General features: G+C 61.6%; 104 protein-coding genes and 4 pseudogenes (1 of these 108 running past the window's edge). 63 read left to right on the top strand and 45 right to left on the bottom strand.

Translation table 11 applies throughout. The annotated features are described in order from the left end of the window. Positions 1-74: the 5' end (the start) of a transcriptional repressor LexA gene (lexA, locus tag INQ47_RS13985; protein WP_010953131.1), read on the bottom strand. It extends 535 nt beyond the left edge of the window; only the first 74 of its 609 coding nucleotides appear in the window; its start codon is at positions 72-74; the stop codon falls past the left edge of the window. A 286-nt stretch (positions 75-360) separates the two neighbouring features. On the opposite strand from lexA, the gene INQ47_RS13980 reads away from it, so the two are divergent. Both INQ47_RS13980 and nagZ read left to right on the top strand, forming a co-directional pair. After that, positions 361-1,068, top strand: coding sequence for a TetR/AcrR family transcriptional regulator (locus tag INQ47_RS13980; RefSeq protein ID WP_021785423.1), 708 nt, complete (start codon positions 361-363; stop codon positions 1,066-1,068). A 189-nt stretch (positions 1,069-1,257) separates the two neighbouring features. Beyond that, a complete protein-coding gene (nagZ, locus tag INQ47_RS13975; RefSeq protein ID WP_404701954.1) occupies positions 1,258-2,256 on the top strand; it encodes a beta-N-acetylhexosaminidase in 999 nt (332 codons plus the stop codon). A gap of 293 nt (positions 2,257-2,549) precedes the next feature. On the opposite strand, the gene INQ47_RS13970 is transcribed toward nagZ, so the two are convergent. From INQ47_RS13970 to mfd, 3 genes are read right to left on the bottom strand one after another with little or no spacing between them, the layout of a single operon-like run. Further along, positions 2,550-5,867 (bottom strand): SNF2-related protein, encoded by a 3,318-nt coding sequence (locus INQ47_RS13970; RefSeq protein WP_404701930.1) that lies wholly within the window; start codon positions 5,865-5,867, stop codon positions 2,550-2,552. A 4-nt stretch (positions 5,868-5,871) separates the two neighbouring features. Beyond that, entirely contained in the window at positions 5,872-6,444 is a 573-nt protein-coding gene (locus INQ47_RS13965) for a CsiV family protein (RefSeq protein ID WP_404701929.1), read from the bottom strand. A 9-nt stretch (positions 6,445-6,453) separates the two neighbouring features. After that, positions 6,454-9,903, bottom strand: a complete 3,450-nt coding sequence (mfd, locus tag INQ47_RS13960; protein ID WP_252458384.1) for a transcription-repair coupling factor — start codon at positions 9,901-9,903, stop codon at positions 6,454-6,456. A 167-nt stretch (positions 9,904-10,070) separates the two neighbouring features. On the opposite strand from mfd, the gene INQ47_RS13955 reads away from it, so the two are divergent. From INQ47_RS13955 to sthA, 3 genes are all read left to right on the top strand, one after another. After that, positions 10,071-11,534 carry a glyceraldehyde-3-phosphate dehydrogenase gene (locus tag INQ47_RS13955; protein WP_252458383.1) on the top strand — a complete coding sequence of 488 codons (1,464 nt, stop codon included), beginning with the start codon at positions 10,071-10,073 and terminating at the stop codon, positions 11,532-11,534. Between the two features lie 179 nt (positions 11,535-11,713). Beyond that, on the top strand, positions 11,714-12,712 hold the full coding sequence (locus tag INQ47_RS13950; RefSeq protein ID WP_404701928.1) for an FAD:protein FMN transferase: 999 nt from the start codon (positions 11,714-11,716) through the stop codon (positions 12,710-12,712). Positions 12,713-12,916: 204 nt separating this feature from the next. Beyond that, positions 12,917-14,311 (top strand): Si-specific NAD(P)(+) transhydrogenase, encoded by a 1,395-nt coding sequence (gene sthA / locus INQ47_RS13945; RefSeq protein ID WP_021785418.1) that lies wholly within the window; start codon positions 12,917-12,919, stop codon positions 14,309-14,311. A gap of 48 nt (positions 14,312-14,359) precedes the next feature. Here the strand turns inward: sthA and INQ47_RS13940 are convergent, their stop codons facing one another. Both INQ47_RS13940 and INQ47_RS13935 read right to left on the bottom strand, forming a co-directional pair. Further along, positions 14,360-15,076: a glycerophosphodiester phosphodiesterase gene (locus INQ47_RS13940; protein ID WP_404701927.1), complete on the bottom strand. Its 717-nt coding sequence runs from the start codon at positions 15,074-15,076 to the stop codon at positions 14,360-14,362. 31 nt (positions 15,077-15,107) lie between these two features. Then, complete coding sequence (locus tag INQ47_RS13935; RefSeq protein WP_274118790.1) at positions 15,108-15,692, bottom strand: PilZ domain-containing protein; 585 nt, start codon at positions 15,690-15,692, stop codon at positions 15,108-15,110. A 93-nt stretch (positions 15,693-15,785) separates the two neighbouring features. Between INQ47_RS13935 and INQ47_RS13930 the strand changes: the two genes are divergently transcribed. Genes INQ47_RS13930 through INQ47_RS13920 form a run of 3 tightly spaced genes read left to right on the top strand, consistent with a single transcriptional unit; the run spans position 15,786 to position 19,029 of the window. Then, a complete protein-coding gene (locus tag INQ47_RS13930; protein ID WP_404701926.1) occupies positions 15,786-17,036 on the top strand; it encodes a lipoprotein-releasing ABC transporter permease subunit in 1,251 nt (416 codons plus the stop codon). Between the two features lie 7 nt (positions 17,037-17,043). Next, on the top strand, positions 17,044-17,727 hold the full coding sequence (lolD, locus tag INQ47_RS13925) for a lipoprotein-releasing ABC transporter ATP-binding protein LolD (protein ID WP_172402812.1): 684 nt from the start codon (positions 17,044-17,046) through the stop codon (positions 17,725-17,727). Between the two features lie 60 nt (positions 17,728-17,787). Next, positions 17,788-19,029 carry a lipoprotein-releasing ABC transporter permease subunit gene (locus tag INQ47_RS13920; protein ID WP_392521193.1) on the top strand — a complete coding sequence of 414 codons (1,242 nt, stop codon included), beginning with the start codon at positions 17,788-17,790 and terminating at the stop codon, positions 19,027-19,029. A gap of 41 nt (positions 19,030-19,070) precedes the next feature. Here the strand turns inward: INQ47_RS13920 and cinS are convergent, their stop codons facing one another. Next, positions 19,071-20,423 (bottom strand): two-component system sensor histidine kinase CinS, encoded by a 1,353-nt coding sequence (gene cinS / locus INQ47_RS13915; RefSeq protein WP_404701925.1) that lies wholly within the window; start codon positions 20,421-20,423, stop codon positions 19,071-19,073. Further along, positions 20,420-21,100: a two-component system response regulator CinR gene (gene cinR / locus INQ47_RS13910; protein ID WP_404701924.1), complete on the bottom strand. Its 681-nt coding sequence runs from the start codon at positions 21,098-21,100 to the stop codon at positions 20,420-20,422. The genes cinS and cinR overlap by 4 nt, the downstream gene beginning before the upstream one ends. A gap of 202 nt (positions 21,101-21,302) precedes the next feature. On the opposite strand from cinR, the gene INQ47_RS13905 reads away from it, so the two are divergent. Continuing rightward, positions 21,303-21,830, top strand: a complete 528-nt coding sequence (locus INQ47_RS13905; protein WP_404701923.1) for a plastocyanin/azurin family copper-binding protein — start codon at positions 21,303-21,305, stop codon at positions 21,828-21,830. Positions 21,831-21,898: 68 nt separating this feature from the next. Next, entirely contained in the window at positions 21,899-22,729 is an 831-nt protein-coding gene (gene queF / locus INQ47_RS13900; RefSeq protein WP_021785410.1) for an NADPH-dependent 7-cyano-7-deazaguanine reductase QueF, read from the top strand. 32 nt (positions 22,730-22,761) lie between these two features. Here the strand turns inward: queF and INQ47_RS13895 are convergent, their stop codons facing one another. Both INQ47_RS13895 and INQ47_RS13890 read right to left on the bottom strand, forming a co-directional pair. Continuing rightward, positions 22,762-23,025: a DUF4404 family protein gene (locus INQ47_RS13895; RefSeq protein ID WP_003248815.1), complete on the bottom strand. Its 264-nt coding sequence runs from the start codon at positions 23,023-23,025 to the stop codon at positions 22,762-22,764. A 122-nt stretch (positions 23,026-23,147) separates the two neighbouring features. Then, complete coding sequence (locus INQ47_RS13890) at positions 23,148-23,711, bottom strand: phosphonoacetaldehyde phosphonohydrolase-related protein (RefSeq protein WP_404701922.1); 564 nt, start codon at positions 23,709-23,711, stop codon at positions 23,148-23,150. 201 nt (positions 23,712-23,912) lie between these two features. Here INQ47_RS13890 and INQ47_RS13885 point away from each other — a divergent pair, with 201 nt between their 5' ends. Then, positions 23,913-24,620 carry a VacJ family lipoprotein gene (locus INQ47_RS13885; RefSeq protein ID WP_021785408.1) on the top strand — a complete coding sequence of 236 codons (708 nt, stop codon included), beginning with the start codon at positions 23,913-23,915 and terminating at the stop codon, positions 24,618-24,620. Positions 24,621-24,654: 34 nt separating this feature from the next. On the opposite strand, the gene INQ47_RS13880 is transcribed toward INQ47_RS13885, so the two are convergent. Beyond that, positions 24,655-24,954: a PilZ domain-containing protein gene (locus tag INQ47_RS13880; protein WP_021785407.1), complete on the bottom strand. Its 300-nt coding sequence runs from the start codon at positions 24,952-24,954 to the stop codon at positions 24,655-24,657. Between the two features lie 271 nt (positions 24,955-25,225). Between INQ47_RS13880 and rssB the strand changes: the two genes are divergently transcribed. Together rssB and rssC are read left to right on the top strand one after the other, a co-directional pair. Beyond that, a complete protein-coding gene (rssB, locus tag INQ47_RS13875; protein ID WP_021785406.1) occupies positions 25,226-26,410 on the top strand; it encodes a two-component system response regulator RssB in 1,185 nt (394 codons plus the stop codon). Continuing rightward, positions 26,407-26,889: an anti-sigma factor antagonist RssC gene (gene rssC, locus INQ47_RS13870; RefSeq protein WP_021785405.1), complete on the top strand. Its 483-nt coding sequence runs from the start codon at positions 26,407-26,409 to the stop codon at positions 26,887-26,889. Before rssB ends, rssC begins: the two co-directional genes overlap by 4 nt. A gap of 148 nt (positions 26,890-27,037) precedes the next feature. Here rssC and INQ47_RS13865 read toward each other — a convergent pair whose 3' ends face one another. The 3 genes from INQ47_RS13865 to dusA all read right to left on the bottom strand — a co-directional run bounded on the left by INQ47_RS13865 (position 27,038) and on the right by dusA (position 31,161). Further along, positions 27,038-28,888, bottom strand: coding sequence for an alkaline phosphatase D family protein (locus tag INQ47_RS13865; RefSeq protein WP_404701921.1), 1,851 nt, complete (start codon positions 28,886-28,888; stop codon positions 27,038-27,040). 179 nt (positions 28,889-29,067) lie between these two features. Beyond that, positions 29,068-29,994, bottom strand: coding sequence for a transaldolase (gene tal / locus INQ47_RS13860; protein WP_021785403.1), 927 nt, complete (start codon positions 29,992-29,994; stop codon positions 29,068-29,070). A 156-nt stretch (positions 29,995-30,150) separates the two neighbouring features. Next, the gene (gene dusA, locus INQ47_RS13855) at positions 30,151-31,161 is read right to left on the bottom strand and encodes a tRNA dihydrouridine(20/20a) synthase DusA (RefSeq protein WP_404701920.1); all 1,011 of its coding nucleotides are present in this window, start codon (positions 31,159-31,161) and stop codon (positions 30,151-30,153) included. 102 nt (positions 31,162-31,263) lie between these two features. Here dusA and INQ47_RS13850 point away from each other — a divergent pair, with 102 nt between their 5' ends. The 4 genes and pseudogenes from INQ47_RS13850 to INQ47_RS13835 all read left to right on the top strand — a co-directional run bounded on the left by INQ47_RS13850 (position 31,264) and on the right by INQ47_RS13835 (position 35,700). Beyond that, positions 31,264-32,385 (top strand): tyrosine-type recombinase/integrase, encoded by a 1,122-nt coding sequence (locus INQ47_RS13850; protein WP_404701953.1) that lies wholly within the window; start codon positions 31,264-31,266, stop codon positions 32,383-32,385. Between the two features lie 380 nt (positions 32,386-32,765). Continuing rightward, complete coding sequence (locus INQ47_RS13845) at positions 32,766-34,382, top strand: AAA family ATPase (RefSeq protein ID WP_404701919.1); 1,617 nt, start codon at positions 32,766-32,768, stop codon at positions 34,380-34,382. Positions 34,383-34,514: 132 nt separating this feature from the next. After that, positions 34,515-34,754, top strand: a pseudogene (locus INQ47_RS13840) (lysis protein); the annotation flags it as partial. Positions 34,755-34,905: 151 nt separating this feature from the next. Further along, positions 34,906-35,700: a DNA adenine methylase gene (locus INQ47_RS13835; protein WP_404701918.1), complete on the top strand. Its 795-nt coding sequence runs from the start codon at positions 34,906-34,908 to the stop codon at positions 35,698-35,700. Between the two features lie 995 nt (positions 35,701-36,695). Here the strand turns inward: INQ47_RS13835 and INQ47_RS13830 are convergent. The 3 genes from INQ47_RS13830 to INQ47_RS13820 all read right to left on the bottom strand — a co-directional run bounded on the left by INQ47_RS13830 (position 36,696) and on the right by INQ47_RS13820 (position 39,151). Next, positions 36,696-37,355 (bottom strand): hypothetical protein, encoded by a 660-nt coding sequence (locus INQ47_RS13830; protein WP_404701917.1) that lies wholly within the window; start codon positions 37,353-37,355, stop codon positions 36,696-36,698. Between the two features lie 156 nt (positions 37,356-37,511). After that, a complete protein-coding gene (locus INQ47_RS13825) occupies positions 37,512-38,120 on the bottom strand; it encodes a HEPN domain-containing protein (RefSeq protein ID WP_404701916.1) in 609 nt (202 codons plus the stop codon). A gap of 2 nt (positions 38,121-38,122) precedes the next feature. Further along, positions 38,123-39,151 (bottom strand): ParA family protein, encoded by a 1,029-nt coding sequence (locus INQ47_RS13820; protein ID WP_404701915.1) that lies wholly within the window; start codon positions 39,149-39,151, stop codon positions 38,123-38,125. A gap of 450 nt (positions 39,152-39,601) precedes the next feature. Here INQ47_RS13820 and INQ47_RS13815 point away from each other — a divergent pair. Beyond that, positions 39,602-39,879, top strand: a pseudogene (locus INQ47_RS13815) (site-specific integrase); the annotation flags it as partial. Positions 39,880-40,127: 248 nt separating this feature from the next. Here the strand turns inward: INQ47_RS13815 and INQ47_RS13810 are convergent. Next, positions 40,128-41,039: a LysR substrate-binding domain-containing protein gene (locus tag INQ47_RS13810; RefSeq protein WP_404701914.1), complete on the bottom strand. Its 912-nt coding sequence runs from the start codon at positions 41,037-41,039 to the stop codon at positions 40,128-40,130. A 134-nt stretch (positions 41,040-41,173) separates the two neighbouring features. Here INQ47_RS13810 and INQ47_RS13805 point away from each other — a divergent pair, with 134 nt between their 5' ends. The 5 genes and pseudogenes from INQ47_RS13805 to INQ47_RS13785 all read left to right on the top strand — a co-directional run bounded on the left by INQ47_RS13805 (position 41,174) and on the right by INQ47_RS13785 (position 43,558). Beyond that, a complete protein-coding gene (locus INQ47_RS13805) occupies positions 41,174-41,473 on the top strand; it encodes a hypothetical protein (protein WP_404701913.1) in 300 nt (99 codons plus the stop codon). Between the two features lie 28 nt (positions 41,474-41,501). Next, positions 41,502-42,110, top strand: coding sequence for a glutathione S-transferase (locus INQ47_RS13800; RefSeq protein ID WP_404701912.1), 609 nt, complete (start codon positions 41,502-41,504; stop codon positions 42,108-42,110). A 76-nt stretch (positions 42,111-42,186) separates the two neighbouring features. Then, positions 42,187-42,816 carry a glutathione S-transferase family protein gene (locus tag INQ47_RS13795; RefSeq protein ID WP_404701911.1) on the top strand — a complete coding sequence of 210 codons (630 nt, stop codon included), beginning with the start codon at positions 42,187-42,189 and terminating at the stop codon, positions 42,814-42,816. Positions 42,817-43,052: 236 nt separating this feature from the next. Continuing rightward, positions 43,053-43,127: pseudogene (locus INQ47_RS13790) on the top strand (integrase); the annotation flags it as partial. Between the two features lie 122 nt (positions 43,128-43,249). Next, positions 43,250-43,558, top strand: a complete 309-nt coding sequence (locus tag INQ47_RS13785) for a chorismate mutase (RefSeq protein ID WP_012053142.1) — start codon at positions 43,250-43,252, stop codon at positions 43,556-43,558. A gap of 45 nt (positions 43,559-43,603) precedes the next feature. Here the strand turns inward: INQ47_RS13785 and INQ47_RS13780 are convergent. Further along, positions 43,604-43,893: pseudogene (locus tag INQ47_RS13780) on the bottom strand (LysE family translocator); the annotation flags it as partial. Between the two features lie 221 nt (positions 43,894-44,114). Here INQ47_RS13780 and INQ47_RS13775 point away from each other — a divergent pair. Both INQ47_RS13775 and INQ47_RS13770 read left to right on the top strand, forming a co-directional pair. After that, complete coding sequence (locus tag INQ47_RS13775) at positions 44,115-44,678, top strand: TetR/AcrR family transcriptional regulator (RefSeq protein ID WP_176684877.1); 564 nt, start codon at positions 44,115-44,117, stop codon at positions 44,676-44,678. Then, positions 44,675-45,649: an EamA/RhaT family transporter gene (locus INQ47_RS13770; protein ID WP_404701910.1), complete on the top strand. Its 975-nt coding sequence runs from the start codon at positions 44,675-44,677 to the stop codon at positions 45,647-45,649. The genes INQ47_RS13775 and INQ47_RS13770 overlap by 4 nt, the downstream gene beginning before the upstream one ends. Before the next feature lie 71 nt (positions 45,650-45,720). On the opposite strand, the gene INQ47_RS13765 is transcribed toward INQ47_RS13770, so the two are convergent. From INQ47_RS13765 to INQ47_RS13750, 4 genes are all read right to left on the bottom strand, one after another. Further along, entirely contained in the window at positions 45,721-46,560 is an 840-nt protein-coding gene (locus INQ47_RS13765; RefSeq protein ID WP_252459331.1) for a GyrI-like domain-containing protein, read from the bottom strand. 128 nt (positions 46,561-46,688) lie between these two features. Further along, entirely contained in the window at positions 46,689-47,078 is a 390-nt protein-coding gene (locus INQ47_RS13760; RefSeq protein ID WP_080671174.1) for a GFA family protein, read from the bottom strand. A gap of 81 nt (positions 47,079-47,159) precedes the next feature. Beyond that, positions 47,160-47,864 (bottom strand): SDR family oxidoreductase, encoded by a 705-nt coding sequence (locus tag INQ47_RS13755; protein WP_103444012.1) that lies wholly within the window; start codon positions 47,862-47,864, stop codon positions 47,160-47,162. 99 nt (positions 47,865-47,963) lie between these two features. Beyond that, a complete protein-coding gene (locus INQ47_RS13750; protein ID WP_404701952.1) occupies positions 47,964-48,857 on the bottom strand; it encodes a LysR substrate-binding domain-containing protein in 894 nt (297 codons plus the stop codon). A 214-nt stretch (positions 48,858-49,071) separates the two neighbouring features. Between INQ47_RS13750 and INQ47_RS13745 the strand changes: the two genes are divergently transcribed. The 10 genes from INQ47_RS13745 to INQ47_RS13700 all read left to right on the top strand — a co-directional run bounded on the left by INQ47_RS13745 (position 49,072) and on the right by INQ47_RS13700 (position 60,155). Next, positions 49,072-49,626 carry a helix-turn-helix domain-containing protein gene (locus INQ47_RS13745; RefSeq protein ID WP_404701909.1) on the top strand — a complete coding sequence of 185 codons (555 nt, stop codon included), beginning with the start codon at positions 49,072-49,074 and terminating at the stop codon, positions 49,624-49,626. A 27-nt stretch (positions 49,627-49,653) separates the two neighbouring features. Continuing rightward, positions 49,654-51,000, top strand: coding sequence for a glutamine synthetase family protein (locus INQ47_RS13740; protein WP_021785383.1), 1,347 nt, complete (start codon positions 49,654-49,656; stop codon positions 50,998-51,000). Between the two features lie 72 nt (positions 51,001-51,072). After that, the gene (locus tag INQ47_RS13735; protein WP_021785382.1) at positions 51,073-51,846 is read left to right on the top strand and encodes a gamma-glutamyl-gamma-aminobutyrate hydrolase family protein; all 774 of its coding nucleotides are present in this window, start codon (positions 51,073-51,075) and stop codon (positions 51,844-51,846) included. Positions 51,847-51,915: 69 nt separating this feature from the next. After that, complete coding sequence (locus INQ47_RS13730; RefSeq protein ID WP_103444015.1) at positions 51,916-53,274, top strand: aspartate aminotransferase family protein; 1,359 nt, start codon at positions 51,916-51,918, stop codon at positions 53,272-53,274. 183 nt (positions 53,275-53,457) lie between these two features. Beyond that, positions 53,458-54,012, top strand: a complete 555-nt coding sequence (locus tag INQ47_RS13725) for a helix-turn-helix domain-containing protein (protein WP_010953167.1) — start codon at positions 53,458-53,460, stop codon at positions 54,010-54,012. 123 nt (positions 54,013-54,135) lie between these two features. After that, entirely contained in the window at positions 54,136-54,651 is a 516-nt protein-coding gene (locus INQ47_RS13720; RefSeq protein WP_021785380.1) for a ProQ/FinO family protein, read from the top strand. Between the two features lie 401 nt (positions 54,652-55,052). After that, the gene (locus tag INQ47_RS13715; protein WP_028697582.1) at positions 55,053-55,535 is read left to right on the top strand and encodes a formate dehydrogenase subunit gamma; all 483 of its coding nucleotides are present in this window, start codon (positions 55,053-55,055) and stop codon (positions 55,533-55,535) included. Beyond that, a complete protein-coding gene (locus tag INQ47_RS13710) occupies positions 55,529-57,088 on the top strand; it encodes a formate dehydrogenase beta subunit (RefSeq protein ID WP_404701908.1) in 1,560 nt (519 codons plus the stop codon). The genes INQ47_RS13715 and INQ47_RS13710 overlap by 7 nt, the downstream gene beginning before the upstream one ends. Further along, positions 57,085-59,955 (top strand): formate dehydrogenase subunit alpha, encoded by a 2,871-nt coding sequence (fdhF, locus tag INQ47_RS13705; RefSeq protein WP_252459340.1) that lies wholly within the window; start codon positions 57,085-57,087, stop codon positions 59,953-59,955. Before INQ47_RS13710 ends, fdhF begins: the two co-directional genes overlap by 4 nt. Next, on the top strand, positions 59,952-60,155 hold the full coding sequence (locus INQ47_RS13700; protein WP_021785376.1) for a formate dehydrogenase subunit delta: 204 nt from the start codon (positions 59,952-59,954) through the stop codon (positions 60,153-60,155). The genes fdhF and INQ47_RS13700 overlap by 4 nt, the downstream gene beginning before the upstream one ends. A gap of 114 nt (positions 60,156-60,269) precedes the next feature. Here INQ47_RS13700 and INQ47_RS13695 read toward each other — a convergent pair whose 3' ends face one another. Then, positions 60,270-61,133, bottom strand: coding sequence for a universal stress protein (locus tag INQ47_RS13695; protein WP_252459341.1), 864 nt, complete (start codon positions 61,131-61,133; stop codon positions 60,270-60,272). Between the two features lie 154 nt (positions 61,134-61,287). Between INQ47_RS13695 and INQ47_RS13690 the strand changes: the two genes are divergently transcribed. After that, complete coding sequence (locus INQ47_RS13690) at positions 61,288-61,905, top strand: tRNA-(ms[2]io[6]A)-hydroxylase (protein ID WP_021785374.1); 618 nt, start codon at positions 61,288-61,290, stop codon at positions 61,903-61,905. Between the two features lie 22 nt (positions 61,906-61,927). On the opposite strand, the gene INQ47_RS13685 is transcribed toward INQ47_RS13690, so the two are convergent. Continuing rightward, positions 61,928-62,353, bottom strand: a complete 426-nt coding sequence (locus INQ47_RS13685) for a YqjD family protein (protein ID WP_404701907.1) — start codon at positions 62,351-62,353, stop codon at positions 61,928-61,930. 22 nt (positions 62,354-62,375) lie between these two features. Between INQ47_RS13685 and INQ47_RS13680 the strand changes: the two genes are divergently transcribed. Then, positions 62,376-62,639 (top strand): hypothetical protein, encoded by a 264-nt coding sequence (locus INQ47_RS13680; protein WP_003248880.1) that lies wholly within the window; start codon positions 62,376-62,378, stop codon positions 62,637-62,639. A 17-nt stretch (positions 62,640-62,656) separates the two neighbouring features. On the opposite strand, the gene INQ47_RS13675 is transcribed toward INQ47_RS13680, so the two are convergent. Further along, the gene (locus INQ47_RS13675) at positions 62,657-63,139 is read right to left on the bottom strand and encodes an LEA type 2 family protein (protein ID WP_252459343.1); all 483 of its coding nucleotides are present in this window, start codon (positions 63,137-63,139) and stop codon (positions 62,657-62,659) included. A gap of 131 nt (positions 63,140-63,270) precedes the next feature. On the opposite strand from INQ47_RS13675, the gene INQ47_RS13670 reads away from it, so the two are divergent. Next, positions 63,271-64,395: a sigma-70 family RNA polymerase sigma factor gene (locus INQ47_RS13670; protein ID WP_404701906.1), complete on the top strand. Its 1,125-nt coding sequence runs from the start codon at positions 63,271-63,273 to the stop codon at positions 64,393-64,395. 228 nt (positions 64,396-64,623) lie between these two features. Further along, positions 64,624-67,050, top strand: coding sequence for a TonB-dependent receptor (locus INQ47_RS13665; protein ID WP_404701951.1), 2,427 nt, complete (start codon positions 64,624-64,626; stop codon positions 67,048-67,050). 349 nt (positions 67,051-67,399) lie between these two features. Here the strand turns inward: INQ47_RS13665 and INQ47_RS13660 are convergent, their stop codons facing one another. Further along, on the bottom strand, positions 67,400-68,290 hold the full coding sequence (locus INQ47_RS13660) for a LysR family transcriptional regulator (RefSeq protein ID WP_404701905.1): 891 nt from the start codon (positions 68,288-68,290) through the stop codon (positions 67,400-67,402). A 102-nt stretch (positions 68,291-68,392) separates the two neighbouring features. Between INQ47_RS13660 and INQ47_RS13655 the strand changes: the two genes are divergently transcribed. From INQ47_RS13655 to INQ47_RS13630, 6 genes are all read left to right on the top strand, one after another. After that, complete coding sequence (locus INQ47_RS13655; protein ID WP_103469263.1) at positions 68,393-69,472, top strand: extracellular solute-binding protein; 1,080 nt, start codon at positions 68,393-68,395, stop codon at positions 69,470-69,472. A gap of 25 nt (positions 69,473-69,497) precedes the next feature. Further along, the gene (gene speB, locus INQ47_RS13650) at positions 69,498-70,463 is read left to right on the top strand and encodes an agmatinase (RefSeq protein WP_021785367.1); all 966 of its coding nucleotides are present in this window, start codon (positions 69,498-69,500) and stop codon (positions 70,461-70,463) included. Positions 70,464-70,696: 233 nt separating this feature from the next. Next, on the top strand, positions 70,697-71,014 hold the full coding sequence (locus tag INQ47_RS13645; RefSeq protein ID WP_010953180.1) for a hypothetical protein: 318 nt from the start codon (positions 70,697-70,699) through the stop codon (positions 71,012-71,014). A gap of 22 nt (positions 71,015-71,036) precedes the next feature. Beyond that, positions 71,037-72,182 (top strand): PQQ-dependent sugar dehydrogenase, encoded by a 1,146-nt coding sequence (locus INQ47_RS13640; RefSeq protein WP_404701904.1) that lies wholly within the window; start codon positions 71,037-71,039, stop codon positions 72,180-72,182. 42 nt (positions 72,183-72,224) lie between these two features. After that, positions 72,225-73,331 carry a cell division protein ZapE gene (zapE, locus tag INQ47_RS13635; protein ID WP_021785364.1) on the top strand — a complete coding sequence of 369 codons (1,107 nt, stop codon included), beginning with the start codon at positions 72,225-72,227 and terminating at the stop codon, positions 73,329-73,331. A 13-nt stretch (positions 73,332-73,344) separates the two neighbouring features. Beyond that, on the top strand, positions 73,345-73,926 hold the full coding sequence (locus INQ47_RS13630; protein ID WP_021785363.1) for a DinB family protein: 582 nt from the start codon (positions 73,345-73,347) through the stop codon (positions 73,924-73,926). A gap of 74 nt (positions 73,927-74,000) precedes the next feature. On the opposite strand, the gene INQ47_RS13625 is transcribed toward INQ47_RS13630, so the two are convergent. The 6 genes from INQ47_RS13625 to yegQ all read right to left on the bottom strand — a co-directional run bounded on the left by INQ47_RS13625 (position 74,001) and on the right by yegQ (position 79,945). Continuing rightward, positions 74,001-74,999 (bottom strand): alpha/beta fold hydrolase, encoded by a 999-nt coding sequence (locus tag INQ47_RS13625; protein WP_404701903.1) that lies wholly within the window; start codon positions 74,997-74,999, stop codon positions 74,001-74,003. A 75-nt stretch (positions 75,000-75,074) separates the two neighbouring features. Continuing rightward, positions 75,075-75,512 carry a YqaA family protein gene (locus INQ47_RS13620; protein WP_010953185.1) on the bottom strand — a complete coding sequence of 146 codons (438 nt, stop codon included), beginning with the start codon at positions 75,510-75,512 and terminating at the stop codon, positions 75,075-75,077. Beyond that, positions 75,512-75,940, bottom strand: coding sequence for a DUF411 domain-containing protein (locus INQ47_RS13615; protein WP_176684904.1), 429 nt, complete (start codon positions 75,938-75,940; stop codon positions 75,512-75,514). Before INQ47_RS13615 ends, INQ47_RS13620 begins: the two co-directional genes overlap by 1 nt. 14 nt (positions 75,941-75,954) lie before the next feature. Then, a complete protein-coding gene (locus INQ47_RS13610; protein ID WP_404701902.1) occupies positions 75,955-76,839 on the bottom strand; it encodes a copper resistance protein B in 885 nt (294 codons plus the stop codon). Further along, a complete protein-coding gene (locus INQ47_RS13605) occupies positions 76,832-78,529 on the bottom strand; it encodes a copper resistance system multicopper oxidase (RefSeq protein ID WP_404701950.1) in 1,698 nt (565 codons plus the stop codon). The genes INQ47_RS13610 and INQ47_RS13605 overlap by 8 nt, the downstream gene beginning before the upstream one ends. A gap of 81 nt (positions 78,530-78,610) precedes the next feature. Then, positions 78,611-79,945, bottom strand: coding sequence for a tRNA 5-hydroxyuridine modification protein YegQ (yegQ, locus tag INQ47_RS13600; RefSeq protein WP_021785359.1), 1,335 nt, complete (start codon positions 79,943-79,945; stop codon positions 78,611-78,613). Positions 79,946-80,078: 133 nt separating this feature from the next. Between yegQ and INQ47_RS13595 the strand changes: the two genes are divergently transcribed. Continuing rightward, complete coding sequence (locus INQ47_RS13595; protein WP_392462070.1) at positions 80,079-81,143, top strand: AI-2E family transporter; 1,065 nt, start codon at positions 80,079-80,081, stop codon at positions 81,141-81,143. A gap of 169 nt (positions 81,144-81,312) precedes the next feature. Here the strand turns inward: INQ47_RS13595 and phnX are convergent, their stop codons facing one another. Beyond that, positions 81,313-82,140 carry a phosphonoacetaldehyde hydrolase gene (gene phnX, locus INQ47_RS13590; protein WP_404701901.1) on the bottom strand — a complete coding sequence of 276 codons (828 nt, stop codon included), beginning with the start codon at positions 82,138-82,140 and terminating at the stop codon, positions 81,313-81,315. Between the two features lie 34 nt (positions 82,141-82,174). Continuing rightward, positions 82,175-83,281, bottom strand: coding sequence for a 2-aminoethylphosphonate--pyruvate transaminase (locus INQ47_RS13585; protein ID WP_252458362.1), 1,107 nt, complete (start codon positions 83,279-83,281; stop codon positions 82,175-82,177). A 112-nt stretch (positions 83,282-83,393) separates the two neighbouring features. On the opposite strand from INQ47_RS13585, the gene INQ47_RS13580 reads away from it, so the two are divergent. From INQ47_RS13580 to INQ47_RS13520, 13 genes are all read left to right on the top strand, one after another. After that, entirely contained in the window at positions 83,394-84,257 is an 864-nt protein-coding gene (locus INQ47_RS13580; protein ID WP_404701900.1) for a LysR substrate-binding domain-containing protein, read from the top strand. A 200-nt stretch (positions 84,258-84,457) separates the two neighbouring features. Continuing rightward, the gene (locus INQ47_RS13575; RefSeq protein ID WP_404701899.1) at positions 84,458-85,480 is read left to right on the top strand and encodes an AraC family transcriptional regulator; all 1,023 of its coding nucleotides are present in this window, start codon (positions 84,458-84,460) and stop codon (positions 85,478-85,480) included. Positions 85,481-85,624: 144 nt separating this feature from the next. Beyond that, the gene (locus INQ47_RS13570) at positions 85,625-90,070 is read left to right on the top strand and encodes an NEL-type E3 ubiquitin ligase domain-containing protein (RefSeq protein WP_404701898.1); all 4,446 of its coding nucleotides are present in this window, start codon (positions 85,625-85,627) and stop codon (positions 90,068-90,070) included. 122 nt (positions 90,071-90,192) lie between these two features. Next, the gene (locus tag INQ47_RS13565; RefSeq protein ID WP_404701897.1) at positions 90,193-91,839 is read left to right on the top strand and encodes an acyl-CoA synthetase; all 1,647 of its coding nucleotides are present in this window, start codon (positions 90,193-90,195) and stop codon (positions 91,837-91,839) included. 13 nt (positions 91,840-91,852) lie between these two features. Next, positions 91,853-92,620, top strand: a complete 768-nt coding sequence (locus INQ47_RS13560) for an SDR family NAD(P)-dependent oxidoreductase (protein ID WP_404701896.1) — start codon at positions 91,853-91,855, stop codon at positions 92,618-92,620. 11 nt (positions 92,621-92,631) lie between these two features. After that, a complete protein-coding gene (locus INQ47_RS13555) occupies positions 92,632-93,825 on the top strand; it encodes an acetyl-CoA C-acyltransferase (protein WP_404701895.1) in 1,194 nt (397 codons plus the stop codon). A gap of 8 nt (positions 93,826-93,833) precedes the next feature. Then, positions 93,834-94,961, top strand: a complete 1,128-nt coding sequence (locus tag INQ47_RS13550; protein ID WP_404701894.1) for an acyl-CoA dehydrogenase — start codon at positions 93,834-93,836, stop codon at positions 94,959-94,961. Positions 94,962-94,974: 13 nt separating this feature from the next. Next, positions 94,975-95,748, top strand: coding sequence for an enoyl-CoA hydratase (locus INQ47_RS13545; protein WP_404701893.1), 774 nt, complete (start codon positions 94,975-94,977; stop codon positions 95,746-95,748). 672 nt (positions 95,749-96,420) lie between these two features. Further along, positions 96,421-96,594, top strand: coding sequence for a hypothetical protein (locus INQ47_RS13540; RefSeq protein ID WP_404701892.1), 174 nt, complete (start codon positions 96,421-96,423; stop codon positions 96,592-96,594). Between the two features lie 210 nt (positions 96,595-96,804). Further along, positions 96,805-97,209: a TraR/DksA family transcriptional regulator gene (locus INQ47_RS13535; RefSeq protein WP_003250099.1), complete on the top strand. Its 405-nt coding sequence runs from the start codon at positions 96,805-96,807 to the stop codon at positions 97,207-97,209. 177 nt (positions 97,210-97,386) lie between these two features. Beyond that, a complete protein-coding gene (locus INQ47_RS13530) occupies positions 97,387-97,581 on the top strand; it encodes a hypothetical protein (protein WP_012271507.1) in 195 nt (64 codons plus the stop codon). Positions 97,582-97,926: 345 nt separating this feature from the next. Next, on the top strand, positions 97,927-98,397 hold the full coding sequence (locus INQ47_RS13525) for a hypothetical protein (protein ID WP_003250101.1): 471 nt from the start codon (positions 97,927-97,929) through the stop codon (positions 98,395-98,397). Continuing rightward, the gene (locus tag INQ47_RS13520; RefSeq protein ID WP_252458321.1) at positions 98,394-98,606 is read left to right on the top strand and encodes a hypothetical protein; all 213 of its coding nucleotides are present in this window, start codon (positions 98,394-98,396) and stop codon (positions 98,604-98,606) included. Before INQ47_RS13525 ends, INQ47_RS13520 begins: the two co-directional genes overlap by 4 nt. A gap of 12 nt (positions 98,607-98,618) precedes the next feature. Here the strand turns inward: INQ47_RS13520 and INQ47_RS13515 are convergent, their stop codons facing one another. From INQ47_RS13515 to INQ47_RS13485, 7 genes are all read right to left on the bottom strand, one after another. Continuing rightward, on the bottom strand, positions 98,619-98,984 hold the full coding sequence (locus INQ47_RS13515; protein WP_003250107.1) for a Na+/H+ antiporter subunit G: 366 nt from the start codon (positions 98,982-98,984) through the stop codon (positions 98,619-98,621). Next, positions 98,981-99,259: a K+/H+ antiporter subunit F gene (locus INQ47_RS13510; protein ID WP_021783192.1), complete on the bottom strand. Its 279-nt coding sequence runs from the start codon at positions 99,257-99,259 to the stop codon at positions 98,981-98,983. Before INQ47_RS13510 ends, INQ47_RS13515 begins: the two co-directional genes overlap by 4 nt. Beyond that, positions 99,256-99,744: a Na+/H+ antiporter subunit E gene (locus INQ47_RS13505; RefSeq protein ID WP_252458320.1), complete on the bottom strand. Its 489-nt coding sequence runs from the start codon at positions 99,742-99,744 to the stop codon at positions 99,256-99,258. Before INQ47_RS13505 ends, INQ47_RS13510 begins: the two co-directional genes overlap by 4 nt. After that, the gene (locus INQ47_RS13500; protein WP_404701891.1) at positions 99,741-101,420 is read right to left on the bottom strand and encodes a monovalent cation/H+ antiporter subunit D; all 1,680 of its coding nucleotides are present in this window, start codon (positions 101,418-101,420) and stop codon (positions 99,741-99,743) included. The genes INQ47_RS13505 and INQ47_RS13500 overlap by 4 nt, the downstream gene beginning before the upstream one ends. Beyond that, complete coding sequence (locus INQ47_RS13495) at positions 101,417-101,761, bottom strand: Na+/H+ antiporter subunit C (protein WP_003250128.1); 345 nt, start codon at positions 101,759-101,761, stop codon at positions 101,417-101,419. Before INQ47_RS13495 ends, INQ47_RS13500 begins: the two co-directional genes overlap by 4 nt. Further along, entirely contained in the window at positions 101,761-104,676 is a 2,916-nt protein-coding gene (locus INQ47_RS13490) for a monovalent cation/H+ antiporter subunit A (protein WP_404701890.1), read from the bottom strand. Before INQ47_RS13490 ends, INQ47_RS13495 begins: the two co-directional genes overlap by 1 nt. A gap of 150 nt (positions 104,677-104,826) precedes the next feature. Next, entirely contained in the window at positions 104,827-105,777 is a 951-nt protein-coding gene (locus INQ47_RS13485; protein ID WP_103444032.1) for a DMT family transporter, read from the bottom strand. An 84-nt stretch (positions 105,778-105,861) separates the two neighbouring features. Between INQ47_RS13485 and INQ47_RS13480 the strand changes: the two genes are divergently transcribed. Continuing rightward, positions 105,862-106,425 (top strand): helix-turn-helix domain-containing protein, encoded by a 564-nt coding sequence (locus INQ47_RS13480; protein ID WP_176684923.1) that lies wholly within the window; start codon positions 105,862-105,864, stop codon positions 106,423-106,425. 48 nt (positions 106,426-106,473) lie between these two features. Here the strand turns inward: INQ47_RS13480 and INQ47_RS13475 are convergent, their stop codons facing one another. Next, positions 106,474-107,022, bottom strand: a complete 549-nt coding sequence (locus INQ47_RS13475) for a cysteine hydrolase family protein (RefSeq protein ID WP_252458316.1) — start codon at positions 107,020-107,022, stop codon at positions 106,474-106,476. 82 nt (positions 107,023-107,104) lie between these two features. Here INQ47_RS13475 and INQ47_RS13470 point away from each other — a divergent pair, with 82 nt between their 5' ends. From INQ47_RS13470 to INQ47_RS13460, 3 genes are all read left to right on the top strand, one after another. Continuing rightward, a complete protein-coding gene (locus tag INQ47_RS13470; protein WP_021783185.1) occupies positions 107,105-108,097 on the top strand; it encodes a GlxA family transcriptional regulator in 993 nt (330 codons plus the stop codon). A gap of 81 nt (positions 108,098-108,178) precedes the next feature. Beyond that, on the top strand, positions 108,179-108,559 hold the full coding sequence (locus INQ47_RS13465) for an antibiotic biosynthesis monooxygenase (RefSeq protein WP_021783184.1): 381 nt from the start codon (positions 108,179-108,181) through the stop codon (positions 108,557-108,559). A 217-nt stretch (positions 108,560-108,776) separates the two neighbouring features. After that, positions 108,777-110,585, top strand: a complete 1,809-nt coding sequence (locus tag INQ47_RS13460; RefSeq protein ID WP_252458313.1) for an aminopeptidase P family protein — start codon at positions 108,777-108,779, stop codon at positions 110,583-110,585. Positions 110,586-110,624: 39 nt separating this feature from the next. Here INQ47_RS13460 and INQ47_RS13455 read toward each other — a convergent pair whose 3' ends face one another. Together INQ47_RS13455 and rhtA are read right to left on the bottom strand one after the other, a co-directional pair. Continuing rightward, positions 110,625-110,906 carry a hypothetical protein gene (locus tag INQ47_RS13455; protein WP_016714998.1) on the bottom strand — a complete coding sequence of 94 codons (282 nt, stop codon included), beginning with the start codon at positions 110,904-110,906 and terminating at the stop codon, positions 110,625-110,627. A 192-nt stretch (positions 110,907-111,098) separates the two neighbouring features. Continuing rightward, positions 111,099-111,986 (bottom strand): threonine/homoserine exporter RhtA, encoded by an 888-nt coding sequence (gene rhtA / locus INQ47_RS13450; RefSeq protein ID WP_404701889.1) that lies wholly within the window; start codon positions 111,984-111,986, stop codon positions 111,099-111,101. Positions 111,987-112,391: the final 405 nt, after the last annotated feature.

Genomic DNA, 112,391 nt, shown 5'->3' with positions numbered 1-112,391 from the left:
GGGAAGCCGTTGTCTTCCAGGCAGCGCTTGATGAACGCGAGAATTTCGGCTTGGCGTGGCGTCAGTTTCAACATGGTAAGCGCTCTGTCTTTTTGTACAGTGACTGGGATTATATACAGTGTCAGGCCCGCTGCAAGCTCCAAGCTGCAAGAAAGGGCGAAACGGCAGTCCTTCCAGCCTTTTCAGTCACCTCAGAAGCGATTTCGTGATATCCGGTCGGTGTTGCTGTTACTTGACGCTTGCAGCCAGCAGCTAGCACCATTTTAAATGGCGACCGCCCAGTCACCGAGCCTTGACAGAAGCAGGGCTGAAACGTATGTTTCAAACACCTGTTTGTCTGGCGGAGTAGTCGGAGTAGTCATGGCCCAATCGGAAACCGTTGAACGCATTCTCGATGCTGCCGAGCAGCTGTTCGCGGAAAGGGGGTTCGCCGAAACCTCGTTGCGGCTGATTACCAGCAAGGCCGGGGTCAACCTGGCGGCAGTCAACTATCATTTCGGCTCCAAGAAGGCGCTGATTCAGGCTGTTTTTTCGCGTTTCCTCGGCCCATTTTGCGCCAGTCTCGAGCGTGAACTGGAGCGGCGCCAGGCCAAGCCGGAGCACAAGCCCAGCCTTGAAGAACTGCTGGAAATGCTCGTAGAGCAGGCGTTGGCCGTGCAGCCGCGTAGCAACAACGACCTGTCGATCTTCATGCGCCTGCTGGGTCTGGCGTTCAGCCAGAGCCAGGGTCACCTGCGGCGTTATCTGGAAGACATGTACGGCAAGGTGTTCCGCCGCTACATGCTGCTGGTGAACGAAGCTGCGCCACGCATTCCGCCACTGGAACTGTTCTGGCGTGTGCACTTCATGTTGGGTGCCGCGGCCTTCAGCATGTCCGGTATCAAAGCCCTGCGGGCGATTGCCGAGACTGACTTCGGCATCAACACGTCGATTGAGCAGGTGATGCGCCTGATGGTGCCGTTCCTGGCGGCAGGCATGCGTGCTGACAGCGGTGTGACCGACGAGGCGATGGCCACTGCGCAGCTGCGCCCGCGAACAAAGACCAGCTCGGCTACCGCCAAGGCCTGAAGGCTGGGCGTGGCAGGGCGCTTCCGCTAAGCTAGCGCCCATGCCTGATCTCGATCTACTTCATATTTCCCTTGCTGACCAGTGCTCTTATGGCTTCGCCTGTGGCCAGCGGCGTGTGCCTGTCGGTGTCTGCTGCCCCCCGGTGGGCCTCTCTCTGTCTTCAATGAAGGATTACCCATGACTGTCAGCCTGCAAGGCTCCCTGATGGTGGATATCGCCGGTAAATGGCTGACCGCCGAAGACCGTCAATTGCTGCGCCAGCCCGAAGTGGCTGGCCTGATCATCTTTGCCCGCAATATCGACAGCCCGCGCCAGGTGCGCGAACTGTGCGCGTCCATCCGCGCCATTCGCCCCGAGCTGATCCTGGCAGTGGACCAGGAGGGTGGTCGCGTACAACGACTGCGCCATGGCTTTGTGCGCCTGCCGGCCATGCGTGCGCTGGCCGATAACGACAACGCTGAATACCTGGCTGAGCAGTGCGGCTGGCTGATGGCGACCGAGGTGCTGGCAGTTGGTCTGGACCTCAGCTTTGCTCCGGTGCTCGACCTGGACCACCAGCGTAGCGCCGTGGTGGGTAGCCGCGCGTTCGAGGGTGATCCGCTGCGTGCAACGCAACTGGCCGGCGCGTTCATCCGTGGCATGAATGCGGCGGGAATGGCCGCGTGTGGCAAGCATTTCCCGGGGCATGGTTGGGCCGAAGCCGATTCGCACGTGGCCATCCCCACCGATGAGCGCAGCCTGGAACAGCTGCGCCAGGCCGACCTAGTGCCGTTTACCCGCCTGAGTGGGCAGCTTGCGGCAGTGATGCCGGCGCATGTCATTTACCCGCAGGTCGACAACCAGCCGGCCGGCTTCTCGCGGCGTTGGTTGCGGGACATCCTGCGTGGCGAGCTGGGCTTTGACGGGGTGATCTTCAGTGATGACCTGTCGATGGCCGGTGCGCATGTGGTGGGCGACGCGGCCAGCCGTATCGAGGCGGCGCTCAGCGCCGGTTGTGACATGGGCCTGGTGTGCAATGACCGGGCGGCGGCGGAGCTGGCGCTGAGTGCGGCGCAGCGCATGAAGGTCAAGCCGTCGCCGCGGATTGCGCGGATGCGCGGGCAAGGTTTTGCGCGGACCGATTATCGCCAGCAGCCGCGCTGGCTGGAGGCGTTGGGGGCGTTGAAGGAAGCTCAGTTGGTCGATTGACTGCGCGGGCCTGTTCGTTCCCACAAGTCGGGTTTACCTGCGAATACGGTAGCGGCGGCAACGGTTAATGGCGGGTGGAGATTGGTCGGCAGGACCGGCCCTTTCGCGGGTAAACCCGCTCCTACACGCGGCCTGTGTCCAACCTCCGGTGTGTGTCCACCACCAATCTTTGTAGGAGCGGGTTTACCCGCGAATACGGTAGCGGCGGCAACGGTGAGCGGCAGGTGGAGATTGGCCAGCAGGCCCGGCCCATTCGCGGGTGAACCCGCTCCTACGCTGTATCCCCCTTTGGCCTACCGCCCGCGTTTTCCAGGCAATGGCGCAAACAGGGCCTCGATTTCTTCATCGCCAAGCCGCCATTGCCCAGTCTGCCCGCCGTCCAGCAGGCTGGCCGCCAATGCAGCCTTTTCCTGCTGCAACAACTGGATCTTCTCTTCCACCGTACCCCGGGTAATCAGCTTGAACACGAACACCGGCTTGTCCTGGCCGATGCGGTAGGCACGGTCGGTGGCTTGGTTTTCGCTGGCCGGGTTCCACCAGGGGTCGAAGTGGATCACGGTGTCCGCCGCCGTCAGGTTCAAGCCTACACCCCCTGCCTTGAGGCTGATCAGGAACACTTCGCTTTCACCTTGCTGGAACTGCTGCACTGGCGTGCGACGGTCGCGAGTGTCACCGGTCAGCAGGCTGTAGCGGATCTTGCGCTTCTCAAGCTCCTGCTCGATCAGCGCCAGCATCGAGGTGAATTGTGAGAACAACAGCACCCGGCGCCCTTCGCTGAGCAGCTCTTCGAGCATTTCCAGCAGCGCACCCAGCTTGCCCTTGTCGGCCTGGTTGCCTTTGCTTTCCACCTCTTTGACCAGGCGCAGGTCGCAGCACACCTGGCGCAGCTTGAGCAACGCGTCGAGGATCACGATCTGGCTGCGTGCGGCGCCATTGCGGGCGATTTCGTCGCGGACTTTCTGGTCCATGGCCACTCGCACGGCCTCGTAGGTATCGCGCTGGGCATCACTGAGCTCGACCCAGTGCACCATCTCGGTCTTGGCCGGCAGCTCGGTGGCCACCTGCTCTTTGGTGCGGCGCAGCAGGAACGGCCGGATGCGGCTGGCCAGGTGGGCCATGCGCTCGCTGTCACCGTGGCGTTCGATCGGGTTGCGGTAATCCTGGTTGAAGCGCTTCAGGTCGCCCAGCCAGCCGGGCATCAGGAAGTGGAAGATCGACCACAGTTCGCCCAGGTTGTTTTCCATCGGCGTGCCGGTCAGGCACAGGCGCTGGCCGGCCTGTAGCTCGCAGACGGCGAGGGCAGCCTTGCTGCTGCTGCTCTTGATGTTTTGCGCTTCGTCCAGTATCAGCATGTGCCAGGCCTGGGGGCGCAACTGTTCGAGGTCGCGTGGTATCAGGGCGTAAGTGGTCAGGACCAGGTCGTACTCATGCAGCTTGGTGAAGTGCTTGCTGCGCCCCGGCCCATGCAGTGCCAGGACGCGCAGGTCGGGGGCGAAGCGCTGGGCTTCGTCCAGCCAATTGGGTATGAGGCTGGTTGGCATGACCGCCAGGGCCGGTGCACTCAGGCGCCCGGACTGTTTCTCCAGCAGCAGATGGGCCAAGGCCTGCAGGGTCTTGCCCAGGCCCATGTCGTCGCCGAGGATACCGCCGGTACCCATCTCGCGCAGGGCCTGCAGCCAGTTCAGGCCTTGCTGCTGATAAGGGCGCAAGCTGGCCTGCAGCCCAGTGGGTGGTTCCACCTGCAGGTCCCGGGCATCGCGCAGGCGCCGGCCCAGATCGCGTACGTGCTCGCCACCTTCCCAGTGCAGGGGCAGGCCTTCTATTTCGTTCAGGCGCGCGGCGTCGGCGCGCTCCATGCGCAGGGACGGGCCTGCAGTGTCCTCGTGCAAGTAGAGCTCGCCCAGGGTGCCCATGACTGCCTTGATGCGGCCATAGGGCAGGGCGACGCGCAAAGCCTGGGCATCGAGACGGCCGCGATTGAGGTCGATCAGCAGATGTTCATCATCGCTGCGCCGGGCCAGTTCGCTAGGGCGTAGCAGCTCCGGGCTGCTGCGCAGCAGGTGCAACACGATCGGCAGCAGGCTGTGGCGCTGGCCATCGACCACGATGCCGAGTTCCAGGTCGAACCATTCATGGCCAGGTGCTTCATCGATGGTTGCATACCAGTCGTCCACCTCCTGCAGGTTGAAGGCGAAGTCGCGGTGAATATCGATGTCCCAGCCGGCTTCGCGCAGGCGCGGCAGGCCTTCGCGGGCAAAGCGCAGCCAGGCTTCGTCGTCAGGCAACTGGTGCATTTCGCCGGCGCTGTCGGGTAGGGCCTTGCTCTGCCGTGTGGCGGGCTTGAAGCCGAAATCGCGCAGCACCTTGCGCAGCGCCTGCTCGGCTTGAGTCTGGCGGCGAATGCGCTGGCTGGTGCTGCCTGCCAGGCGGGTCAGCGGCTTTTCGTCGGTGCCGCTGGCCTGCAAACCGTCATAATCGAACGCCAGTGCGGCGCGATGTTGCATCTGCCGTTGCATGCGACCGGTTTTCGGCATGTAGGCGGTGTATTCAAGGCTGCCGAGAGCAAGAAGGGGCTTTGGCTGGATGTTATCGAGCAACTGCTCCTGCACTTGCGTCGGGGTCGGCACCTTGTGGCTGAGGGCATTGAGCTTGTGGCTCAGGGGTACGACCAGGTGTTCCGGTACATCGGGTGCGATAGTCAGCTGCACGGCGACGTGCGGATCCAGGCTGTGCTCGACTTTGCCCACTTCACGGGTCGGCAGGTTCAGGTAGTAAGGCGGCAGCAGCGGGATGACGCAGCGCAGCATCTCTTCGCCGCTGTACCACCGCCCCCGGTAGTTTCCATTGTCCAGGCGTACCCAGCGAAACTCGGCATGGCGCACCGGGCCTTCATGAAGCGGGGGGAGGTCGGTATCGAAGAACATACGCCTGGTTTCGAGGGCGCGCTGGAACAACTCGCCACCTTCGTGGCCCTTCAGTTTGTAGCCGCGATCTTGGCCGCCGCCCTGATTCAGGGCCGAGAGCAGGCGCAGAATGCGGATGTCTTCGTCTGTTACGAAGCGCGGTGGCTCGTAGAGAAAATCGTAAAGTGACTGGACGCGGCTGAAGCGGATGCCGTCCTCCGTTCGCGTGCCCTTGCGGACAAGCAGGGCGCAGCCGGCATCGTCGGTGAGCTGCAGCTGATAGCACACCATGCGCCCGCGTTTGTCTTCGGTCGCGTCGGTTTTGGGCGGAGCCTGCTCCAGGCCGCTCAACCAGTGCTGCAATTCGGCGGACAAGGTGCCCGGGTTGGCTTGCGTGTCCTCACTGCTGGAAAAGCGGTCGCTCACGCAGAAGAGTACAGCGGCGCAATGCTTGCAGTTTTGCCGTACCGGGCAATCGCATTCACCGCGCACATGGCAGCGGCCACCCGCAACGTGCAGCTCGATGCGTTGCCGGTAATGGTTGTTGCCGCTTCCCTGGCAATTGGCCGTTATGGTCTGCCCATACACGCCTTCCAGTTCTGCCCTGCCTTCCTCGGCATAGCGCTCACCGCGCTGCAGGGCAGCTTTGCTGAACGATTGAGTCCAGTTCGGATAGGCGTTCACCATCTCGGCGGCATCGTGCTTCATGGGCTTACTGCTCCATCATCTCCGGGTCCATTACCGGCATTTTCGGCGTACCCGGTGGTGTCACCTTCAGCAGCACCGCCAAGTGCCCTCCGTCGAGAAAGGTCAGCTGGCCGCCCTTGACGTTGCTGTTGCTCTGCCTGAACTGCTCGCTTTGCAGCACGCTGCCGTTGCCATCCAGCTGGTTGACCCAGAAGTTGGCCTCGACGGTGATGAAGCGGCCTTCAGCGATGCTCAGGTTGCCTTCGATAGGGAAGTGCCCGAACTGTTCGGTGCCTTCGCCCATGGCGATGCGGCTGGGTTCGCTGCCCACCTGCTGCTGCCAGGCCTTGTGCATCAGCACGGTGTAGTCGGCGGTGGCTGCCAGGCGGGTGGCTTCATCTTCCAGTGCTGGGCGGCGCTCGGCGTCTTTGGTCAGGCGTGGGGCGCCAGCGCTCCAGTCTTCGGGGGCGAACGGGCTGGTGAAGGCGGGCACGCTGTTCTGCCGCACCAGAATCATTTCTACCTGATACAGGCCTTCGGCGAAGGCAGCCGGGGCGAACAGCGCCAGCAGCAGGGTCAGGCAACGGGTGGCACGCATGGGTCTTCCTTAGGCAGGCTGTGGGGTCAGGCGCTCGAACAGCGCCTCCAGGGTATTGAAACGTTCGTCGGGGCGTTCCATCGGTACCAGGAAGCGGAACTGGGTAGCGCCTTCGAACTTGTAACGTTTGGGCTGACCCTGGATCAGCTTGATCAGGGTCAATGGGTCGACCGGGGTTTCGGCTTCGAACTCGAGCTTGCCACCGTTGGGCCCCGCATCGACTTTCTTGATGCCGAGCTTTTCCGCGTGCAGCTTGAGCGACGTCAGGCGCATCAGGTTCTTGGTCGGCTCTGGCAACAGGCCGAAGCGGTCGATCATCTCGACCTGCAAGTCCTTGAGGCCTTCTTCGTCGGCAGCCGAGGCAATGCGTTTGTACAGGATCAGGCGCGCATGCACGTCAGGCAGGTAGTCTTCGGGGATCAGTGCCGGCAGGCGCAGGTTGATCTCCGGGCCGCCGCCCAGTGGCTGCTCAAGGTTCGGCTGGGTACCTTTACGGATTGCCTTGACCGCACGCTCGAGCATTTCCATGTACAGGGTGAAGCCCACCGCCTGGATCTGCCCGCTCTGGCCTTCGCCCAGCAGCTCGCCGGCCCCGCGGATTTCCAGGTCGTTGGTGGCCAGTACAAAGCCTGCGCCCAGGTCTTGAGTGTTGGCGATTGCCTCCAGGCGCTTTTCGGCGTCGGCGCTGACCTTCTGACGGGTAGGTGTGAGCAGGTAGGCGTAAGCCTGGTGGTGGCTACGGCCAACCCGGCCACGCAACTGGTGCAGCTGGGCCAGGCCGAACTTGTCGGCGCGCTCGATGACGATGGTGTTGGCGCTGGGCACGTCGATACCGGTTTCGATAATGGTCGAGGCCACCAGCACGTTGAAGCGCTTGTGGTAGAAATCGCTCATCACCTGTTCCAGCTCGCGTTCGCGCATTTGCCCGTGGCCGATGCCGATGCGTGCCTCAGGCACCAGTTCGGCAAGGTCGGCGGCGCATTTTTCGATGGTTTTCACATCGTTGTGCAGGTAGTACACCTGGCCACCGCGCAACAGTTCGCGCAGCAGCGCCTCCTTGACCGTGCTCTTGTTCTGTTCCATGACGAAGGTGCGCACAGACAGGCGGCGCGCTGGTGGCGTGGCGATGATCGACAGGTCGCGCATGCCCGCCACCGCCATGTTCAGCGTGCGCGGAATCGGCGTGGCGGTCAGGGTGAGGATGTCGACCTCGCTGCGCAGCGCCTTTAGCTGTTCTTTCTGGCGCACGCCAAAGCGGTGCTCTTCATCGATGATCGCCAGGCCCAGGTCTTTGAAGCGCACGTCGTCCTGCAGCAGCTTGTGGGTGCCGATGAGGATGTCGATCTTGCCTTCGGCAAGGTCCGCGGCGGCGGCGGCCACTTCCTTGGCCGACTTGAAGCGGCTCATCACTTCCACGGTCACGGGCCAGTCGGCAAAGCGGTCGCGGAAGCTGTTGTAATGCTGCTGGGCAAGCAGGGTGGTGGGCACCAGTACGGCCACCTGGCGGCCACTGTGCACGGCGATGAACGCCGCGCGCATGGCCACTTCGGTCTTGCCGAAGCCCACGTCGCCACAGACCAGACGGTCCATTGGCTTGGGGGCCAGCATGTCGGCGCGCACGGCCTCGATGGCGGCCTGCTGATCCGGGGTTTCCTCGAACGGGAAGCCGGCGCTGAAGGTGGCGTAGTCGGCGGACGGGTCGGCAAACGCATAGCCCTTGCGTGCGGCGCGGCGAGCATAGATATCGAGCAGTTCGGCTGCCACGTCGCGGACCTGTTCGGCGGCCTTGCGTTTGGCTTTCTGCCAGGCCTCCGAACCCAGCCGGTGCAGCGGTGCCAGGGCGTCGTCGCTGCCGGTGTAGCGGGCGATCAGGTGCAGGTTGGCCACCGGCACATACAGCTTGGCGTTCTCGGCGTATTCCAGCGTCAGGAATTCGGCGGCCTGGCCGTCGATTTCCAGGGTAGCCAGGCCCAGGTAGCGGCCGACGCCATGGTCGATGTGCACCACCGGCGCACCTTCGCGCAGCTCGGTGAGGTTCTTGATGACCGCGTCGTTGGCGGTTTCGCCACGCTTGTCACGGCGCCGGCGCTGCATCACCCGCTGGCCGAACAGTGGGCTTTCGGCAATCAGGGCCAGGCCTGGGTCGTCCAGCAGCAGGCCGTCGTCCAGCGGGGCGATGGTGATTGCCAGGCGCTCGGCACCGGTAATGAAATCGTCCCAGCCTTCGACAGTCTGCGGGCGCAGCTTCAGCCGTTCGAGCAGCTCCAGCAGCACTTCACGGCGGCCCGCTGATTCGGCCGTGAACAGTACGCGACCGGGGAACTGGTCGAGGAAGTTGGCCAGCTCGGCCAGCGGCTGGTTGGCCTTGGCCTCGATGGCCAGGTTGGGCAGGGCGCGCGCCGGGAAGCGCTCGCGGCCCGCGCCAGGGTCGAGCGCTTCGCTGCTGACCACCACCCGGGGCCACTGCTTGAGCTGGGCGAAGCAATCTTCCACCGGCAGGAACAGCTCGGCCGGCGGCAACAGCGGCCGGCTGAGGTCGCCGCGGCGGTCCTCATAGCGCCCGCGCACGTCGTTCCAGAAGTGCTCGGCGGCCTGTTCCACACCGGGTAGCGAGAACACCTGGGTGTCGGTCGGCAGGTAGTCGAACAGGGTCGAGGTTTCTTCGAAGAACAGCGGCAGGTAGTACTCGATACCGGCGGGGATGATGCCGCTGGCCAGGTCCTGGAAGATTGCACTGCGGCGGAAGTCGACGTCGAAGCGCTCGCGAAAGCGTGCCTTGAAGCGGGTCACTTCTTCCTTCTGCATCGGGAATTCGCGTGCTGGCAGCAGGCGCACCGAATCCACCTTGTCGATCGAGCGCTGGGTCTCGGGGTCGAAGGTGCGCAGCGTCTCGATCTCGTTATCGAACAGGTCGATGCGGTAGGGCAGTTTGCTGCCCATCGGGAACAGGTCGATCAGCGCGCCGCGCACGGCGAACTCGCCATGCTCGTAGACGGTGTCGACGCAACGATAACCGCTGGCCTCCAGGCGCGTGCGCATCTGCTCCACGTCGATGGTCTGGCCCACATCCAGCACCAGGCTGCTGCCCAGCAGAAAACGCGTGGGTGCCAGGCGGTGCAGGGCGGTGGTGATCGGCACCACGAGGATGCCGTGGCTCAGCTCCGGCAGACGGTACAGGCTGGCGATGCGCTGGGAGATGATGTCCTGGTGCGGCGAGAACAGGTCGTAGGGCAGGGTTTCCCAATCGGGGAACGGCAGCACTGGCAAGCCCGGGGCAAAGAAGCGCAGCTCCTGCTCCAGACGGTCGGCGGCCTGGCTGTCGGCCGTCAGCAGCAGGGTGAAGCGGCCAGCGCTGCTGGCAGCCTCGGCGATGGCAAGGCTGAGGGCGGCACCGGGCAGATTGCCCCAGGTTTGTTTGCCGGCCGTGGCCGACATTTGCGGTAGGCGCAGAACTGACACGGGAGATTGCACTCCAAGCGTTGCGGCAAAGAGACCGATTGTACCGGTGACCGTGCCGGCTGTCAGGCTCGAAAGGGCATGAACACTGGCTTGCGTCACTGCGACAGGCACTCATTGCCGGTTCCGCGTCGGGGCGTCATAATGTAGCCCCTTTTTTCTGTCCCTACATGTGGAAGGTTCCCGTGACTCAGAAGCCCGACCAGTGTCTTGGTGAGTGGATTGATCGTGAAGCCCTGGCTGAAGCGATGATCCCGCTTATCGGTCAGCTCTACCGCAATAACAACGTGGTGAGCTCGATTTATGGCCGCAGCCTGATCAACCGTTCGGTTATCTCGATCCTCAAGGCGCACCGCTTTGCGCGCCACCGCCAAACCGACGAAACCGAACTGTCTGTCCACGAGACATTCCCCCTGCTCAAGGCCATGAGCGAGCTGAAACTGGGCGCCGCATCGGTCGACCTGGGCAAGCTGGCCAACAAGTTCAAGCAGGAAGGCAATGGCCGCACTGCCGAGCAGTTCGTCCGTGAAGAGCTGGCCGACGTGGTTGGCCAGCAGAACGCTTCGGCGCGCAAAGGCACCGACGTTGTCCTGTACGGTTTCGGTCGCATCGGCCGCCTGCTGGCGCGCATCCTGATCGAGAAGACCGGTGGTGGTGATGGCCTGCGTCTGCGTGCCATCGTCGTGCGCAAAGGCGCCGAAAACGACCTGGTCAAGCGTGCCAGCCTGCTGCGCCGTGACTCGGTGCACGGTCCGTTCGATGGCACCATCACCATCGACGAAGCCAACAACACCATCACTGCCAACGGCAACCTGATCCAGGTTATCTACGCCAAGAACCCGAGCGAAGTCGACTACACCCAGTACGGCATCGACAATGCGCTTATCGTCGACAACACCGGTGTATGGCGTGACGCCGACGGTCTGGGCCAGCACCTGGCCTGCCCTGGTGCTGCCCGCGTGATTCTCACCGCACCTGGCAAGGGCGCGCTGAAGAACATCGTGCACGGTATCAACCACGGTGACATCACTGCCGAAGACAAGATCATCTCGGCGGCCTCCTGCACCACCAACGCCATCGTGCCGGTGCTCAAGGCCATCAACGATCAGTACGGCATCGTCAACGGCCACGTCGAAACCGTTCACTCGTTCACCAACGACCAGAACCTGATCGACAACTTCCACAAGGGCAGCCGCCGTGGCCGTGCCGCGCCGCTGAACATGGTAATCACTGAAACCGGCGCCGCCACCGCTGCTGCCAAGGCACTGCCAGTGCTGAAGGGCAAGCTGACCGGCAATGCCATTCGTGTCCCGACGCCGAACGTTTCGATGGCCATCCTGAACCTGAACCTGGAAAAGGCCACCACCCGCGACGAGATCAACGAGTACCTGCGCCAGACCGCCATGCACTCGGAGCTGCACAAGCAGATCGACTACGTGGCTTCGCAGGAAGTGGTTTCGACCGACTTCGTGGGCTCGCGCCATGCCGGTGTGGTTGACGCAGAGGCGACCATCGCCAACGACAACCGCGTTGTTCTGTACGTCTGGTACGACAACGAATTCGGTTATAGCTGCCAGGTGGTTCGTGTGATGGAAGACATGGCCGGTGTGAACCCGCCAGCGTTTCCACGCTGATTCGCTTGTAAGGCAATGAAAAAACGGGAACCTTCGGGTTCCCGTTTTTTTTATTCTGAATGTGTGTTGTCAGTGCCGGCCCTTTCGCGGGTAAACCCGCTCCTACAGGATTATCGCTGCCCCTGTAGGAGCGGGTTTACCCGCGAAGAGGCCAGCACCGGCAACCGAGAAATCAAACCTTGCACACAGCCCTACTGTTCATTCTGCTGCTACTCACCGCCTGCAACCAGGGCCCCACCCTGGAGCGCCTGGGTGGCCCGACCATGGGCAGCAGCTACAGCATCCAGTACGTCCGCGAGCCTGGTGGTCCGGTGCCGGCCCAGGTGCAGATGGCGGTTGAAACCATCCTGCATGACATCGACCACCACTATTCGACCTACCGCGGCGATTCCATCGTCAGCCAGTTCAACCGGTTACCCGCCGGGCATTGCCTGGCCCTGCCGCCCGATATGCTCGAATTGGTCAGCCTGGGCCAGCACCTTGCCGAACAGAGCGATGGTGCTTTCGATCTCACGGTAGAGCCTTTGCTCGACCTGTGGGGCTTCGGCCCTCAGGCCCGTCACGAGCAGGTGCCCGAACCACAGGCGCTGGCCCTGGTGCGTCGGCGTGTGGGCTATCAGCACCTGCGCGTCAAAGGTAGAGCCCTGTGCAAGGATGCCCCGGTGCAGCTCGACTTCAACAGCATCGTCGCCGGCCATGCTGTTGACTTGATTGCCGCGCGCCTGCAGGCCATGGGTGTCAGCAGTTTTGTTGCCGAGGTCACTGGCGAGTTGAAGGCGGTTGGCCGCAAGCCTGACGGCAGCTCTTGGCGCATTGCCCTGGAACTGCCCCGCGAAGACCGGCAGGTCGCCCGCCAGATCATCCCGGTCAATAGCCTTTCAGTATCAACCTCGGGTGACTATCGGCACTATTTCGAGCAGAATGGCCGGCGCTATTCGCACACCTTCGATGCCCGCCTCGGGCGCCCGGTCGAGCATGACCTGGCGGCCGTTACGGTGCTGGACGCCTCAGCACTGCAGGCCGACGGTTATTCGACGCTGCTGCTCATACTGGGGCCGCAGCGAGGCTGGGATTTTGCCGTGGCGCATGATCTGGCTGCGGTTTTGGTGACTCGGGCGGAGGGTGGCTTCGTCTCCCGAGCTACGCCCGCGTTCGAGCGGGCAGTGAAAGGCCAGTGAAAGCACAAGCAAGGATGATTGCCGCCAGGGAATGGGTGAAGCATATGTAGTGCGGGCGAAATTGGCCTACGACGCGACCAAGGGTTAATGTGCGCGGCGTTCAGGGTTGATTAGACTGCACCCGAATTTTCTCATGGCGCCCTGGCGGCATGATCGTGCCCCGCGAGCGACCGTGGCTTGCGGGCCAGTTCTGAAGGAGTACGCATGGCTGTCTACAACTACGACGTAGTGGTGCTGGGTTCCGGCCCGGCCGGTGAAGGCGCGGCAATGAACGCCGCCAAAGCAGGGCGCAAGGTAGCGATGGTCGATGACCGTCGCCAGGTTGGTGGCAACTGCACCCACCTGGGCACCATTCCGTCCAAGGCACTGCGTCACTCGGTGCGGCAGATCATGCAGTTCAACACCAACCCGATGTTTCGTGCCATCGGCGAGCCACGCTGGTTCTCGTTCCCGGACGTGCTGAAAAGCGCCGAGAAGGTCATCGCCAAGCAGGTGGCATCGCGCACCGGCTACTATGCCCGCAACCGCGTCGACGTGTTCTTCGGCACCGGCAGCTTCGCCGACGAGCAGACCGTGGAAGTGGTTTGCCCCAACGGCGTGGTCGAGAAGCTCAACGCCAAGCACATCATCATTGCAACCGGCTCGCGCCCTTACCGTCCGGCCGACATCGACTTCCACCATCCGCGGGTTTACGACAGCGACACCATCCTCAGCCTCAGCCATACCCCGCGCAAGCTGATCGTGTACGGTGCCGGCGTGATCGGTTGCGAATACGCTTCGATCTTCAGTGGTCTGGGCGTATTGGTCGAGCTGGTCGACAACCGCGGCCAACTGCTGAGCTTCCTCGACTCGGAAATTTCCCAGGCGCTGAGCTACCACTTCAGCAACAACAACATCACAGTGCGTCACAACGAAGACTACGAGCGCGTCGAAGGCCTGGACAACGGGGTGATCCTGCACCTCAAGTCGGGCAAGAAGATCAAGGCCGACGCCTTGCTGTGGTGCAACGGCCGTACCGGCAACACCGACAAGCTGGGCCTGGAAAACATCGGTATCAAGGTGAACAGCCGCGGCCAGATCGAGGTCGACGAGGCCTACCGCACCGCCGTGCCGAACATCTACGGTGCCGGTGACGTGATTGGCTGGCCAAGCCTGGCCAGTGCGGCCCATGACCAGGGCCGATCGGCCGCTGGCAGCATTGTCGACAATGGCAGCTGGCGCTTCGTCAACGACGTGCCGACCGGTATCTACACCATTCCGGAGATCAGCTCGATCGGCAAGAACGAGCAGGAGCTGACCCAGGCCAAAGTGCCGTACGAAGTGGGCAAGGCCTTCTTCAAAGGCATGGCGCGCGCGCAGATCGCCGGCGAGCCGCAGGGCATGCTGAAGATCCTGTTCCACCGCGAAACCCTGGAAATCCTCGGCGTGCATTGCTTCGGCTATCAGGCTTCGGAAATTGTCCACATTGGCCAGGCGATCATGAACCAGCCAGGTGAGCACAACAACCTGAAGTACTTCGTCAACACCACGTTCAACTACCCGACCATGGCCGAAGCCTATCGGGTAGCTGCCTATGACGGCCTGAACCGGCTTTTTTGAGCGGCTCCGACCGGTGGCCTGAGCCGGTCGGAGAGACCGATTTCAACCCTACCCGAGGGTGGTCTTGGCCAAACCGGGAAAGTCTGTAATCAGGCTGTCCACACCAAAGTCAGCCAGCCGGCGCATCAGTGCCGGCTCGTTGACTGTCCACACCGACACATGCAAACCCTGGCCCTGTGCTTTGAGCAGGCGCTCGGGGGTGCACAGTGTCCAGTTCAATGCCAGCAGCTCGCAGCCGTAGTTATGTGCCACCTTCAGCGGGTCGAGCCAGGCGTACTCGGCCACCAGCCCGCGTTTCACGTCTGGCACCAGTTCCAGAGCGGCGCTCAGTACCTCGCGTGAACTGGAGGTGATGGTCACCTTGTCCAGCAGGCCATATTGCTGGGCCAGTTCACGGATCGCCAGGACAGTGGTGGCCGCGCGGGTGCGCGAGGCGCTTTTCACTTCCAGCTGCCAGTGCTCGAACGGGCATTTTTCGAACAGCTCTTCCAGTTTCGGGATCGGGCAGGGCTGCACATGGCCCGGGCCGCCTTTGCGGGCATCGATCTTGACCAGGTCGGCGGCCGGGTGCTCGACCACTTTGCCGCGACGGCCAGTGGTGCGCTTGAGGGTGGCGTCGTGGATGACCATCAGTTCGTTGTCGGCTGACAGGTGCAGGTCCAGCTCGCAGCGGGTCACGCCATGGGACAGGCATTGCTGAAAGCTCTTCAGGGTGTTCTCGGGTGCTTCGCCCTTGGCGCCGCGATGGCCGTAGATCAGGGTCACGTTCGTTCCTTCAAATCAGGGGGAAATTGGCTCAGGAGGCAGGGTCGTTCAGTTCCAGCTGCTGGCGCCGTTGCTGTTGCTGGCGCTGCAGGATGTAACGGGCCAGCAGTTGTCGTTGGGCGTCGGTCATGTCGATGAACTCGGTGCCGACCTCGAAGCCGCCTTCCGGGCGAGGGTCGCAATGGCTGACCTTGCCGCGCAGCAGTAGGCCATGGGCACGTGGCATCAGCACCATTTTCACCTTCACTCGTGTACCGGGGTCAATCCGTGTGGCTTGGACGGATTCGATGCCGCCTTCGGAAATGACCACCGGTACTGGCTCGCCGACCTCGCCAAGCAGGGTTTGCGCAACCACCGCGCTAAGCAAGTCGAGGCGCTTGTTCTGTGCCCGCAGGAAGGCGGCGAGTGTGCGGTCCTTGTCGCTCAGCTGGCGCAACAGGTGTTGCGACTCGAAGTCGGACAGGTGCAGCTCGCTGAGCAGGTTGAACAGCGGCGAATCATCTTGCAACACATCTGGCTCGAGGGCTTCGGCCGCGCTAAGGGGGCTTATTTGAAGTGCGATCCGATCTTCGATGCGGTAGTATTCGCGGCGATCTTCTTCGTCTAATGTCGTCATGGCGAACCCAAGGTAGCGGCGGTGGTCCGAGTGTAAAGCCGCCGTAGGCGCCTCGCCACAAGGACGTTCCCTTTCATCCGAACAAGCCCCGACATGTTCAGACCTCTTTTCGCATTCATCGGCACGCGTTATACCCGTGCCAAACGTCGCAATCACTTCGTCTCGTTCATTTCCCTGACCTCGATGATCGGCCTCGCCCTGGGCGTGGTGGTGATGATCGTGGTGCTGTCGGTGATGAACGGTTTCGATCACGAGATGCGCACCCGCGTGTTGGGCATGATTCCCCATGCCACGCTGGAGAGCGGCCAACCCATTGCCGACTGGCAGGCCCTTGCCCAACAAGTAAAGCAGAATCCGCAGGTGGTAGCGGTTGCGCCGTTCACCCAGATGCAGGGCCTGCTGACCCATGATGGCAAGGTGCAGAAGGTGCTGCTCAACGGTATCGACCCCGCTCGCGAGCGCGAGGTGTCGATCATCGACAACTTTGTCCTGCAAGGCCGCCTGGACCAGTTGGCGCCGGGCGAGTGGGGCATCATGATTGGTGACAAGGCGGCGGCCAAGCTGGGCGTTGCCATCGGCGACAAGCTCACCTTCGTCGCCCCCGAGGTCAGCGTGACTCCTGCCGGCATGTTCCCGCGCATGAAGCGCTTCACCGTGGTCGGCACCTTCCACGTTGGCGCGGGCGAGATCGATGGCTATCTGGGCCTGACCAATATCAGCGACCTGTCCCGCCTGCACCGCTGGAAGCCCGACCAGGTCCAGGGCCTGCGCCTGAAGTTCGAGGACCTGTTCCAGGCGCCGCGCGTAGCCTGGAGCATCGCCCAGCAGTTGGGCGACCAGGAATTCTATAGCCGTGACTGGACCCGTACCCACGGCAACCTGTACCAGGCGATCCGTATGGAAAAGGCCATGATCGGCCTGCTGTTGCTGCTGATCGTGGCGGTGGCAGCGTTCAACATCATTTCCACCCTGGTGATGGTGGTCAACGACAAGCGCGGCGACATCGCCATCCTGCGTACCCTGGGCGCCACGCCCGGGCAGATCATGCTCATCTTCATGGTCCAGGGCACGGTGATCGGGGTGATCGGTACCCTGATCGGCGCCGTGGTCGGGATCTTCGCCGCACTGAACGTGAGCGCGGCGATCGCTGGCATCGAGAAACTGATCGGGCACAAGTTCCTCAACGCCGACGTGTATTTCATCGATTACCTGCCGTCGCAGATCCTGGCCCAGGACGTGTACATGGTCTGCGGTGCGGCACTGGTCCTGAGTTTCTTCGCCACCCTGTATCCGGCCTGGCGTGCGGCCCGCACCCAGCCTGCAGAGGCGCTACGTTATGAGTGAGTCGCGCATGAGTGATAAAGCCGTTCTGAGTTGCCGCAACCTGGGCAAGTCCTACGACGAGGGCCCGGAGTCGGTGCAGGTGCTGTCCGGGCTCAACCTGGAGCTGCAGGCCGGTGAGCGGGTCGCCATCGTCGGCAGTTCCGGCTCAGGCAAGAGTACCTTGCTCAACCTGCTGGGCGGCCTCGACCGGCCGACCCAGGGCAGTGTATGGCTGGCTGGCGAAGAGCTGTCGGCACTGGGCGAGCGTGCCCGTGGCCTGCTGCGCAACCGTGAGTTGGGCTTTGTCTACCAGTTTCACCACCTGCTGCCGGAATTCACCGCCATCGAGAACGTGTGCATGCCGCTGCTGATCGGCCGAACGCCCATCCCCGAGGCCCGGGAGCGTGCCGAGGCGCTGCTCAAGCGGGTAGGCCTGGGCCACCGCTTGAACCACAAGCCGGCCGAGCTGTCCGGCGGCGAGCGCCAGCGCGTGGCTATTGCCCGGGCGCTGGTCAATCGCCCCGGCCTGGTGATGCTCGACGAGCCGACCGGCAACCTCGACCACCATACCGCTCAAGGCATCCAGGAGCTGATGCAGGAGCTGTCCGGTGCCTCGCGCACGGCATTCCTGGTGGTCACCCACGACCTCAACCTGGCGCGGCAGATGGACCGCGTGTTGAAGCTCGATGATGGCCATCTGGTGGCAATCTGATCGACTGCCGGGGTGGCAAGTGCTGCCCCGTTTTCCTGTTTTCATTGGGTGATTTCGTACATGTTCAGACCCTTGCCCATCTTTATCGGTGCGCGCTACACCCGAGCCAAGCGTCGCAACCACTTCATTTCGTTCATCTCGATGACTTCGATGATCGGCCTGTCGCTGGGCGTGCTGGCGATGATCGTGGTGCTGTCGGTGATGAACGGCTTCCAGCGCGAAATGAGCTCGCGCATTCTCGGCCTGGTGCCGCATGCCGCCATCCTTGGCGTGCAGCCGCTGGACGATTGGCACAAGGTAGCCGACGCAGCCATGAAGAATCCGGCGGTGATGGCTGTTGCGCCGATTACCGAGATGGAAGGCATGCTGTCGTACAAGGGCGCCATGCAGCCGATCCAGGTGGGGGGCATCGACCCGGCCGAGGAGGGCAAGGTTTCCATCGTTGGCCAGCACATCGTCCAGGGCCGCCTGCAGGACTTGCAGCCAGGTGAGTTCGGCGTGGTCATCGGCGAGCTGACCGCACGCCGCTTCCGCCTGAACACCGGCGACAAGCTGACCTTGATCGTGCCGGAAATCAGCAAGGAGCCGGGTGGCATCACCCCGCGCATGCAGCGCCTCACCGTGGTCGGCATCTTCAAGGTCGGCGCCGAGCTGGATGGGTCGCAAGCCTATATCCATGTCGCTGATGCTGCCGAGATGCAACGCTGGGCACCGGGCCAGGTGCAAGGTGTGCGCCTGAAACTGCACGACCTGTATGCCGCTCCGCAGGTGTCCAAGGCGATTGCCGCCGGGCTTGGCGATGCCTACCGCGCCGATGACTGGTCGCATACCCAAGGCAGCCTGTTCAGCGCCATGAAGATGGAAAAGACCATGATCGGTCTGCTGCTGATGATGATCATCGCGGTGGCGGCGTTCAATATCATCGCCACCCTGGTGATGGTGGTGAACGACAAGGGGCCGGACATTGCCATCCTGCGTACCTTGGGCGCCACGCCGGCGCAGATCATGGGCACGTTCATGGTCCAGGGCAGCCTGATCGGCATTGTCGGCACGCTGATTGGTGGCGTACTGGGCGTGATTGCGGCGTTCAATGTCAGCCAGATTGTCGGTTGGCTGGAGCGGGTGAGCGGGCAGCACATCTTCACGTCGGATGTGTATTTCGTCAGCAGCTTGCCGTCGCAGTTACAGTGGGGGGATGTGGCGATGATCTGCACCGCCGGCCTGGTGATGAGTTTCCTGGCGACCATTTACCCGGCCTACCGGGCGTCGCAGGTGCAGCCGGCGATTGGCCTGGCGGTTTGATGTTTGCCTGAGGTCCTGGGGGGCGTAAAGCGCCACCAGGGTTACTGATCTTGAGTGAAGTCGATCACGAATCGGGTCCACCCACCCTCGCACTCCGCCCGTATGCACCCGCCATGGGCCTGCACGATCGACCGGGTGATCGCCAGGCCCAGCCCCGCATGCTCGCTGCTGCCTTCCCGCCGAGCCGGGTCCACCCGGTAAAACCGGTCGAACAGCCGTGGTAGCGCCGTCGGGTCGATAGCCAGCCCGGTATTGGCCACGTTGATCGTCGGCCCCGGCCCCAGGGTCACCTTTATCTGTCCTCCTGCCGGGGTGAAGCGCATGGCGTTGTCCAGCAGGTTGGACAGCGCCCGGCGCAGCATATGCTGGTCACCAAGCAGCACGGCTTCACCCTCGCGCAGCATCTGCACGTCGCTGTCTTCGGCCAGTGGTGCGTAGTATTCCAGCAGCGCATCCACCTCGTCATGCAGCGCCAAAGGCGCGTGGCCCGGTACCAGCAGGCCGTGGTCGGCCTTGGCCAGAAACAGCATGTCGTTGATCATCTGCGCCATCCATTGCAGTTCTTCCAGGTTGCCATGCAGCGCCTCGCGGTATTCTTCGAGGCTGCGTGGGCGGGTGAGGGTGACCTGGGTGTGGGTCAGCAGGTTGGACAGCGGCGTACGTAACTCGTGGGCGATATCGGCCGAAAACGCTGACAGGCGCTGGAAGGCATCGTCCAGGCGCTGCAGCATCGCGTTCATGCTGCTGGCCAGCTCGGCCAGTTCTTCGGGCATCTGCGCCACCGGCAGACGGGTGGTGAGGGAGCGCGCTGACACGCTGGCGGCCACCTGGCCCATCTGCCGCAATGGGCGCAGGCCGCTGCGGGCGGCCCAGGCACCCAGTAGTGCGGTGGTTAGCGCCGACAGGCCGACCGTCAGCCAGATCAGCCGTTGCATGCCTTGGAGGAAGTGCTGGTGGTGGGTGATGTCGAGGTACAGGGTCAGTTGCGGCGACTGCATGGCGCCCTGTGTCAGGGGCACGGACAGGCTGCGGTAGTCGATGCCTTGCGTATGCAGGGTGGTCAGCCCGGTGGCCTGCGCTGCTTGCGGCAGCCCGCTGCGGCTTTCGAACCAGGTGGCGCCATTGCTGGCACTGATGCGCAGGGCCAGGTCGGCCTGGTGACTCAGTTCATCGTGCAGGGCAGGTAGGCGGGCCTGGAGCTCATCAGCCGTGCTGACGCCAGCCAGTTGCGTACGAAACAATGACAGGCGCGAGTCCAGCAGTTGTTGGTCGAGCTCGATGAAGTGTTGCTCGCTGGCCCGGCTGAATAACAGGCCGGCGCCCAGCGAGACAGTGGCGGTGCAGGCGGCGAACAGCAGGGCCAGGCGGCTGCCGAGGGAAACCCGGCGCATCACTCGGTGCGCTCTTCGAGTACGTAACCCATGCCGCGGACAGTGTGGATCAGCTTGTTGGGGTGCGGGTCGTCGATCTTCAGGCGCAGGCGTCGGATGGCCACTTCGATCACATTGGTGTCGCTGTCGAAGTTCATGTCCCACACCTGCGAGGCGATCAGCGATTTTGGCAGTACCTCACCCTGGCGGCGCAGCAGCAGCTCAAGGAGTGAGAATTCCTTGGCGGTCAGGTCGATGCGCAGCCCGGCACGCTCGGCGCGGCGGCGGATCAGGTCCAGGCGCAGGTCGGCCAGGCTCAAGGTAGTGTCCTGGCTCGGGCTGGTGCCACGGCGCAGCAGGCTGCGTACCCGGGCCAGCAGTTCGGAAAAGGCGAACGGCTTGACCAGATAATCGTCGGCGCCCAGTTCCAGGCCATGCACGCGATCCTCGACAGCGTCGCGGGCGGTCAGGAACAGCACCGGCGTATCCAGGCCAGCCTGGCGCACGGCCTGAAGGATCTGCCAGCCGTCGCGGCCGGGCAGCATCACGTCGAGGATCAGCAGGTCGTGGTCGCCGGTCAGGGCGAGGAGCTGGCCGGTTTCGCCATCGGTAGCCAACTCGGTGGCAAAGCCGGCCTCGCTCAGGCCTTGGCTCAGGTACTGGCCGGTGCGGGCCTGGTCTTCGACGATCAGCAGTTTCATGCACTGTCCATAATCTGAAAGTTAGCGTAGCCAATGGGCGTTGTTTTACCCTGCTAGCACAGGGGCAATGGGATGGCTGAAATGATACGTGACGATGTGCCCGCTCGCCCAAGCTGACAAAGTTGTAATGTGCCTGTCAGGTAGCTGCCAGTCGCCCCCGGCTAATGTGGCTTTATCCCGATTGTGTAATCCCGGAGTCATCATGAAACACCTGTTCATTGCCGCCACCCTTGCTTTGGGCAGCCTGCCGGCTTTTGCTGGCCAGGCGCAGACCTTCGCCTTCGGCGAGCCTGCCCCGGCGGCCAAGGCCACCCGTACGGTCAACGTGGTGCTCAAGGACATCGCCTTCGAGCCAAAAAGCCTGCAGGTAAAAGCCGGCGAGACGGTGCGCTTCGTGCTGGTCAACGAGGGCAAGCTGCCTCACGAATTCAATCTGGGCGACAAGGCCATGCATGCCGAACACCAGAAGGAAATGGTCGCCATGCAAGGCAAGATGTTCACCGAGGCCATGAACCACGAAGGCATGGATCACGGCAAGATGATGAACCACGGCCAAATGATGGACCACGGTGACGGCCATGGTCACGGGGGTGGCAACACTGTGATGGTCATGCCCGGCCAGCGCGCCGAGCTGACCTGGACCTTCCGCCAATCGGCGCCCATCGAGTTTGCCTGTAACGTGCCGGGGCATTACCAGGCGGGTATGGTCGGGACGTTGACCATTGAGTGACTGGCCCTGCAAGGCGGGGTGCAAAACCGTTAGACTAGAGGTAAATCCGAACCTCTAGGTCAGTTTCCATGCATCCCGCTGCCGAACATTCCCCGCTGGGCAAGTCCAGCGAATACATCGCCACCTACTCCCCGGAACAGCTGTTCCCGATCCCGCGTACTGCCAAGTGGGCCGAGCTGGGCGTTACTGCACAGACCTTGCCCTGGCAGGGGGTGGATTACTGGAACTGCTTCGAGCTGAGCTGGCTGCTGCCTTCGGGCAAGCCGGTAGTGGCGATCGGCGAGTTCGCCATCCCGGCTGACTCGCCAAACATCATTGAGTCCAAGTCATTCAAGCTGTACCTCAACTCGCTGAACCAGACGGTGTTCGCCTCGCTGGGCGAGTTGCAGGCATGCCTGCAAAAAGACCTGTCCGCCGCTGCCGGCAAGCCGGTGGGGGTGAAGGTTCGCACGTTGGCCGAGGTTGAAGCCCAGGGTGTGGTGGCTTTACCGGGGCAGTGCATCGATGCACTGGACGTGGCCATCAGCAACTACGAGCAGCCGCAGCCAGAACTGTTGCGCTGCAACCCGGAGCGGGTGGTGGAAGAAACCCTGCACAGCCATCTGCTGAAGTCCAACTGCCCGGTCACCGGGCAGCCGGATTGGGGCAGCGTGGTGGTCGAGTACAAGGGCAGGGCGCTGGACCACGCCAGCCTGCTGACCTATCTGATCAGCTTCCGCCAGCATGCCGACTTCCATGAGCAGTGTGTGGAACGGATTTACCTGGACTTGAAGAATCTGCTGCAGCCGGAGCACCTGACGGTCTATGCGCGCTATGTGCGCCGCGGTGGGCTGGACATTAACCCGTACCGCAGCACCGGGGCGATCAGCCCGGATAACAAGCGCCTGGTTCGGCAGTAATACAGGGGGGCCGCTTTGCGGCCCCCGCTATTTCAGATCCCCATGCTGTGCAGCGAGTTGGCAATGCTGCGCAGGGTGGCTGTGAGGTCGGGGTGGTCGGCCTCGAAGCGTTCGATCGCAAGGTTCACGCCGTCCACCAGGTTGTTGTCTGGCGTGGCTTCCTCAAGTTTCAGTTGCGCCTCGATCTGGCGCGCCTCTTCGTGCAGGGCGGCCAGCTCTTCTTCCGAAAGCGGTACGTTGCGGTCCAGTTGCTCGCGCAAGCTGTTCAGGCGCTCTTGCAATTCGCGGGCAGGCATTGGCTATTCTCCATCAATGGCTTGGCAAGCCATGGACCTCGGCGACGTGGCAAAGGTTCTGGCCTGTCTTCAGGGTAATCTACCTGCTGCCGATTTGCATGATCCGCGTCAAGGGTGCTGTATCAGGGTTTTTCACCCTTGCGTCGGCGCTGGGCGATGTCCTGCAGGCAGGTGTCCAGCGCTTCCAGATGGTCGATCACCGAGTGCACGCCAAGGCTGAACAGCGCCAGCGTCGCCTTGCTGCGCGCCAGGTCCTGCTCTTGCGGGCTCATGGCTTGCCATTGCGCAGAAGTGCGGTCGCATAACGGGCTGCAGGCGGCCAGGCCTACCGTCCACAGGCCGGCGTTAAGGCCAGACTGCAGCAGGCGTGGGTCGCCGCTGACCAATACGCAGCCATCCAGGCGCTCGCTGTCCAGCGCCATCAGTGCCTGCCAGCAAGCGTTTGGCGCTGGCCAGTGCACACCATTGACTGAATGCCCTGGCAGCCAGTCGGGCAGTACATGGGCCAGGCGCTCGCTTTGCGTGGTATTGAGGTCATCCAGCCAGATACACGGCACTTGGCGCTGACGCAGGCTGGCAAGGGTGGCCAGGGCGCCGGGGGCGGGTGAGGGAGCGCCATTGGCGGCCTGCACCAGGCAGCCGCGCAAGCCGAACAGTACAGCAGTGAAGGCGGGCGCAGTGTCCATGGCAACTTCCCCCAAATGGTTCGAAGGCTATGCGTTGATTGTTACCGTCCTGTGACATCGGCCTCTGCGCAACAGTTGTTCACAAAATATTGATCAAAAATGTGTAAAGCTGTTTATCAGCCCGCAAGTCTCTATACTGCCGCTTTGATAGCAGCGCGACCTGTTGCGCTTGCGGCCGAGAAATTCGATGGAGAAACACCTATGCGTAGGATCGGTGCCAGTGTGATCGAACGAGTCACCCAGGCCTGTGTCTGCGCCAGCATGCTGCTGGCGCCCGTGGCTGCCACTCAGGCTGCCACCGAGGAAGATCCCTGGGAAGCGGTCAACCGCCCGATCTTCCGCTTCAACGATACGCTCGACACCTATGCCCTCAAACCATTGGCCAAGGGCTACCAGGCGGTCACTCCACAGTTCCTCGAAGATGGCATCCACAACATCTTTCGCAACCTGGGTGACGTGACCAACCTGGCCAACGACTTGCTGCAGCTCAAGCCGCATGCGGCGGGCGTGGATACGGCGCGGTTGATCGTCAACACCACCTTCGGCCTGGGTGGCTTCTTCGATGTGGGTACCAAGATGGGCCTGCAGCGCAATGACGAGGACTTTGGCCAGACCTTGGGCTACTGGGGGGTGCCAAGCGGGCCGTATGTGGTCATCCCGCTGCTGGGCCCAAGCACCGTGCGTGACGGCGTGGCCAAGTACCCGGACACCTACACCAAACCCTATCGCTACATCGACCACGTGCCTACGCGCAACTCGATCTTCGCGCTGGACGTGATCGACACCCGCGCCAGCCTGCTCTCGGCCGAAAAGCTGATTCAGGGTGACAAGTACATCTTCATCCGTAACGCCTACCTGCAGAACCGCGAGTTCAAGGTGAAGGATGGCGAGGTCGAAGACGACTTCTGATCTGTGAACCTGGGGCCGCAATGCGGCCCCAGGTTCAATGCATGGCCAGAATCCGCAGCCCGAACTTCTGCTGCCCGCCCGGCTGGTCGGCAATCCACACCACTTCGGTGCTGGCATGCAATCCCTTCAGTGCCGGATGGTCGGAATCGATCCGCACCTCTATGCGATCACCCACCAAAAAATGCTGCGGCGCCTGCACCTGCATGCCGCCGCTGGACAGGTCCAGGCACACCGCTGCAATCACCTGGCCTTCGTGCAAAAGGCTGATCTCGGTGTCGATGCGCATACGAATGAAGTCGCGTTTCTCGCTGTGGCTGGAGGGCGTGTGAGGCATGCTGCATCCTTCCCGTCGGGTTGCGCTGGTCGACTTTCTTATAACTCCCGGTGATTTGCCCTGTAAAGAGCAGCGAGGTCGACCCCTGCATGCTTGAAACCCCTGCCGGATGGGAGTACCGTCTGCGCCTTACAAGGTACCTCTGAACAGTTGCCGGGCAGGTGTTCTTGTCCTACAACTCAAGTAGAGTGTGACCATAAAGAATTCCCGTAGCTGGCCGTCTGCCTTGCCGACACCGCTGCACCAACCTAAATCGGCGCCGTTCGCCCACATGCAGAAAACCAGTGCAACGCTGCTGATCATCGATGACGACGACGTGGTCCGTGCTAGCCTCGCCGCCTACCTTGAAGACAGTGGTTTCAGCGTCCTCCAGGCCGGTAATGGCCAGCAGGGGCTTCAGGTCTTCGAAGAACACCAGCCCGACCTCGTGATCTGCGATCTGCGCATGCCGCAGATGGGCGGCCTCGAACTGATCCGTCAGGTCAGCGAGCGTGCGCCGCAGTTGCCGGTGATCGTGGTGTCCGGTGCCGGCGTCATGAGTGATGCGGTGGAAGCGTTGCGCCTGGGCGCCGCCGACTACCTCATCAAGCCGCTGGAAGACCTGGCCGTACTCGAGCATTCGGTGCGCCGCGCCCTCGACCGCTCGCGCCTTGTGCTGGAAAACCAGCGCTACCGCGACAAGCTCGAAGCCGCCAACCGCGAACTGGAGGCCAGCCTGCACCTGCTGCAGGAGGACCAGACCGCCGGTCGCCAGGTGCAGATGAACATGTTGCCGGAAAGCCCCTGGGTAGCCGGCGAGTTTGCTTTCGAGCATCAGATCATCCCGTCGCTGTATCTGTCGGGTGACTTTGCCGATTACTTCCGCGTGGACGAACGGCGTATCGCCTTCTACCTCGCCGATGTTTCCGGGCACGGTGCATCATCAGCGTTCGTCACCGTCCTGCTGAAGTTCATGACCACGCGGCTGTTGTTCGAATTCAAACGTGGCGGCAAGATGCGCGAGTTCAAACCTTCGCAGGTGCTTAGCCATATCAACCGTGGGTTGATCAACTGCAAGCTGGGCAAGCATGTGACGATGGTGGGCGGGGTCATCGACGAAGACACCGGCCTGCTGACCTACGCCGTTGGCGGCCATCTACCGCTGCCGGTGCTGTACACCCCCGAGCACACCCGCTACCTGGAAGGCCGCGGCCTGCCGGTAGGGCTGTTCGATGAGGCCACCTACCAGGATCTGGTGGTGGAACTGCCCCCGCAGTTCAGCCTCAGCCTGATGTCCGATGGCATTCTGGACCTTTTGCCGGGTGATACGCTCAAAGATAAAGAAGCCGCCTTGCCGGAGATCGTCAAGGCAGCAGGTGGCAGTCTGGATGGGCTGCGTCAACGATTTGGATTGGCTACGCTTGGGGAGATGCCGGATGATATCGCCCTATTGGTGTTGAGCAGGAACCTTCAATGAGTACCGGTAGAATTCAGTTCGCCGAGCAGAGCGGTACCTTCGTACTGAAATTCGTTGGTGAAGTGCGCCTGACCCTGTGTTCGGCGCTGGATGCGACGATCGAGAAGATTTTCACTGCGCTGAACTTCTCGGCGATTGTCATCGACCTGACTGAAACCGAGAGTATCGACAGCACCACGCTGGGCCTTCTGGCAAAGCTGTCGATTCTGTCGCGGCAGAAGGTGGGTCTGCTGCCGACTGTGGTGACTACCAATCCAGACATTTCACGGTTATTGCAGTCGATGGGCTTCGATCAGGTGTTCAACATCGTCGATCGGCCGATTCCCTGCCCCGAATGCCTGACCGACCTGCCGTCGCAGGACCAGAGTGAAGAGGTGGTGCGCTCCAAGGTGCTGGAGGCGCACAAGATCCTCATGGGCCTGAATGACTCCAACCGCGAAGCCTTCCATGACCTGGTCAATGCGCTGGAGCGGGGCTGATCTCTGGCCTGTGCCGGCCTCTTCGCGGGTAAACCCGCTCCTACGACGGCCTGCGCCCAAACACCAGTGTGTGTCCACCCCCAATCAGGTGTAGGAGCGGGTTTACCCGCGAAGAGGCCGGCACAGGCTGTAAAAACTCTGAATCTCACTACTCCCGGTTTCTAAACTCTGTAGCCTCACCCCCGCCCGCATCCAGCTGATACACCCGCGCCGGCCGCCCCTGTTCATCAAAAAACACCTGTCCCAGCCCGGCACCATTCCACAGCCGTTCCCCGGCCTTGCTGTGGCTGGGCGTACGCGGCACCACCTCCATTTCTCGGCGCTTGGTAAACCAGTTGAGCGGCGAGCGCGGCGCATACAACCAGCGGTTGAGCCGGTCCAGTACATCCAGCAAACGCCGAGGGAACTCGTTCTTGATCCCGCTACTGGTCACCTGCCACAAGTGCGGGCTGCGCTGGCGGTGGCGAATCAGCACCTCATACACGAACGAGTAATGCACATCCCCCGACAGCACAACGTAGTGGCCCGGTGTGCGCGAGTGGCGGAAGATATTGAGGATGACCTGTGCTGCACCGCGGTGGGCCATCCAGTTCTCGGCATCCACCAGCAGCGGGTAGCCCAGCCAGCTGAACACCTTCTGCACCGTTTCAATCAGCTTCACCCCGAAAATCGGCGCAGGCGACACGATGACCGCCGAAGGATGATCGAGCAGTGCTTGCTGCAATTCACTCAGCGCTTCCCAGTCCAGCAGGCCGGACGGCTTGGCCAGGTTGCTTTCGCTGCGCCAGCGCCGCGTACGGGTGTCCAGTACCAGCAGCGGTGGTTCTGTAGGCAGGCTGAACTGCCAGCCCTGGAAGCGCAGCAGCTCGCCAATCAGCTCATCCTGGTTCTGGCGGGTCAGCACCTGGCACTGTTCGATCAGCGGATTGCAATCGTCCGGGTTGTTGCCCCAGGCCTGGCAGAGCAGGTAGCCGAGCAAGGCGTTGCCAATGATCCTTCGCGAAAATGGGTGGCCGTAGGCCGTTTCCTCCCACTGCGCCGAGAGGTTCCAGTCGTCGGTGATGTCGTGGTCGTCGAAGATCATCAGGCAGGGCAGGTGGGCCATCACCCGTGCCACCTGACCTAGATTGTCGGCAAACCCCTGAATCAGCGGCAGCTCATGCCGGTATCGGGCTTGATGCTCGTCGCTGAGCCCGCTGGGGATGCCCAGGTCCACCAGCTGCCAGGGCACCGGCGACCACACCAACAGGTACATGGCCATGACTTCGGCCAAGGTCACCAGATGGTTGTCGGCGTTGCTGGACGAGAAGATCGGCTTGCGCTTGCCGCCGAAAAAGCGCTCGCGCAGGGTGTCGTTGCGTTCCAGCGCCGGCAGCAGGTCGGCGCGGTGGTAGTAGCTGGCTGGGTGCTGGTACAGCGCCTGGCTGTCGGCTACCACCGCACCCTCCAGTTGCTCGTCGAACAGGCCCAGGCGCGCGATCAGGCTATGAATGGCGCGCAGCATGGGGCCAGCGACATCGTCGGCGTAAACCTGGTCGCCCGTCATCAATAGCACAGCGGGGCGGTCTTCGGGCCTCTTGCACGCCTGCAGCAGGCGGTCGGCGCACAGCAGGCCGTCGGCCGCAGGGTGGTGCGGCTTGCGGCAGGAGCCGTGCAGCAAGTGGTCGAGGCGCTCACGCAGCACCAGGCTTGGGCGCTGGGCGCCCGGGTAGAGCAGGTGCGGCGCCCAGTCGGCGATACCCTGGCCGTTGATCAGCAGGTCGTAGTCGAGCAGCTGGTTGCAGGGCAGGGGGCTGGCGAATTGGATGTCCAGCAGGTGAACGTAGGCATGCCGGCCAATCGGCACCACTTGGCAATCGACTCGGGCCTCGCTTGCCAGGCAGACGAACTCGGGCTGCAGTGGTTGGGTAGTGACCAGCCAGACGGCCAGACGCTGGGGTTCCAGGCGGCGCAGTACCGGGCCGGCGAGAACGAGGGGCAAAGGGTTAGGGGAGGTCATCGACAGCTCGGGTGGCTATGGCGGCCTGTTCGCGGGCAAGCCCGCCCTTACATCGATCGGTGTAGGAGCGGGCTTGCCCGCGAACAGGCCCGAGAATTCAATACACAACTAAGGCGTGGCAAACAAAACGGGCGGAAAATACTGAGCACTTCCCGCCCGTCAGGCAAACACGAACTGTATCAGGCCTTTTCAGCCATCAACTTCTCCAGCTTTTCCTGGTCCCGCGCAAACTGGCGGATACCTTCGGCCAGTTTCTCGGTGCCCATGGCATCTTCGTTCATCGCCCAGCGGAACTGGCTTTCGTTCAGGTGCTGCTTGGCTTCACCGGCGTTGCCCGGTTTCAGCACCTGCGGCAACTCACCCTGGTCATCACTCAGCTGCTGCAGCAGCTCGGGGCTGATGGTCAGGCGGTCACAGCCGGCCAGTTGTTCGATCTGGCCGATATTGCGGAAGCTGGCGCCCATGACCACGGTGTTGTAACCATTGGCCTTGTAGTAGTTGTAGATGCGCGTGACCGACTGCACGCCCGGGTCCTCGGCGCCCACGTATTCCTGGCCGGTGCTCTTCTTGTACCAGTCGTAGATACGGCCCACGAACGGCGAAATCAAAAACACCCCGGCATCGGCGCAAGCCTGGGCCTGGGCGAAGGAGAACAGCAGGGTCAGGTTGGTCTGGATGCCTTCCTTCTCCAGCTTTTCGGCGGCGCGGATGCCTTCCCAGGTGGAGGCCAGCTTGATCAGCACACGCTCTTTTGGCACTCCGGCCGCCTCGTACAGGGCGATCAGCTGACGAGCCTTGTTCAGCAGGGCTGGCTCATCGAACGACAGGCGTGCATCCACCTCGGTGGAGATACGCCCCGGGATGACCTTGAGAATGCCCGAGCCCACGGCCACCGCAAACTTGTCGCAGGCCAGGTCGACATCACCCTTGGCGTCGGCCTTCACCTGTTTCAGCAGGTCGGCGTAGCCCGGGATGGCAGCAGCCTTTAACAGCAGCGACGGGTTGGTGGTGGCATCGACCGGCTTCAGGCGGGTGATGGCGTCCAGGTCCCCGGTGTCGGCGACCACGGTGGTGAACTGCTTGAGTTGTTCCAGCTTGGAGGTCATGGGCGTGCTCTGTCCTGTGCATTTACTCGACATTACCCGAGCCCCGGCAGCCGCTCAAGGGCCGCCGAAACCCTGCGGACCCGCTGGTCCGCACAGGGCTGTAGGAAAGGTGAAGATTCGAGTCGCAAGCAAGCCCGAGGTTCCCTCCCTTTGAGGTCACCGCCCCTGCAACAACTCCACGGCCTGGTCAAACACCGCCAAGGGTTCAGCCGCCTTGTGAATGTCAGCCGACAGCAGCTGGCGGAAGCGCCGCGCCCCTTTGAATCCTTGGGCCAGCCCCAGAATATGCCGGGTAACGTGGTGCATCGCACCGCCGCTTTCCATATGCGCCACGATGTAAGGCCGCAGTTGCGCCAATGCCTCGCTACGGCTGACCACCGGCGCATCGCTGCCAAACAGTTGCTGGTCCACCTCGGCCAGCAGATAAGGGTTGTGATACGCCTCGCGCCCCAGCATCACGCCATCGAAGGTTTCAAGGTGTGCCTGGCATTCGTCCAGGGTCTTGATCCCGCCGTTGAGCACGATCTCCAGGTCCGGGAAGTCCCTCTTCAACTGCGCTGCGATGTCATAGCGCAGCGGCGGGATCTCGCGGTTCTCTTTCGGCGACAGCCCTTCCAGAATCGCGATGCGTGCATGCACGGTAAAACTCCGGCAGCCGGCCTCACGCACCTGGCCGACGAAGTCGCTCAGTTCGGCGTAGCTGTCACGGCCGTTGATACCAATGCGGTGCTTCACCGTGACAGGCGTCGATACGGCATCACGCATGGCCTTCACGCAGTCGGCCACCAGCGCCGGGTGAGCCATCAGGCACGCGCCGATCATGTTGTTCTGCACCCGGTCGCTCGGGCAGCCAACGTTGAGGTTGACCTCATCGTAGCCCGCTTCTTCAGCCAGGCGCGCACAAGCGGCCAAGTCGGCCGGCACACTGCCGCCCAGTTGCAGGGCCAGCGGGTGCTCAGAGGCATCGTGGCGCAGGAAACGGTGGGCGTCGTTGTGCAGCAGGGCACCGGTGGTGACCATTTCGGTGTAGAGCAGGGTTTGCCTGGAGAGCAGTCGCAGGAAGAACCGGCAGTGCCTGTCGGTCCAGTCCATCATAGGTGCAACGCTGAAGCGGCGTGACGGCTCAGGGCGCGTGGTTTGTGGCTTTGAGCCTGATTTTGCAGTCATTTCGTTCAACGTGTTCTGTACCAATTTTTGGGGGTTTTGGGGCGTTTTTACCAAGCGCTTGGTACAATGTACCAATCGACAGACGACGTGTACCAATCTCAGATGGCAACGATCAGAACACGTAAAAAGGCCGATGGCAGCGCTAGCTACCTCGTCCAGATCCGCATTAATCGCGACAAGGTGACAGTCTACCAAGAGAGCCAAACGTTCGCCCGCAAACAGGCTGCAGTGGCGTGGGCGAAGCGACGGGAAACCGAGTTGTCTGAGCCTGGTGCTATCGAGCGCGCCAGCCGGGTAGGGCACACGGTCAAGCAGATGATTGACCGTTACCTGGTCGAGGCAGAGAAAGCCCGGCCTCTGGGCGAGACCAAGCGACGCACGTTGAACGCCATCAAGAACAGCTACGTGGGTGAGATGGTCGACTCCGACATCAGCCAGCAGGTGCTGGTGGACTATGCCCTATGGCGAATGAGCCCCGCAGGCGGTGGGATCAAACCGCAGACAGCCGGCAATGATCTGGCTCACCTGGGTTCAGTGTTGTCGCTTGCTAGGGCTGCGTGGGAGTACGAGATCAACCCCCAAGCTATGCCCGACGCACGCCTTGTCCTGAAACGCCTCGGCTACAACATGAAAAGCCGGGAGCGGGATCGCAGGCCAACGCTCGAAGAACTCGACAAGGTGCTTGAGCACTTTTTCGAGATGCTTGCACGGCGTCCGACAGTCATTCACATGCCCAAGGTCGTGGCGTTTGCCATCTTCTCCACGCGCCGTATGGACGAGATTGCGCGCATCTTGTGGGAAGATCTGGATGAGCACCGCCAAGCGGTGAAGGTGCGGGACATGAAGAACCCTGGTCAGAAGATCGGCAACGATGTGTGGTGCCATCTGCCGGATGAGGCGTGGGCGATTGTGCAAAGCATGCCTCGTCAGTGCACCGAGATATTCCCTTACAACACCGATTCAATCGGCACGGCCTGGTCCAGGGCATGCAAGATGGTTGGCGTGGTGGATCTGCATTTTCATGATCTGCGCCATGAAGGTGTGAGCCGGTTGTTCGAAATGGATTGGGATATACCGAGGGTGTCGAGTGTTTCCGGTCATCGTGACTGGAACTCGCTGCGGCGTTACACCCATCTTAGGGGGCGTGGCGACCGATATATGGAGTGGAGTTGGTTAGAGCGGATTATCCAGGCTCCAGTCACCTTAGGCGCCCGAGTTGAGTAGAGGGTTGGGGTATGCGCAGAATTGACCATCACTTGTACTCGTCTTGACGAGTCGGTTGCATCGGACCTGATTAGTGCATCGGATGGTTTGATCGGCACAAAGTGGCTATGTTCTGTCCTGCGCCTAACACCGCGTTGGGTAGATCCGTCTGGCAGGATTGGCCGCTTTCGACCTATGGCTGCCTTTCCCTGAATGGCAGCAGTCGGCCCGAAGCGGATATGCGTGCGAGCACCATTTCGCTTGTAGGATGGTTGCTTCAGATGCAATACATGGATCGGTTCTCAGTCGCTTAGGGCGAGAAATGAGCTTTGGGGCGGGAGAGAGAAGGTGAGCTAACGTTCATCTGCCTCGGCCAACATCATCACAAAAGGAGCTTACACTTGACGTTCACTTTTCAGATTCCTAATCGAGACCAGCAGACTCCTATAACTATCGAGCCTGGCTCGTCAGTTGTCCTCGTCGGGGCAAATGGATCAGGGAAAACGCGTTTGGCTGTATTCATTGAGGAGGCAGCCGGTATTGAGGCCCACCGTATTTCGGCTCATCGAGCCCTCAAACTCGATCCTGCCGTACCCAAAATCCGTGGTGCTGAAGCGCTCCGAAAGCTCCGATTTGGGTGGGAACATGAGAATGCGACAATTGGTCACCGCAGGGGGAGTCGGTGGGCAGAATCAAAGCCTGAAGTGGCAATGCTGAACGACTTCGACAGTCTGCTTCAAGCGCTATTCGCAGACCAGTCAGTCACAACCTTGGATACGCACAGTAAGGCTAGATCCGGTACGCTCACGCAAGCGATGCCTACAAAATTTGAAACTCTTTCGGACATTTGGCAGCGCCTTCTTCCCCATCGGCAGCTGATTATTTCTGGTGATGACATCCAAGTCTCGGCTGTTGGTGCTTCCGGGACCTATCCCGCCTCGGACATGAGTGATGGCGAACGCGCGGTTTTCTATCTTCTAGCACAAGCACTGGTCGCTGCCGAGTCCTCTCTTCTTATCATCGATGAACCTGAATTACACGTTCATCCATCTATTATGTCGAATCTCTGGGATGAAGTTGAAGCCGTGCGAAAGGATTGTGCATTCATCTTCATTACTCATGATTTGCACTTCGCTGCGACCAGGGCAGCTAAGAAATACGTAATTAAGTCGTACGTATCGACGCCTTCTTGGACTATTGAAAGTGTTCCGGATGACACCGGTTTCAGTGAAGAAATTACAACCCTGATACTGGGCAGCCGTCGACCAATTTTGTTCGTGGAGGGTGCTGGGACAAGTCTGGATCTCGCAATCTATCGGTGCTGCTATCCGGAGTGGACCGTGATACCACGGGGCTCGTGCGAACAAGTCGTGCACGCCGTAGTCACCATGCGCGCAAATGCTCAGCTCACACGCGTCACCTGCGCGGGAATTGTCGATGCTGATGACTACACGTCGGACGAAATCCATTATCTGACCGGTTTGGGCGTATACCCTCTGTCGGTATCTGAGGTTGAAAACCTAATTCTGCTACCTGAAGTCAGCCGTGTTATCGCCCAAACCGAAGGCTACGCAGGTGCGGATCTCGAGCAACAATTGTCTAAACTGCAGACGGCCATCTTCAACTCCTTGCAATCGCAAGCGGCAATCGAGGAGGTCGTGGTGAGATACTGTCGGCGACGAATTGATCGGGCACTTAAGAGGGTCGATCTTTCGGGGGCAAAGAGCATTGATGAATTACTTTCGGATTATGCGGCCCAAACCGCTGCCTTGGATATCGCTGGCATTGCAGCAGGCGCGACCCAAAAAATTCAGGACGCCCTGGCCAATGATAATTTGTCTAGCTTATTGACCATTTACGACAACAAAGGAATGCTCGCCCATGCCGCTCTACACTTGAAACAGACTAGACTAGCTTCCTTTGAGGGGTGGCTAACAAGGATGCTACGAGATGGTGTAGACGCTTCCGGCTTGGCCGCTGCGCTCAAAGGAGTCCTACCCCCCGTGCAAGCAAGCTAAAACCGGACTTCCTGACGCCAATACGCTGTGAATTCTCAGATGGACGCCGCCGCTGCGGCCGTCTCATCTTAATAAATCTGGACCTATGAGCAGGTGCTGGCTCGAAAGCGGTCACTGTCGTTTCGATCTAGCCGAGTGGCTACTGCTGACTTGCGGCTGTCAGTCCTTGTCGACACCGGAGCCTTTGCCACCCCGGGTTGTGACAGTGGGATGCGAGAAGCCGCCGGCACCGGAGGCGTGGTTCATGGAACCGTTCGCGCCCGACTTGACCCAGCGCATGCTCAACGAATTATCGGCATCACCGACACCGGTGATCGAGGACTGATCGCACTGCAGGCTTGCCAGGCCTACGTCCGCGAAGTCACCAAATGAAAAGAGGCGAGCCGGGTAGATGCGCCAACATCCAGCCCGGCCCGCCGAACCCGCAGACCCTCCCTGCAAGTCCAGCCGTGGCCTCTGCCTTGTGCACAAAGCGCGGCGAGCCTAACACCTGTTTATCTATACAGTAAAGACTTGCATACCTATGACCTCTCCTATCATTCCCTGGATGGGTGGCAAACGCCGCCTGGCCGACCGCTTGATCCCTCTCTTTCCCCCTCATGAATGCTACGTCGAAGTCTTCGCCGGCGGTGCCGCGTTGTTCTTCATGCGCCCCCAGCCCGCTCCGGTGGAGGTGCTGAACGATCTCAACGGTGACCTGGTCACCCTCTACCGCGTTGTGCAGAACCACCTGGAGGAGTTCGTGCGCCAGTTTAAGTGGGCCCTCAGCTCCCGCCAGATCTTCGAGTGGCAGAAGATGACGCGCCCTGAAACGCTGACCGATATCCAACGAGCCGCGCGGTTCTTTTACCTGCAACAGCATGCGTTCGGTGCCAAGCTCACCAGTCAAGCATTCGGTACCGCCACCACAGGCCCAGCGATCAACCTGCTGCGCATTGAGGAAAACTTGTCGGCGGCATGGCAGCGTCTTGCCGGCACGTACGTAGAGCATCTGCCCTGGCTTGCCTGTGCCGAGCGCTACGATCGAGCGCATACCTTCTTCTACATGGATCCGCCTTACTGGCAGACCGTCGGTTACGGTGTGGAATTTCCGTTTGAGGAGTACGATCGCATGGCCGACTTCATGCGGCGGTGCAAGGGCAAGGTGATGGTCAGCATCAATGACCATCCAGACATCCGGCGCGCCTTTGACGGCTTCCACTTCGAGAGCCTGGATATCCGTTACAGCACCATGAACCAGCGGCACGCTAAGGCCGAGGTGACCGGTGAACTGGTGATCATGAACTGGTGTCCGTCAGAGCTGGAGCAACTTTTCTAACTGCAATAAATGAAGCCACCGCACAAATTCTATGAAAAAAATGATGAGTAAATTTACGGTGGACATAGTTCCTCCGGGAAGGGCGGGATGCTCATTGAGCTTGAGCTTGAGCTTGAGCTTGAGCTTGAGCTTGAGGGTTGGTGTTGTTGTGTTGGTGGCGGATTTAATCTGAACTGCTGAGCCAATGTCAATAGAATGTAAAAAATTAAATAAGTACAGGCGCTTTTGCGTTTTTACGGTTTTGCGTAAAAGCGTTTTTGTCCAGTCAGTGCTGGAAAGTGTGTAGGTTTCTACATTTGTTGATTTGTTGAATTCTTTATTTGAAGATTTCTTTAGCTAAAGTGTTGAGTTGAAAGGCATCGCACGATGATGCTCGATTTTAGCCGCTAAAGTTAGTGGCTTTGCTCTCGAGCTTGATAATTACCTTTCGTCAGTTTGTCGCTGGTACAGCCAGAGCTCCTTGGTTTCGACGATTGCCGGCCTCCTTGTTACAAGATGCCGTTTGAATTCAGCATTAGGCCAACAGCCATTCCGGGCTATCTCCTTGGGATGCTCGACTGATACGAGGCTGATCCACTCCCGTGCAGTGTCAGGCGTCACTACAAGCGGTTTGTGGTTGTGCGTATCGATTATCCGTGGTCGGCGGCTGCCATAATAGTCACGAAGCCATCGTGCTCATCAAACGGTAAGTTTTGGTGCACCTTTGCGAGCGCCGCCAAATAGAGCGGTGCACCCTCGGCACTGGTGATGTCATCGGACTGCTTCCGTTTCGGGTCCGTTGGATCGGTTACTTGAAAGTATTACTGAACGTTGAGGAGGGGAGTTCGACGCCGGCAGCGTACCAGTGAAGCCGGAGGGGAAATGAGGCGAAAAATGAGGAGCCTTTGGTAAGGCTCGGCTGAATCAGTCCTGGCTGGTTCGTGTTGAGTTAACCATTACCTAATTCGCAAATTCATTGCAGTGGGGCTTTTCATTGTAAATATATTCTCCATGCTTTATAAACCATGGCCGCCTTGAAGCACTAGTTTGAAGCTATAGAGCTGCTGGTCGCTTACTTTGGCCTCGAATGAACTTTGGCCGACGACTCGTATCATTCGTGAGCAAATTGCGGAGTATTTTTCGATCCAGTAAGCTTTTTCGAGTTCACCTAGCCATTCGTTGTTGCCCTTAGAGGATGGGTGGATGTTTAATAGTCCTATATAGTATCTTACAGAGTCTGCTGTGATTGCTATGTTGTGCAGCAGGGGCAGTATTGCTTCCTTAGTGGTCTTGTCTGCAGTTGCTTCATTATTTGAGAGTGCAATAATTATAGATCTAAGCGATTGACCATGATAGGTTTCGCCGAGGATAGAGCTATTGAATGGGGTTTCGAGTTTTTTATCCAGCATCATATCTAGTCGTGCAAGTGATTCGCGGGCTAGCTGTAATTCTTGCTGGTGAGCATTTAACGCGAAGCTTTTGTATACCAAATAACCCGCTAAGATTGATGCTGCGGGAGAAATAATTCCTCCGATATAAGAGCCAAAACCGCCCCAGTCCTGGTTGTTTGCGCTAATGTGCGTATTGCCACCTAAAAGCATTGTAAGGAAATACGGGGTGCCTGCAAGAACCAATGCAGTGGTAAAGTAGATGAGCGATAGTCGGAGTTCTTTCAAAGTTCTTCCTTGTTCCGGGCTATGAAAAGTGAGCGCGGTTTAATGTCCAGTGGATGCTTGCTCTAGTATCTGCTCTAACATGAGTACGCCCCTCCGTATTCTCGGGGCGTATATGGTGGGCGGACAGTCATCACGTTTTTTGCTAAAGATTCGGGCCTAGATGACTAGGTCGCAGACAGCGTTGCCGAGGTTTAACAAATATTTAGCGGCGTGTTCAGCCTCTGTTCGTGTAATTGGTTGTTTCAAGCTGGTGATAGGGTCTAAGTCTGCCTCATGAACTATCGCGTTTCTTCTGGTTACTATAAGCTTCAGATTAAGCTTTGCATCTTTGTCAGAGAGCCCGACTTTGGCTCCTAAGGTCTGCCATTTTTGACTTTCATTCCATATAAAGCTTAACCCTTCAGAAACTTTGGTGGGGTCTTGGAAAGATTGGATGCTTAGCTTTCCGCGGACTAATTCTTCAAACTTAACTCCTGGCGGGGGCGTTGCGCCGGGTGCTAGATCAGTAAGGTGCTGGAGGGCAATGCCTTCATTGGCATATTTTGGTGTGGTAGGTCTTAGGCCTTCAAAGATCTGCACCATTCCAATTCTAATTAAGTCATGAATCAATTTGTCGAACGCGCTTACGGAGTAGACTAATTGGTAGCGCAACAAGTCATCGAATGGCTCGCTGATTTGGACTATTTCAGTAAGGTGGTCATAGATTGCACCTAGACCATTTGCCTGTTTGATGTTTTTTTGAAATACTAATTGAGCGTTAAGCATGATTAGTTATTCATTAGTCTGGCGAGCAGTTGCGTAATTTGGACGAATTGCTGATGTATCTGGTCTCGCTTGGTCATTGCATTAACTAATACGACTCCAGTGTCCCCCAGTTCTTCTCGGTTGAGACTAAAAACGGGCACGCCTGCAATGTGCGAACGTTGTAGTAGTGATCCGAAGTCTTGAATTTGGCCTAGGCAGAACCCGTCGTTTATAAGGTGGTCTGGATAATCGGTACGGGTCAGGGTTAAGCCTGATTTTTCCAGTATGGGGAATAGTTGATCTCGAGTAACTGTATTAATTTCAGCAATGTTATCTCTGTACGGAGCAGCTGGGCGTCCCTTCCTAACGTTAAAGCGCTGGATGGACGTACCTAAGAATTTGGGCAGCCCTGGTCGTAGAGGATATGCTGAGTCTTGAAATGCTTGCTCGTTTTGAACCTTCCAAGATGCCCACCTCGGGAAAATTGCTTGAAGGGTCTCGAGCGCCATTATGGAGAATGGATCAGGGTTTGTAGGTATGAGGAAGAAATCTGCGTTCAGGAACATGTTTTGGTTGATAGCGCTCAGACCAGGGTTCAGGTCGATGATTGTATAATCAATGGCGTTAGCGTCTTCAACTTTTTGGATTAGTTCGTTAAATGCGCCCGGAAGGTTTTGAAGGGTTGCTAGAGCGTTGGAGTTTTGCGCGAAGGTAAGAGAGGCGTCGTACTCTGATAATGTGGCGTGACCGGCAAGCAACTTGAGGTTGGGTTGCCTATCTGGACTTTTGCATGATATTGCTTGAATAGGTGTTGGTTTGCCTTTGAATGCGGGGGCTACACCGTCTTTAATATTCTGGTCGCGAGTGTCTTCGTCGAGGTAATATGCATCGAAATTATCGCCTAGGATCAAGCTGGACAAGTTGCATTGTGGGTCTGCATCGACCAAGAGGACTCTGTGTCCTTGTTCTGCAAGCATCCATCCAATGTTGTAAACCGTAGTGGTCTTGCTAACTCCGCCTTTATGGTTGAACAATACAAGTCTTTTGGCCATTTCAGTCCCTTAATATTTGTGCGCCGTTCGTATGTCGACGCTTCAACATTACAAATGGGAAGGTATAGCAGAATGCTATCGTAGTAGGCAATAGGTCGAGACGGTCTCAGTCTGTACTTAAGGGCGCGGAGTGCAGAGGGGAGCTGGGTTGATGCGGAGGTGTGAGCTTGAGCAATCCGTCATCAACATGTGTTGATGGTACAAAATTGGTACATGCGTTACAGAGGTCGCCAAAGGGTCCAGTAGTAATAGGTGCTTCAGGAAAAGTAGGCCCAATCCATCATCGGTGCAACGCTGAAGCGTCGGGACGGCTCAGGGCGCGTGGTTTGTGGCTTTGAAGCTAATTCTAGGGGCATTCTGGTCTACGCATTTATGTACCACTTTTCGGGTTTTTTGGTGAGACAGTGGTGCGATGTAGCACCGCCATTCACGCTTGTACCCCCGGAAATCATGGTAACAATCAGAGCAAGGAAAAAGGCCGATGGAACGGTCAGCTATACCGTCCAGATCCGCCTCAAGAAAAAGGTGTCCTAGTCTACCAAGAAGCCCAGGCGTTCGCCCGTAAGCAGGCAGCGCAGGCTTGGGCGAAGCGACGAGAGACAGAGTTGGCAGGGCATGGTGCCATCGAGCGGGCCAACCGTGGAGGGCACGCAATCAAGGACATGATTGATCGCTACCTGGTGGAAGCCGAGAAAGCCCGGCCGCTGGGTAAGACGAAGCGGCAGACCCGCCTGGTTTGTACGACGCGATTCCCAGCCATGCGCCAAGACGTTCGCGCGCAAAATCCTTAGGAACAATTGGCCCGAAAAAAACGTAGGAGCGAGCGCCAGCTCGCGATGCGCCGCGCGGGCGGCGCTCGGTCTGATAACCACCAAAAACCTCATGACGAACACCTCAAGGCCCTCACCGAACCCAATGCCATGACCGTCCGCTCCGGGTCGGTTAGCAGCCCCTTGGCAAGGGCAACAATCGGCCATCATCGTACCGTCTTGCTGCCATGATCCAGTTCGTTCAGATATGCAGCGACCTCATGTGTCAGCCAACTTGAGAACACCTGCTGCTTTGTTTCCGAACGCTCGCGGTTGGGTAATACCAGCCAATACGGGTAGGGATAGGGAGCGATCACGGGGGAGAGTTGCACCAACTCCCCTCGTTGGATCGCGTCGTGCACAAGGCTGCGGCGCTCCAGAGCGATCCCCTGGCCCAAGCGCACGGCTTGAAGTACCAGGTTGGAGTCGTTGCTGCACAGGCCGATGCGTGGGACTTCCCTATCCAGCCCGGCCGCTTGACACCACGGTTGCCATGATTCCATGTTGAAAACAATGTTGCTGCCGATGATCTCTTCAGGGGTCTGTGGTAGCACCCCGCCGTTGAAGTGCGGAGCGGCAACCACCAGCGTCTCGTCATGAAAGAGCAGATGCTGCTCCACCCCGTCCCAGTCGCCCTTGCCCATGCGGATCCCTACGTCGACAGATTCCCGCGTCAGGTCCGATAACGCCAGATTGGCCTGCAGCCGGACGCTGATATGCGGCTGTAATTGCTGGAAACGTGGCAAGCGGGGCAACAACCAGCTGAATCCGAACGAAGGGAGAACGGCGACCACCAGTTCCGTTGACTTGGGTTGCGTCTTGATCAGTCGCGTGGCTTCGGCGATTCCGCCCAAGCATTCGCGGATCTGCAAGGCATACAGTCGTCCGTCCTCACTGACCCGCAGACCCCGTCCCTCACGGACGAACAGGGTGACGCCGATCATCTCTTCCAACACCTTGATCTGCTGGCTGATGGCCGAATGGGTGACATGCAGTTCCTTGGCGGCTGCGGTGACGCTCCCCAGCCTTGCAACCGATTCGAAGCTGCGTAGGCAGGTGATAGGAGGAATTTTCGACATGTAAGTATTTCTTACAAATAGTGGAAAAAAAAACTGATTTATAAGTGGCAAGGCTCTCATTAATGTAAGTGACGGTAAAGTCTTCGACTGGCAAGAGGAATGGAGCCATAGACGGTGCGTGGGGAGCACGGCAAATGACAACGGGTAATCCTGACTGTGAAGACCACCAGTGGTTGCAGATTTCATTGACCAGCGCGCAATGGGTTTCGGTGCGGTTTACTCACGACATCTACACGCGTGCGGTGAGCGGCAAGCATTGGATCAGCGCGGACGGTGTCGACTTCGCGATTGGCCCCGGCGAGCGCGTGAAATTGTCTGCCGGGCTAGCGCTGATTGATGGGGAAGGTCTTCTGCAACTGGAGCCAGTCAGGGCACAGAAGCAGCACCCGGCGTATCCGTTCCCCTGCTGTTCAAACGCCAGACAACGACATTAGAGATCAACATCAATCAAGGAAACTATCGATGAAACTCATTGGGATGCTGGATTCACCTTACGTTCGCCGGGTAGCTATATCCCTGGACCTTCTAGGCATCGAGTTCGAACATGCCCCACTGTCGGTGTTCAGCACATTCGAAGAGTTTTCGAGGATCAATCCGGTGGTCAAAGCGCCGACTCTGCTGCTCGATGACGGCTCCGTACTGATGGACTCGACGCTGATCATCGATTATTTCGAGACCCTCAGCACACCCGAGAGCAAGCTATTGCCAAGCCAACCGCAGGCGCTGGCCAGAGCTTTGAGTACATTGGGGCTGGCGCTGACGGCATGCGAGAAGGCCGTCCAGATCGTCTATGAACACAATCTTCGACCGGCGGAAAAGCTTCATCAGCCCTGGGTCGAACGCGTCACCCGGCAGTTGCTGGCGGCGTGCGCGGAGTTGGACAAGCGGTTGGCGGCACACGCGTCGCACGGCGTGCGCCCAGACCAGGTTGAGGTCACTTGTGCGGTGGCCTGGTCGTTCATGCAGTTGATGCTGCCCGACGTAGTCAAGGCCAGCGATTTCCCGGCCACCAATGCCCATGCGGCCCGCCTGGAACAGACCGATCTGTTCAAGCGTTATCCGATTGCTTGAGCCCTGGCGGAACGGGCCGGGCTCAACCGCGCCGATTGCCCCTCCCGCCACTGATTGGTTTTTGCGAGCCGTATCCATGTACACACTTTATTTCGCGCCGACGGCCAATGGTCACAAGATCCTGATCATGCTAGAGGCGCTTGGCGTGCCTTACCGGATCCATCGGATAAACCTGGCGCAGGGTGAACAACACCAGCCGGACTTCGCCCGCCTGACAATCCACCGAAAGATCCCGTTGTTGGTCGATCACGATCAGGCGCTGATCCTGCCCGAGTCCGGAGCTATCCTTCAATATCTGGCGGAAAAGCACTTGCGATTCCTACCGTGCGTAGGGCCTGAGCGCTATGCGGTGCTCCACTGGCTGGCCTGGCAAATCAGCAGCCTGGGGCCGATGGCCGGGCAGAGCTATCACTTCATTCATCAAGAGGCCGAAGGCAACCAGTACGCAAGATCGCGCTATCAGGAACAAACCGTCCATTTGTTCAACATAGTGGAAAAGGCTTTGGCCGGACGCGATTTCATTGCTCGGATGTACTCGATTGCCGACATGGCCATCTATCCCTGGCTGCGCATCCACGCTCAATTGCAGGTGGATATCCAGACATTGCCCAATGTGACCGGCTACCTGAAGCGAATGGCGGCCCGTGAAGAAGTGCTGACTGCCTATGCCAAGGGGGCAAGGTCAACATCGACGCTCCCGGCATGATGCACCGAGAGTCTCCCTGAAATAGCCCAGACCGGACAAATAGCCGGAATGGCCTCCGCCAATCACGCTCGTAGCACCGGAAATCATGGCAACGATCAGAGCAAGGAAAAAGGCCGATTGGACGTTTATCTATCCCGTCCAGATCCACCTCAAGAAAAAGGATGTCCTGGTCTACCAAGAGCTCCAAACATTCACCCGCCAGCAGGCTGCTTGAGCCTGGGCGAAAGATGGTTCGTGTGGAGGATCTGCATTTTCACGATCTGCGCCACGCAGGCGTGAGCTGGTTATTCGAAATGGATTGGGATATCCCTGCGGCGTTACACCCTCTGAGGCGCGTGAAGCGGACCTGGCATAGCAGCTACACTGCACGACCCGATCACCCACGACAGCCTGCTTCAATCCAGCGCAGGCTCATGAAAAGGAAGTCAAGCAAATGGATGTACCTTGCACCTCTCTGGACGAAGTCCGTCAACGGATCGATGAAATCGACCGCAGCCTCGTTTCGCTTCTCGCCAAACGTGGAAGGCTCGTAACGCAAGCAGCAGGCTTCAAGAAAACCACCGATGATGTGCGTGCGCCTGCCCGGGTCGAGCAAGTGATCAAGAAGGTTCGTGAGATGGCTGACGAAACCGGTGCCTCGGCTGAGGTGGTGGAGCAGGTCTATCGGGCGATGATTTCGGCCTTCATCGCTGAGGAACTGAACACCCATGCGAAGCTGGCCGACGAGGCTTCTGCATCGTGATGAAGTGCGGGGCTCATATGCAGCCCCGCCGCCTTTTCCTGCTTGCTATCTCTGGCTCAACGCCGCAATTGAGACGCCAGACGCGACGAAGGTAATGCCTGCGCCCACGTTCAGCCCATTCACCAGCCGTGGCTGCCGGTACAGGTAGCGAGACAATCCCGTGGCGAAAATGCCCATCAAGGCAAACCCCAATGCAGTTAGTGCAGCGAACCACACGCCGTAAACCATCATCTGCACACTGACCGACCCGCGTGGGGGTCGACGAATTGGGGAATGAACGCCAGCACGAACAAACCTGGCTTGGGGTTGAGCGCAGCCGACAGCAGACCGGTCATAGGCGAACCACACGTTCATGGGAAACACGGCTCTCTCCTTAAGCCTGATGAAGCATCCATCCTGACGGTGGAATCAGCCCAGCGCTACCAAAAATGCCGACGTCCTACGTTTTGCTGCTGCGGTCTATGTCGTAGCGGCCATGCTTCAGGTCGTATCTGGACGCGCCTGAATCTTACCGGTCAGTATAGTCAACTCCGTACCTTTGCCGGAGTGCCTTGAATTGGACAATACCCGTGAGCGCTTGATTGATGCCGCGCTGAAGCTGTTTCTGTCGCAAGGCGTGTACGTCACCGGGGTAACGGCCATTGCCGCGATGGCGGGCGTCACCAAAATGACGCTCTACAGCCATTTCCCCTCCAAGGATGCGCTGATAGTGGCGTGCCTTGAGGAGCGTGACCGACGCTGGCGTGAAGAGGTAGCGCGCACCCTGGCTGGGCATCCTGAGCCGGTCAGTGGCATGCTCGCTTTTTTCGATCTGTATGAACGCTTTCTTTTGAAAGATAGCGAGCGCGGGTGCCTGTTCGTTAACAGTGCGGCTGAGTTCCCCCAGTTTAGCCACCCCGTGCATTTGGCAGTGAGCAGGCATAAGCAAGGGATACGGGAAAACCTTGCTGCCTTGGCCATGAGCGCCGGTATAAACGACCCTGACGCCGTTGCCCAAGGGTTGTTTATCTTGCTGGAGGGCAGCTTTGTCAGCGGTGCGATGGGCCAGGACATGCGGGTATTCGACACTGCCCGGCAAATAGCTCATTGCTGGATCCAGCGGCAGGAGCACAGCGTATGACCCTGGGCTTGTTAGCGGCCATTGCCGCCACTTTTTCCTGGTCGCTGCTCTATATCTTTCCGGGGCTGGTCGGCGACTACAGCCTTTTTGACCTGGCGGTGGTGAGCTATGCCTTTGCCGGGTTAGGTAGCCTGCTGGTGCTGTTCGTTTACCGCAGCGAAGTGCGGCAATTGCGACTGAGTGACTGGGCCTGTGCCGCACTGCTGGGCTTCTTGGGATACATTGGCTACTTCTTCCTGATCACCACTGCGGTTTTGGCAGCCGGGCCGGTGATCCCCCCTGTGATGATGGGGTCAGTACCGATCGTGCTCGCGATTGCCGGCAACATGCGCAGCGCCAGCGTGCCTTGGCGCGCCATTGCCGGGCCACTGCTGGTGGCGGCCCTGGGCATCAGCCTGGTCAATCTGAGCGTGTTTGATGCTAGCCGTGCGGCGGTAGTGCTCCCGACCGCGTCGTTACTGCTTGGGCTGCTTGCATCGTTGCTGGCAATCGCATTCTGGACCGGTTTTGGCCTGTTGAATGAAAGTGCGTTGGCTCGACGCCCAAGCATGTCTCCCATGTTGTGGTCAGCCATGTTGATCTTCATGTGCAGCGTCGAAATGCTGGCGTTCATCCCGGTTGGGCTGCACTTGAAACTGTCTCATTTCGCTAGCCATCCGAGCGGTTCGGCAGGTACTCAGGTACTGATCGTCTGTGGGCTGATTCAGGGGTTAGGGGCCACCCTTGCAGGTGCCTGGGCATGGTCAATCGCAACGCGGCGTCTTCCGCTGGCGCTGAGCGGGCAATTGATCGCCAGCGGGACCATTTATGCAACTACGATGGGCCTGCTCATCAACCAACGCTGGCCGTCTCCTATGGAAGCGCTTGGTACAGCCTTGTTGTTCGTAGGGGTGGTGTGGGCTATCCACGCCTTTTATCGCAAGCAAACACGCCTCCAGACGCATGGCGAGGCATCCAGGGTACGTATCTGATCCCCGGCCCGGTTGCCCGGCCATGCGCCTGGGCCGGCCAAGTTGGCTACGCCCGCTACCCATGGCCCAGCCTACTTCAGCGGCACGTAGATGTCCGTTTGCCATTGCTCCAGTGGTGTTTCCGGATAGACGCTCAGGTAATGAAAGAACAACGGATGATCACGCAGTTCTTCGTTGCTCGATGGCAGCCAGTCACGATATAGCGGGTAGATGGTTTCGCCAATGTAGTCAGGCGAGCCGGTATGTCGAATCACGGCACAACGCCCTGCCGGTATAACCCGTTCATGCACGCCGAAATCGTTGGGCTGCACCGCCTCTTTTATCTCGCCGCACACGGCAAAGCGAAAGGCGTGGGCCGGGGTGGTGTCGGGGTTGTCGTGGGGGATACCGAAGGTACGGCTGCTGGCCACAGGCGACTGGCCGCTTTGCATGCGCCATTGGCGAAAACGCGCGACGCTTTCGCTGACCAGGCCGGGCGGCCCCTGGTGTTCGAGCGCGGCCACGCGGGTTTCGGCGAAATTCACGATACGGATCTGCATGGTGATACTCCTGGATCGGTGAGGAACATTGAATACCGCACTCCAGGCCTGCCAGTTCGGCGCCTTGGCGAACGCGCTCGGCGCCATGCCGAAGGCGCGCCTGAACGCTCTGGCAAAGGCTTCGGGGCTTTCGAAGCCGGCGCCGAATGCGGCCTCCAGTATGGGCGTCGCGGGCGAGGCGACCAGTTGATGCGCTGCGCGTCGAAGCCTCATCAGTTGCACATACCGTGAAACCGGAACGCCCATGTAGGCCGTGAACTGCCGATGGAAGTGAAACGTCGAGAAGTTGGCGATGCGGCTCAAGGCATTCACTGACAGGTCACCTTCGAGGTGGCTGTCGATGTAGGCAAGCACGGTTTCGAAACGTTTCATGTAGCTTGGGTTGTGCTGTGAGTCAGTCAACGAACGGAATCTCTGGAAGGTGCGGTAAGCGCTAGCATCCGTTGTTCAGGCACTGAGGTGCCTAGCCGTGATTGCTCTATTGGTCCTGCGCTGGGTGATCAGTCAGGGTTACAGGGTGAGTACCAAGGGGCAGCAGCGTCGACGTGAACATGTTTCTGCTTCCTGGGCAGGAACGGCGTATCAAGCGTTCCCAGCGCTATCGAAATCCAGTCGGCAAACTCACCCTGGGCGCGTGACCAGAACAAGGTCGAGCCGCACTCCGTGCAGAACTCGCGCGTAACCGTCGGTGATGAAGAGAAGGCCTTGATGCTGGCAGCGCCGCGCAGTATTCGCAGCATACCGCGCGGAATGCTGCCGTACGAAGCGAATGCGGCGCCGTGACTTTTGCGGCACCGGCTGCAGTGGCAGTGGCTCACTGCCTTGGGTGGGGTGAGTAGCAGGTAAGAGACTGCTGCGCACAGGCAGCTTCCTTGGTATGTCTCTGTCATTGGCGCTTCCGTGCAGGTGGGAAAGCGCCAGCGTAAACGCCTTGGCCTGCTCAGTCGACTGGCCTGCGGGCCGACAGACAATCAAACGCTACGTGTCACGCCGCCATCGACCTTGATGTTCTGCCCGGTGATGTAGGCAGCGCCTTCGCTGGCGAGAAACGCGATGGTGGCGGCGATTTCCTCGCGGGTGCCATAGCGTTTGAGCGGCACGCTGTCGCGGCGCTGTTCGGTGGCTGGCAGGCTGTCGATCCAGCCGGGGAGGACGTTGTTGATCCTCACGTTGTCCCCGGCGAATTGGTCGGCGAAGATTTTGGTGAATGCGGCCAGGCCCGAGCGGAACACTGCAGACGTCGGGAACAGCTCAATCGGCTCGAACGCCCAGGCGGTGGAAATGTTGATGATCACGCCCCCTTTCTGGCGCTGCATGTAGGGCGTTACCAGGCGCGTCGGGCGGATGACATTGAGCAGATAGGTGTCCATGCCCTTGTGCCAGTCTTCGTCGCTGATTTCCAGGATTGGCGCGCGCGGACCATGGCCGGCGCTATTGACCAGCACGTCGATGCGCCCCCACTTTTCCACCACGGCATCGACCAGGCGTTTCAGGTCCTCAACCGACTGGTTGCTACCGGTTACACCCACACCGCCAAGCTCGGCAGCCAGTGCTTCGCCCTTGCCCGAGGAGGAAAGGATGCCAACCTTGAACCCGTCAGCGGCCAGGCGCTGTGCCGCTGCCGCGCCCATACCACTGCCACCTGCCGTGATGATCGCAACTTTTTCTACTGACATGCTGCCTCCGTAACGCGAATGGATGATTGCCTGGAAGCACTAAAATTAGCAGCAGAATTGGCGGCGAGGGAGACAGCTAAACTTTACTGATGCAGTAGATTAACTATTGCCTGTTTGTTGCTTGAACCAGCGCCGGACAATGCCTAGCGACTCCGGCTGCTGCATCTTTCGTGGCCACACAAGATAGAACGCCTTATCGAGCCTGAGCTGCTGAGCGAAGACCTGGGTCAACCTGCCGGCGACGATGTCATCACTGACGAACGCCAGGCTTGCCAACGCAATACCCTGACCACTGATGGCCGCATCGATGGCCAATGAGGTCTGATTGAACCGCAGGTTTTTGGCAGTCGCTTGCCCGTGCTGCGGGAACAGTTGTGCGAGGTACCGAGGCCAGAAATCATGGGCATCGTGAAGCAGGGTGAACGCTTGAAGCTGCTCGAAGCTGGCGGGGGCTTTGCCGGCTTCGAACAACGTTGGGCTGGCCACGGCGACGATACGCTCGTCCATCAACAGTTCGCTGTTCAAACCCGCACCGAAGTCGGGCTTGCCATAGCGGACTGCGATATCCACGCCGTCAGTATTGAAGTGGGACAGCCGATCTGTGGCCAGTACACGTAAATCGATGTCCGGATAGCTTTGCGCAAAGTTGCCCAGCCGGGGAATGAGCCATTTGGAGGCAAAGGTCGGTGTCACGCTGACCGTCAGGTGAGCCGCCTGTGGCCGCAGCAGGCGGGTTGCTTCGTCGATCATCGCCAAGGCACTGCGAATGCTGCCGCTGTAGCCCAGGCCCGCATCGGTCAGTGCCAGGCCCCGGGGCAGGCGCTCGAACAAGCGAAGGTCCAGGCTCGCTTCCAGCCCGCGTATCTGCTGTGCCACTGCCGCCTGGGTCACCCCCAGCTCTTCGGCGGCCAGGCGGAAGTTCAGGTGGCGGGCAACCACTTCGAACACACGTAGCGCATTGAGCGAGGGCAAATCAGGGAAACCGTTTGGCATGGCGATGGGCGTGGTCGGGCTGGAGGAATTCACCCACGAGGCTACTCGCCGAGCGCCTGTAAAGAAACCCGCGCCACCGCAGCCAATCCGGCACGCTGCGCAGCAATCCCTCTGTTGACGGCTGCACATTTCCATCGTTTGCCTTGACGCGTGAAAAATTTCATGTAAATTTTCATGAAAAATAACTCTAAAAATTTCACGGCAGTCCGAAACGATGAAGATGCACGAAGAGGTTGAAGCCCTCGCGATCCTTATTCACGACCTGCGCAAATTCAAGAACCTGACCTTGGGTGAACTGGCCGGGCGCATCAACCGCTCGGTGGGTTTTCTCTCCCAGGTCGAGCGCGGCGTTTCGCGCCCGACCGTGGCAGACCTCACCGCTATCAGCGAAGCGCTCGGCGTATCAACCGCGTACTTCTACAACCTGAGCAAGCCCCGCAGCATCGGCTGGGTCACGCGTCCCCACGAGCGGCGCACGCTGTACCTGGAGTCGGGCAGCACCGACGTGCTGGCTTCGCCGACCATCGCAGGCGCCTTCGCCATGCTCGACAGCCATCTCGAGCCGGGCGCCACCAGTGGGGAGGCGTACTTGAGCGACCGTTCCGAACAGGGCTGTTTCGTGCTCGAGGGCGAACTCACGGTGTGGCTGGACCAGGGCGATGCCGTGACCCTGCAGGCCAACGACTGCTTCCAGCTGCAACCCCATGCGCCGTTCCGTTACGCCAACCTGACGGATAAAGCCACCCGTGTGCTCTGGGTCTTCAATTGAATTCGTTCACCTCACAAGGATAAGAAGATGAGTGTCATCTTTCCGGATCTGCTGGCTGAAGTGCGCTCGTTCCGAGCAGAACACCCGGCAATTCGCTATGTCGACCTGATTGCGCTGGACATCCCCGGGCACTTCTACGGCAAGCGCTACCCCATGGACATGCTGGAAAAAGTCGCAGCCGGTGCGCCACTGAAGCTGCCGCAGAACTGCGTGCTGCTGGGTACCCAGGGTGGCCTTTACCCGATTGGGGACTATTGCTTCGCCGACGGCGACCCGGATGCCGCCCGGCGCCTGGTGCCGGGTACGCTGAAGCCGGTGCGCTGGGAAAAGGAAGTGATCGCCCAGATGCTGATCACGTCCGACGGCACTGCAAAGCCGATCGAGTTCGAGCCCCGTGAAGTGCTGGCGCGTGTGCTTCAGCGTCTGGCCAAACGTGGCATCCGCCCGGTGGTGGCATTCGAGCTGGAGTTCTACCTGTTCGACCGCAAGCTTGATAACGGCCTGCCACAGTATCCACGCGACACGGCAACCGGGGATGAAGACGATCAGCCGAACATGCACATCGAGCGGCTGTCGCGCTTCTCGTCGGTCCTGCACGAGATGGTCGACGGCGCCAACGAGCAGGGCGTACCGGCGAACGTCATCACCGCAGAGTTGGGCCCAGGCCAGTTCGAGATCAACTTCTCCCACAGCGACGATGCCCTCAGTGCGGCGGACTGGTCGGCACTGTTCTGCCGCAGTACCCGCGGTATCGCGATGAAGCACGGCTACCGTGCCAGCTTCATGAGCAAGCCCTACCTGGACGCGCCAGGCAGCGGCATGCATGTGCACGTCAGCCTGTACGACGCCGCCGGCAATAACCTCCTGGCGGGAAGTGAACAGCGCAAGCTGCGCCATGCGGTGGCAGGCTGCCTGGAACTGCTGCCGCACTGCATGCCGATCTTTGCCCCCAACCACAATGCCTACCGACGTTATGGCGCCATGGTCAACGCGGCGAGCAAGGCCAGCTGGGGGTTCGAAGACCGTGACGCGTGCATCCGTATCCCCGAGTCCGACCCGCGCAACCTGCGCATCGAGCACCGCCTAGCTGGCGCCGACGCCAACCCGTATCTGGTACTGGCGGCCATTTTGACCGGGATGGAGCATGGCCTGGACCGCGGCGTGGAGCCCATCGCCCCGCTGAACGACAACCGCCAGAGCGGCATCGACTTCCCCAAGGATGCCCTCAGCGCCTTGGCCGCCATGCGTCACCACCCAGTGGTCAACGAAGGCCTGGGCAGCGAGTTCGTGATGGTCTATTGCGAAAACAAATACCAGGAGCAGCTGGACTTCATGCACCACATCGATGCCCGCGAATACCGCTGGTTCCTGTAGGTGCAGCGACGCTGCACGCTCCCTTTCTACCGTTTCAATACAACGCGCAATATGGATTTGCCGGAGGAAGATATGCCACGTGTGCCCGTGATTGGCATTACCGCATGCACCAGCATGATTGGGCTGCATGCAACCCAGACCATCAGCGAAAAGTACGCGCGCGCGGCAGCCAAGGCAGCGTGTGGGCTGCCCATCGTCATTCCCAGCCTCGGTGAGCTGATGGACAGCGCCGATATTCTCGATGTGGTGGATGGGCTGATCTTCACCGGTTCGCCGTCCAACATCGAGCCGCACCACTACAACGGCCCGGCCAGTGCTGCGGGCACCCATCACGACCCTCTGCGCGATGCCACCACGTTGCCGCTGATGCGCGCGGCCATCGCCGCCGGCGTACCGATACTCGGCATTTGCCGTGGCTTCCAGGAAATGAACGTGGCGCTGGGTGGCACACTGCACCAGAAGGTCCACGAGACCGGCATGTTCATGGACCACCGCGAAGGCAAGGATGAGCCCCTCGACAAGCAATATGGGCCGCGCCACACGCTTCATGTAGAGCCTGGCGGCATGCTCGACCGCATGGGCTTGCCGGCGATATTCGACGTCAATTCCATCCACGGCCAAGGCATCGACGTATTGGCCCCCGGGCTGAGGGTGGAAGCGCTGGCGCCCGATGGCCTGGTGGAAGCGGTTTCGGTCGAAAACAGCAAGGGTTTTGCCCTGGCCGTGCAATGGCACCCCGAGTTCCAGGTCATGGATAACCCACATTACCTGGCCATCTTCCAGTCCTTTGGCAAGGCCTGCCGGCATCGCTCGGTCCTGCGTCAGAGGCTGTTGCTGTCTGCCTGAGCAGCGACCTTTCCCACCTGTAAAAAGTACCCTCGCAGCATGGCTGCGAAACTTGATGGAGTGAAGTCAATGAGTGAACAGAATTCGCAGACCCTTGCCTGGCAAACCATGAGCCGCGACCATCACCTGGCCCCGTTCAGTGATGTCAGGCAACTGGCCGAGAAAGGCCCGCGCATCATCACCTCGGCCAAGGGCGTGTACCTGTGGGACAGCGAGGGCAACAAGATTCTCGATGGCATGGCCGGCCTGTGGTGCGTGGCAGTCGGGTATGGCCGCGATGAGCTGGCCGAGGTCGCCAGCCAGCAGATGAAGCAGCTGCCTTACTACAACCTGTTCTTCCAGACCGCGCACCCGCCTGCGCTGGAGCTGGCCAAGGCCATCGCCGAGGTGGCCCCGCAAGGCATGAACCACGTGTTCTTCACTGGCTCCGGCTCCGAAGGCAACGACACCGTGGTGCGCATGGTCCGCCATTACTGGGCGCTGAAGGGCCAGAAGAACAAGAAGGTCATTATTGGCCGTATCAACGGCTACCACGGCTCTACCGTGGCGGGCGCAGCGTTGGGTGGCATGAGTGGCATGCACCAGCAGGGCGGGGTGATCCCGGATGTCGTGCACATCCCGCAGCCATACTGGTTCGGCGAAGGCGGCGACATGACCGAGGCCGACTTCGGCGTGTGGGCGGCCGAGCAATTGGAGAAGAAGATCCTCGAAATTGGCGTGGACAACGTTGCCGCTTTCATCGCCGAGCCGATCCAGGGCGCCGGTGGCGTGATCATTCCGCCGCAGACGTACTGGCCGAAGATCAAGGAAATCCTGGCCAGGTACGACATCCTCTTCGTCGCCGACGAAGTGATCTGCGGGTTCGGCCGTACCGGTGAGTGGTTCGGCACCGATTACTACGACCTCAAGCCTGACCTGATGACCATCGCCAAGGGCCTGACCTCCGGCTACATCCCCATGGGTGGGGTGATCGTGCGTGACGAGGTGGCCAAGGTCATCAGCGAAGGCGGCGACTTCAACCACGGTTTTACCTATTCCGGCCACCCGGTGGCGGCAGCGGTGGGCCTGGAGAACCTGCGGATCCTGCGCGACGAGCAGATCATCCAGCAGGTGCACGATAAAACCGCGCCTTATCTGCAGCAACGCCTGCGCGAACTGGCCGACCACCCGCTGGTAGGCGAAGTGCGCGGCCTGGGTATGCTCGGGGCGATCGAGTTGGTGAAAGACAAGGCCACCCGGGCCCGTCATGAAGGCAAAGGTGTCGGCATGATCTGTCGCCAGCACTGCTTCGACAACGGCCTGATCATGCGCGCGGTGGGCGACACCATGATCATCGCGCCACCGCTGGTGATCAGTGTCGAAGAGATCGACGAGCTGGTGGAGAAAGCCCGCAAGTGCCTGGACCTGACCTATGAGGCTGTTCGGTAAGGGCAGAACGCTTGGTTAGCTGTTCTCAGCACCTGTGAGATCGAGCGCCGCCCGCGCGGTGCTCGATCGGTGCCTCAATCGTACATCTCGCCTCCGGCACCTCCCGCAAAGCATTTTGCTTTGTGAAATGAATCCTGTACTTTTCCGGGCATCCATTTCCCGTCTGAAAGTCGCGATTCAACCATGAAAGTGCACGAAGAAATCGAAGGCCTGGCAGTACTGATTCGCGACCTGCGCAAGTTCAAGGGCCTGACACTGGGCGAGCTTGCACAGCGCATCGGCCGTTCGGTGGGCTTTCTGTCCCAGGTCGAACGCGGCGTATCACGCCCGACCGTGGCCGACCTCACAGCCATCAGCGAAGAGCTCGGTGTTTCGACAGCCTACTTCTACAAGCTGGACAAACCCCGCGAGCTCGACTGGGTCACCCGCCCGCACGAGCGTCGCACGCTGCACCTGGCGGGTGGCATCACCGATGTGCTGGCATCGCCCTCGATAACGGGCGCGTTCTCCATGCTCGATAGCCATTTGCAGCCGGGGGCCAGCAGTGGCGAGGAGTACCTGGACGACAGCTCGGAGCAGGGCTGCTTCGTGCTCGAAGGCGAACTGACCGTGTGGTTGGGTGATGCTGAGCCGGTCACGCTGCACGCCAATGACAGTTTTCAGCTGCAACCTCACGCCCGTTTTCGTTACGCCAACCTGACCGACAAGCCCACACGCGTGCTTTGGGTGTTCAGCTGAAGGCCGTCGTACAGGCATGTGCGTTGTGCCTCGGCTAGCCGGGAAAGTTGGCCTGCAAGCAATGTGCTGGCTGCATGGGGTATCCTTGCACCACGCAATCAACTTCGAAGCAGTGAATGAACAATGGGTTTTGAACAACTAGCTGAGCTACGAGACCGCCTGCGGGCGGAAAAAGGGCAGGTAAAGGCCGATAGCGCGAAACCGCCCAAGCGCAAGTCGCCCCCGCAGGCGAAGCCGCGCGAGATGGACCCGGCGGTGGCAGCGATCTGGCCACTGCAGAAGCATTTTCCCTTGGCTTTCCCGGTCAACCCGGCCCCCAAGGTGCCGCTCAAGGAGGGCATTTTCAAGGATGCCGAGCAACACCTGGAGCTGCTTGGGCTGACCCGCGAACAGCTCAAACTGGGCATTTCGACCTGGTGCCGTGGCGCTCGATACTGGGCGAGCATGGTGGAGAATGCACCGCGCCTTGACCTCAACGGTCAGGCTGCAGGTACCGTGACCGCCGCTCAGGCGCTGCATGCCAAGCAGCAAGCTGCGCGGCAACGCAGCCAGGACCGACGCAATCGTGCGAAGTCAAAGGCCCAGGCCCAGGCTCCGGCCCCCGCCGCCGACACCGAGGCGGTGCAGTCTACCGACTGAATTCAGTCGCGCTTTGCCCCCTGGCCATGCTGGATGGCAGCCCATTGCCGGGGCTGCCGTCTGGCTGGCCCGGCAATGGGCCAGGTCCGGTTTCGAGGGCCTGGTGCATGCAACGATGGTTTCAAGACCCACCTGATCGGCAAGCCGCGGCAGATGATGCCGGGGCGCAAACACGTGCGTCGGTTTCAGAATGCGCCTGGTCGCTCGTATGCAACCCTTCGGCGCTACAAGTGCCATGCTAGCAGGATGCCCAAGGATCAGTGCGCGCAGACGTGCGGCCGTGGGCGAGGAGGCCGCCAGTCCCACGCAACTGTGACGTGGACGGTGCGCCGCAGCAGAACACGCCGGAAACCTGCCCTTTCAAAAACTCAGGCAGGGTCCGTGATGCCGAGGTCCGCTGTATGCCTGATGAATTGCTCCACCTGCCTGTGATCCAGCGTATTCTGGACCGCGACAAGGACACCCCAGGTGCCCTGTTGCCGATCCTGCATGCCGTACAGCACGAGATTGGTTACATCCCTGATGCCTCGGTCCCCGAGATCGCCCATGCACTCAACCTCAGCCTGGCTGAAGTGCGTGGGGTTATCAGTTTCTATCACGACTTCCGCACCGCGCCGCCCGCTCGCCACACCCTGCGCCTGTGCCTTGCCGAGTCGTGCCAGAGCCGTGGCGCCGAAGCCCTGGCCGCACAATTGCGTGAACAGTTGGCACTAGACGACCATGGTACCAGCGCCGACGGGGCCATTAGCCTGCGCCCGGTGTACTGCCTGGGTGCCTGTGCCTGCTCGCCCGCGCTGGAGCTGGACGGCCAGGTGCACGCGCGCCTCACCCCTGAGCGTCTGCGGGACTTGGTCAACGGTTGCCAGGAGGACTCAGCATGCTGAAGCTGTATATTCCCTGTGATTCGGTTGCCCGCGCCGTGGGTGCCGACCAGGTTGCCGAGGCCCTGCTGCGCGAGGCCGAGCGCCGCCAGTTGCCGCTGGACATCCAGCGCACCAGCTCGCGCGGGCTTTACTGGCTGGAGCCGCTGATCGAGTGCGACAGTGCGCAAGGGCGCCTGGGTTTCGGTCCGGTTACGCCACACGATGCGCCGTCACTGCTTGATGCCCTGGCGGGCGAACCCGGCGGCCACTCGCTGGCACTGGGGCCGGTCGAAGAAATACCCTATCTCAAGACCCAGCAACGCCTGCTGTTCGCTCGCGCTGGCATCACCCGGCCATTGTCGCTGGACGACTATCGTGCCAATGGCGGGTTCGCGGGCCTCGAGGCTGCCGTTGCGCTGGACGGTGCCGAAGTGGTTGCAGCAGTGCTCGATTCCGGGCTGCGTGGCCGTGGTGGCGCGGCGTTCCCGGCCGGCATCAAGTGGCGCACCGTGCGTGACGCTGGTGCCGGGCAGAAGTACGTGGTGTGCAACGCCGACGAGGGTGACTCGGGCACGTTCGCTGATCGCATGCTGATGGAGGGCGACCCCTTCCTGCTGATCGAGGGCATGATCATTGCCGGCCTCGCCGTGGGTGCCGACAAGGGCTACATCTATGTGCGCTCGGAGTATCCCGACGCCATCCGGGTACTCGACCAGGCCTTCGCCATCGCGCGTGACGCTGGCTACCTGGGGGCTGACGTCGCCGGCAGCGGCCAGGCGTTCGACCTGGAGGTGCGGGTGGGCGCCGGCGCCTATATTTGCGGCGAAGAAACCGCGCTGCTCGAATCCATCGAAGGCAAGCGTGGCATCGTCCGCGCCAAGCCACCGCTGCCTGCGCTGCAAGGGCTGTTCGGCCTGCCAACGCTGGTGCACAACGTGCTTACCCTGGCCTCGGTGCCCATCATTCTGGCCAAGGGTGCAGCGTTCTATCGCGATTTCGGCATGGGCCGCTCGCTGGGCACCATGCCGTTCCAGCTGGCCGGCAACATCCGCCAGGGTGGCCTGGTAGAGCGCGCGTTTGGCCTGACCCTGCGCGAGCTGGTGGAAGGCTATGGCGGTGGCACAGCCAGTGGCCGGCCGTTGAAGGCCGCGCAGGTCGGTGGCCCGCTTGGTGCCTGGGTACCCCCCAGCCATTTCGATACCCCATTGGACTATGAAGCGTTTGCCGCCGTGGGCGCGATGCTCGGCCACGGCGGTGTCGTGGTGGCCGACGATACGCTGAACATGGCCAGCATGGCGCGTTTCGCCCTGCAGTTCTGTGCCGAAGAGTCCTGTGGCAAGTGCACCCCGTGCCGCATCGGCTCCACCCGGGGCATGGAAGTGGTCGACCGGCTGATCGCCACCAGCGACATCACCGAGCGTCACGACCAGGCGCTGTTGCTGCGCGACCTGTGCGACACCCTGCAGTACGGCTCGCTGTGCGCCATGGGCGGTATGACTGCCTATCCGGTGGCCAGCGCGCTCAAGTACTTCCCCGCCGATTTTGGGCTGACCACCACGGAGGCCGCACAGTGATCAATTTCTTCGACCCGGAAACCGATCTGGGCACACCGGCCCGCGAAAGCGAAGTGCAGGTCAGCCTGAGCATCGACGGCCGTGCCATCAGCGTGCCTGCTGGCACCTCGGTCATGCGCGCCGCCGCCATGCTGGGCACCAGTATCCCCAAGCTGTGCGCCACCGACAGCCTCGAAGCCTTCGGCTCCTGCCGCATGTGCATGGTGGAAATCGAAGGCATGCGCGGCTACCCGGCATCCTGCACCACGCCAGTCAGTGAAGGCATGGTGGTGCGCACCGAAACTCCGCGCCTGGCCGGCCTGCGTCGCAACGTGATGGAGCTGTACATTTCCGACCACCCGCTGGACTGCCTGACCTGTTCGGCCAACGGCAACTGCGAGCTGCAGACCGTGGCCGGCCAGGTGGGCCTGCGTGAGGTGCGCTACGGCTATGACGGCGCCAACCACCTGGACGAGAAAAAAGACGTTTCCAACCCGTATTTCGACTACGAGCCAAGCAAGTGCATCGTCTGCAGCCGCTGTGTGCGCGCCTGCGAAGACATCCAGGGTACGTTTGCCCTGACCATCACCGGGCGTGGTTTCGAATCGCGGGTGGCGGCAGCGGGTGGTGAAAACTTCCTTGCATCCGAATGCGTGTCGTGCGGTGCCTGCGTGCAGGCCTGCCCAACCGCGACCCTGACGGAAAAAAGCCTGGTGCAGCTTGGCCAGCCTGAGCGTTCGGTCATTACCACCTGCGCCTACTGCGGCGTTGGCTGCTCGTTCCGCGCCGAAATCAAGGGTGACCAGCTGGTGCGCATGGTCCCGGACAAGAACGGTGGCGCCAACCACGGCCACGCCTGCGTCAAGGGCCGCTTTGCCTGGGGTTACGCCACCCACCCGGACCGCATCACCAAACCGATGATCCGCAAGCGCCTGGAAGACCCGTGGCAGGAAGTCAGCTGGGACGAGGCCGTGACCTACGCCGCCAGCGAGTTCCGCCGCATCCAGCTCAAGTACGGGCGCGACTCCATCGGCGGCATCACCTCCAGCCGTTGTACCAACGAAGAAGCCTATCTGGTGCAGAAACTGGTGCGCACGGCGTTTGGCAACAACAACGTCGACACCTGCGCACGGGTGTGTCATTCGCCCACCGGTTATGGCCTGAAGCAGACCCTGGGTGAGTCGGCCGGCACACAAAGCTTCGACTCGGTCATGCAGGCCGACGTTGTACTGGTGATCGGCGCCAACCCCACCGACGCCCACCCGGTGTTCGGCTCGCAACTCAAGCGCCGCCTGCGCCAGGGGGCGAGGCTGATCGTGATCGACCCACGGCGCATCGACCTGGTCGACTCGCCGCACGCCCGCGCCGACCTGCACCTGCAACTGCGCCCGGGCACCAACGTGGCCATGCTCAACGCCCTGGCCCACGTGATCGTTACCGAGGGCCTGCTGGCCCAGCGCTTCATCGATGCCCGCTGCGAAACCGAAGACTTCGCCCGTTGGCGCGACTTCGTCAGCCTGCCAGAGAACGCCCCCGAGGTGCTCGGCCCGGTTTGTGGCGTGCCTGCTGAGCAGATCCGCGCTGCGGCCAGGCTGTATGCCACCGGCGGCAACGCGGCCATCTACTACGGCTTGGGCGTGACCGAGCACAGCCAAGGTAGTACCGCAGTGATGGGCATTGCCAACCTGGCCATGGCCACCGGCAACATCGGCCGTGAAGGGGTAGGGGTGAACCCGCTGCGCGGGCAGAACAACGTGCAGGGCTCGTGTGACATGGGCTCGTTCCCCCACGAGCTGCCCGGCTACCGGCATGTCTCCAACGAGGGCGTGCGTGCCGAGTTCGAACAGGCCTGGGGCGTGACCTTGCAGCCCGACCCGGGTCTGCGCATTCCCAACATGTTCGAAGCGGCGCTGGATGGCAGCTTCAAGGCGCTGTACTGCCAGGGTGAGGACATCGCCCAGAGCGACCCCAACACCCAGCACGTCACGGCGGCCTTGCTCGCCATGGAGTGCGTGGTGGTGCAGGACATCTTCCTCAACGAAACTGCCAAGTTCGCCCATGTGTTCCTGCCGGGCAGTTCGTTCCTGGAAAAGGACGGCACCTTCACCAACGCCGAGCGGCGTATTTCGCGGGTGCGCAAGGTCATGGACCCTCTGGCCGGCAAGGCCGACTGGGAAGCTACCGTGGCCCTGGCCAATGCCTTGGGCTACCCGATGAACTACCGCCATCCTTCCGAGATCATGGACGAGATCGCCCGCCTGACGCCGACCTTCCGTCGTGTCAGCTACGCTGAAATCGACCGCCACGGCAGCCTGCAGTGGCCGTGCAACGACGCCGCGCCAGACGGCACGCCGACCATGCACATCGACCAGTTCGTGCGTGGCAAGGGCCGTTTCATGCTCACCGGCTACGTTCCCACCGACGAAAAGGTCAACAACCGCTACCCGTTGCTGCTGACCACCGGGCGCATTCTTAGCCAGTACAACGTTGGTGCCCAGACCCGGCGTACCGGCAACGTCGCCTGGCATGACGCCGACCGCCTGGAGATCCACCCGACCGATGCTGAAAGCCGTGGCATCCAAGATGGTGACTGGGTCGGTATCGGCAGCCGCGCCGGGCAGACTGTGCTGCGTGCCAAGGTCAGTGCGCGCGTGGCGCCGGGCGTGGTGTACACCACCTTCCACTTCCCGGAGTCGGGGGCCAACGTGATCACCACCGACAACTCCGACTGGGCCACCAACTGCCCCGAGTACAAGGTGACGGCAGTGGAAGTGGTGAAAGTGTTCCAGCCATCGCAATGGCAAAAGCGCTATCAGGACTTCAGTGATGAACAGCAGCGCCTGCTGAAAGAGCGCCGTACTGCGGAGAAAGCCGAGGTTCGCCGATGAGCAGCGAAAACCTGGTCAAGATGGCCAACCAGATTGCCCATTACTTCGACAGCGAGCCAGACCGGGCGCTGGCGGTGCAAGGGGTGCGGCAGCATATGAAGAGCTTCTGGACGCCGGCGATGCTCCGGCAGTTGGCAGAGTGGAACGAGGCCCACGCGGGGGAGGGGCTTGACCCAAAAGTGCGGGAGGCGTTGGTCTAGATTCCCGGGCGGCAACGGAACCTTGGGGGCGGGTTTGCCTGCGAATTTGGCGTTGAAATCAATGACGCATTCGCGGGTGAACCCGCTCCTACAAGGGGCCTGTATGTTGCATACTTAGCCGCGGGCCAGCTCCGCCAGGTGGGCGATGGCTTCCTCGCTCTTGAGCACCAGCACATCGCCCTCCAGCGCATCCAGCACCACTTCCGAGGTATTACCGATCAACGCCCCGGAAATCCCTGTGCGGCACACCGTGCCTATCACTGTCACCACTGCATCGAGCTTCTGTTCGGTATGTGGAATCAACACATCCGCCGGCCCTTCGGCCACGTGCAGGCACTCATCGCTTATGCCGTATTCGGCCTGGAACGCCTTGCACGCTTCACGGTAGCGTTTTTCGATCGTATCGCTCAGCTGGTAGGCCGGGTCCGACGCTGACAGCATCGGCGACGGGTGGGCACTGATGACATGCAGTTCTCCCTTGGCCAGTTTGGCAATCTCGAAGCCGTGGTCGATGATGCTGGCATGCAGGCGGCGGTGGTCTTCGTCCTGGTTGCCCACGTCCACCGCCGCCAGGATCTTGCCCCCGGTCCACGGCCGCTCGCTCTTGACCATCAGCACGGCACACGGGCATTGGCGCAGCAGCTTCCAGTCGCTGGGGGTGAGCAGGGCTTTTTTCAGTGGGTTGTCCGGACGGTGATCCTTGATCACCAGTTCACAGCCTTCGGCCTGCTGTACATAGATGATGGTGTCGTGCAGGTTGTCGCGCCAGCCCTCTTCATGGGTGACATTGTCGAAGCCGTCATCATGCAACTGGCTGCTCAGCAGGCTCAGCAGCGCACTGTGATCATGCCGTTTGTCGCACATCAGCAAGTGCAGGCGTGCGCCGGTGATACCAGCGATCAGCTTGGCCCGCGTAAGCGCCCGGCTATGGGCGTGCGTGGGGTCGAGGACGACGAGGATGCTGCGGACGGCTTGCATGGGCGTTAACTCCCTTCGATGATGGCGACCAGTGCCTGACTATAGTCGGCGCTTCCCCCTCTAGCGCTTGATGTACATCAAGCATAGTCACTGGCGTCGCCAGCCGCCGCCGGTATAATCGCCGACCCTGCCTGTTCTGTGTGGTTGTACGCTTATGTCCCTGATCCCCGAAATCGACGCCTTTCTTGGCTGCCCGACGCCAGACGCCTGGATCGAAGCGGCACTCGCCGACCAGGAAACCCTGCTGATCGACCACAAGAACTGCGAGTTCAAGGCTGCCAGCACGGCCCTGAGCCTGATAGCCAAGTACAACACTCACCTTGATCTGATCAACATGATGTCGCGCCTGGCCCGCGAGGAGCTGGTGCATCACGAACAGGTGTTACGCCTCATGAAGCGTCGCGGTGTGCCGTTGCGCCCGGTGTCGGCGGGGCGTTATGCGTCGGGGTTGCGCCGGCTGGTGCGCGCCCACGAGCCGGTCAAGCTGGTGGATACGCTGGTGGTGGGGGCGTTCATCGAGGCGCGCAGTTGCGAACGTTTTGCCGCGCTGGTGCCGCATCTGGATGAGGAGCTGAGCCGCTTCTACCACGGGCTGCTGAAAAGCGAGGCGCGCCACTACCAGGGTTATCTGAAACTGGCGCACAACTACGGTGATGAGGCGGACATTGCCCGCCGCGTCGAGCTGGTGCGCGCTGCGGAAATGGAGCTGATCCAGTCACCAGACCAGGAGCTGCGCTTCCACAGCGGCATCCCGCAGGCTTTGGCCGCCTGATGTGCACCAGGCGGCGCAGTCTTTAATTGCGCCGGCCCAGTAGCAGGCCCACCACCAGCCCGAGGCCGGCGGAAATGGCGACGGTCTGCCAGGGGTGGCCGCCGATGTAGTCCTGAGTGGCGTCCACCACCGGTTGCGCCTTGTTGCGCACGTTGCTGGCCGCCTGGCGTGCCTGGCGCAGCTTCAGGCTTACCTGGGCGCGCAGTGTCTCTGCTTCTTCACCGACCAGGGCGGCACTGTCGTTCAGCAGTTTTTCCGATTCTTCTATCAGCGATTGCAGTTCGCTGAATACCTGGTCCTTGATCTGATCGCTGTCTGCCAGCGTGGCGTTTTTCCGGGCCATGAACTCGTCCTCGTCAATGGGGGGGTGAACAATGGATGCCACCACGTCGGGAAAGTTGCGGCGGCTTTCCGATGATGGGTTGCCTGGGTGTAAGATAGCGGCCATTTTCAAACCTGCAGGTAACTTCATGAGTTTCAATCTGGCCAACATGAGCTTCGAGGAACGGGCGCAGATCGAGGCAGAGAAGGCCCGGCTGTTCGAGATGTGGCAGAACAACCTGGGCAAAGCCAAGGGCGAAGCCGCCCGGCTGATTGCTGAAAAGCCACGGCGCAAGGGCAAATGGGCCGAGTGGGTGCGCGCTGAACTGGACGGCATGACCCCGCCTGAATACGCCAGCATGGTGCGCAGCGAAGTCAACAAGCTGATGGCCGCAGCCAGCGCCAACCGCTGAGCACACCCGCCGGGTGCTTACCAGTAGGTGCCCTTGGGCAGGTCCAGCTTGCCTTCATCGGTAAAACGCACGGTCCCCAGCGGCCCGCCGGCCAGTTTGCCGCGCAGCTTGTAGGGCAGCCCCTGCAGCGAGTCCAGTTTGCCTAGCCCATAGGCCTGGCGCAGGAAGGAAAACGCCGTGATGCTGACCGGCACCACGATCACTGCTTCGTCGTAACGGCCAATGTGCCCCTGCTGGTCGCTGACCCCGGCGGCCAGCGGCTGGCCGTTCACTTCCAGGTTCAAGGCGATGCCGTTGTAATCGATCGGTGCCTCATTGGGGTTCTGCACCCGCATTTTCACCGCCATGCGCAGTTCCAGCTCTTGCCCGGGCAGTGGTTCGATGCCGATCACGCTGATGTTCACCGGGTCACGTGGCTGGAACAGCGCACAGGCCGCCAGGCCACAGGCCAGCAGCAGGACCAGGAACAGACGGGTATAGCGGTACAGACGGGCAGTCATGGGCTGTGACCTTGCCGGAGTGGAGCTGGCAGTGTGGCAAATGCGCGTCGACGTTGAAAGTATCGGTTGATATGAAAGATACTGTTTCTCATTAACGCTCGATAACCTCTCTTACTGGCTGTTCCCCAATCATGCTGACTTCACCCATGTCGGGCCTGCTGGCAAGTTTCCAGGAGCACTACGACGACCTGCTGCAGTTTCTGACGCGACGCATGAGCGACCGCCAGCGCGCGGCCGACGTGGCGCAGGAAACCTACCTGAAGCTGGTGAACATCGACGAGCAGGCAGTGCCTGTGTTGCACGCGCGCAGTTTCATCTTCCGCGTGGCCGGCAACCTGGCAATTGACGCCTTGCGCCGTGAGCAACGCATCGCTGCCAGCCACGACGACAGCGACGGAGCCAGTGAGGTGGCCTGCCCGGCACCGGCACCCGAGGCGGCGTTGCTGGCCCGCGAGCGCTTGCAGATTCTTGACCAGGCGCTGTTGCAGTTGCCCGACAATGCCCGCCAGGCGCTGTTGCTCAACCGTGTCGAGGGCCTGACCCAGAAGCAGGTTGCTCAACGCCTGGGGGTTTCCGAGAGCATGGTGGCAAAGTACATCGGCCAGGCCCTGCGCCATTGCCGCGGCCGACTGAAACAGGCGGGTGTGGCGGCATCGGTGGTATTGCTGGTCGCCGCGGTGGCGGGTTGGCAGCAAGCCCCGATGCTGCTGGCCGATTATCACACCGCCGTGGGCGAGCGGCAGGTCATTACCCTGACAGATGGCACACGGGTGACGCTGAACAGCGCCAGCGCCTTGAGCGTGGCGTTCAGCAAGCATGAGCGGCGTGTGGTGCTCGATGCGGGTGAGGCACTGTTCGAGACCGCTGATGATTCACGTCCGTTTGTGGTCGAAACGGCCGGTGCGCGGGTGCAGGGCAATGCTGCCACCTTCAGCGTGCAGCGCGATGGCCACGTCGTGCTGGCTCGCGGTGAAGCCAAGGTGGGTGAACATGAACTGGCGGTGGCGACCGATGCCGTCACGCAGATGGCCTGGCAGCGGGGCAAGCTGATCTTCAACGGCAAGCCGCTGGGGCAGGTGCTGATGGAGCTTGAGCGATACCGGCATGGGCGCATTGTGTTGTCCGATAGCAAGCTGGCTGCGATGGAGGTGAGCGGGGTGTTCGACCTGGATGAACCTGAGGCCCTGTTGCGGACGTTGGAGCAGCGATATGGCCTGAAGGTGACCTACCTGCCGTGGTTGGCCGTGGTGCATTGATGAGCTTGTGCCGTCCTCTTAGCGGGCTTGCCCGTTCCTGCACAGGTCGCACGATATTCAGGCGGGCGCAGTCGTTGTAGGAGCGGGCTTGCCCGCGAAGAGGCCGGACAGAAATAAAAATATTTTTCATTTGGCACTGCAAGTTCCTGCAAGCCAGATCGTCGTAGTGAGACTGATCAGCAACCCATTCTCATTTACGACTTGTCAGGAAGCTCATTCGTGCCTCTGATGCTCAAGCCCTTGCACCGCCGTTGCGGTCTACTTCACCATGCCTTGATGTCTTGCAGTGCCTTGGCCCTGTTGCTCGGCCCCCTGCACGCAGGGGCTGCGACAACTGCCGAACAGACCCAGATGCAGGCCCGTCAGGTCCAGCTCGACCTGCCCGCCCAGCCGCTGGACCAGGCGCTGACCACCTTCGCCGACCAGGCCGGCCTGCACCTGCTGTACACCACTGGCGATGTCGCCGGCCAGGTCAGCCCGGCGTTGCAGGGCAACTACAGTGTCGAGCAGGCCCTGCAGCAGTTGCTGGCCGGCAGTGGCATGAGCTGGCAGTTCAGCGAGGCTCGCACCATCACGCTGCGCAAGGCCGCGGCCGCGCCGCAGGCGGTCAACCTCAAGCCGATCGAAGTCAGCGTAGCCTCGCGCACCAGCACCGCAATCAGCGAAATCCCCGGAACCGTCTGGGTAGTGGACCAGCAGCAATTGCGTGAGCAGATCGACAGTGGCGTCAGCCTGAAGGAAGCCATCGGCAAGCTGGTGCCGGGCCTTGACCTGGCGCCGGAAGGGCGCACCAATTACGGCCAGAACATGCGCGGGCGCAACGTGCTGGTGATGATCGACGGGGTCAGCCAGAACAGCTCACGCGGCCTGTCGCGCCAGTTCGACAGTATTTCGCCGTTCAACGTCGAGCGCGTCGAAGTGCTGTCTGGCGCCAGCGCCATCTACGGCGGTGGTGCCACCGGCGGCATCATCAACATCGTGACCAAGAAGGGCGAACCCGGCCCGGCGCGCTTCGAGACCCAGCTGGGGGCCAGCAGCGGTCTCAACAACAGCGACGACCTGGCTACGCGCTTCGCCCAGTCGGTCAGCGGCGGCAACGAGCGGGTCAATGCCCGGTTGGGGGTTTCCGGTGAGCAGAACGAAGCCTTCTACGATGGTGCTGGCGACCAGATCTTCATCGACAACACCCAGACCGACCTGCAGTACAACCGCACCATCGACGTACTCGGTACCTTGGGCCTGCAGTTGAACGACCAGCAGAGCCTCGACCTGTTGGCCCAGTACTACGACTCGGGAAACCACGGCAGCACGGGTATCTACTTCCCCAACCTGAACTACAACGCGCCATCCGACCTGGAAGACGCCGAGCTGCGCAGCGGTTATTCATCGGACCTGGAGCCGCGCACGCGGCGTCTGCTGCTCAATGCCAATTACCACCACACCGACGTGCTGGGCCAGGACTTCTACCTGCAGGCTTCGTACCGCAAGGAAGACGACAACTTCTACCCGTTCCCGTACTACAACCGTGCCACACCCACCGGCTCGCGCGGAGTGTACTTTGCCGCCTCGCAGCAGAACTTCGAGGTCACCAGCCTCAAGGGCCTGTTTGCCAAACAGTGGGATGCGCTGAAGCTGACCTACGGCGTTGACCTGGACCGCGAGCGCTTCAATGCCGAGCAGACCACCTTCAACGCCCAGACTTCGTCCGAGTCGGGTGGCCTGGAGCTGGAAAAGGACAGCAAGGCCGCACGCTACCCCAGCTATCGGGTGGATGGGGTGTCGGTATATGCCCAGCTGGACTGGCATGCCACTGACAACCTGACGTTGTCCGGTGGCGCCCGGCGCCAGCAGATGGACGTGGACGTCAGTGACTTCAAGGGCGTGCCGGGCGGCAGCAACGACTATCAGGTCAACCTGTTCAACGTCGGTGCCATCTACGACTTCAAGAACGGCCACCAGGTGTGGAGCAACTATGGCGAAGGCTTCGACCTGCCTGACCCGGCCAAGTACTACGGCAAGCCGGGCCTGAGTGTCGCCGATAACCCGTTGGCCGGTATTAAGAGCCGCCAGGTGGAATTGGGCTGGCGCTATGCCGACCTGGACTGGGATGCACAGGCAGCGCTGTACTACATCTGGTCGGACAAGATCATCAACGTCGATTCGCAAACGCTGACCATTGACGTGGAAGATCAGAAAAGCCGCGACTTCGGCTTTGAAGGGGCACTGACCCGGCACTTCCAGACCGGCTGGGAAGCTGGCGGCACATTGCACATGACACGCTCCGAGGAAGAGGCCGCCGACGGCGGCTGGATCAAGCGCGATGCCCGATACGCTTCGTTATCCAAGGCCACCGCGTTCGTCGGCTGGAAGGCCGATGGCCGCAGTGCACGGTTGCAGGCCAACCATGCCTTCAGCCTGAAGGACGATGCCGATCACGAGATTGACGGCTACACCACCTTCGACCTGCTGGGCAGCCAGGACACCGGTTTCGGCACCTTCAGCGCCGGTATCCAGAACCTGCTGGACAAGCAGTACAGCACGGTATGGGGACAGCGCGCGACGTTGTTCTATTCGCCGACCTACGGGCCGGCGTATCTGTATGACTACCAGGGGCGCGGGCGTACCTACACGCTGAGCTGGAGCATGGCTTACTGATTGTGGTGGCCTGAACGGGCCTGTTCGCGGCGGCAACGGTGAACGGCGGGTGGGTGAACGGCGGGTGGAGATTGGCCAGCAGGGCCGGCCTCTTCGCGGGTAAACCCGCTCCTACACGACGGCCTGTGCCCAGCCACCGACCTGTGTCCACCCCCGATCCGGCGTAGGAGCGGGTTTACCCGCGAATACGGTAGCGGCGGCAACGGTGAACGCCTGGTGGAAATTGGCCAGCAGGGCCGGCCTCTTCGCGGGTAAACCCGCTCCTACACGACGGTGCCTGTGCCCAGCCACCGACCTGTGTCCACCCCCGATCCGGCGTAGGAGCGGGTTTACCCGCGAAGGGGCCGGTTCAGGCAAACGCCGCCAGCAAATCCTGCGCAAATACATGGGCTGCCTCGCCAACCCCCTGTGCCCGGTGCCGGGCCAGGGTGAACGGCACCCCAAAATCAAGCTCAGGGTCCAGCGCCCATAACAGCCCCTCGGCCTCCCAGCCCTGTGCACAGTGGCATGGCAAGTAGCCAATATGCTGTCCCGACAGAATGAACGTCAGCACGCTTTCGATCTGCTCCGCCACTGCCGTGCTGCGTCTGCTCTGGAACGGTTCGCCCCCTTTGAGAAAACGGTACGGATGGCGCACCTGGTCCATGTCCAGCAACCGCTCAAGCCCAACATCCGTTTCGCCGTACAGCACATGCCCCCTGCCGCAATACAGCCGCTGTCGCTCGGCGAACAAGGGCTGGTAATCAAAGGCCGCCTGGTTGCCGGAAAAGTAGCTGATGGCATAGTCCAGCCGCTGCTCCAGCAACAGCCGTTCCAGCTCCGCCGGCGGTGCACTGACAAGCTCCAGTTGCACCGATTCCTCTCGCCTGCGAAATGCCGCAATGGCCGCCGCCAGTTTCAGGCTCACCGCCTTGTCCTGATTTTCCGCCATGCCGATGCGCACAGTTCCCAGCAGCCGCCCGGCAACGCCGTTGGCCTGCTGGCGAAACTGCTCGATGTTCAGCAGTAGCCCACGCGCCGCGTCCAATAGCAGTTCACCTTTTTCCGTCAGGCGAAAACCACCTTTGCCGCGGCTGCACAGGCGGTAACCCAAGCGTGCCTCCAGTTGGGCCATGCGCTGGCTGATGGTGGGCTGGCTCAGGCCCAGCACGCCTTGAGCGGCGCTGAAGCCACCTGCCTCGACTACAGTGACGAACAGCCGCAGCAAGTGCAGGTCGGGATCATGGACTTGTCCGAGCATTACATTGCTCCTGATGAATGTCAGCTTTGCAAACTTGCCATTGGTGCAATGTAACCCGGCTGGCATGCTCGCGGCATCCACCCATTTACCGAGGTGTCCGCCATGCGTCGATCGTTGTGCCTTTTGTCTCTGGTTCTGGCCCTGCCGCTGCAGGCCGAAGAAAAGGTCGTCAACCTCTACAGCTGGGCCGATTACGTCGCCCCGCAAACCCTGCAACGCTTCGAACGGGAAACCGGCTACAAGGTGCGTTACGACACCTTTGACACCCCCGAGGTACTGGAAACCAAGCTGCTGACCGGTGGTAGCGGCTACGACGTGGTGGTGCCGTCATCCACCGTGCTGGCCCGGGCGCTCAAGGCCAATGCCCTGCAACCGCTGGACGCTCAGGCCATGCCTGGCTACGGCAACCTCGACAAGGACCTGCTGGGCAAACTGGCCGAGGTTGACCCCGGCAACCGCCATGCTGTGCCGTACACCTGGGGCACGCTGGGCCTGGGGGTGAATGTGGAGGCGGTACGCCAGCGCCTTGGTGATGTACCGCTGGACAGCCTCGACCTGTTGTTCAAGCCCGAGTACGCCGCCCGCCTGAAGGGTTGCGGCATCGCCATACCAGACTCGCCCCAGGAGGTGATCGGCGTAGCCCTGAACTACCTGGGCAAGGACCCTTACAGCCAGAACAAGGGTGACCTGGCCGCCGCGCAGAACCTGCTCAGCCAGTTGCAGCCGTCGATCAGCTACGTCGCCAACGGCCGGCAGATCAACGATCTGGCCAATGGCAGCGTGTGCCTGGCGCTGACCTACAACGGTGATGCAGCGATGGCCGCCGACCAGGCCCGTCGTGCCGGCAAGCCGTTCGAGGTGATCTACCGCATCCCCCGCGAAGGCACGCTGGTATGGCAGGACAACCTGGTCATCCCCAAGGACGCCCCACACCCCGAGGCCGCCCGGGCGTTCATCGCCTTCATGCTCAAGCCAGAGTCGGTGGCAGCGCTGACCAACACGCTGTTCTTCGCCAACGCCAACCAGGCTGCCACGCCGCTGGTGGACGAAGCGGTGCGCAACGACCCGGATATCTATCCGTCGGCCGAGGTGCGTCAGCGCCTGTACGCCGACCGCAGCATGGCCCTGGCCGACCTGCGCCAACGCAACCGTCTGTGGACCGCCTTCCGCAGCCGGCAGTAGCCCGTGACAATCAAGGAGCCCGACCGTGGACCAAGCCGCAAGCAACGACCAGGCAATTACCCGCGATAGCCTGTATGGGACCGCCGCAGAAAGCACCTACGCCGGTGTTGTCAGTTTTTCCCGCCGCCGCTACAGCCGCGACTTGCGCGGTGTGGATGTGGTGGTCAGCGGTGTGCCGTTCGACACGGCCACCAGTAACCGCCCCGGCGCGCGCTTCGGCCCGCGGGCGATTCGTGCGGCCTCGGTTCAGCAGGCCTGGGCCCGCCACTGGCCGTGGGCGTTCGACCCGTTCGACCACCTGGCGGTGATCGACTATGGTGACTGCCCCTTCGACAGCGGCACGCCGCAGTCGGTACCGGACAGCATCGAGGCCCATGCCGAGCATATTCTGCAGGCGGGGTGCGCCATGCTCACCCTCGGTGGGGACCACTTCATCAGCTACCCGTTGCTCAAGGCTCACGCCCGCCGCCATGGCCCGCTGGCGCTCATTCATTTCGATGCGCACAGTGACACCTGGCCAGACGAGGCGGGCAAGCGCATCGATCACGGCACCATGTTCTGGCATGCCGCCCGCGAAGGCCTGGTTGACCCGGCCCACTCGGTACAGATTGGCCTGCGCACGACCAATGACGACAGCCAGGGCTTTGCCATTCTCGACGCCAGGCAAGTGCACCGCCAGGGCACAGAGGCGGTGATTGCGGCGATTCGCCAGCGGGTGGGCGAGCGGCCGGTGTACCTGACCTTCGACATTGACTGCCTCGATCCGGCCTACGCACCCGGTACCGGAACGCCTGTGTGTGGCGGGCTGAGCACGGTGCAGGCGCTGGAGATTCTGGGTGGGCTGCGTGGCATCAACCTGGTAGGCATGGACTTGGTGGAAGTGGCGCCAGCCTATGACCATGCCGATATCACTGCTTTGGCCGGGGCAACCTTGGCCATGGAGATGCTGTGCCTGTATGCGGCGCGGCACAAGGTGGACAACGGCCAGTAGATTTTGCGGCCATTCGCGGGCAAGCCCGCTCCCACACGTGTCTCACAGGGCCAGAAATCTGTGGGTGACCGTGGGAGCGGGCGCGCCCGCGAATGGCTGCAAAGCAGCCCTCCGAGGCCCATACTGAAACATCAGGAATCATCTCCACCCGCATTCACACTTTTGCCGCGAACCCCTCGCGCCTTAGGCTATCAAACCCACCAGGCGCGGCATTTTCGTACAGGAGGTGAAGCATGACCCCGACATTGCCCATCCTGGCCCTCGGCCTGGCCTTGTGCCTGCCCGCGCACGCGGCGGCGCAGCAGCCCGTGCAACGTGCTGCCGGCAACAATAACCCTTACAACAGCCCGATCCAGCGGGCCAACCCGAACAGCCGTCAAGGCAGCATGCCGGCTGCGCCACCGGTACGTGGCCCGTCCACCGACCCGTACCAGCGCCCACCCACCCTGGACAACCGCGGCATCGGCAACGGCGACAACCTGCGCCGTCAGCAGCAAACCCCGAACCTGGAACCCACTCGGCCACCCCGTGACAACCCACGTGCGCCGTAAAAACACTTGAAAGGAATCCGGCATGCTTCGAGCACCCTGGCTGGCCACCCTGGCTGCTGCCGCGCTACTGCCCTTGTGGGCGCATGCGGCGGCCGAACAGCGATTTCCCAGCGAAGAAGGTACCTTGATCGTCAGCACGCTTGCCGATGGCCTACGCAACCCTTGGGCCCTGGCCTTCCTGCCCGGCGGCAAGGACATGCTGGTGACCGAGCGGGCGGGCAACCTGCGGCTGGTCAATGCCGAAGGCAAGGTTGGCCCGTCGATCAGTGGTGTACCCAAGGTCTGGGCCGAGGGCCAGGGTGGCTTGCTGGATGTGGCGCTGTCACCGGAATTCGGCAAGGACCGCACCGTCTACCTGTCCTACGCCGAGGAGGGCAGTGACGGCAAGGCCGGTACTGCGGTCGGCCGCGGGCAGCTGTCCGAAGACCGCGCCCGGCTGGAGAATTTCACCGTGATCTTCCGCCAGCAGCCCAAGCTGTCGGTGGGTAACCACTTCGGCTCGCGGCTGGTGTTCGACCGCGACGGCTACCTGTTCATCGCCCTGGGCGAGAACAACCAACGCCCCACTGCTCAGGACCTGGACAAGTTGCAAGGCAAGGTCGTGCGTATTCTGCCGGACGGCGAAGTGCCCAAAGACAACCCCTTCGTCGGCAAGGGCAACGTGCGCCCGGAGATCTGGTCGTACGGCCACCGTAATCAGCAAGGTGCTGCGCTCAACCCCTGGACCGGCCAGCTGTGGACCCACGAACACGGCCCGCGCGGTGGTGATGAAATCAACATCCCAAAGCCTGGCAAGAACTACGGCTGGCCGATGGCGACCCACGGCATCAACTATTCGCTGCTGCCAATCCCCGAGGCCAAGGGCAAGCATGTGGACGGCATGATCGACCCGCACCATGTCTGGGAAAAGTCACCGGGTATCAGCGGCATGGCGTTCTACGACAGCCCGACGTTCAAGGCCTGGGACCACAATCTGTTCATCGGTGCGTTGGCCACTCAGGAATTGATCCGCTTGCAACTGGACGGCGACAAGGTGGTGCACGAAGAGCGGTTGCTCGGTGACCTGAACGCGCGTATCCGTGATGTGCGGGTGGGGCCGGATGGTTACCTGTATGTCCTGACCGATGACAAGGACGGCGCGCTGCTCAAGATAGGCCTGACGGACTGACACGCTCCTGCACCGAGGGTGGCAGTCGGGTAGAATGCGGCCATGGCCATCGACCCCCAATCCCTCTACCAGCAAGCCCTGAGCACTCGGGGCTACGTTGCTGATCCCGCCCAGGCCCGCGTCGTCGAGGCCTTGCAAGGCTGCTTCCAGTCCCTCGAGCAGGGCCGCCCCACCCAGGGCCTCTACCTCTGGGGCCCGGTCGGGCGCGGCAAGACGTGGCTGATGGACCAGTTCCACCAGTGTCTGCGCATACCGAGCCGGCGCCAGCACTTCCACCACTTCATGGCCTGGGTGCATCAGCGCCTGTTTCAGCTCAACGGTACCGCCGACCCGCTGCTGGCCCTGGCGGCGGAGCTGGCGCGGCAAATCCGTGTGCTGTGCTTTGATGAACTGTTCGTCAACGACATCGGTGATGCGATCATCCTTGGCCGCCTGTTCCAGGTATTGTTCGATCAGGGCGTGGTGATTGTTGCCACTTCCAACCAGCCACCCGAGCAGCTCTACCGCGATGGCTTCAACCGCGAGCGGTTTCTGCCGGCCATCGCCGCCATTGGTCGTCACATGCAGGTACTGCCAGTAGCGGGCGAGCAGGATCACCGCCTGCACCCCGGTGAAGCGCGGCAGCGCTATTGGGTAGCCGAGGCAGGGCAGGTCAGCCAGTTGGCCGAGGTGTTCCGCCAGCTCAGCCCCGAAGACGCCGGCACCGATCAGCCCTTGGTTATTGGCTCAAGGCACATTCACGTCGTGCGGCGCAGTGAGCAGGCTATCTGGTGTCGTTTCACCGATCTGTGCGATCAACCCCTGGCCGCCATGGAGTTCATGGCCTTGTGCGACCGTTTTCCCTCGATTCTGGTATCCGGCATTCCGGCGCTGGGCGGGGAACAGCGGGCGGGGCGTATTGCCCGTGGCACCGAAGATGGCGCGGCGAGGGTAGTGGCGGGCGACCGTGAACTGCCTGCACTGTCGCCCAAGGACGATGCGGTTCGCCGCTTCATTGCCCTGGTCGACGAATGCTATGACCGCCGGGTGGCGTTGTACCTGGAGGCACAGGTGCCGCTCGATGCGCTCTACACTCAAGGTTATCTGGCGTTCCCGTACCAGCGTACCCTGAGCCGGCTGCGGGAGATGCAACTGCAACGCTTCGCCTGAAAAGGAGCCGACCATGCAGCCGTTATCGCATCATCTGCTGACCCAGGCCTATAACAATGGCTGGGCCAACCACCGCCTGTACAAGGCCTGCCTGCAACTGACCCAGGACGAGTTCGTCGCCCCGCGTTGCAGCTTCTTCCCGTCGATCAAGGCCACCCTCAACCACTTGCTGACGGTGGATTGGTTTTACCTGCATATGCTGGAGTGCGAGCAGCGCGGCGAGCAGCCCGATACCGACGGCGAACGCTTTTTCGACCCGGAGCAGCCGTTTGCCACCTGTACCGACCTGCATGCCGAGCAGGCCCAGGCTGACCACCGTTTGATCGCCTACTGCCGAGGGCTGAGTGATGGCGACCTGGGCCGCTATGTGAGCGTCGTGCGGCCTGATCGGGTGCAGCGCGAGCAGCGGCTGCGTTTGCTGGCGCATCTGTTCGAACATCAGGTGCATCACCGTGGGCAGGTGCACGCGATGCTCAGTGATACCGCGGTCAGGCCACCTCAGCTGGATGAGTTTTTCTGCGAGGAAGAGGCCGAGTTGCGGGCGGGCGACTTTGCCGAGCTGGGCTGGACAGAAGCGCTGGTCTGGAACGTGTAGAGGAACCCTGTGGCAGCAGCGGGCTTGTGCAAAATTCCAAAGCCTGCGCGCTCCCACAGGGGCCAATCATTGGCTCACTTGCCCAGCCATTCGACCAGGGTGCGATTGAACCGCACCGGTTCCTCGATTTGTGGCGCATGCCCCATGCCTTCGAAGGTGATCAGCTCACCTTTGGGTATCAGCTTGGCCACCTGCGGCCCTAGCTCGGCATATTTGCCCAGCTTGGCCTTCACCTCCGGCGGCGCGATATCGCTGCCGATGGCCGTGGTGTCCTTGTCGCCGATCAGCAGCAGGGTTGGCATCTGCAGGTGCTTGAACTCGTAGTACACCGGCTGGGTAAAGATCATGTCGTAGATCAGTGCCGAGTTCCACGCCACCGCTTCATGCCCGGGCCCTTTGTTCAGGCCCACCAGCATCTGCACCCAGCGTTCGTATTCAGGCTTCCAGCGCCCGACGTAATAGGTTTTGCGTTCATAGGCGCGTACGCCTTCGGCATCCAGCTTGAGCTCGCGGGCATACCACTGGTCCAAGGTGCGGTAGGGCACGCCCAATGCTTTCCAGTCCTCCAGACCGATCGGGTTGACCATTGCCAGGCGTTCCACCTGCTGTGGGTACATCAGCGCATAGCGGGTGGCGAGCATGCCGCCGGTGGAGTGGCCGAGCACAATGGCTTGCTTCACACCCAGCTGTTCGAGCAGGGCATGGGTGTTGTCGGCCAGTTGCTGAAAGCTGTACTGGTAATGCGCCGGTTTGCTTGACGTACAGAAGCCGACCTGGTCGGGCGCGATGACCCGGTAGCCGGCCTTGCTCAAGGCGTCGATGGTGGTTTCCCAGGTGGCGGCGCAGAAGTTCTTGCCGTGCATCAGCACCACGTTGTGGCCGTTGGCCTCGCCCTGGGCGGGCACGTCCATGTAGCCCATCTGCAGGGCCTGGCCCTGGGACTTGAAGTCGAAATGCTTGAGGGGGTGCGGGTAGCTGAAGCCTTCGAGCTGGGGGCCGTAGGTAGGCGACTCGGCAGCGATGGCCGAACTGCCGGCAAGGCAGGTCAGGGCCAGGGCGGTTGCGCGCAGCATGGGGGCACTCCGTGTTGGGCCAGGTAGGAAGGGGCGACTGTAGCAGGCAGTGGACCACGCGAAACCTGAAAGGTGTTACCAGGCGTGAAACCAGCCCAGGGTAATCATCGCGAGCACTGCATAGCGGCCAGCCTTGGCCAGGGTCACCAGCAACAGGAAGCGCCAGAACGGCTCACGCATGATCCCGGCGATCAGCGTAAGCGGGTCGCCGATCACCGGCATCCAGCTGAGCAGCAGCGACCATTGCCCCCAGCGTTGGTAGCGCTGCTGCGCACGCGCCAGCTGGGCAGCGCTGAAAGGGAACCAGCGTTTGTCGCGCAGGTGCTCGATGGCCCGGCCCAGCAGCCAGTTGACCACCGAGCCGAGCACGTTGCCCAGGGTAGCCACCAGCAGCAGGGTCGCCCAGGCCTCGGGCTGGCGCAGCAACAGACCGACCAGCACGGCCTCTGATTGCAGCGGTAGCAGGGTGGCGGCACCAAAGGCGCTGAGAAACAGCGCCCCCAGGCTGAGCATCAGTAGTTGGCGACCACGGTGTCCTGGCCATTCTGGGTCACCCCGATGACCTGGTAGGCGTCCTTGTGGTCACCCATCTCCATGCCGGGCGAGCCCATGGGCATGCCCGGTACCGCCAGGCCCTTGAGGTCGTTGCGCTTGGCCAGCAGGCGCACCTGCTCGGCCGGCACGTGGCCTTCGACAAACTTGCCGTCGATCACCCCGGTGTGGCACGACGCCAGGCGCGGCGCCACGCCCAGGCGTTGCTTGACGGCGCTCATGTTTGGCTCGACGTGGTCATTGACGATAAAGCCGTTGTCACGCAGGTGGCTGATCCAGGCCTTGCAGCAGCCGCAGTTGGGGTCGCGGTAGACGTCGATGGTCTCGGCGGCCTGGGCCAGGCCGGTGACGGCCAGCAGGCTCAGGGTCAGCAGGTGTTTGCGCAGCATGGTGAAGCACTCCTTTAAAAACGCAGGCGGATACCGGCGACCAGGCGGGTCTGCCCCAGGTCTTCGCCGTCTTCGCGGGCCTGGCTGGCACGCGAGCCGTGCAGGCGGTTGAAACTGAGCCCGACGTAGGGGGCGAAGCCGCGCGTGATTTCGTAGCGCAGGCGCAGGCCCACCTCGCTGTCGGCCAGCCCCGCGCCTTGTTCGCGCCCGGCGTCATTGCGCCCGTAGAGGTTGGCCTCCAGGGTCGGCTCCAGTATCCAGCGGTTGGTCAGCAGCATAGCGTAAGCGGCTTCCAGGCGCAGCGCGGTCTGTTGCCGTTCGCCTGCATAGGCGGTGGCTTGCAGCTCCAGGCCATACAACGGTGTGCCCTGGATGCCGAGGGCGGCCCAGGTTTGGCCACTGGCAGGCTTGAAGTCCTGGCGTGCACCGGCCACCAGTTCCCACCACGGGCTCACGGCATGGCCCCACAGCGCCTGCAGCTCGGCCTTGTGGGTCTTGCCCTGTTCGCGTTCGCCTTCGGTGCGCAGCCACAAGCGGTCGATATCGCCGCCGACCCAGGCGGTGGCGCTCCAGTTCAGGGCGTTGCTGCTCTCGAAGTTCTGGTATTCGAGCTTGTCCACGATCACTGCCCAGTTCAGCGCCCGGTCATGCACCTGGTGCCCTGGCAATGGCGGGAAGGCGGCGCGGCGGTCGGCGTCGGTGATGACAGGCAGGGGTGTGCGAGGCTGGCTGAGGGAAGGCTGGCCATGGCTCATGCTTTCGTGGTTCATGGGCATGGCCTGATGGCCCATCTGGCCGTGGTTCGTGTGTTCGAAACCCGCGGCCATCGCCCGTTCACTGGCGAGCAAGGTCAGTAGCGTCACGCCTGCCACGATGCTGCGGTTGCGGGTGTCATTCATCGACGCGTACCTCGCGGAGCATGCCGCTCTCCATGTGGTAGAGCAAGTGGCAGTGGTAGGCCCAGCGGCCCAGCGCGTCGGCGGTCACCCGGTAGGCGCGTCGGCTGCCGGGCGGGATGTCGACGGTGTGCTTGCGCACCAGGAACTGGCCATGCTCGTCTTCCAGGTCGCTCCACATGCCGTGCAGGTGGATGGGGTGGGTCATCATGGTGTCGTTGACCAGGGTGATGCGCACGCGCTCCCCGTAGGTCAGCCGCAGCGGTTCGGCGTCGCTGAACTTGATGCCGTCGAACGACCAGGCGAAGCGCTCCATATGGCCGGTCAGGTGCAGCTCGATGTCGCGCGATGGCGGGCGGCCGTCCGGGTCGGGGTAGGGGCTGCGCAGGTCGGCGTAGGTCAGCACGCGGCGACCGTTGTCACGCAGGCCGATGCCAGGGTCGGCCAGGTTGGGACGCGGTGCCATCGTCTGCATGTCCACCAGCGGGTTGCCGATTTCACTAGCCGGGTGTTGCTGCATGGCCGGCATGGCGGCGTGGCTCATGCCGGCCATCTTGCCGTGGTCCATGCCCGCCATGGCATCCATACTGCCGTGGCCCATGTCGTCCATGCTCAGCACCGGGCGCGGGTCGGGGGCTGGCACCGGTGCCTGCAGCCCGGCCGCACGGGCCAGGGTGCCTCGGGCGAAGCCGGTGCGGTCCATGCTCTGGGCGAACAGGGTGTAGGCGGGTTGGTCGCCCACGGTTACCAGCACGTCGTAGGTCTCTGCCACGGCAATGCGCAGTTCATCCACGCTCACGGGTGTCACCGGCAAACCGTCGGCGGCGATCACCGTCAGCTTCAGCCCAGGGATGCGGAAGTCGAAATAGGTCATGGCTGAGGCGTTGATCAGCCGCAGGCGCACGGTTTCGCCTGGCTGGAACAGGCAGGTGAAGTTGCCTTGCGGTGGTTGGCCGTTGAGCAGGTAGGTGTAGGTGGCGGCGCTGATATCCGCGAGGTCGGTTGGGCTCATGCGCATGCGCGCCCAGGCCGTGCGTTCGGCGACGGTGGGGCTCCAGCCGTTTTCGGCCACGTCATCGATGAAGTCGCCAACCGTGCGCTTGTGGAAGTTGTACGCGTCGGACTGCTTCTTCAGCGTCGCCATCAGGTGTTCCGGCGCCTGGTCTGACCAGTCGCTGAACAGCAGCACATGATCGCGCTGGTAGCGGTGCGTTTCGGGCTCGCGTGGCTCGATCACGATCGCCCCGTATACCCCGGCTTGCTCCTGCAGCCCCGAATGGCTGTGGTACCAGTAGGTGCCGCTCTGGCGCAGGGTGAACTGGTAAAGGTAGTCGCCGCCGGGCTCGATACCAGCGAAGCTCAGACCAGGCACGCCGTCCATGTTGGCCGGCAGGATGATGCCGTGCCAGTGGATCGAGGTGTCCTGCGCCAGTCGGTTGCGCACGCGCAAGGTCACGGTGTCACCTTCGCGCCAGCGCAGCAGTGGGCCGGGCAGGCTGTTGTTGACGGTCAGTGCGGTACGCGGCCGGCCTGTGATGTTGACCGGGGTCTGGCCAATGAACAGCTCGAAATGCTGGCCGGCCAGGTCTCGGCCTTCGGCGGCCTGGGCCAGCGGGCGCCACAGCCCCAAGCCCGCCAGCGTGCTGGCGGCGCCCAGGCCTTTGACAAACGTACGGCGGGAGGGGTTGCGCAACATGGCGTGGCCTCATGCAGAAGAGCCACGATGTTCGCTGCAGCCGGCTGTCAGGTAGCTGAGGTGCACATTACAGTGTTGTCAGCTTGCTGCTTCGTCGATGCGGAGGTCGCGCATCAGCAGGCCGTAGTCGAGGGCAACCTGTTCCGGGATCGGCAGGTACACCACATGGCCATCGCCCGGTGCGACCTCGATGGCGTGCTGCTGGCGGTTGTGCAGGCGGTGCAGGTCGAAGTGGTAGTTACCGCGCGGGGTCATCAGCTCCAGATGGTCGCCCACGGCGAAGCGGTTCTTCACCTTGACCTCGGCGAGGCCGTCGATACGCACGCCGGTCAGCTCGCCAACGAATTGCTGGCGTTCGGACACCGAGTTGCCCCGCTGGTAGTTCTGGTACTCGTCGTGCACGTGGCGGCGCAGGAAACCTTCGGTGTAACCGCGTTGTGCCAAGGATTCGAGGTTACCCATCAGGGCGCGGTCGAATGGCCGCCCGGCCACCGCGTCGTCGATCGCCTGGCGATACGACTGCACCGCGCGGGCACAGTAGAAGTGCGATTTGGTGCGACCCTCGATCTTCAGCGAATGCACACCCATCAAGGCCAGGCGCTCGACGTGCTGGATGGCGCGCAGGTCCTTGGCGTTCATGATGTAGGTGCCGTGTTCATCCTCGAACGCCGGCATTTCAGTGCCGGGGCGGTTGCTTTCCTGCAGCAGGAACACCTGGTCGGTAGGGGCACCCAGGCCCAGGGTGGGCTGCACTTGGCGCACGATGTCACCGGTGGCGTTCTCGGTGGCTGGCGTGGCGTCGTATTTCCAGCGGCAGGCATTGGTGCAGGTGCCCTGGTTGGCGTCACGCTTGTTGAGGTAGCCCGACAGCAGGCAACGGCCGGAATAGGCCATGCACAGGGCGCCGTGCACGAACACTTCCAGCTCCATTCCTGGCACCTGCTGGCGGATTTCTTCGATTTCGTCCAGCGACAGCTCTCGAGACAGGATCACCCGGCTCAGCCCAAGTTGCTGCCAGAACTGCACGCTCGCCCAGTTGACGGTGTTGGCCTGCACTGACAGGTGCACCGGCATCTGCGGGAAGTGCTGGCGCACCAGCATGATCAGGCCGGGGTCGGACATGATCAGCGCGTCCGGCGCCATCTCGATCACGGGTGCCAGGTCTTTGAGGAAGGTCTTGAGCTTGGCATTGTGCGGGGCGATGTTGACCACCACGTAGAAGCGCTTGCCCAAGGCGTGCGCCTCCTCGATCCCCAGTGCCAGGTTGGCGTGATCGAACTCGTTGTTGCGCACCCGCAAGCTGTAACGCGGCTGGCCGGCGTAGACCGCATCGGCGCCGTAGGCAAACGCGTAGCGCATGGTCTTGAGAGTGCCGGCGGGGGCCAGCAGTTCGGGCTTGGCAGTAGGGTTCATGTGCGCACCGGGGCAAAAAGGCGGCGATGCTAGGGGGGATGGACAGGGTGCGTATTGATTTGCGTCAAGTGAGCGCGGCACTTTTGTCCAAGTGCGGTGCACTAATCACTCATAAGCCATGTGAGGAACTGCGATGAACGAAACCGCGCTACAGAATAAAGCCCTGGCAGTACTCTTGGCGCTCGTAACCATTGCCTTTTTCTGGATTCTGCTGCCGTATTACGGCGCAATCTTCTGGGCGGTGATCCTCGGTATCCTGTTCGCCCCGCTGCAGCGTCATTTGCTCATCCGCAGCGGGCGGCGGCGTAACCTTGCTGCGGTCACGTCCACGCTGGTGTGCCTGCTTGTGGCGATCCTGCCGGTGATCATCACCAGCGCCCTGCTGGTACAAGAGGGCGCCACGCTGTACCAGCGCATCGAAAGCGGGCAACTGGACATCGCCGGTTACGTCGAGCGCGGCAAGGACATGCTTCCGGCATTCGCCCAGCGTGGCCTGGACAACATGGGCATGGGTAACCTCGACGGGTTGCGTGACAAGATCACCAAGTGGGCAACCCAGGGTAGCCAGGTATTGGCCAGCCAGGCATTCAGCTTTGGCCAGGGCACATTTGAGTTCCTGGTCAGTTTCGGCATCATGATGTACCTGCTGTTCTTTTTCCTGCGTGATGGCCCGGAAGTCGCGCGCCGGGTGCGCATGGCCGTCCCGCTGCCCGAGCACCAGAAGCGTCGTTTGCAGTTGAAGTTCAATCGTGTGGTGAGGGCGACAGTGAAGGGCAACGTGCTGGTGGCCATTACCCAAGGTGCGTTGGGTGGCTTTATTTTCTGGGTGCTGGATATCCCGAGTGCGTTGGTGTGGGCGGTGCTGATGGCGTTTCTGTCGCTGCTGCCGGCGGTAGGCGCGGGCATCATCTGGGCGCCGGTGGCGGCGTATTTCCTGCTGACCGGGGCGATACTGCCAGGGTTGGTGCTTACTGCGTTCGGGGTGCTGGTGATCGGCCTGGTGGATAATGTGTTGCGGCCCATCCTGGTGGGCAAGGATACGCGGATGCCGGACTACCTGATCCTGGTGTCGACCCTTGGCGGGCTGGCGGTGTTCGGCCTCAACGGCTTCGTGATCGGCCCATTGATCGCGGCGCTGTTCGTCTCCAGCTGGGCGATCTTTGCCGCGACCAAACCGCAGGTGCAATTGCCGCAATAGCTTTCTAGCTCAGGTTTGTCGGCCGTAGGAGCGGGTTTACCCGCGAAGAGGCCGGGCCTGCTGGCCAATCTCCACCCGCCGTTCACCGTTGCTGCCGCCACCGTATTCGCGGGTAAACCCGCTCCTACACAGATTGGTGGCGGACACACATACAGAGAAACCGCAGGGGTCAGAAGGCTTGCGGCATCTCGCCCTTGGCCAGGCGCCGGTTGATGTCGGCAATCACTTCGGGAAGATCGTTGATGGTGTCGATCAGGTAGTGCGGGCGGGAGGCGGCAAACAGGGTATGGATGCGCTGGCGCTCGCTTTCCAGTTTTTCGGCACTCAGCGCGCGGAAGCCTTCCCAGGTCAGGCCCAGGGCATTGCCCGAACAGACCAGTGCCACGGTCCACATGCCGGCACGGCGACCTTCAAGAATGCCTGGCACGGTGTCGTCCACCTTCACGCAGGCCGCTACATCGTCAATCCCCAGCGCAATCACGTTGGCCAAGGCCTGGGCCGGCCATGGGCGGCCGTTCGGGGTTTCATCGGTGGCCACTACATGGTCGGCTACGTAGCCGTTCTGCGCCGCCAGTTCAACCACCTTGTCCATCACCACTTTCGGGTAGCCCGAGCACGAACCGATCTTCAGGCCGTCCTGGCGTAGACCGGTGAGGGTGTCCAGCGCACCGGGGATCAGCGCCGAGTGCACGGCGATCTTCTCGATCTGCAGCGGCATGAAGCGGTTGTAGATGGCGGTGACGTCATCATCGGTCGGGGTACGGCCGAACACCTTGCGGTAGCGCTCGGCAATTTCCGGTACGTCGCACAGGGTGCGGATATGGTCCCATTTACCCATGCCCATCGGGCCTCGGGCTTCCTCGATAGACACCTGCACGTCGAACTCGGCAAAGGCCTCGACAAAGATCTGGGTGGGGGCGAATGAGCCGAAATCGACCACGGTGCCAGCCCAGTCGAGGATGGCGGCTTGCAGTTGGGTGGGGTTGTTGTAGTTCATGTGCGCTAATTCCTGGGTTCGGGTGGGCAAAGCGTCAGATGTCCAGCACTTCCATTTCCCGCAGCACGTCGGCCACGGCATTCACGGCGGCCTGCATGCCGTCCGCCCCGACCACACCGATACAGCCGATGCGGAAGGTTTCGACCTGGGTCAGCTTGCCCGGGTAGAGAATGAATCCCTTGGCCTTGACCCGCTCGTAGAAGTCCTTGAACTGGTAGCGGGCATCGGTGGGGGCGTGGAAGGTGACGATGATCGGCGCCTGGATTTCGGCGGGCAGAAAACTGCGCAGGCCGATGGCTGCCATGCCGTCGAGCAGCGTCTTGCAGTTGTCTGCGTAGCGCTGGTGGCGGGCGGGAAGGCCACCTTCCTCGCTGTATTGCTGCAGTGCTTCATGCAGGGCCGCGACCACGTGGGTAGGCGGGGTGAAGCGCCATTGCCCGGTCTTGGCCATGTAGGCGTGCTGGTCGTGCAGGTCCATGGCCAGCGAGTGGGCATTGCCTTCGGCGGCCGCCAGGGCGTTCTTTTCGGCGAAGACGAAGCCCATGCCGGGTACGCCTTCCAGGCACTTGCCGGAGGCTGCGATCAGCGCTTCGAAGGGGATTTCGCGGGCATCGATCGGCAATGCTCCGAACGAGCTCATGGCATCAATGATCAGGCGCTTGCCATGGCGTTTGATCACCTGGGCGATCTCGGGGAGCGGGTTGAGAATGCCGGTGCTGGTTTCGCAGTGGATCAGCGCCACATGGGTGATGGCCGGGTCTTCGGCCAGCAGCCGGTCGACGTCGGCGGCCGTGGTCGGCTGGTCTTCGGCCGTTTCGAAGGTGCTGTAGGTGCGGCCCAGCACTTTGCAGATCTTTGCCAGGCGCTGGCCGTACGCGCCGTTGATCAGTACCAGAACCTTGCCATCGCGTGGCACCAAGGTGCCGATGGCCGCTTCCACGGCGAAGGTGCCGCTGCCTTGCAGGGGAACGCAGTGGTGGCTGCTGGCGCCGTCGATGATGGCCAGCAGTTGTTCGCAGACGCTGGCAGTCAGTTGGTTGAAGTCACGGTCCCAGGAGCCCCAGTCCACCAGCATGGCTTGGCGGGTGCGGATTGATGTGGTCAAGGGACCTGGGGTCAGCAGAATCGGGGCGTTGCTCATTCCGTTATTCCTCACAAGCGGTGGGCTGAAACTACGGGGCCTAGGTTGCAATTCGCGTTGTCATCAATCAAATTGTTTGTTGTTATCCCAGCTATAAGTCAGGCCGATAAATATGAACCTGTTCCAGCTACGCGCTTTCGACGCCGTGGCCCGTGAGGGCAGCTTTACCCGTGCTGCCGAGCGCCTGTTCATCAGCCAGCCGGCGGTGACCGGGCACGTCAAGGCCCTGGAAGAGCACTACCAGATCACCTTGCTGCGGCGTACCGCACGGCGCGTGGAACTGACCGAGGAGGGCACGCGCCTGGCGGCCATCACCCGCGCCATGTTCGGCCTGGCCGAAGAGGCGCAGGCCATGCTCGAGGCCAACCGCCAGCTGCTGACCGGGCGCCTGGAGGTAGCCGCCGACGGCCCGCACCGGGTCATGCCGATGCTGGCGCTGTTGCGTGAGCGGTACCCTGGCGTCACCGTCAACTTGCGCCTGGGCAATGCACAGGAGACGTTGGCTGCGCTGCTTGGCGAGCATGCCGACGTGGCGGTGCTGACCGAAATCGAGCCGCGCAAGGGGCTGCATCTGCAAACGCTCTGTGAGTCGCGCCTGTGTGCGTTGTTACCTGTGGGGCATGCCTGGGCCAGCGAGCGGGAGGACTTGCCGTTGGCCGCGCTGCACCAGCAGATCATGGTGCTGCGCGAACCCAGCTCCACCACGCGGCGCACCTTCGACAAGGCCTGCCTCAAGGCGGGCGTGCAACCGCGTGTATTGCTGGAACTGGACAGCCGGGAGGCGGTAACCGAGGCAGTGGCCTCGCAACTGGGGATTGGCGTTGTTTCTTCCACTGAAGTGGCCAATGATCCCCGTGTGGTGGCACGACCATTGGCCGGTGAGGGCCTTGTCAACCAACACGTGATCGGCTGCCTGGAGCGCCGTCGGGAACTGCGCCTGATTCAGGCATTCCTGAGTCTGGCAGCGGGGCTATGATGGCTGTTTGCTGCGGGGCACCCTAGGCTCTGTATGAAAAGCCTTGATACTCGGTGATGCTGCGTTGAAAACAGCCTCGGAATGCTCATTTACAACCCGTAAACTCCGCTTCCTCGGCTGTTTTCGCCTTGCCTGACCTTCGTCTCAAGGCTTTTCATACAGACCCTAATATGGCCGGCAATCAGCCGACAGGACCGTCGATGAGCGACAAAGACACCATTTCCATGCAACTGGTGCGCGAAGCGCTGTTGCAGACCTGCCCTGCCGGTGAGCCTGACAGTAGCTTGCTGGCCAGGGCGGGCATCGCCGTTGAACAACTGCACCTGCCAGAGGCAAGGGTCAGTGCCGAATCCTATGCCCGCCTGTGGCGCTTGCTGGCCCGGCGCTGCAACGACGAATTTTTCGCGATGGACCCGCGCGGTTTGTGCAGTGGCAGCCTGGCTTTCATGTGCCGTGCCAGCATGGGCCAACCGACCCTGGGCGCAGGCCTGGAAACCTCGCTGGCATTTCTGTCGCTGATGCTTCAAGACATGCAGCCCAGCCTGGTGCGCCAGGAAGGCCTGGCCGAAATTGTCATCAATGAGCCGCGTGACGAACCGCGCCGTGCGTTCACCTATTTCACGTTCTGGATGATCGTGCATGGCGTGGCTTGCTGGCTGGCCGGGCGGCGCATCCCGATTCTGAGCATCGATCTGCGTTGTGCCGAACCCCCTTTTTGCGACGACTACCGGGTCATGTTTTCGGAGAGCCTGCATTTTGAGCGTCCACGCACACGCATGATCATTGCTTCGCAATGCCTCGACTTGCCCCTGCGCCGCAGCGAGGAGGAACTGCAGCGTTTTCTGGCCGAAGCGCCGGGCAATATCCTGGTCAAGTACCGTGACCCGGCCAGCCTCGGGCGGCGTATCCGCACCGACCTGTTGCGCCTGGCCCCTGAGCAATGGCCCGATGCTGACAGCCTGGCCCGGCAGCTGTGCCTGTCGCCATCGACTCTGCGGCGGCGCCTGGCAGAAGAGGGGCAGAACTACCAGGGCCTGAAGGACAGCGTACGACGGGAGCTGGCGATCGCCTGGCTCAGCCAGGAAGACGTGGCCATGGGCGAGCTTGCCGAGCGTTTGGGGTTTGCCGACAGCAGCTCGTTCTATAAGGCATTTCGCAAGTGGTTCGGCTGCAACCCGGGGCATTATCGGGCATTGATCCAGGCGCGAGGGGTAGGGCACTGAAGGGCGAACGCTTCCCGTTGTAGTGCATTACCGCGCGGGCCCAGAAGGCTTACCGAGCAGGCGCCGATCGAACCCGTTCCCCCTGCATCCTGGTCCGGCATTTGAACAACATGGTTGGCTTCGCCAATAGCTGTGGAACCCACCATGAACATCAACGCTACTGCCCATGACCCATTCATAGGTGCCCGATTACCTGAGTGGCTCAAACGCGCGTCAAGGGGCCAGATCAACACACTGCGCACCACCCTGAACGCGCACCATGCCAACCAGGCACGCTTGAGTGGCCTGACGCTCGAGTTACTGCCGCTCCAGCAGTTTGCCGAGAAACACCTGGCGGCTTTGCTGGATGCACCGTTGCCGGACGGGCAGGTATTTGCCCAGCTCGAATGGCTGCGGGTCGCGCCGCGCTTCGGCACATTGCCAGGTACCTTGCAACAGACATACGCATATAGCCAGACGCGTGAAAATGGGTTACTGCGGCTGATGCGCAACTTTGCTGCGAACACCCGCTACTACGAGGGCACGGGGCTGGTTTTGCCGGGCAGCGATAAACCATTGAATGCATCGCTGGAAGCGTTGATTACGGCCTGTCGTGATCTGGACGTTGGTCAGCGGTATCAGGACGCGTTGCAAAGGATCTTCCAGCCAGCTACCCAGGCGATGCTGGCTGAAGACAAACGTTCGGGGTTGAGGCTGGCGACCGAGCTTGCGGCTTTGCAGGGAAACATAAGCGTCGATGTGCAGCTTGCCTTGCGTGAGGTGGTGGACCACGGTCAGGAGAAGCGACAACAAGGGCTTGAATGCAAACCCATGCTGCTGAGGGCAATAGGGAAACCTGTGGTCGATGGCTTGCTGATCCACCTGCATGACAAGGCGGGAAATGAACGGGGCATCGTACTTTACCTGCCTGGTGATCCCCGGCAGGCATTGCGGTTCTTCGACAATGCCCCCTCCATGAACAATACCGTGGCGATGTTGTTGCAAGATCCGGGTTACTGGCAGTACTTCACGCAGCTCATCAGCCTTGAGCACCGTGCAGGTTTTGTCAGTACCCTTGGCAAGCGCTTGAAAGACAAGGTGGCGGACCTGGAGCTTGAGGGTGAAACACCTGAAGGAGGGATCTTCAGGCAACTGGCGACTCGGCAAGTGCAACGGGTCAAGGAAGATGCCCGGTTGCTGCTGGTACCGACCGCAGACGCTGATAGCCGGGCGGTAAGCGCCAGGCACGCTGAGTGGAAGGCGGCAGGTCTGGACCTGGTCAACCTCGCTGGCCTTTTCATCCCGGCTGTGGGGGGCGTGCTGCTGGGGCAGGTGGTTGCCCAGACTTGCTCTGAAGTGTTCGAAGGGACAAGGGACTGGTCGAAGGGGCACCAACACGAAGCGCTGCAGCATCTGCTGGGGGTCGCCGAAACCTTGGCGGCCACCGCGGCAACGGTGGCGGGTGTCAGTTTTGTGCGCAGTGCGTTTGTCGCTAGCCTGGAGCCGGTAAGCCTGGGGAACGGGCAGGGTCGCCTGTGGCAGTTCAACGCCAGGAATTATCGATCATTGCCGGACCCTATCGATCTGCTCGGAGAGGGACGCAATGGCGAGGCAGGCCGCCGCGGGGTCCGTATCGATGGACGCTACTTCGAAGTGCATCAGCCTGTCGCCGATGGCCCCTATCGCCTGCGCCATGCTGCGAGTGAGGGCGGCTACGGGCCGGTCGTGCTGCACAACGGTGAGCGTGGCTGGCAGTTGATGCGTGAGCAACCACTAAGCTGGCAGGCGCCTGCTCGCATGCTGGATGCATTATGGCCACAGCATCCCCCTGTCGACGCGCATCAGGCCGAGCAGATAATGCGGGTGGCAGGTATCGATGAAGACCTGTTACGCGGCGTTCTCGTGGAGAATCGCCCGGCTCCGGTGAGCCTTGGTCAAACCTTGCGTGCTTTCCAAGCGCATGCGCGCATTCAAACGTTTTTCGAGCGTGTTCGGCTGAAAGCGTTGATGCCATCGGACAGTGAACTGCTGGCCTGGTGTGAATCAAGGCCAGGCGTGGGCGCTGGACTGGAGCAGATGCGGGTGCATGAGGCCGGGTTGCGGCCGCAATTGTTTGCCCACCTGACAGAACAGCCACTTGCAGCAGACCCGCTGAGCATGTTGGTAAAACGGGACTTCCCCGGTTTGCCTTCGGCCTACATAAATGAAGTCACTGGCCAAGCGCATGAGCTTGAGCACCAAATGGCGCGGGTCGAGCGGCGGCTGCCATTGCCGTGCGCGAACAACGCCCGTTCGCTCTTGCGTCTGGCCCGGCTGAGCCGGGGGCTGGCTGGATTGTATCTGAGCACAGCTTACAGTGACGTCACCGGCGAGTTGGCCCTTGCGTTGCTGGATAGCTTCGAACTTGAGCAACTTGATCTCGACTTGCGTGACAGCGGGCTGGAGGGACGGTCTATCAGGCACCTCGGTAGCGGCGGGCAAACCGAGGCAAAAAGAATAGTGGTCCGGCATGAAGGCAGGTTTCTGATCTACAACGGGTCAGGTGTGCCACACGTGCTTATCGCTGACGAGCCTGGATGTATCTTCGAGGCGCTATTTACCACACTTACGTCGGAGCAGCGGGCAGCGATGCAACTGGTGGGCAGTGCGGCGGCGAGCCAACTGCGTGAGAAGCTTCTGGCGCGGTTACCCGCTTCCCATTGGGATATCGCGCGCATGCTCGGCTGGCCAGAGGAGCAGCCCTGGCTCAATCCAGGGCGTCGCATGGATGATGGGCGCGTGGGATACCCGCTAAGTGGCCGCCCTGGCGCTGCACCCAGAGATGAGCGGGTGATCATTCGTGACCAGCTACGGTCGCTTTATCCTGGCCTGGACGAGGCAGCGCTCGATGTGGAGCTGGCGCGAGTGCAGCAAGGCTCGCAGCCAGTCTTCGAGCGCCTGGTAGAACTGCAGGAAGCACATGACCAGCTGGTGCTATACCTGAATCGCTGGGTCGGTGCCGAGTTGCAGGAGGCTCGACGAGCCGCCCGCAGGCTGACGGCCGACAGCATCCTGCGAGCCTGGCGACTGCAGGGCGAGCCTGTTTCGGTCGGCGAAGGGCAAACACAAGGGCAGCGCTTGTCGATGAGTGGTTTGAGTTTGCGCACACTGCCGGCACTACCGCCGCACATCGATTTCCATCGCATTACCCTGCTGAGCGTGAACGACACCCGGATTACTGACATTCCGGCCGACTTCCTTCGCCCGTTCACTGCCTTGACGCACCTGAACCTCAACAGCAACGCGTTGATGCGTCTACCAACAGGCATTGCCCATTTAATGAATCTTCAATCGCTTCGGTTGGCGCATAACGAGATACGCCTCGATGCCCAGGCGATCGGCGTTTTGCATGGTTTGTCCAACCTTGCGCATCTTGATCTCAGTCATAACCGGCTGGAAGCGCTGGACATGAGTTTCCACCAACTTTCTCGGCTGACAAGCCTGAACCTGCGTCATTGTCGCCTGGGCAGCTGGCCGCGTCGCCTGGAACTCTGTGGTCTACTCGAGCGTGCTGACTTGCGCAACAACCAACTACGCGAAGTGCCCATCGAGATCCAGCAGATGCCTTATGCATTTCGGCGCGCCATTCTGATAGAGGACAACCCCTTGTCGGTCATGCAGCAACGAAGGTTGTATGCACTCGATGTGATCGAAGAACACCGGCACTCGCCTGAGCAGATGGGGTCAGTTGACCTGGTCAGGGCCCGTATGCGTTGGGTAGGTCATACGGATGCGACGGTTCAGGCTGAGCGGGAGGGCGTGTGGCGGCGGTTGCTGGAGCAAGCGGGTAGCAGCGGGTTGTTCAGGTTGTTGGCTCGCCTGGAGATGACAGCAGACTACAGCGAAGCGGGTGAAGGGCGGGATGCGTTGGTTGACGGCGTATGGACACTGCTGGGTACGCTGGACGGCGACCCGGTGCTGTGCCGGCGGATCTTTGAGCGGGCCGGCCTGCCGCTGTCATGTTCGGACGCCGTTGCCAGCCATTTCAGTGCACTGCAGTTATTGGTGAGGCAGGCACAGGCCGAAGCAGCCGCAGTCAACCCTGAAAGCAGGGGCGAGTTGCTTGAACTGGGCAGGCAACTGTTCCGGCTGGATCAACTGGAAGGGATAGCCTACCAGGATGGCCGGCAGCGTCTGGCTGCCAGTGAACATGTTGACCATTTGGCATTGGGGCTGGCTTACAGGGTGCAACTTCGTAGCCGGTTGCGGCTGCCCAACCAGCCATATGCCATGCGCTATCCCGATGCTGTCGCGCTGACACAGGCCCAGGTAGAGGATGCATTCCAGCGGGTTACGCGCGCGCAGACCATCGAGGGCTTGACCGATAGCCTGAGCCAGCGCGCGTTCTGGCGCCGTTACCTGAGCCAGCAACATGGCCGAATGTTTGATGCCCTCAGTGCGGACTACATTCAGCGCACGCTTGGGTTGCAGGCTCAACGCCCCGTCTTGACGCCGGCGGCTTTCGAGCAGCGACTAAGCCGGCTGCAGGAACAGCAGGACCTCGATATCGAGCGCCTGGTCGCAGGGCTCACCCAGTCCTACCTGCGTGCAGCCGAGCGCGCAGAGGGGTGATGAGCGGCGGCCAAACCAGTCATCCAGATTGACAGCTTTGGCCATTGCCGCCGCGCATGAGCGGCGCGAACATCGTCGGACCGATGCTTCAACTCCAAAAACAAGAAACCAGGAGTCCGATGATGCGCGATTACGCCGAGGCCGCTCGTACGTTTGACCATGACCAGGCCGTTGTGGCGGCATTGCACGGCAACCTCGAAGCCCTTAATGCCTGTGTCGAATGCTGTGACCGGCATGCCGGTGACGGCAAGCTGGCGCTGATTCATGAAGACCGCGATGGTAACAGCGCGCGCTATAGCTTCGATCAGCTTCAGGTGCAGGCTGCCCGGTTCGCCAATGTGCTAAGGGCGCAGGGGGTAGGCGCCGGAGACCGGGTTGCCGGCTTGATGCCGCGCACCCCCGAACTGCTGGTGACCATCCTTGCTACCTGGCGCCTCGGGGCGGTTTATCAGCCCTTGTTCACGGCGTTCGGCCCCAAGGCCATCGAGCACCGGCTTGAGCAATCCCATGCCCGAGTGGTGGTCACCGATAGCCAGAACCGCGCCAAGCTGGACGATGTGCACGCCTGCCCGACCATCATTACCGTCAAGGCCCGCAGTGGTGAACTGGACTTCCAGCAATGCCTGGAGAACGCAGCGGATGTCTGCGAGCCGGTGATGCGCTCAGGCAACGATCCGTTCCTGCTGATGTTCACCTCTGGAACCACTGGCCCGGCAAAACCCCTGGAAGTGCCACTGCGCGCGATTGTCGCGTTTCAGGGCTACATGCGTGATGCCATCGAGCTGCTGCCTGAGGACAATTTCTGGAACCTGGCCGACCCGGGTTGGGCTTATGGCTTGTATTACGCCGTGACCGGTCCGTTGTCGCTGGGGCATGCCACCACGTTCTACGATGGCCCGTTCAGTGTCGAGAGCTGCGCCAGGGTGATCGACAAGCTGGGTATCACCAACCTGGCCGGCTCGCCCACCGCGTATCGCTTGCTGATTGCGGCGGGCAAAGATTTCTCGGCACCGATCAAGGGCCGCCTGCGGGTGGTCAGCAGTGCTGGCGAACCGCTTAACCCCGAGGTGATCCGCTGGTTCGCCGACGAGCTGGGCGTGACCATTCACGATCACTATGGCCAGACCGAACTGGGTATGGTGCTGTGCAACCACCATGGCTTGCAGCACCCGGTACACCTGGGGTCGGCCGGCTATGCCATCCCCGGCCACCGCATCGTGGTGCTGGACGAGCAGGGCAACGAGCTGCCAGCCGGTCAGCCAGGCATCCTCGCCGTTGACCGCGAGCAGTCGCCGCTGTGCTGGTTCGGTGGTTACCACGGTCTGCCGACCAAAGCTTTCGTCGGCAAGTACTACCTCAGCGGCGACACTGTCGAGCTGAACCTGGATGGCAGCATCAGCTTCGTTGGCCGCAGCGACGACGTGATCACCACCTCGGGTTACCGGGTGGGTCCGTTCGATGTGGAAAGCGCGTTGATCGAGCACCCGGCGGTGATCGAGGCAGCGGTGATCGGCAAGCCAGACCCGGAGCGCACCGAGCTGATCAAGGCGTTCGTGGTATTGGCCAGTGGCTATGCCGGCAGCGTCGAGCTGGAAGAAACCTTGCGCCAGCACGTGCGCCAGCGCCTCTACGCGCATGCCTACCCCAGGGAAATCGAATTCGTCAGCGAGCTGCCCAAGACCCCGAGCGGCAAGCTGCAACGCTTCATCCTGCGCAACCAGGAAGTCGCCAAACAACAAGCGCAACAGGCCACCCCTGTCAGCGTCTGAAAGGAAAGAACTCATGCACATCGCCAATAAACATTTCATCGTCAGCGGCGCCGCTTCCGGGCTGGGTGCCGCTACTGCACAGATGCTGGTCGAGGCTGGCGCCAAGGTCATGCTGGTCGACCTCAATGCCCCGGCTGTCGAAGCCAAGGCCCGCGAGCTGGGCGACAACGCCCGTTTCGCCGTGGCGGATATCAGTGACGAGCAGGCGGCCCAGTCGGCTGTCGATGCAGCTGTCAGCGCCTTTGGCAGCCTGCATGGGTTGGTCAATTGTGCTGGCATCGTCGGTGCCGAGAAGGTGCTGGGCAAGCAGGGCCCGCATGGCTTGGCCAGCTTCGCCAAGGTCATCAACGTCAACCTGATCGGCAGCTTCAACCTGTTGCGTCTGGCTGCGGCGGCCATGGCCGAAGGGGCTGCCGATGAGAGCGGCGAGCGCGGGGTCATCATCAACACGGCCTCCATTGCCGCCTATGACGGCCAGATTGGCCAGGCCGCCTACGCTGCTTCCAAGGGTGCGATCGCCAGCCTGACCTTGCCGGCCGCGCGCGAACTGGCACGCTTCGGCATCCGCGTGATGACCATCGCTCCGGGTATCTTTGAAACCCCTATGATGGCTGGCATGAGTGAAGAGGTACGTGCTTCGCTGGCTGCCGGCATGCCGTTCCCGCCCCGCTTGGGCCGCCCGCAGGAATACGCCGCGCTGGCCCGCCACATCATCGAGAACAGCATGCTCAACGGTGAGGTCATCCGCCTCGACGGTGCGCTGCGCATGGCTGCCAAGTAAGGAGAACGAACATGACCCTCGCCAATGACCCCATCGTTATCGTCAGCGCCGTACGCACGCCCATGGGCGGGTTGCAGGGCGACCTCAAGAGCCTGACTGCGCCGCAACTGGGCAGCGCGGCCATTCGTGGTGCCGTGGAACGTGCCGGCATCGATGCCGCCTGTGTCGAGCAGGTACTGTTCGGCTGCGTGCTGCCAGCCGGCCAGGGCCAGGCGCCGGCACGCCAGGCCGCGCTGGGCGCGGGGCTGGACAAGCACACCACCTGCACCACCCTGAACAAAATGTGCGGCTCGGGTATGCAAGCCGCGATCCTGGCCCATGACCTGCTGCTGGCCGGCACCGCAGACGTGGTAGTGGCGGGCGGCATGGAAAGCATGACCAACGCGCCTTACCTGCTGGACAAAGCCCGTGGTGGCTACCGCATGGGCCACGGCAAGATCATCGACCACATGTTCATGGACGGCCTCGAAGATGCCTACGACAAAGGCCGCCTGATGGGCACCTTCGCCGAGGACTGTGCCCAGGCCAATGCCTTCAGCCGCGAGGCCCAGGACCAGTTCGCCATCGCCTCGCTGACCCGAGCGCAGGACGCCATCAGCAGTGGCCGTTTTGTCGCCGAGATCGTGCCGGTGGAAGTCACCGAGGGCAAGGAAAAGCGCGTCATCAAGGATGACGAGCAGCCGCCCAAGGCGCGCCTGGACAAGATTGCGCAGCTCAAACCGGCGTTTCGTGAAGGCGGCACCGTGACGGCGGCCAACGCCAGTTCGATTTCCGACGGCGCTGCGGCGCTGGTACTGATGCGTCGCTCCGAGGCCGACAAACGTGGCCTCAAACCATTGGCCGTCATCCACGGTCACGCCGCCTTTGCCGACACCCCGGCGCTGTTCCCGACCGCCCCGATCGGCGCGATAGACAAACTGATGAAACGCACCGGCTGGAACCTGGCCGAAGTCGACTTGTTCGAGATCAACGAGGCCTTCGCCGTGGTCACCCTGGCGGCCATGAAACACCTCGATCTGCCACACGACAAGGTCAACATCCACGGCGGCGCCTGCGCCCTCGGCCACCCGATCGGCGCTTCTGGCGCACGTATTCTGGTCACCCTGTTGTCAGCCTTGCGCCAGAACAATCTGCGCCGGGGTGTGGCGGCTATCTGCATCGGCGGTGGCGAGGCCACGGCCATGGCTGTTGAATGCCTGTACTGAGGTGAACCATGCTGGTAACTGACGAGCAACAACAGATCGCCGACGCGGTACGTGCCTTCGCCCAGGAGCGCCTGAAGCCGTTTGCCGAGCAATGGGACAAGGACCATCGCTTCCCGAGAGAGGCCATTGAAGAAATGGCCGAACTGGGCCTGTTCGGCATGCTGGTGCCGGAGCAGTGGGGCGGTAGCGACACCGGTTATGTGGCCTATGCCATGGCCCTGGAGGAAATCGCTGCGGGCGATGGCGCCTGCTCGACCATCATGAGCGTGCACAACTCGGTGGGTTGCGTGCCGATCCTGCGCTTCGGCAACGAGCAGCAGAAAGAGCAGTTCCTCACCCCGCTGGCTACAGGTGCGATGCTCGGTGCTTTCGCCCTGACCGAGCCACAGGCTGGCTCTGATGCCAGCAGCCTGAAGACCCGCGCACGCCTGGAGGGCGACCATTACGTGCTCAATGGCAGCAAGCAGTTCATTACCTCGGGGCAGAACGCCGGGGTAGTGATCGTGTTTGCAGTCACCGACCCGGAGGCTGGCAAGCGTGGCATCAGCGCCTTCATCGTGCCGACCGATTCGCCGGGCTATCAGGTAGCGCGGGTCGAGGATAAGCTTGGCCAGCACGCCTCCGACACCTGCCAGATCGTTTTCGACGATGTGCGCGTACCAGTGGCCAACCGGTTGGGTGCGGAGGGTGAAGGCTACAAGATCGCCCTGGCCAACCTTGAAGGCGGCCGTATCGGTATTGCCTCGCAAGCGGTGGGTATGGCCCGCGCGGCATTCGAAGTGGCGCGCGACTACGCCAACGAGCGCCAGAGCTTTGGCAAACCGTTGATCCAGCACCAGGCCGTGGCCTTTCGCCTGGCCGACATGGCGACGAAGATTTCCGTGGCCCGGCAGATGGTATTGCACGCCGCCGCCCTTCGTGATGCGGGGCGCCCGGCGCTGGTGGAAGCATCGATGGCCAAGCTGTTTGCCTCGGAAATGGCCGAAAAGGTCTGTTCGGATGCCTTGCAGACCCTGGGCGGTTATGGCTATCTGAGTGACTTCCCGCTGGAGCGGATCTACCGCGACGTTCGGGTTTGCCAGATCTACGAAGGCACCAGCGACATTCAGCGCATGGTCATTGCGCGCAATCTTTGAAGGAGCAGACTGCATGGCATTCGAAACCATCCTGTTGGACATCCACGGCAAGGTTGGCCTGATCACCCTCAACCGCCCGCAGGCGCTCAATGCGCTTAACGCGCAGATTGTCGGCGAGATCAACCAGGCCCTGGACCAGCTCGAGCGCGACCCGAACATCGGCTGCGTGGTGCTGACAGGCTCGGCCAAAGCCTTTGCCGCTGGCGCTGACATCAAGGAAATGGCCGAGCTGCAATATCCGCAGATCTACGTCGACGACCTGTTCAGCGACGCCGACCGCATTTCCAATCGCCGTAAGCCGATCATTGCTGCCGTGTCCGGATTTGCCTTGGGCGGCGGCTGTGAGCTGGCGATGATGTGCGACTTTATCCTCGCTGCCGACAACGCCAAGTTTGGTCAACCGGAAATCAACCTGGGCGTGCTGCCGGGCATGGGCGGCACCCAGCGCCTGACGCGTGCGGTGGGCAAGGCCAAGGCCATGGAGCTTTGCCTGACCGGTCGCCTGATGGGGGCGGAAGAGGCCGAGCGTGCAGGTTTGGTGGCGCGGATCGTGCCGCAGGCAGAGCTGGTGGAAGAGGCGCTGAAGGTGGCGGCGACCATTGCCAGCAAGTCGATTCCGGTGAGCATGATGGTCAAGGAGAGCGTCAACCGAGCGTTTGAAGTCACCCTCAGCGAGGGGGTACGCTTTGAGCGTCGGGTCTTCCATGCGGCTTTCTCCACCGAAGACCAGAAAGAAGGCATGGCCGCATTCATCGCCAAGCGCGAGGCCCAGTTCAAGGACCGTTGATCAGACTCGGTTCGTTGCCGTTGCCGTTGCCGTTGCCGTTGCCGTTGCCGTTGCCGTTGCCGTTGCCGTTGCTTTTGCTTTTGCTTCTAAGCGCGCGATAGTTCAGGCGACGCAGATTGCGACTTCAGGAGGCCGAGCGCAGGGCTTGCGGAGGGAGGTGACGGGCATGGATGCCCGTCAAGCGCTGAGGCCCCATGGATGGGGCCTTCGGCGCGTACTCCCGGGAGCAAGACCGTAGCGAGGGAACCCCGGAGCGTAGCGCAGGGGCCGGATGATGGGAGCACAGCGTTTTTTGGTTACTTTTTGTCGCGTTTGACAAAAAGTGACCCGCCGTAAGGGCGGAAAGGTGACTATGCGCCACCTGCGTGAATGAATACCTACTCGATGTGAATGCCCACATCCAAGAAGCAAGAAGCAAGAAGCAAGAAGCAAGAAGCGAACTCGTCTGTTTTGACTCAGCGAACCGTCCATTTGCGATGGCGACGCTGACTCACCTTTTCGCCCTTACGACGAATCACTTTTTGTCAAACGCGACAAAAAGTAACCAAAAAACGCTGCGCTCCCATCATCCGGCCCCTGCGCTGCGCTCCGGGGTACCCTCACTCCGGCCTTGCTCCCGGCAGGACCGCGCCGAAGGCCCCATCCTGGGGCCTCAGCGCTTGACGGGCATCCATGCCCGTCACCTGCCTCCGCAAGACCTGCGTTCGGCCTCCTGAAGTCGCGAAGATCAAGATCAAGATCAAGATCAACGGCAACGGCAACGGCAACGGCAACGGCAACGGCAACGGCAATGGCAACGGCAACAGTAGGCGAATGGGGCCTACCGGAATCACAGTTTACTACTGACCCTGCAGCTGAGCTGGGGTGCCGACCGGCGGATTGTCAGCAGTGGAAGCAAATTCGCACCCATTTGCAGTTGCTCCACGCCGCTTGGCGCCTTAGACTGCCGCCCCCTGTAAAAGAGTGCCGGTTGGCGCTTGAAGAATTTTGCTGCCGATGCATAGGCATCGGCGGCACATGAATCGCCCAAATGCACATTTTTTCATAGAGAAATCGATGACCAAGGAACAGTTGCTGGCCATGTCGGCCGATGACTACATGAACGCCGACCAGCTTGCTTTCTTTACTGAGCTGCTGCAGGCGATGAAAGTCGAAACCCATGAACGCATCGAACTCAGCCGCACCACCATCGAAGGCCTGGACACCCCGTCAGACCCTGCCGACGTGGCGTCGGTCGAAGAAGAACGTAGCTGGCTGGTAAATGCCATCGACCGCGACCAGCGCCTGCTGCCACAGCTGGAAATGGCCCTGGACCGTATTGCCGACGAAAGCTTCGGCTGGTGCGATGACAGTGGTGAGCCCATCGGCCTGAAGCGCTTGCTGATCAGCCCGACCACCAAGTACTGCATCGAAGCACAGGAGCGCCACGAGCAGCTCGATCGCCACCAGCGCCAGGTATAAATCCGCGCGCGGTGCCAAGCCCCTCGGAGCTATCCCTGGGGCTTTTTGCGTTTCTCGTCCATACCGTTTTGTTGCGCCATAAGAAACACTGCTGTACCAGGATGTGCTGTTTCCGCGCCACTGTCAGGCGTATCATGGCTTTATCGTTAGGGTGCTAATTAAATTCCGGAGGGAATGATGAATAGCCGAGTCGATGTGGCTGTGATGATAGGGTCGGGTGTGCCGGCCACCTTGCAGGCGCTGGGCAAGCGTATTTGCTGGGTAGTGCTGGTCAATGGCGAGCGCCGCGGCACCGCCTTCGCCACGCGCGAAGAAGCGCTTGAGTGCCAGGCTGCCTGGCAGCAGCAGCTGAAGAAAGGGCTGGCGGCCTGAAAATGTTTATTGCCTCTCGACGGGTTTCGGTGTTTTCGGGCATATTTGTCCTACAGTAATGCGCATATGGATGCCAGGGCTTGTCCTCTTGCAGGCTCACGCCATTGGTTGCGCTTTCTGGCGAGTGATTTCAGGCATCACGCTTCCCAAGCCGGGAATGAGCCAAACGCCTTCGGTTGAGGGCGAATCTGGCAAACCAGAGTAAAGATTCCTGCGCGCTGCATCGTCAGCGAGCACAGACATTTCGCATATCGCTTTATTACTCTTTTTGCCTATTGATAAGAAATGGCCGTGCCTCCCCGAGCTTGGGTGAGGGCGGGTTGTAACCGGTTGAGGATTACTTCATTGGCAGTCAGCACACTTGATACGCATGCGTTGTTCGCCCTGGGCGACTTGCGCGGTAAATTGGCCCAACTGTTTCAGGGCCGCTTCATCTATGTCACCGAACAGAGTCCCGAAGGCTTGTACATGGCCGAAATCGACACCGAGAGTGCACTGGTGGTCGATGACAAGCAGCGCCTTGAATTGAAAGTCGGCGACCACTTTCGTGCTGCCGTATTGCCTAGCCGCGAAGGTGGCAAGCTGGAAATGCGCTTTCGCGAAATCAAGTTGAATGTGTATGGCGTTGGCGACTACGCCTTCGTTTCTGTGCCGGAAGGCGAGGGCATCGTGTTTCGTGAAGGCCATGGCGTGATGCTGGTATTCGCCGCGCAGCAACAAGTACAGGAAGGCCTGGGCAAGTTGCTTAAAGCAGTGACCGGCAAGGTCGCCAAATGGCGCAAGGGTGAGCTGACCACCTTCAAGGCCAGTGAATGACCGACAGTGACGGCGCACCGGCCTCGCGGGCCGAGTTTCATCGGCAGCGCCAGGCAGATGCCGTGGCTGAGGCAGAACGTTTGCTGGCCGGGCGTGAGAAGCTGCAAGGCGGCTGGTTGAACTGGGTAGCGGCTGAGCTCTATCGCCTCAGCCCGCCGCCATATGCCGCCATGGTCCGGCGCGAGTTGCAGCGCCTCAGCCAAGGTTGAAACGGCAAACCTTCAATTGCCACGGTCTCGGCCGCTGCTGACTTCTTCAGGCACCGGCTCTTTCGACATGCGCTTGCGGAACAGCGCCGCCCGCGCCAACAACAGCGTGGTTATCGGCACGGTGATCGACAGCAGGATAGGAATCAGCCACGCGTGCAGCACAGGGGTTCCCTTGAGCCACGAAAAGTAGATGATCGAGGCCAGTGCAACGCACCAGGCGCCAAGGGTCGAGGCCAGCGCTGGCGGGTGCATGCGCTGGAAGTAGTCTTTCAGGCGTACCAGGCCTATGGCGCCGACCAGGGCGAACAGGCTGCCGGTGAGCAGCAGCGCGGCCGTGACCAGTTCCAGCCAGAACGGCAGTACCAGGGCTTCAGTCATTCGATCACCTCTCCGCGCAGCAGAAACTTGGCCAGCGCAAATGAGCCGACGAAACCAAACAGCGCAATCAGCAGGGCACCTTCGAAGTAGGTGTCACTGGCATAACGGATACCCAGCACCAGCATGGTGAGCATGGCCAGGATGTAAAGGTAGTCCAGGGCCAGCACGCGGTCTTGGGCGGATGGGCCACGGAACAGCCGGATCAGCGTCAGGCCCATGGCCAGGGCGAAGATGAACAGGCTGGCGAGGACGGCATTGGCGAGCAGGCCTGTCATTGGAAAATCTCCATCAGCGGGCGTTCGTAAGTGTCCTTGAAGTGCTGTATGAAGGCCGCTTCATCGTCCAGCTCAAACACATGCACCAACAGCACACTGCGGTCCAGTGCCAGTTCGGACCAGACTGTGCCAGGCACCACCGTGGTGATCATCGACAGTGCTGCCAGGCCGTGGGGGTCACGCAATGCCAGTGGTATGTGAACGAACGCCGAGCGTGGCGGCTGCTTGCCGGCCCGCAGCACACCGCGGGCCACCAGCAGGTTGGAGATGACCACATCGATGCCGACCCGACCGATCAGCCTGGCGATGACCAGGGGGCGCCGTACGTGGGCATGCTGCGGGCGCAGGGGCGCCATCAACAGTGGCGCCAGTATGCCAAGTGCGGTGCCCAGTAGCAGGTTGCCGGGGCTGACCGAGAGGTTCAGCAGCAGCCACAGGCCGAACAGCGAGACCGATAGCAGCGGGGCGGGGAACAGTCGGTTCATGGCTGCACCTGTACGTCGCGCGAGGTGGGGCCAGGAATCGGCCGGGCGGCCATCACGGCTTCGATATAGGCATCGGGGGCCTGCAGACTGGCGGCAGTGTCCTGGGTGTAGCGCAGCAACGGCTCGGCTTTGAGGCTGAGGATGAGGCACAGGCCGAGCAGGATGACGATGGGCAGGCATTCATAGCGCCGCAGCACCGGTGACGGGCGCTCTTCGGGCTTCCAGAATCGCTGGATGCCGACGCGGCCGAAGGCGATCAGCGAGGCCATGCCGGACAGGATCAGCAACGCTACCAGGCCCCAGCCGGCGGCACTCAGCGGCTGCTCGGCCGGCACGCCCAGGCCCAGTGGATTGAACAGCGCGCTGATCAGGTTGAGCTTGCCGACAAAGCCCGACAGCGGCGGCATGCCGATGATCAGCAGTGCGCAGGCGATGAAGCTGAGGCCGAGGAAGGCCATGGTCCACGGGATGATCTGGCCGATTACCACCTGCTGTTCATCGTCGAGGTTGATGCCCTTGGGCGGGTGCAGCGATTCCAGTGGCGGCGGCATGGCGTCCTCTTCTTCGTCCAGCGGCGCTTCATTGGCCGAGCGCGAGCGCTCGACCAGTTCGGCGAGCAGGAACAGTGCGCACAGCGCAAGGGTCGAGTTGACCAGGTAGAACAGCGCCGCGCCGGTCAGTGCCGCCTGGGCAAAACCCACCGCGCCAAGCAGGGTGCCGGCCGAGACCAGGATACTGAGTGCCGCCATGCGCTCCAGGCGCTGTGCCGCCAGGATTGATACCGCTGCCACCGCCAGGGTAACCAGTCCGCCGTAAATCAGCCATTCGCCGCCGAAATGCGCAGAGGCCCCGGCCTGCCCGGAGAACAGCAGCGTCCACAGGCGCAGCACGGCGTACAGGCCGACTTTGGTCATGATGGCGAACAGTGCAGCCACCGGCGCGCTGGCTGACGCGTAAGCAGGCACCAGCCAGAAGTTCAGCGGCCAGATACCGGCCTTGACCAGAAAGGCCACGGCCAGGATTGCCGCGCCGGCATGCAGCAGGCCACGGTCGGCCTCCGGCACCAGTGGAACCTTCAGCGCCAGGTCGGCCATGTTCAGGGTGCCGGTCACGCCATACAGCATCGCTGCGCCGATCAGGAACAGCGACGAGGCAAACAGGTTGATGGCGATGTAGTGCAGGCCGGCGCGCACCCGCGCACGCCCCGAACCATGCAGCAGCAAGCCATAGGAGGCAGCCAGCAGCACTTCGAAGAAGACGAACAGGTTGAACAGGTCGGCGGTGAGGAAGGCGCCGTACAGGCCCATCAGCTGGATCTGGAACAGCGCATGGAAGCTGGCCCCTGCACCGTCCCAGCGGGCACGGGCAAACAGCAGGGCGCTGAAACCGATGACCCCGGTCAGGCTCAGCAAGAGCGCGGACAGGTGGTCCACCACCAGCACGATGCCAAAGGGCGCTGGCCAGTTGCCCGGCAGGTACACGCCGATCGAGGCTGCCTGGCCCTGGGTGCGCACCCACAGCAGCAGAGAGACCGCGATTGCCAGGCCGGTGAAGGTTGACAGCAGGTTAAGCCTGGCCTTGATATGCCTGTGCTTTTCACCCAGCAGCAACATTATCGCCGCTGTAATCAGCGGCAGCAGGATGGGGGCGACAATCAGTTGGCTCATACCACTCATTCGTCACGCTCCCGGCCATCCACGTGGTCGGTACCGGTCAGGCCGCGCGAGGCCAGCAGCACCACCAGGAACAGTGCAGTCATGGCGAAACTGATGACGATGGCGGTGAGCACCAGTGCCTGTGGCAGCGGGTCGGTGTAATGCAACAGGTCCTGGGTAACGCCATCCTTGATGATTGGCTCCTTGCCGATGAACAGGCTGCCCATGCTGAAGATGAACAGGTTGACCCCGTACGAAAGCAGGCACAGGCCCATGATCACCTGGTAGGTGCGCGGGCGCAGGATCAGCCACACCCCGGAGGCAGCCAGCACGCCGATGGCGACTGCAATCACTTCTTCCATCAGGCGGCTCCTGCTTGGCTGGTTTTTGCCGGGTTGCCCGGGCGATAGGCGCGCACCGACTGGTGCGCCAGGGCTGTGAGGATCAGCAGGGTCGAGCCGACCACAACGGTGTATACGCCGATATCGAAGAACAGCGCGCTGGCCACGTGCACATCACCCAGCAACGGCAGGTGCAAGTGGGCGGTATGAGTGGTGAGGAACGGGTAACCCAGCAGCATGGCGCCGACCCCGGTCAGGGTCGCGCACAGCAGCCCGGTTCCCATCCAGCGCAGCGGCCGCAGGCTCATCTGTGCTTCGACCCACTGGGTGCCGGCCACCATGTACTGGAGGATGAACGCCACCGACATCACCAGGCCAGCGACAAACCCGCCACCGGGCTGGTTGTGCCCGCGCATGAACAGGTACATCGACACCAGCAAGGCGATCGGCAGCAGCAGGCGCACCAGTGCTGCAGGCACCATCATGAACCCCAGCGCGGTATCGGTGGCATGCCGCGGGTTGATCAGGTCGGTGACCACGTCCGGTGCCAACTGGCGCTGTTGCGCTGGCAACTGCATGCTCTCTTTCGGAGGGCGGAAGCGCCGCAGCAGGGCGAACACGGTCAGTGCCACAGCCACCAGTACGGTGATTTCACCGAGGGTATCGAAGCCGCGGAAGTCGACCAGCATGACATTGACCACATTGGTGCCGCCGCCCTGAGGCAATGCCCGGCTCAAGTAGAACGAGGAAATGTCGTTGGGCGTTGGTCGGGTCAGCATGGCGTACGACAGCACGGCCATGCCGCCACCCACCAGCACGGCCAGCAGCAAGTCGCGCAGTCGGCGCATGCGCGCGCGCTCCAGGCTGCCAGGCAGCGGCGATAAGCCTTCGATACGCCGTGGCAGCCAGCGCAGGCCAAGCAGGATCAGCACGGTGGTGACCACTTCCACCACCAATTGGGTCAGTGCCAGGTCGGGTGCAGAGAACCAGACGAAGGTGATGCAGGTCATCAGGCCGCAGACGCTGACCATGATCAGTGCCGCCAGGCGGTGATACTTGGCCTGGTAGGCGGCGCCGATGGCGCAGGCAATGGCGATCAGCCACAGGGCGACGAACACGCCCGAACCTGGAATTTTCGGGCGGTCACCCCAGCTCAGGCCGCTATACAGCATCGGCGTGAGGCCCGCGAGGAACGCGGCGAATACCAGCATGAACAGCTGCGACTGCAGTCGCCGGGTGGTGAGCACGCGCTCGATGCGACGCGCCAGCAGCATCAGGTGAACCTGGCCGTGCTCGAACAGTCGCTTGCCATTGAAGCGCTCGATCACCGGCGGGTAGGGGAAGCGGCCCAGGCGCAGTTGCTTGCGCAGCAACAGGTACAGGACGATGCCGCCGCTCATGGCTACCAGGCTCATGACCATCGGTGCGTTCCAGCCATGCCAGATGGCCAGGCTGTACTCGGGCAGGGTACCGCCAACCACCGGCAGGGCTGCAGCGGCCAACAGGGGGCCGACCGACTGGGCGGGGAAGATGCCCACTACCAGGCAGGTGAGCACCAGCAACTCGACTGGAGCACGCATCCAGCGTGGCGGCTCGTGCGGGGTATGGGGCAGGTCCTGAGCCGTCGGCCCGAAGAACACATCGACGGTAAAGCGCAGGGCATAGGCCACGCTGAAGGTGCCAGCCAGGGTGGCGATTACCGGCAGCGTGGCCTCGACCCAGGCGGTAGAACTGATGAACACCGTCTCGGCGAAGAACATTTCCTTCGACAGGAAGCCGTTCATCAGCGGTACGCCGGCCATCGAGGCGCTGGCGACCATCGCCAGGGTCGCGGTATAGGGCACCAGGCGGATCAGGCCGCTGAGGCGGCGAATGTCACGGGTGCCGCTCTCGTGGTCGATGATGCCGGCGGCCATGAACAGCGAGGCCTTGAAGGTGGCATGGTTGAGAATGTGGAATACCGCGGCAACGGCAGCCAGCGGGCTGTTCAGGCCCAGCAGCAGGGTAATCAGGCCCAGGTGGCTGATGGTCGAATAGGCCAGCAGGCCCTTGAGGTCATTCTGGAACATGGCGGCGAAAGCGCCGAGCAGCAGGGTGAGGGCACCGGCACCGCCGACGATCCAGAACCACTCCTCGCTACCGGAAAGTACCGGCCACAGGCGTGCCAGCAGGAATACCCCGGCCTTGACCATGGTGGCAGAGTGCAAATAGGCCGACACCGGCGTGGGCGCTGCCATGGCGTGGGGCAGCCAGAACTGGAAGGGGAACTGTGCGCTCTTGGTCAGGGCGCCGATGAGGATCAGGGGCAGCAGCACCGGGTAAAGCGCATGCTGGCGGATGATGTGACCGGCAGCCAGGACCTTGTCCAGGTCGTAGCTGCCGACCACATGGCCGAGCAGCAGTGCCCCTACCAGCAGGCACAAGCCGCCTGCGCCGGTTACCATCAGCGCCATGTAGGCGCCGCGACGGGCATCGGCGCGGTGGTGCCAGTAGCCAATCAGGAGGAAGGAGAACAGGCTGGTCAGTTCCCAGAAGAACACCAGCTGGATCAGGTTGCCGGAGATGACCAGACCGAGCATGGCGCCCATGAAGGCCAGGAAGAACGCGAAGAAGCGTGGCACCGGGTCTTGCGGCGACATGTAGTAGCGGGCATACAGCGATACCAGTGTGCCAATGCCCAGTACCAGCAACGAGAACAGCCAGGCAAAGCCGTCCATGCGCAAGACCAGGTTCATCCCCAGGCTGGGTAGCCACAGGAACTCTTCGCGAATGACGCCACCATGGGCAATCTGAGGGTACAGAAGTGCTACCTGGACGGTACCGACCAGGGCTACGAGCCCGGCAAGAATGGACTCGGCGTTACGTGCGTTGTGCGGCAGCACAGCTGCCAGGCAACTGCCCACGAACGGCAGAAGCAATAGCACTATCAAGGACATAGCGGCCTATTCTGGAGAAGTTTGCAAAGAATCATACGTGCCGAGGTGTTTATCACCAACACGCAAGCTGTCGCAGGATCCTACAAACAGGCTGTGACAAGCGGTTTTTTTATAACAGTTCTTTACAAAGAATAGCCGCTGTTGACCCTTTCACAGCCCGGCCTGACGTTCGCCTTGATGCTGCACATCGCGTGCTTCGACGCTTTCGCGAGGGCGCCGCACCTTGAGTTCACTGACCACCACCGCGACCACGATCAGCAGGCCGCCGAGCAGCGCAACGCCCGGCAGGCGCTCGCCGGCCAGGCGCCCGACGATGCCGGCCCACACCGGTTCACCGGCATAGATGAGCGTGGCGCGGGTAGGCGAGACCGACTTCTGGGCCCAGTTCATCGCCACTTGAATCACCGCACTCATTGCGCCCAGGCCGACTGCGCTGGCCAGCAGCAGCCAGGAAAAGTCGGGGATGCGCTCCTGGGTCGGCACGATCATCAGAAACGCCAGCAGCGATGCGGTGGCAAGTTGCACCACAGTAACCCGGCGCACATCGACCTGGCCGGCGTAGCGGCTGATCAGGATGATTTCACCGGCGATGGCCACGGCGCTGACCAGGGTGACCAGTTCGCCCTCGCTGAAACGCAGACTGCCGCCTTCCGGGCCGGCCAGCAGCATCAGGCCGATGAATGCAAGGCAGATACCCATGCTGGGCATCAGGCCGGGCCGCCGGCCCAGCACCAGCCACTGCAGCAGCGGCACAAACGGCACGTACAGCGCAGTGATGAACGCTGACTGGCTGCTGCTGATGGTTTGCAGGCCCATGGTCTGCAGGCCATAGCCGAGCATGATCGACACGCCGATCAGCATGCCGGCCTTCAGTTCGGTGAAGGTCAGGCCGGGCAGCGCTCGCGCCGAGACCACGCCAACGAACAGCGCGGCTGCTGCAAAGCGCAGGCCGACGAAGAACATCGGGCCGCTGACGGTCATCACGTTATGCACCAGCAGGAAAGTGCCGCCCCACAACATGGTGATGAATACCAGCACCAGTTCGGCCTTGCTCAGGCGGAAGGTGACGGCAGGGGTAGGCTTGCTGCTGGGCTGGTTCATGGTCTTGCACACTCGGAAAGGGCGGCGCACAATCGCCGCAAAAGTGGGCAGTATACTGCGCAATCTTGATCAGTGAGCAATATAGTGCACAAGGATTCTTCGCACCGGGCATCGGTGCTGCAACATGTCAGCCTCAATGTGCGCAGTCTGCGCAACGCCGCCGGCTTGAGTCAGGCGGCGCTCGCCGAGCGTTCAGGGGTCAGCCGGCGCATGCTGGTCGCGATCGAGGCGGGCGAGAAGAATGTCAGCCTGACCACATTGGACCTGATTGCCGAAGCCTTGGGCGTGGCCTTCAGTACTTTGATCCAGGCGCCAGACCTGCGCGACCCCGGGCGCATTGAAGAACTGGCCTGGGCTGGTGAACACCCCCAGAGCAGAGCGGTGTTGCTGGGTAGCAGCCCGGCAAGGCGCGAGGTGGAACTTTGGGAATGGACCCTGGCACCGGGGGAGTGCTATTGCAGTGAGGCCGATGCCGAAGGCTGGAGTGAGCAGATTTACGTGGTCGATGGGCAGTTGACGCTGATCATCGAAGATGTCGAGCATCGCTTGCAGGCGGGGCGGTTCCATGTGTTCCCCAGCAATTGCCGGTATGCCTACCGCAACGATGGCGTGGCGGCTGTGCGGTTTGTGCGCAATGTGGTGATTTGAGTCTGCAGGCTTTGGGGCTGCTGTGCGGCCCCAAAGGTCTCAAGCCGATCAGTTTTTCAGCAGATCATCGGTCTTCACCACATTGGCATAGGCAAACGCCAACGCCGCCATCGCCGAGTCATGTACATGAGCCGCCGGCACCTGCTTGCCGTCGAACGCCAGTGGCAGGGTTGCGCAGGCATCGTGCGCCACGGTCACTTGATAGCCCAGATCGGCCGCAGCCCGGGTGGCGGCGTCAATGCACATGTGGCTCATGCTGCCGACGATGGTCAGCGCCTCGACGCCATGCCGGTCCAGCGTGTGCTCGAGATCGGTGCCGAGGAAGGCATTGACCTTGTGCTTGAGCACCACGGGCTCCCCCGGTAATGGCTCGACCTTGGCGTGGATGGCCGCGCCTTGCGAACCAGGGGTAAAGAATGGCGCATCGGCAGTCTCGAACTCATGCCGCACATGCACCACCAGATCGCCGCGCTGGCGTGCTGCTGTCAGTAAGCGGGCAGCGTTGTCGGCCGCCTGGTCGGCGCCATCGAGGGTCCATTTGCCGCCCGGGAAGTAGTCGTTCTGGATGTCGATGATGATCAGTGCCTGCTTGTTCATGCTGCCTCCTGTGGCAGTAGTCGTCGAGAGACGTTAGTTATAGGCTGTGTTCACTTACCTGAGGATTGGCGCGAACGACACTATGCGGGCAAAAACTGACACCTCAGCCAACCTCGATATCGGCTTGCTGCTGTACCCCGGCGTCCAGCGCGCCGCTGTGCATGGCCTGGCCGACCTGTTCCTGGTGGCCAACCGGGTTGCGGCCGAACTGGGGGCCGTCGAGCTGCCGCACATTCGGGTCAGTTGCTGGCAGGCAGATGAGGCAGGGCAGTTGTTGCCAGCATCGGATAGCTCTGCTGTCGCCGCATCGGGCTTGCGCGTACTGATCATTCCGCCAAGCCTGGAGTCGGCTCCGCAAGCTGAGTTGCTGGAGCGTCACCGTGCGTCGCTGTGTCTGATGCACGGGCGTGGTACGGTGCTGGCGTCGGTATGCATCGGGGTATTTTTCATTGCTGCCAGCGGTTTGCTCGATGGGCGCCCGGCCTGCACGCACTGGAACTATGTGCATGCGCTTGCCCAGCGCTTCCCCAAGGTGCGGGTAGAGGCCCAGCAGCCATTGCTGGATGACGGCGACATCGTGACCTCGGCGGGGTTGATGGCCTGGACTGACTTGGGCTTGCGTCTGCTGGAGCGCTTTGTGGGGGCAACGGTGGCACAGGAGACCGCCCGCTATCTGGCCGTCGATCCGGTCGCGGCGCCGCTGCCCGGAGCTGTCTTCAGCCCGCGCCTAGACCACGGCGACGAGGCCGTGTTGAAGGTGCAGCACTGGTTGCAGGGCAATGGCGGGCAGGATGCCGACCTGAGCACGATGGCTGCCTGCGCGGGGCTGGAGGAGCGCACTTTCTTGCGGCGCTTTCGTGCAGCTACCGGGCTGCGCCCGACCGAGTATTGCCAACAGGTGAGGGTAGGTCGGGCGTGCCGTTTGCTGGAGTTCACCCGGCGCAACGTCGAACAGATCGCGTGGGGTGTCGGCTACCAGGACCCGGGTGCGTTTCGCAAGGTGTTCCAGCGTGTCACCGGCCTTACCCCGAGTGATTATCGGCGACGGTTTGCGGTGTCCGGTCAGGGTATGTAGAAACCACTTGACCTTGACTTTACTTGAGGTTTTACCCTGCACGGCATCGCGCTGCATGCGTCCGTAGCCAGGAGACTGTCGATGTTGGCAAAACCTCATGCCTTGTGGTTCACCCAGATGATCGAATACGAAGTGCCCAGCATGTGCCAGCAGGCATTGGCCCACGCCCTGGTGGTGCGTAGTGAGGCGCTGGCTGCGCGTTGCGAAGGGCTGCAGGGTGTGAGTATCCAGGCCAGCGACGATGGCAGCCGGGTGTTGCAATACCTGCAATGGCAGTCACGCCAGGCCTGGGCTGCGGCAGCCGTGCACTTCGTCGAGGCGTCGTTTCTTGACCTGCTGGGCAAGCATCAGGCGCGAAGCATCAACTTCGCCGCCTACCAGGCCCTGCGCAGCCTGGTGCGCGGTGACGATGGCGTCCTGCATTGCCAGGTGGGCGGGCATCAGGCATACCAAGGTGCGTAGCGCTGTGTGCAATGATTGTGCTGCATGTGAAGTCTTCGTCCTGGGGCGTTCAGCGGAACTTGATCAGTGATCCTGGCCCTGTTGTAGGAAGTGTCTTATTGGCTCAGGGCGTGGCGGGCAATGCATGCCGTATCTTGGTCGTCGCGATTGCAGCGCTCTGGCGGCTGTTCCATTATCGGTCTATTGGATAAACCGTTATGAAGCCGCAGGAGAGCGCATGAACGTCCAGACCACCCTTGAGCAAAGCGTGCCGCAGCGACTGGTGCACGTGCGCCAAGCCATGGCGGCAGAGGGCATCGATGCCTTGCTGGTACCCTCTGCCGATCCCCATCTTTCCGAATACCTGCCCGGTTACTGGCAGGGGCGTCAGTGGCTTTCGGGGTTTCAGGGCTCGGTCGGTACGTTGGTGGTCACCCCCGGGTTTGCCGGGTTGTGGGTCGATAGCCGGTACTGGGAGCAGGCGGCTCACGAGCTGGAGGGCAGCGGCATCGAACTGATGAAACTGTTGCCGGGCAAACCCGGGGCGCTGGAATGGTTGGGCGAAAACGTCGAGCGCAACGGTCGCGTAGCAGTGGATGGCGCGGTCATGGCCCTGGCTTCGGCGCGCCAACTGGGTGAGCGGCTGAAGGCGCGTGGAGCGCGGCTGGTGACTGACATGGACCTGCTGGGTCAGGTCTGGGACGGGCGCCCGGCGCTGCCAGGTAACCCGGTGTACCAGCACCTGCCGCCACACGCCACGGTGAACCGGGCGGAAAAGCTCGCGCAATTGCGCCAGGGCATCCAGGCCAAGGGGGCCGACTGGCACTTCATCGCGACCCTGGATGACATTGCCTGGCTGTTCAACCTGCGCGGAAGCGATGTTTCCTACAATCCGGTTTTCCTGGCCTTTGCCCTGATCAATCAGCAGCAGGCCATCCTGTTCGTGGGCCAGGACAAGGTGGACGCGCACCTGCGTCAGGTGCTGGAGGTCGACGGCATCGAGGTGCGTGACTACAGCGAAGCAGGCAAGGCGCTAGGCACCGTTCCCGCAGGGGCGCGGCTGCTGGTGGATCCGGCCCGGGTCACCTGCGGCCTGCTGGACAACCTGGCGGCAGAGGTGGTGCTTGTCGAGGGGCCCAACCCCACCACGCTGAGCAAGTCTTGCAAGGGTGACGACGACCTGGTGCACATTCGCCAGGTCATGGAGCAGGACGGCGCAGCCTTGTGCGAGTTTTTCGCCTGGTTCGAGGCGAACCTCGGCCGGGAGGTCATTACCGAGCTGACGGTTGACGAGCAATTGAGTGCCGCGCGTGCTCGGCGCCCGAACTTCGTGTCGCTGAGTTTTTCTACCATCGCCGCCTTCAATGGCAATGGCGCGATGCCACACTACCGTGCCACCGAGCAGTCGCATGCGCTCATCGAGGGTAATGGCTTGCTGCTGATCGACTCGGGCGGTCAATACCTGGGCGGCACTACCGACATCACCCGCATGGTGCCGGTCGGTAACCCCAGCCAGGCACAGAAGCAGGACTGCACCCGTGTGCTCAAGGGCATGATTGCCCTGTCACGTGCCACCTTCCCGCGGGGGGTGTTGTCGCCGTTGCTCGACGCCATTGCCCGGGCGCCGATCTGGGCTGATCAGGTCGACTACGGCCATGGTACCGGTCACGGGGTGGGCTACTTCATGAACGTGCACGAGGGGCCTCAAGTGATCGCCTACCAAGCGGCACCTGTAGCGCAGACGGCAATGCAAGCGGGCATGATCAGCTCGATCGAGCCGGGTACGTACCGCCCGGGGCAGTGGGGGGTACGCATCGAGAACCTGGTGGTCAACCGCGAAGCGGGCAAGAGCGCCTTCGGTGACTTCCTGCACTTCGAGACCTTGACGCTGTGCCCTATCGACACCCGCTGTCTGTTGCCCGAGTTGCTGACCAAGGAAGAGGTGGAGTGGCTGAACGGCTATCACGCCCATGTGCGTGAGCGCCTGGCGCCTTTGCTCCAGGGGGAGGCACTGGCCTGGATGGAGGTGCGTACTGCACCGCTGTAAGGCAGATGAAAAAGGGCAGATCTCGAACTGCCCTTTTCTCTATTTACAGATGACGATCATGCTACGGCTGGTGTAACCCGCAGGGTTTATGCCGAACAAGTAGTCACCGGCTTCTTCATCACTATCGCCCGAACGTGCAATGACCCGGTAGCCGCGCGTGCTGCAGGAGCTTGCGGCCTTGCTGTAGCAATTGTCCCACGAGGAAGAAAGACCGGAGCAGTTGATATGCAGGCCCTTCTTGCCCCTTTTGACCTCGGTCTTGGCTGTGGCGGCACATCCAGCAATAGCCAAGATGGCCAGGATGAGAAAAATTCGTTTCATTCCTGTCCTTAAATGCAGGGCAAATCAGTTGTCACGACCCTGTCGTTGTCGCTTCGGTTCTTCCTGAGCCTTCCCCTAGCGTCCGTGTTCGGCCCAGTAGATAGCGTAAAGATGATGATTCTGTGACAGCTTAATCAGCGAGACGGGCTGCTACAATCACTAATCCCGTCTCAAATGAAAATATTTCTCATATCAGTCTGCCGCGATGGCCGGGCTGGGCGCCCTGCGCATGGACAGGGTAGTGCCGACCGAGGCGGTAATGATTGCCAGAATCGCCAGCCATTGGGTAAGCGTCAGCACCTCGCCGAGGAACAGTAGCCCGGACAATGCGCCGAATGCTGGTTCGATACTCATCAGGGTGCCGAACGTGCGCGCCGGGATCCGCGTGAGGGCGACCATCTCCAGGCTGTATGGCAGGGCGGTGGACAGTATTGCAACGGCTAACGCCATAGGGATCACGGCAGGTGTGAGCAGAGCGCTGCCGGCGTGGGCGATACCGATAGGGGCGACAAACAGGGCCGCGACTACCACCCCCAGAGCTGCGCTCTGAATGCCGTGCTCGGCCCCTGCACGTTGCCCGAACAGGATGTACAGCGCCCAGCACACACCCGCACCCAGGGCGTAGGCGGCGCCCAGTGGGTCGAGTGCCTGGCCGCTTTGGCCTGCCGGCAGCAACAGCAGCAGGCCTGCGATGGCCAAGGCAATCCACAGGAAGTCGATGGGGCGGCGCGAGGAGAAGATCGCCACGGCCAATGGGCCGGTGAATTCCAGTGCCACGGCGATACCGATTGGCACTGTTTGCAGGGCCATATAGAAGAGGAAGTTCATGCCGCCCAGTGCCATGCCGTAGATGACCACGTTGCGCAACGTGTTGGCGGTCATGCGTACCCGCCACGGGCGCAATATAAGGAGCATGATGATGCTGGCAAAGATCAGGCGCAGGGTGGTGGTGCCTTGTGCGCCGATGATCGGGAACATGCTTTTGGCCAGAGAGGCGCCGGACTGAATCGATGCCATGGCGATAAGCAGTAGGCCGATCGGGAAGAGGGTGGCGGCCAAGCTGCGGGGCTGGGTGTTCATTTAAGTGCGGCAATCCTTGGGCGGGGGAAGTGGTGAGCAATATAGTGCGCAAATGGTGGGGTGGGTGATAGCCCTCAAGTGGGTTTAACAGAAATATTTCAAATCATTGAAATTAAAGGTTGACCTTCTCGATGGCCTCCCTATAATGCGCACCACTCCAACGCGGTAGCGAAGCAAAGCTAGCCACTGTGTTGAGTCAAGTGTTTGAAGCTAAACGAGTTTCTCGCAAAAAACTTCAAAATAAACGCTTGACAGGCTCTGAGGAAAGCGTAGAATGAGCGCCTCGGTTGAGACGAAAAGCTCTTAACCAAACGCTCTTTAACAAATCGAATCAAGCAATTCGTGTGGGTGCTTGTGAGTACGGACTGATAGTCAAAAAGATTATCAGCATCACAAGTGGCCATG

Source organism: Pseudomonas sp. 3HC3 (assembly GCF_044904505.1).
In the GTDB taxonomy this organism is placed as follows: domain Bacteria; phylum Pseudomonadota; class Gammaproteobacteria; order Pseudomonadales; family Pseudomonadaceae; genus Aquipseudomonas; species Aquipseudomonas putida_Y.
This window is presented reverse-complemented; position numbering and strand designations above follow the sequence as displayed.

What these genes read in the sequence shown, in the direction of transcription:
- INQ47_RS13665 (WP_404701951.1), top strand. Translation starts at nt 64,624, where the DNA reads ATGCTCAAGCCCTTGCACCGCCGTTGCGGTCTACTTCACCATGCCTTG.
- INQ47_RS13565 (WP_404701897.1), top strand. Translation starts at nt 90,193, where the DNA reads ATGCGCGATTACGCCGAGGCCGCTCGTACGTTTGACCATGACCAGGCC.
- INQ47_RS13505 (WP_252458320.1), bottom strand. Translation starts at nt 99,744, where the DNA reads ATGAACCGACTGTTCCCCGCCCCGCTGCTATCGGTCTCGCTGTTCGGC.
- INQ47_RS13680 (WP_003248880.1), top strand. Translation starts at nt 62,376, where the DNA reads ATGAGTTTCAATCTGGCCAACATGAGCTTCGAGGAACGGGCGCAGATC.
- INQ47_RS13475 (WP_252458316.1), bottom strand. Translation starts at nt 107,022, where the DNA reads ATGAACAAGCAGGCACTGATCATCATCGACATCCAGAACGACTACTTC.
- INQ47_RS13800 (WP_404701912.1), top strand. Translation starts at nt 41,502, where the DNA reads ATGAAACTCATTGGGATGCTGGATTCACCTTACGTTCGCCGGGTAGCT.
- queF (WP_021785410.1), top strand. Translation starts at nt 21,899, where the DNA reads ATGCATCCCGCTGCCGAACATTCCCCGCTGGGCAAGTCCAGCGAATAC.
- zapE (WP_021785364.1), top strand. Translation starts at nt 72,225, where the DNA reads ATGGCCATCGACCCCCAATCCCTCTACCAGCAAGCCCTGAGCACTCGG.
- INQ47_RS13785 (WP_012053142.1), top strand. Translation starts at nt 43,250, where the DNA reads ATGGATGTACCTTGCACCTCTCTGGACGAAGTCCGTCAACGGATCGAT.
- INQ47_RS13545 (WP_404701893.1), top strand. Translation starts at nt 94,975, where the DNA reads ATGGCATTCGAAACCATCCTGTTGGACATCCACGGCAAGGTTGGCCTG.
- INQ47_RS13570 (WP_404701898.1), top strand. Translation starts at nt 85,625, where the DNA reads ATGAACATCAACGCTACTGCCCATGACCCATTCATAGGTGCCCGATTA.
- INQ47_RS13520 (WP_252458321.1), top strand. Translation starts at nt 98,394, where the DNA reads ATGACCGACAGTGACGGCGCACCGGCCTCGCGGGCCGAGTTTCATCGG.
- INQ47_RS13745 (WP_404701909.1), top strand. Translation starts at nt 49,072, where the DNA reads ATGAAGATGCACGAAGAGGTTGAAGCCCTCGCGATCCTTATTCACGAC.
- INQ47_RS13735 (WP_021785382.1), top strand. Translation starts at nt 51,073, where the DNA reads ATGCCACGTGTGCCCGTGATTGGCATTACCGCATGCACCAGCATGATT.
- INQ47_RS13555 (WP_404701895.1), top strand. Translation starts at nt 92,632, where the DNA reads ATGACCCTCGCCAATGACCCCATCGTTATCGTCAGCGCCGTACGCACG.
- INQ47_RS13720 (WP_021785380.1), top strand. Translation starts at nt 54,136, where the DNA reads ATGGGTTTTGAACAACTAGCTGAGCTACGAGACCGCCTGCGGGCGGAA.
- rhtA (WP_404701889.1), bottom strand. Translation starts at nt 111,986, where the DNA reads ATGAACACCCAGCCCCGCAGCTTGGCCGCCACCCTCTTCCCGATCGGC.
- INQ47_RS13640 (WP_404701904.1), top strand. Translation starts at nt 71,037, where the DNA reads ATGCTTCGAGCACCCTGGCTGGCCACCCTGGCTGCTGCCGCGCTACTG.
- INQ47_RS13770 (WP_404701910.1), top strand. Translation starts at nt 44,675, where the DNA reads ATGACCCTGGGCTTGTTAGCGGCCATTGCCGCCACTTTTTCCTGGTCG.
- INQ47_RS13660 (WP_404701905.1), bottom strand. Translation starts at nt 68,290, where the DNA reads ATGCTCGGACAAGTCCATGATCCCGACCTGCACTTGCTGCGGCTGTTC.
- INQ47_RS13700 (WP_021785376.1), top strand. Translation starts at nt 59,952, where the DNA reads ATGAGCAGCGAAAACCTGGTCAAGATGGCCAACCAGATTGCCCATTAC.
- INQ47_RS13485 (WP_103444032.1), bottom strand. Translation starts at nt 105,777, where the DNA reads ATGAACCAGCCCAGCAGCAAGCCTACCCCTGCCGTCACCTTCCGCCTG.
- INQ47_RS13740 (WP_021785383.1), top strand. Translation starts at nt 49,654, where the DNA reads ATGAGTGTCATCTTTCCGGATCTGCTGGCTGAAGTGCGCTCGTTCCGA.
- INQ47_RS13670 (WP_404701906.1), top strand. Translation starts at nt 63,271, where the DNA reads ATGCTGACTTCACCCATGTCGGGCCTGCTGGCAAGTTTCCAGGAGCAC.
- yegQ (WP_021785359.1), bottom strand. Translation starts at nt 79,945, where the DNA reads ATGAACCCTACTGCCAAGCCCGAACTGCTGGCCCCCGCCGGCACTCTC.
- INQ47_RS13895 (WP_003248815.1), bottom strand. Translation starts at nt 23,025, where the DNA reads ATGCCTGCCCGCGAATTGCAAGAGCGCCTGAACAGCTTGCGCGAGCAA.
- INQ47_RS13645 (WP_010953180.1), top strand. Translation starts at nt 70,697, where the DNA reads ATGACCCCGACATTGCCCATCCTGGCCCTCGGCCTGGCCTTGTGCCTG.
- INQ47_RS13540 (WP_404701892.1), top strand. Translation starts at nt 96,421, where the DNA reads ATGCCCGTCACCTGCCTCCGCAAGACCTGCGTTCGGCCTCCTGAAGTC.
- INQ47_RS13880 (WP_021785407.1), bottom strand. Translation starts at nt 24,954, where the DNA reads ATGCCTCACACGCCCTCCAGCCACAGCGAGAAACGCGACTTCATTCGT.
- INQ47_RS13515 (WP_003250107.1), bottom strand. Translation starts at nt 98,984, where the DNA reads ATGACTGAAGCCCTGGTACTGCCGTTCTGGCTGGAACTGGTCACGGCC.
- INQ47_RS13935 (WP_274118790.1), bottom strand. Translation starts at nt 15,692, where the DNA reads ATGACGACATTAGACGAAGAAGATCGCCGCGAATACTACCGCATCGAA.
- INQ47_RS13820 (WP_404701915.1), bottom strand. Translation starts at nt 39,151, where the DNA reads ATGGCCAAAAGACTTGTATTGTTCAACCATAAAGGCGGAGTTAGCAAG.
- INQ47_RS13455 (WP_016714998.1), bottom strand. Translation starts at nt 110,906, where the DNA reads ATGAAACGAATTTTTCTCATCCTGGCCATCTTGGCTATTGCTGGATGT.
- lolD (WP_172402812.1), top strand. Translation starts at nt 17,044, where the DNA reads ATGAGTGATAAAGCCGTTCTGAGTTGCCGCAACCTGGGCAAGTCCTAC.
- INQ47_RS13890 (WP_404701922.1), bottom strand. Translation starts at nt 23,711, where the DNA reads ATGGACACTGCGCCCGCCTTCACTGCTGTACTGTTCGGCTTGCGCGGC.
- INQ47_RS13685 (WP_404701907.1), bottom strand. Translation starts at nt 62,353, where the DNA reads ATGGCCGCTATCTTACACCCAGGCAACCCATCATCGGAAAGCCGCCGC.
- INQ47_RS13980 (WP_021785423.1), top strand. Translation starts at nt 361, where the DNA reads ATGGCCCAATCGGAAACCGTTGAACGCATTCTCGATGCTGCCGAGCAG.
- INQ47_RS13495 (WP_003250128.1), bottom strand. Translation starts at nt 101,761, where the DNA reads ATGGAAGAAGTGATTGCAGTCGCCATCGGCGTGCTGGCTGCCTCCGGG.
- INQ47_RS13760 (WP_080671174.1), bottom strand. Translation starts at nt 47,078, where the DNA reads ATGACAGAGACATACCAAGGAAGCTGCCTGTGCGCAGCAGTCTCTTAC.
- INQ47_RS13835 (WP_404701918.1), top strand. Translation starts at nt 34,906, where the DNA reads ATGACCTCTCCTATCATTCCCTGGATGGGTGGCAAACGCCGCCTGGCC.
- INQ47_RS13655 (WP_103469263.1), top strand. Translation starts at nt 68,393, where the DNA reads ATGCGTCGATCGTTGTGCCTTTTGTCTCTGGTTCTGGCCCTGCCGCTG.
- INQ47_RS13755 (WP_103444012.1), bottom strand. Translation starts at nt 47,864, where the DNA reads ATGTCAGTAGAAAAAGTTGCGATCATCACGGCAGGTGGCAGTGGTATG.
- INQ47_RS13805 (WP_404701913.1), top strand. Translation starts at nt 41,174, where the DNA reads ATGACAACGGGTAATCCTGACTGTGAAGACCACCAGTGGTTGCAGATT.
- INQ47_RS13490 (WP_404701890.1), bottom strand. Translation starts at nt 104,676, where the DNA reads ATGTCCTTGATAGTGCTATTGCTTCTGCCGTTCGTGGGCAGTTGCCTG.
- INQ47_RS13930 (WP_404701926.1), top strand. Translation starts at nt 15,786, where the DNA reads ATGTTCAGACCTCTTTTCGCATTCATCGGCACGCGTTATACCCGTGCC.
- INQ47_RS13500 (WP_404701891.1), bottom strand. Translation starts at nt 101,420, where the DNA reads ATGAGTGGTATGAGCCAACTGATTGTCGCCCCCATCCTGCTGCCGCTG.
- INQ47_RS13470 (WP_021783185.1), top strand. Translation starts at nt 107,105, where the DNA reads ATGCGGGCAAAAACTGACACCTCAGCCAACCTCGATATCGGCTTGCTG.
- INQ47_RS13885 (WP_021785408.1), top strand. Translation starts at nt 23,913, where the DNA reads ATGCGTAGGATCGGTGCCAGTGTGATCGAACGAGTCACCCAGGCCTGT.
- INQ47_RS13625 (WP_404701903.1), bottom strand. Translation starts at nt 74,999, where the DNA reads ATGCTGCGCGCAACCGCCCTGGCCCTGACCTGCCTTGCCGGCAGTTCG.
- INQ47_RS13865 (WP_404701921.1), bottom strand. Translation starts at nt 28,888, where the DNA reads ATGACCTCCCCTAACCCTTTGCCCCTCGTTCTCGCCGGCCCGGTACTG.
- INQ47_RS13535 (WP_003250099.1), top strand. Translation starts at nt 96,805, where the DNA reads ATGACCAAGGAACAGTTGCTGGCCATGTCGGCCGATGACTACATGAAC.
- INQ47_RS13460 (WP_252458313.1), top strand. Translation starts at nt 108,777, where the DNA reads ATGAACGTCCAGACCACCCTTGAGCAAAGCGTGCCGCAGCGACTGGTG.
- phnX (WP_404701901.1), bottom strand. Translation starts at nt 82,140, where the DNA reads ATGAACTACAACAACCCCACCCAACTGCAAGCCGCCATCCTCGACTGG.
- INQ47_RS13825 (WP_404701916.1), bottom strand. Translation starts at nt 38,120, where the DNA reads ATGCTTAACGCTCAATTAGTATTTCAAAAAAACATCAAACAGGCAAAT.
- INQ47_RS13465 (WP_021783184.1), top strand. Translation starts at nt 108,179, where the DNA reads ATGTTGGCAAAACCTCATGCCTTGTGGTTCACCCAGATGATCGAATAC.
- INQ47_RS13955 (WP_252458383.1), top strand. Translation starts at nt 10,071, where the DNA reads ATGTGGAAGGTTCCCGTGACTCAGAAGCCCGACCAGTGTCTTGGTGAG.
- INQ47_RS13630 (WP_021785363.1), top strand. Translation starts at nt 73,345, where the DNA reads ATGCAGCCGTTATCGCATCATCTGCTGACCCAGGCCTATAACAATGGC.
- INQ47_RS13810 (WP_404701914.1), bottom strand. Translation starts at nt 41,039, where the DNA reads ATGTCGAAAATTCCTCCTATCACCTGCCTACGCAGCTTCGAATCGGTT.
- INQ47_RS13510 (WP_021783192.1), bottom strand. Translation starts at nt 99,259, where the DNA reads ATGACAGGCCTGCTCGCCAATGCCGTCCTCGCCAGCCTGTTCATCTTC.
- INQ47_RS13965 (WP_404701929.1), bottom strand. Translation starts at nt 6,444, where the DNA reads ATGCGTGCCACCCGTTGCCTGACCCTGCTGCTGGCGCTGTTCGCCCCG.
- INQ47_RS13620 (WP_010953185.1), bottom strand. Translation starts at nt 75,512, where the DNA reads ATGCTCAGCCTGGGGGCGCTGTTTCTCAGCGCCTTTGGTGCCGCCACC.
- INQ47_RS13715 (WP_028697582.1), top strand. Translation starts at nt 55,053, where the DNA reads ATGCCTGATGAATTGCTCCACCTGCCTGTGATCCAGCGTATTCTGGAC.
- cinR (WP_404701924.1), bottom strand. Translation starts at nt 21,100, where the DNA reads ATGAAACTGCTGATCGTCGAAGACCAGGCCCGCACCGGCCAGTACCTG.
- INQ47_RS13585 (WP_252458362.1), bottom strand. Translation starts at nt 83,281, where the DNA reads ATGAGCAACGCCCCGATTCTGCTGACCCCAGGTCCCTTGACCACATCA.
- INQ47_RS13905 (WP_404701923.1), top strand. Translation starts at nt 21,303, where the DNA reads ATGAAACACCTGTTCATTGCCGCCACCCTTGCTTTGGGCAGCCTGCCG.
- INQ47_RS13595 (WP_392462070.1), top strand. Translation starts at nt 80,079, where the DNA reads ATGAACGAAACCGCGCTACAGAATAAAGCCCTGGCAGTACTCTTGGCG.
- rssC (WP_021785405.1), top strand. Translation starts at nt 26,407, where the DNA reads ATGAGTACCGGTAGAATTCAGTTCGCCGAGCAGAGCGGTACCTTCGTA.
- INQ47_RS13750 (WP_404701952.1), bottom strand. Translation starts at nt 48,857, where the DNA reads ATGCCAAACGGTTTCCCTGATTTGCCCTCGCTCAATGCGCTACGTGTG.
- INQ47_RS13675 (WP_252459343.1), bottom strand. Translation starts at nt 63,139, where the DNA reads ATGACTGCCCGTCTGTACCGCTATACCCGTCTGTTCCTGGTCCTGCTG.
- INQ47_RS13695 (WP_252459341.1), bottom strand. Translation starts at nt 61,133, where the DNA reads ATGCAAGCCGTCCGCAGCATCCTCGTCGTCCTCGACCCCACGCACGCC.
- INQ47_RS13690 (WP_021785374.1), top strand. Translation starts at nt 61,288, where the DNA reads ATGTCCCTGATCCCCGAAATCGACGCCTTTCTTGGCTGCCCGACGCCA.
- INQ47_RS13710 (WP_404701908.1), top strand. Translation starts at nt 55,529, where the DNA reads ATGCTGAAGCTGTATATTCCCTGTGATTCGGTTGCCCGCGCCGTGGGT.
- INQ47_RS13530 (WP_012271507.1), top strand. Translation starts at nt 97,387, where the DNA reads ATGAATAGCCGAGTCGATGTGGCTGTGATGATAGGGTCGGGTGTGCCG.
- dusA (WP_404701920.1), bottom strand. Translation starts at nt 31,161, where the DNA reads ATGACTGCAAAATCAGGCTCAAAGCCACAAACCACGCGCCCTGAGCCG.
- INQ47_RS13575 (WP_404701899.1), top strand. Translation starts at nt 84,458, where the DNA reads ATGAGCGACAAAGACACCATTTCCATGCAACTGGTGCGCGAAGCGCTG.
- INQ47_RS13725 (WP_010953167.1), top strand. Translation starts at nt 53,458, where the DNA reads ATGAAAGTGCACGAAGAAATCGAAGGCCTGGCAGTACTGATTCGCGAC.
- sthA (WP_021785418.1), top strand. Translation starts at nt 12,917, where the DNA reads ATGGCTGTCTACAACTACGACGTAGTGGTGCTGGGTTCCGGCCCGGCC.
- INQ47_RS13610 (WP_404701902.1), bottom strand. Translation starts at nt 76,839, where the DNA reads ATGAATGACACCCGCAACCGCAGCATCGTGGCAGGCGTGACGCTACTG.
- INQ47_RS13580 (WP_404701900.1), top strand. Translation starts at nt 83,394, where the DNA reads ATGAACCTGTTCCAGCTACGCGCTTTCGACGCCGTGGCCCGTGAGGGC.
- tal (WP_021785403.1), bottom strand. Translation starts at nt 29,994, where the DNA reads ATGACCTCCAAGCTGGAACAACTCAAGCAGTTCACCACCGTGGTCGCC.
- INQ47_RS13615 (WP_176684904.1), bottom strand. Translation starts at nt 75,940, where the DNA reads ATGCTGCGCAAACACCTGCTGACCCTGAGCCTGCTGGCCGTCACCGGC.
- INQ47_RS13795 (WP_404701911.1), top strand. Translation starts at nt 42,187, where the DNA reads ATGTACACACTTTATTTCGCGCCGACGGCCAATGGTCACAAGATCCTG.
- rssB (WP_021785406.1), top strand. Translation starts at nt 25,226, where the DNA reads ATGCAGAAAACCAGTGCAACGCTGCTGATCATCGATGACGACGACGTG.
- INQ47_RS13550 (WP_404701894.1), top strand. Translation starts at nt 93,834, where the DNA reads ATGCTGGTAACTGACGAGCAACAACAGATCGCCGACGCGGTACGTGCC.
- INQ47_RS13765 (WP_252459331.1), bottom strand. Translation starts at nt 46,560, where the DNA reads ATGAAACGTTTCGAAACCGTGCTTGCCTACATCGACAGCCACCTCGAA.
- INQ47_RS13560 (WP_404701896.1), top strand. Translation starts at nt 91,853, where the DNA reads ATGCACATCGCCAATAAACATTTCATCGTCAGCGGCGCCGCTTCCGGG.
- INQ47_RS13970 (WP_404701930.1), bottom strand. Translation starts at nt 5,867, where the DNA reads ATGAAGCACGATGCCGCCGAGATGGTGAACGCCTATCCGAACTGGACT.
- INQ47_RS13730 (WP_103444015.1), top strand. Translation starts at nt 51,916, where the DNA reads ATGAGTGAACAGAATTCGCAGACCCTTGCCTGGCAAACCATGAGCCGC.
- INQ47_RS13920 (WP_392521193.1), top strand. Translation starts at nt 17,788, where the DNA reads ATGTTCAGACCCTTGCCCATCTTTATCGGTGCGCGCTACACCCGAGCC.
- INQ47_RS13850 (WP_404701953.1), top strand. Translation starts at nt 31,264, where the DNA reads ATGGCAACGATCAGAACACGTAAAAAGGCCGATGGCAGCGCTAGCTAC.